This window comes from Ruegeria atlantica (genome assembly GCF_013032455.1).
GTDB lineage: Bacteria > Pseudomonadota > Alphaproteobacteria > Rhodobacterales > Rhodobacteraceae > Ruegeria > Ruegeria atlantica_B.
On the sequence record NZ_WQCF01000004.1, the window covers coordinates 54842 to 170184 of the forward strand.

Consider the following 115343-nt stretch of genomic DNA (forward strand, 5'->3'; position numbering starts at 1 on the left):
GAGACGGCCATGCCCCGCGCGTTCTTGCTATTGTCCCCCATACGCTAGTGACTATAGCACTAACCCGGCAAGCGGCACATTTTCGGAGCAACCACATGTTTTCACGCGACTCTCTTAGTTACGACCCAATCCCCCTGCCCGACCGCAGCACATTCACCGACGACGAGATGAAAGGCGCGGCATTCGCGTTTTACAATAAGATGCGTCAGCGACATACGGTAAGGGATTTTGTGGACCGACCGATTGCGCGAGAAGTGATCGAAACCTGCATTCGCACTGCAGGTACCGCGCCTTCAGGCGCCAATCATCAGCCCTGGCATTTCGCAGCAATTTCGGATGCCGCGCTGAAGCTGCGAATTCGCGAAGAGGCCGAAGAGGAAGAGCGTCGTTTTTACGCCGGTGGTGCCGGAGATGAATGGATCAAGGCGCTGGAGCCCATCGGCACGGATGCGGTCAAGGAACATCTGACAGTGGCCCCCTGGCTGATCGTGGTCTTTGCCCAGCGCTGGGGGCAGTTCGAGGACGGAACGCGGTACAAAAACTACTACGTGCCGGAAAGCGTGAACATCGCCACGGGCTTTCTGCTGGCAGCGTTGCATCACGCCGGGCTTTGCACCCTGACTCACACGCCTAACCCTATGCGGTTTCTGAATGACGCGCTGGGGCGGCCCGCGTCTGAAAAACCGACAATGATTATTGCAGTTGGGCACCCGTCGGAAACTGCGACAGTTCCCAGTGTCGCCAAGCTGAAGAAACCGCTGGACGAGATTTCGTCTTTTTTCTGATCTCAGCCCTACCCGCAAAATCATACTTTTGCCCAAAGGTGCGGCAACCGACGGCTGACACGAAAAAACCCGGCCAGATGGCCGGGTTTCAAAAGTCTGCCTTAGTCCAGCTTAAAGCTGCGCCATGACCTCATCCGTCGCTTCGAAATTGGTTGTGACGCGCTGCACGTCATCGTCATCTTCCAGCGCATCGACCAGCTTCATCAGCTTTTGCATGTCTTCCAGACCAAGTTCGGTCGTGGTGGTTGGCTTCCACACCAGCTTGGTCGATTCCGACTCACCCAGAGCGGTTTCCAGCGCGTTCGACACATCGTTCAAATCGGTATCCGCGCACCAGATGATGTGGCCGTCTTCCGAGCTTTCGACATCTTCGGCCCCGGCTTCGATCGCGGCTTCGAAAATGGTATCCGCGTCGCCGGCGTCCGCCTGATAGACGACCTCACCTTTGCGGTCGAACATGAACCCGACCGAGCCGGTCTCACCCAGATTGCCGCCATTCTTCGAAAACGTCGAGCGCACGGTGGATGCGGTCCGGTTGCGGTTGTCGGTCATCGTCTCGACGATCACCGCGACGCCGTTCGGGCCATAGCCCTCGTACCGGATTTCTTCGTAATCGTCGCCTTCGCCCGCAACCGATTTCTTGATCGCGCGGTCGATCACGTCCTTGGGGACCGAGTTCGACTTGGCCTCTTTCACCGCCAGACGCAGGCGCGGGTTCTTGTCGGGGTCGGGGTCGCCCATCTTAGCAGCGACAGTGATTTCTTTCGACAGCTTGGAAAACAGCTTGGACCGCGCGGCGTCCTGACGACCCTTGCGGTGCTGGATATTGGCCCATTTGGAATGGCCTGCCATGGTGCGTCCTCGTGATAGTGATTGCGTATTCGGCGCTCATATAGACGTTTGCGGGGGACAGGATCAAGAGAGCGGCTTGCGAGACGCCCCCTTGTGGGTATGGTGACCCAATGACGACAGATCAGATTATTCTTTTTGCCCTTTTCGCCACTGTTTTCGGAATGCTTCTGTGGGGGCGATTTCGGTATGATCTTGTGGCGTTTTCCGCATTGCTGATCGGGGTTGTTTTGGGCGTGGTGCCCGTGGATGACGCTTTTGCAGGATTTGGCCACCCGGCCACCATCATTGTCGCGCTTGTTCTGGTGGTATCAGCCGGATTGGTCCGCTCGGGGGCGGTGTTCCTGATCACGCGCACCTTGGTCGACGCATCGCGCGGGTTGGGTGCCCATATCGCGCTGATGGGCGGAATCGGTGCTGTCCTGTCGGCATTCATGAACAATGTGGCCGCGCTGGCCCTGCTGATGCCGGTCGACATCCAGACCGCGCGCAAGGCCGGACGGTCAGTTGGCCTAACCCTGATGCCGCTGAGCTTTGCCACCATACTGGGAGGAATGGCCACACTGATCGGGACACCGCCTAACATCATTATCGCCTCGATCCGCCAGGAAACACTGGGGGAGCCGTTTCAAATGTTCGACTTCGCCCCTGTCGGAGGGGTGGCGGCCATTGCCGGACTGGCCTTTGTGTCGCTGATCGGCTGGCGGCTGATCCCGAACCGTGGCCCGCAGGAGGAAACGTCCGAGGCGCTGGCCGAATACATCGCTGAACTAACCATCCCTCCGGACTCCGCACATATAGGCAAGCGGGTCAGCCAACTATACGAAGCAGCCGAGAAATCCGACGTCGCCATCATCGGCCTGATCCGCGACGGCAAGCGGCGCTATGGCCGGTCGGCCCACGCAACGTTGAAAGAAGGCGACGCGCTGGTACTGGAGGCCCGCCCCGAGGCATTGGATGAATTCCGCGCGGCGCTGAACCTCGATTTCTCGGACACGCGACGTCAGGAGTTGCTGACCGCCGAGGGCGACGGTCTGGAGGTGATCGAAGTCGTCGCCACCGAAAGCGCGCGCATCACCGGACGCACCGCGCAGGGGCTAGGTCTGGCTTGGCGGCAGAGTACCGTGCTGATGGGCATCTCGCGTCAGGGCCGCCGGATCACTGAACAAGTCCGCAAAACCGAGGTCGAAGCGGGTGACATTCTGCTGCTGCTCTGCCCTCGCGATCGCAGTGCCGATGTGACCGAATGGTTGGGCTGCCTGCCGTTGGCCGAGCGTGGGCTGAACGTCACCGCCAATGACAAAGCATGGCTGGCCATCGGCCTGTTCGCTGCCGCTGTGCTGGCGGCCAGCGTCGGGCTGATCTATCTGCCAATTGCGCTGGGGTTGGTTGTGGTGGCCTATGTGCTGACCAAGATCATGCCGATTGCCGATCTCTACAATCATATCGAATGGCCTGTGGTCGTGCTTCTGGGCTCCATGATCCCTCTGGGCAGCGCCTTGGAGACTTCGGGCGGCACTGAACTGATCGCCAATGCGCTAGTGCAACTGACCGACGGCCTGCCCGCTTGGGCGATTCTGACCGTACTGATGATCGTTACCATGACCCTGTCGGACGTGCTGAACAACACCGCCACGGCAATCGTTGCTGCCCCTGTCGGCATTCAGATGGCGCGCACGCTTGAGGTGTCGCCCGACCCGTTTCTGATGACGGTCGCCGTTGCGGCGTCCGCCGCGTTTCTCACCCCAATCGGGCACAAAAATAACACTCTGGTGCTTGGACCCGGCGGTTATCACTTTGGGGATTATTGGCGCATGGGGCTGCCTCTGGAAATCCTCATTGTCGCAGTTTCCGTCCCCGCCATCCTTGTCTTCTGGCCGCTTTGACGGGTAAGGGCAACGCATGAAACGATTTCTTATCCTGCAACTGCGCCCGGAAACCGAGGCATCGGACGCCGAATATGCCTCGATCCTAGATAAAACCGGTCTATCACCGGAACAGACGCACCGCATCCGACTGGATTGCGAGGATCTGCCCAACGGGCTGAACGTGACCGACTATGCCGGCGTTATCGTCGGTGGCGGCCCTGGCTGCGTCAGTGATGATCCGGCGACAAAATCCGAGGTCGACGCGCAGGTTGAAGCGTCCATCATGGGCCTGATGCCGCAAATCACCGCGAATGATCATCCATTTATGGGTTGCTGCTATGGCCTTGGCATTCTGGCCGCACATCTGGGCGGGGATGTCAGCAAAGACCAGTTCGGAGAACCCGTTGGCCCATCAACCTGTCACCTGACAGATGAGGGCGCGCGCGATCCACTGACTGCCGGGCTGGGCGACAGATTCGACGCATTTGTCGGCCATAAGGAGGCCGTTCAGGCCCTGCCCGATGGCTGCGTGCATCTGTTGGCCTCTGATCCCTGCCCGTTTCAGATGATCCGCTGGGGCCAGAACGTCTATGCCACGCAGTTCCACCCCGAGGCTGACGCACGGGATTTCGAACAGCGCATCAATATCTACAAGGATTTTGGCTATTTCCCGCCCGAGGACGCCCAGCGCCTGATTGATATCTGCCACGCGGCGGATGTTACCAAGCCGGGCGAAATCCTGCGCCGCTTCGCCCAGCGCTATGGATGACCCAACGGCGCTGTTGCCTGCGCCATGAACCCTCGCTTAGGCTGATCCGAATGGCTTTGGGAGGAGTTGTACTTGGATTTGCTTATAAATGTCGGCCTACCGCTTTCGCTGGCCATTATCATGCTGTCTCTGGGCGTCGGGCTGCACGTCGATGATTTCAAACGCGTACTAAGCCGAGGTTACCCCTTTGCTATTGGCGCGCTGAGCCAAGTTGTTCTGCTACCCATTGCGGCCTTTGTCATCGTCAAACTATTCGCATTGCCACCTGAAATCGCGGTAGGCTTCATGCTGCTCAGCTTTTGCCCCGGTGGTGTTACAAGCAACATCCTGTCAAAACTGGCGAAGGGTGATGTTGCCCTTTCCGTCAGCCTGACTGCCGTAATCAGCCTGCTGTCCATGATTACAGTCCCTGTGCTAGCGGCGTGGTCGATCGCCCATTTCATGGGTGAAGACGCCCCTGAGGTTTCAATCACCGGGCTGGCCATCGCCATGTTCCTTATCACCACCCTGCCCGTGGCCATTGGCGTCAGTCTCAGACACTTCGCAACGGGATTTGCGCGAAAGATTGAAGGTCCATTGTCGAAGGCTGCCACCGGTCTGTTTGTCCTGATCGTTCTGGCCGCCGTGGCTGGAAATTGGCAACTGCTTGTCGACAACCTTGGGATTATGGGGGCTGGGTTGATATCCCTATGCGTTTCCCTGTTGCTGATTGGGTTGGGCCTGGCTCGCTTAGCAAAATTGTCGTGGGATGAAAGCAAGACGATCTCAATCGAGACTGGAATCCAGAACTCGACATTGGGGATCACACTGGCGGCCTTGATCACGGGCACTGAAAGCGGGTTCAGCCCACTGGCCCTGCCCTCGGCTGTTTACGGGATCATGATGTATGTCGTGGCCCTGCCTTATATTGCTTGGCTTCGTAGCCGCTGAAAGGACAGGACATGGACAACAACACTGCTGATGCCATTGTTGTCGGGGCGGGTCTGGCCGGACTGGCGGCCGCAGCCGAGCTGGGCGATCGTGGCAAAAAGGTAATTGTGCTGGATCAGGAGCCCGAGCATTTTCTGGGCGGGCAAGCGCACTGGAGCCTTGGCGGCCTGTTCATGGTCGACACACCGGAACAACGGCGGATGGGGATCAAGGACAGCCACGAGCTGGCCTTGCGCGACTGGATGGGTAGCGCGCAGTTCGATCGTGACGAAGACGCTTGGCCCCGCAAATGGGCCGAGGCTTATGTAGAATTCGCCGCCGGTGAGATGCGTCCTTGGCTGCATGAGATGGGCTTACGTTGGTTCCCCATTGTTGGTTGGGCCGAGCGTGGCGGGTCTTATGCGGATGGTCATGGCAACTCTGTGCCTCGGTTTCACATCACCTGGGGCACGGGTCCGGGTGTTCTAAAGAACTTCGTTCGCCGGGTGCGCGAACACGTCAGCGCCGGGTTGATCGAGCTGAAGTTTCGCCATCAGGTCAGCCACATCATCATGCAGAACGGCTGCGCCAAGGGTGTCTCGGGCGAGGTTCTGGCAGACGACAAAGCATCCCACGGCGCCAAGACCAATCGTGATGAGGTTGGCGAGTTCGAGGTCTATGCCCCTTCGGTCATCGTCACCTCGGGCGGGATCGGCGGCAATTTCGAGATGGTGCGCAAGAACTGGCCGCGTGATCGGTTGGGCGAACCGCCCAAAGACATGGTGGCTGGCGTTCCTTTCCACGTCGATGGCCGCATGATCGGCATCAGTGAAAAGGCGGGCGGGCATGTGATCAACGGCGACCGGATGTGGCACTACACCGAAGGCGTGCGCAACTGGAACCCGATTTGGCCATCGCATGGCATCCGTATCCTGCCCGGCCCCAGTTCAATGTGGTTCGACGCGCGCGGCAATCGGCTAAAGCCGCCCTGCATGCCGGGGTTCGACACGTTGGGAACGCTGCAGGAAATCCTGAAAACCGGCTATGAATACAGCTGGTTCGTGCTGACCCAGAAGGTGATCAAGAAAGAATTCGCCCTGTCCGGCTCGGAACAGAACCCCGACATGACAGAGGGCGGCTGGCGCGAGGTGCTGTTTCAGCGCGTGCTAACCGGTTCAAAAGCCACTGCGCCGGTCGAAGCATTTAAGGAACATGGCGAAGATTTCATCGTCGCCAATACCCTGACCGAGCTGGTCAGCGGCATGAACCAGCTTGGCGGCGGGTTGATCGACGAGACCCATCTGCGCGCCCAGATCGAGGCGCGGGATTCACAGGTCGACAATCCATTTACCAAAGACGCCCAAATGGCAGCCATTCTGGCCGCGCGAAACTACCGGGGGGACAAGCTGATCCGAACCGCCAAACCGCATAAGTTCCTTGACCCGGCAAATGGCCCCTTGATCGCCGTGAAGCTGCATGTGCTGACGCGCAAGACCCTGGGTGGACTACAAACCAATCTGGACAGCCAGATGATCGGTGTGGATGGTCAAGTCGTCCCCGGCCTGTTCGCAGCCGGAGAGGTCGCCGGCTTCGGCGGCGGCGGCTACCACGGCTACAACGCGCTAGAAGGCTCGTTTTTAGGCGGCTGCATCTTCTCGGGCCGAAATGCCGGGCGATCAAGGGCCGTCGCGTGACGGCCCCACCCTATTGAGTGCGGCCAAACTTGATGACCGGTTCACCCGCTGCATTGAGAAACGCCAATGCGTCGCCTTCCATCGCATAGGTGGTAACGCCCTGCAGGGTCTTGAAGAACTGCCGTTCGACCTCCTCCAGCTCCGGAGGGCAGGCCATTAACGTGGCAGCAATATTGTCGGGAAATGAGATAGACGCGCCTGAAATTTCGGCCTGACCGTTAAACCGGTTGCACCCACCGCTACCCGAAAAGGCACCGCCCTGTGCAAATGAAATCTCGGGGCGGCGTTCAGTCTCAATTGGTGCGCCATTCAGAACAGCGGCGGTCCATTTTGTATCCTCCAGCATAGCGCTCCCCTGAACCTGTACCAGCGTCAGATCGGCAGAGTTCCCCGCCCCATCAGTCAAAACCGGATAGGCCGTGTCCGTCGTAAACAACAGATCCTGCCCCTGATGGATCGTAGCGCGCACGACGTAGCGGTGGCCGTCCTTGATCAGAGCATCATCAAACGTCAACTCGAACTGCGCCGGAACACCCGTCATGGCAAAGCGTTTCGCGGCAAGTGGAACTGCAGGAGCGTCAGCCAGCGACACATCCTGAAGCTCAACATACAGCGTCGCGTCGGGTGGCACAGCGATCCGCTCGCGGTAAGTGGCGGTTCCAGACACCGTTCCGGCATGTCCTTGGCTGCCCAGAATAGTCAGCGCAAACGCACTGACGACAATAACCTGACCGAGCTTTGGAAATGGCATGACACAATCCTTTTTTCGCTTACGTAAAAGATTGTGGCCGGGTCTTTATTTACAAGACCAACCAGTTCAGATCGGCAATTCCATGCCTGCTTTACAATGGCCAGATCAGCGGGATCAGCAGCGAGGCCAATAAGCCGACGGTTAAATTCAGCGGAACGCCGACCTTCAAAAAATCTACAAACCGATACCCACCCGGACCATACACCATCATGTTGGTCTGATAACCGATTGGCGTCGCAAACGACGCCGAAGCCGCCACCATTACGGCCACCACCAGCGGACGTGGATCGATGCCTACCGCCTGCGCCAACCCAATGGCGATCGGCGTCACAACCACGGCCACGGCGTTGTTCGACACCAACTCGGTCAGTACCGAAGTCAGCAGGTAAACTGCCCAAATGATCAGGAAGGGCGGCAACGCGCTGAGACCGGGGGCGATCGCTTCGACAATCAACGATACGGCCCCGGATTTATCCAATGCTGCACCTATGGCGAGCATGGCAAAGATTAGCGCCAGCAGGCGGCCTTCGACGAATGAGAACGCCTCATCCGCGTCGATGCAACGGGTCAGCAACACCACGGCTACCGCCAGAATCGACAAAAGCAGGATTGGCGCCACTCCCAAAGCGGCCAGCGCGACGATCCCTACAAGCGAACCAATCGCAATCGGCGCGTGGCTGCGCCGGAACGCACGCGCCGAGGGTTGCGTGACGTCGACCATATCCATGTCGGCGGCCAGTTTCTGAATATCTGCAGGGGCGCCTTCTAACAGCAGCGTATCGCCGACCCGCACCACCAGATCATCAAGCTGACGGCCGATATTCTGGTTCCGTCGATGCACGGCCAGAACGTATACACCATAGCGGCGACGCAGACGCAGCGTGCCCAGCGTACGCCCTACCATGCGGCAGCCCGGAGTAATCAGCACCTCAACTGTCTTGGTCTCAACCGCGGAAACCTGATCGACGCGCTTTAGCTCCTTATTGCTTTGCAAGCTCAACAGTTCAGTCATCTCGGTTCGCAGGACAACGCGGTCGCCAACCTTTAGCTCAACGCCTTTCAGGTTGCGCCGCAACGAGTCGTCGCCACGCACAACGTCAATCAGGCGCACACCGGGTCGCTTGAACAGCTGGACACCCGTCACTTCGCGCCCGATCAGGTTGCTATCAGGGGGAATGACCGCTTCGGTGAAAAACTTCATCTTGGAGCGGTCAGACAGAAGTGAGGCCATACTGTCCCGCTCTGGCAGCAGCCGTGGCGCGATGAAACGCAGATAGAGCATGCCGTAGATTACCAGCGCAATGCCCAGTGGCGTGACCTCAAATATCGTGAACGCCGTCATGCCCTGCGACCGGGCCACACCATCCACAAGCAGGTTGGTCGAGGTGCCGATCAGGGTCAGCGTCCCTCCCAATATGGCCGCATAGCTGAGTGGAATGAGCAGTTTCGAGGCCGGAACGTTCAGCGTGCGTGCGATCTGCACGAACACGGGGATCATCACCACCACCACTGGCGTGTTCGATACCACGGCCGAGGCCAAGACAACAAAGGCCATCAACAGCCCAATGGCGAAACGCGGATTTACCTGCGCTTGGTTTTGCGCCGTCTTGGTAAACGCGTCCAACGCCCCTGTACGCACCAAGGCTCCCATAATGATGAACATCGCCGCAATGGTCCACGGCGCCGGGTTTGAAAGAACCGCCAGCGCGCTTTGATACGGCAATATGCCCGTTACCAGCATGATCGCGACGCCGCCTATGGCGACAACCTCGGTCGGGTAAACTTCGCGTAGGAACAGGACGAACATGCCCGCGACCACCAAGAGCGCCAGTATCGCGCTGCCTGTTTCTGTCAGTTGAAGGAATTGCATTCTTGGTTTTCTGTCCGAACCCTGGCTTGGCTTATGCGCCCGTCGGCCAGTTTCACGCATTGCGCGCGACAGAGCAAGCCTGACATGACCTTATTGCGGCCCGGCTTGCTGCAATCGCCCACCAATGCGCACCATTTGCACAGATTTCGCCTGCCCGTCACGGTCATCGGTTTCAACAAACACGCCGCTTAGTGTTGCTTCACCATTGGCCGGAGTAAATCTGGCCTTTGGCATGCCGGTGATAAACCGGCGCATCGGCTCGATTTTATCCATCCCGATCACTGAGTCATAATCCCCGCACATACCCGCGTCGGTCAGATAAGCTGTGCCACCCGGCAAAACCTGCGCGTCAGCCGTCGGTACATGAGTATGCGTACCCACCACAAGAGTGGCGCGTTTGTCGCAGTAGTGCCCCATGGCCATCTTCTCGGACGTCGCCTCACAATGCATGTCCACGATAATCGCCTGTGCCTGACCGCCGCGAGGGTGCGATTTCAAAATCGGTTCAATGGCCGAAAATGGGTCATCAAAGGGCCGTTTCATAAACACCTGCCCCAGCACCTGCACCACCAGCACTTTGCGCCCGCCAGGCGCGGCATACAGGCGATGCCCGCGCCCCGGCGCGCCCTTGGCGAAATTCACCGGACGCACGATGCGCGGTTCATTCTCAATGAATTGCAGCATGTCCTTCTGGTCGAACGCATGATCGCCCAACGTCAGACAGTCTGCGCCAGCATCCAGCAGCAGCTTGGCGTGATCCCCGGTCAGGCCCATCCCGTTCGAGGCGTTCTCACCATTCACCACGACGAAATCCAACCGCCATTCGTCGCGCAGACGCGGCAGATGTTGCTGAATGGCCGTGCGTCCCGCACGACCCATGACGTCACCCAGAAAAAGTATTCTCATCCAATCTGTCCTAAGTGTGGTCATTGCCGAGCACAAGCGGTTAAGCTGCCGCCATAATCTGCCAAAGCTCTTTAATCAGGAGATTTCGATGACTCGCACCCTAATGGCCATTATCGGTCTGACTGCACTCGCAGCATGTGACCAAGCAACGAGCAGCGATTCCACCGCTCAACTGGCAAACCCGGCCGCGACTTTTTGCGTCGACAGCGGTGCAACGTACGAAATACGCAACGGTGAAAACGGCCAGATCGGTGTCTGCATTTTACCGGACGGGCACGAAGTGGATGCCTGGGACTATTTCCGCGAAAACCACCAAGGCTGACCCGATCACGCCTAAAAGGTCAGCACCCGGCTTTCAGTGATCACCATATCCAGAGGCTGATCTGTCGACTCCAACGGAAGCCCTTCGGCCTCCTGCGCGTCAAAGGCGAAACCGATGGCCAGCGTCGGGCGCTTGGCGCGCAACCCTTCCAGCGTACGATCATAGAAACCGCCGCCATACCCTAAGCGCCCGCCTTGCGCATCGAAAGCGACCAGAGGCACGACCAGTATTTCGGGGTCAAAATAATCGTCGACCTCAGGCACTTTGGCCCCAAAAGGTCCGTCTTTTAGCGCGCCTTCGGGCGTCCAGCGGGAAAACTTCAAAGGCTGACCAGCCGCCTGAATCACCGGCACACCGACCGGACCGTAAGCCGAGGCTTCGGCCATGGCCGCCAACGGGTCAATTTCGGTTCGGATAGGCATATAGCCCGACAGGGGTACGCCGCGATGGCCCGCCAACACCTCGGACAAACGCCCTGCCGCGCCAGGCAAGCGCGCATCAAAAGCAGCCTTGCGGCGTACAAATGCCGCCTTGCGTGCCTCGGCTTTAATTTCGGTCAGATCGGTCACAGTAGTACCACGCTGGCAAGCCCCAGAAAGATGAAGAACCCCATGACATCCGTCGTGGTCGTCACAAACGTTCCGGACGCCAGCGCCGGGTCTACGCCCAGACGGTCCAGCACCACCGGTACTACCGTACCTGCAAAGCCCGCGATCACCATGTTCACGACCAAGGCCGAGCCGATCACGACACCCAGCAACGGAGAATCGAACCACATCATCCCCACCGTCCCCAGCACAATGGCAAAACACAGACCATTCAGCATCCCGACCAGCAATTCCCGCCGTATCACGCGCATTACGTTCGATCCGGTCAGGTCGCGTGTTGCCAGCGCCCGCACGGCCACCGTCAGAGACTGCGTCCCCGCGTTGCCACCCATCGAGGCCACAATCGGCATCAGGATCGCCAGCGCGACCAATTGATCAATCGCAGCCTCAAACTGAGAAATCACCAGTGAGGCACAGATCGCCGTACACAGGTTCACGGCCAGCCACGGCAAGCGTCTTTTACTGGTCGCCGCCACGCTGTCCGAGATCGAGCTTTCGTCACTAACCCCAGCCAGACGCAGGATATCTTCTTCATGCTCTTCATCCAGAACCACCATGGCATCGTCAATGGTGATCACCCCGACAAGCCGCCCGTCTGCATCAACTACAGGGGACGAGATCAGGTGATACTGGTTGAAGGCATATGCCACGTCCTCCTCGTCCTGATCGACGGGGATTGTGTGGAATTCTTCTTCGGCGATGTCATTCAGCGGCACTTCACGCCGCGTCGCCATCAATTTGCCCAGCGTGACCTGAGCCACTGGCTTCAGCCGCGGATCGACCAGTACGATATGATAGAATTGCTCGGGCAGATCGTCATTGGCGCGCATAAAGTCGATGGCCTGCCCCACGGTCCAGTGCTCGGGCGCCATGACAACCTCGCGCTGCATAAGGCGACCGGCCGAGTTTTCGGGGTAGGACAGCGCCTGCTCGGCTGCGATCCGTTCGGAATCCTCCAGCGCATCAAGGATGGCCTCTTGCTGAGGTTCTTCGAGGTCTTCCAGCAGGTCGACGACATCGTCGCTTTCCATGTCACGCACGGCGTCAGCCAGAACATCCGGGCGCAGCACTTCGATGATCTCTTCGCGGACGGCTTCATCCAGTTCTGACAGGATGTCGCCATCGAACTCCTTGTCGTACAGACGGATAAGGTGGATACGCTCGTGGTGGCTAATCTGCTCCAGAAGGTCGGCAATGTCCGCGGCGTGCAGCGGATCCATCAGCTCGATCAGTTTGTCGCGATCGTCTACCTCAACCGCGTCCAATATGTCCGCGACGGTTTTGCGATCCAGCGCATAGACGTCTTCGTCACTTGCGGAGTCTGTTACGGGTTCATCAAAGCCTGTCGTCATTTCTGCCCCCGTTTTTTCAGTCATTGACCCCTAATTAGAAGAAGCAGCTACCGGAAAACAATGACAATGCGCCGATTTACCCACAAGTTTTGCCCGCTTATGCTGTTTCACAGTCCCAGACAGGCGGAGATAAATGAAAATGGCGCAAAAAACGCTGCTGAAAGGGCGCGTCCTGAGTTTCACAGGCTCCCCATTTGAGGGCGAACCGACCGAAGCCGTCAAGATCAGCGAGGCGGTTCTGATCGAAGACGGTCGCATTTCCGCCATGGCGGATGCCGACAGCCTACGCGACGCCCATCCAGACGCCAGCATTGTGGATCATGGCCAGCATGTGATCATGGCAGGGTTCATAGATGCACATGTGCACTATCCGCAGACAGCCATGATCGCCAGTTGGGGCAAACGCCTGATCGACTGGCTGAACACCTACACCTTCCCCGAAGAGATGAAGTTCGGCGACCCCAACTATGCGTCCGAGATCGCCAACCGATATCTGGACCTGACCACGGCGCATGGCACCACGACCATGTGCAGCTTTTGCACCATTCACCCCGAAAGCGTCGATGCGTTCTTCACGGCCGCACAACAGCGAAATCAACGCGTGGTCGCAGGTAAAACCTGCATGGATCGCAACGCGCCCGAAGGGCTGAGGGACACGGCGCAAACGGCTTACGACCAATCCGAAGCGCTTCTTGAAAAATGGCATGGTGTTGACCGCCTATCCTATGCGATCACGCCGCGCTTCTCCCCCACCTCGACGCCCGAACAACTTGAGGCGATGGGCGCATTGTGGGCCGAACATCCGCATTGCCTGATGCAAACCCACCTGAGCGAACAGACGGACGAAATCGCTTGGGTCCGCGAGCTCTTCCCCGATGCGCGCGACTATTTGGACACTTACGAAAAATTTGGCCTGTTAGGGTCACACGGTGTTTACGGCCACGTCATCCACCTCGAGCCGCGCGAGCGTGATCGCCTGCGCGAGGTCGACGCGTCGCTGATTCATTGTCCGACCTCGAACACCTTTATCGGTTCCGGCTTGTTCGACATGGACGGGTTGATGCGGGATGGTCATCGCGTCGGTCTCGCGACGGATACCGGCGGCGGGTCCAGTTTCTCGATGTTGCACACAATGGCATCGGCTTATGAGATCGGGCAACTGCGCGGGTCGCCATTGCACGCCGCACAATTATTGTGGCTCGGCACCGTCGGGTCGGCTCGTTCTTTGCAGTTGGACGACTGCATCGGCAACGTCGCGCCGGGCATGGAGGCCGATCTAATTGTGCTCGACCTCGCGTCTACTCCGGCCATCGCCCAGCGCGAGGCCTGTGCCGATGATCTTTGGGAAGCCATCTTCCCCACCATCATGATGGGCGACGACCGGGCGATTGCCGAAGTCTGGATCGCCGGTCGGCGCGTCACCTCCTAGGCCTGCAACGCGCGGGCCAACTGGTTCTGCCGTTCAATCACGCGGGGCATATCCAATGTGGTGACATGCCCATCGCGCACGATTTGGCGCCCCTCTACAAACAGGTGTTTGACTTTCATCGGCCCGGCCAGCAGCAGCGCTGCCGGATCCCAACTGCCCGCGCTTTCGATGCAGCGCGTATCCCAGATGGCAATGTCTGCGCGTTTACCCGATTCCAGTCGCCCGCAATCTGTGCGGTTCAGGACATCGGCCCCGCCGCGCGTGGCGATTTCAAGCGCTTCCCTCGACGACATCGCATCTGCACCAAAGGCAACCCGCTGCAGCAGCATGGCTTGTCGCGCCTCAAGGATCAGGCTGCCGTTGTCATTGCTGGCGGATCCATCTGCCCCTAACCCAACCGGCACGCCCTGATCTCGCATGGCACGGATCGGCGCAATTCCAGACCCCAGCCGGCAATTTGAACAAGGACAATGCGCGACGCCAGTCTGTGTTCTGGCAAATAGATCAATCTCGGCCCCGTCCAGCTTGACGCAATGGGCGTGCCAGACATCGGAACCGGTCCATCCCAATTCCTCGGCGTATTGGCCGGGACGGCACCCGAACTTCGCCTGGGAATAGGCAATATCCTCATCGTTTTCAGCCAGATGAGTGTGCAGCATCACGCCCTTGTCCCGTGCCAGAACCGCAGCACCGCGCATCAGGTCGCGACTGACCGAAAATGGGGAACACGGCGCCAAACCGACGCGGCACATCGCACCCTCGGACGGGTCGTGGAATGCGTCGACGACACGGATCATATCTTCAAGGATCGCGTTTTCACGCTCGACCAGCGAATCCGGCGGTAGGCCCCCATCGCTTTCGCCGATGCTCATCGCGCCGCGCGTGGGCTGAAACCGCAGACCGATCTCGGCCGCCGCTGCAATCGTATCGTCCAACCGAGACCCGTTCGGGTACAGGTACAGATGATCAGAGCTGAGCGTACAGCCAGACAAAGCAAGTTCTGCCAGCCCAACCTGGGCTGACACGAACATCTCTTCCGGTCCAAAACGGGACCAGATCGGATAGAGTGTCTTGAGCCAGCCGAACAAAAGCGCGTCTTGCCCGCCGGGCACCGCGCGGGTCAGGGTTTGATAGAGGTGGTGATGGGTGTTCACCAAGCCCGGAGTCACGATGCAGCCGGTGGCGTCGTGCACCTCTCCGCTTGTTTGCAGATCGTGGTCAATCTGTTCAATCTGCCCACCGCGAATCAGGATATCCGCGCCGGAAAGTTCACGGCGCGAGTCGTCCATCGTCAGGATCGTATCTGCATTCTTGATCAGGATTTCAGTCATTTTGCCCTCCTTGCATCAGCCCGTTTCATGCAAGAAGTGCCTAGGCTGGCGGAAAACGGGCACAAGAACCAGCCAAGTCGAATCTACCCGACTAGCCATGCCTGAACAACTGATTTTAGAAGTTACGCAAAAGCTCCAAAGCCGCCGCATGCATATCTGCGTTCGCTGCGGCCAATACCCGCCCGCCCTCATGAGCCGGGCCGCCTTGCCAATCGGTAACGATACCTCCAGCGGCTTCAATCACCGCAATCGGCGCCTGAATATCGTAGGCGTTCAGGCCCGCTTCGATCACCAGATCTATCTGCCCTGCAGCCAGCAAAGCATAAGCGTAGCAGTCCATGCCATAGCGGGTCAGGCGGACATTCCGGGCCACAGCCTCGAACCCGGCTCGTTCTTCAGCGCTGCCAACTTCGGGAAAGGTGGTAAACAAAAGCGCCTGATCCAGACTTGAGGTCGACCGGGTCTTTAGCTGCGTCGTACCGTTCGGGCCTGTCGACAGCGCGACCTCTGCCGAGCCCACAAACCGTTCGTTGATGTAAGGTTGGTCGATGACACCTAGGAACGGGCCATCCTGATTGCCCAAGGCTATCAAAACGCCCCAAGTGGGTGTCCCACTAATAAAGCCGCGCGTGCCATCAATCGGGTCCAGCACCCATGTTCGGCCGCTGCTCCCCGAAACCTGACCGAATTCTTCGCCAAAAATTCCGTCATCAGGACGATATTTTGCCAAAACCTCTCGCATCGCTTTTTCGGCATTCCGGTCAGCCACGGTCACCGGATCGAACCCGTCATCCAGTTTGTTGGATGTCTCAAGATTCGACTGCCTGAAAAACGGAAGAATGGCCGCACGCGCCGCGTCGGCCATTTCTTCGGCTACTTCCAGATCGCTTAAAGAAGTCTTTTGCATGCGCTACCCGTGCGGCTCACACGCACCAGAGTCAACCCGGTTCGTTCAGGCCACGTCACTCAGAACGCGAGCAAGCTCAAACAGACGGCGGCGCTGATTTTCCGGAATTGCATAATAAGACCGAACCAAATCCAGCGCTTCTTTGTCCCCCATCAAATCGGCAGGCACCGATTTCTTGCCGGTCGCCTCCTTCTCGGCCTCTTCCAAGCCTTCAAAGAAAAAGCTGACGGGTACGTCCAATGCCTCGGCAATGTCCCAAAGGCGCGACGCACTGATTCTGTTGGCCCCAGTTTCGTACTTTTGAATCTGTTGAAACTTAATACCAACCTGTTGCGCCAACTGCTGTTGGGTCATGCCAATCAGCCAGCGGCGATGCCTGACGCGCTTTCCCACATGGACATCGACGTGATGGGTCATTGGTATTCTCCTCTACTACACACAACCAATTCGGGTGTGCGACGTATTAACTCTACCGCAACACTAGCGAGACGCCCTTAACCACTCCCTAAGCAGGACGAAACCCCCAAATCAGCACCGCTGCCAATATCGCGCTTTTTTGGCATTTTTTCAAGAAGGTTGAATCTGTTTTATCTGACAAATGGCTCCGGTTGTGCCCTTTTAATCCGGTACACGTGGTTGCCGTGGGGTAAATCCAGCACGCCAATTTCTACGCCTGTCCAGCACAAAAAGGTAATAGATTGACAATCTTCAAACAGCGAGAACTTATGCCGCAAACTACCGGAGGGCGACTATGCTGGCCTATAGAATTCAAGCCAAGGGCGCAGCTGCCCAGATTTGCAACATTGACCTTCCCCAACCGCAAGAAGGGCAAGTGCGCGTTGCCATAAAAGCCTGCGGTTTGAACTTCGCTGATCTATTGATGCAGAAAGGGACGTATCAGGACACCCCTCCTGCCCCGTTCACACAGGGCATGGAAATTGCAGGGGTGGTCGATGAGATTGGGCCGGGTGTTTCGAACTTGGCACCGGGTGACCGGATTGCTGTATATTCGGGTCAGGGTGGTTTGGCCGAATATGGTGTGTTTGACGCCGAGCGTGCGATTCCTCTGCCTGAGTCAGTCAGCTTCGAGGACGCTGCCGCCATACAGATCGCCTATGGCACCAGTCACATTGCGCTCGATCATCGTGCTCGGCTGCAACCCGGCGAGACCCTTCTGGTCACAGGGGCGGCGGGTGGCGTTGGCCTGACGGCGGTCGAAATCGGCAAGTTAATGGGCGCGACCGTAATTGCCCATGCTCGGGGTGCGGAAAAACTGGCCGTCGCCAAAGCTGCAGGTGCGGACCACCTGATTGACGCGTCCGAAGACCTGCGGACACGCGTCAAGGAACTGGGCGGGGCGGACGTCGTGTATGACGCGATAGGCGGCGAGGTGTTCAAAGCGGCCTTCCGCGCCACCAACCCCGAGGGGCGATTGCTTCCTATTGGCTTTGCTGGCGGTGATGTGCCTCAGATTCCCGCCAATCACCTTTTGGTCAAGAACCTGACCGTCATCGGCTTTTATATCGGCGGTTACCTGAGCTTTCGCCCTCAAATCGTGCAGGACAGTTTTGACACGTTGTTCCGTTGGTGCGCCGAGGGGCGGATCAAGCCGCATATAAGCCATACACTGCCCCTGACGGAAGCTGAGAAAGGTCTTCAACTGCTTCGAGATCGCACAGCGACTGGCAAGGTTGTGATTACGCCTTAACCGGCCACCGCCTTCAGAGGTGCACTGCCGAGCATGCGGAAGTTCTGGCGAACCAAAGCCGCCAGCGCTTCGACCAAAGGACCTCGACCAGCCTCGCCACCGTAAAGGTTAATCATGTGCGCGGGCAGATCGGGCAGCACGCCGCCATCGTCAATCTGCACCAGATGCGCAGCCTCGGTACCATCCAGCATCGCATGAATGGCAAGATCGGCGGACACGGTCGCTTCGATTGTGCGGTCATTTTCGGTTTCGACCAGCAGCTCCCATGGAAGCCCTGCCTCATCCAGTGCCGCTATCATCTGTGGACGGAACATGCAGCGACGACCCACCGCAATGGGAATCGGGCGCTTGCGCCAGGCCGATCCGCCAGATGCACCGATCCAACGCAGCGGTAGTTCGGCGACGGTTTCGGAACCCTCGCTCCCGCTGGCCTCGGTCGTTAGGATCAGGTCGCATTCACCGCGCTTGAACATTTCTTTCAGCTGCAGGGAATATGAAGAGATCAACTGCACCCGCACCCGTGGGAAATCCACGTTAAACCGCTGCAAGACACGTGGGATCGCCGGGTAAACGATATCGTGCGGCACACCCAGAACGACCTCACCCTCAAATGCCTGATCGGTCAGCTTCGAGATGACCTCATCATTCAGCACAATCATACGGCGGGCATAGGCCAGCAACTGTTCGCCAGATGCCGTTAGCGCAATGGTCCGACCGCTCCGGTCCAAAAGTTCGAGGCCCAACAGCTCTTCAAGACGCTTCAATTGCATTGAAACGGCTGATTGCGTCAGATGAAGGAAACCGGCAGCCCGCGTTACGCCGCCCTGATCCGCCACCGCCACGAACGACCGCAAAGTCGTAATGTCCAAATTGCGCATCTTCACGAATCCTTATGCATCACTTCAAAAATATTCATTTTTAAAATGTGTCATATCGCGCCATATAAATCAAGGAACTTGATGGGACGCATCGAAACCATCAAACCCCGTGAAAGGACAATTATTATGACCCAAATTGCAATTCATAGACCCTGCCCGCCCCGTCGCCGCTTTGGCCTGACCTTGTTATGGAACGTGCTGTCACTGCACCGCCAGCGCCGCGCTCTGGCGCGACTGGATGCTCGCGCGCTGGAAGATATCGGAATCACCCGTGAACAGGCCGAAGCCGAAGCCAGCCGCCCGGTGTGGGATGCACCGGAATTCTGGCAAAAGTAACTTTGCAACGAAACTTTCCCTACAGAATGGCGATCCGCTGCCGCAGGTCGCCATTTTGTTGCGAGTTTTAACCGGTTTCCGGCGCTAAAGCCTTGAAACACGACCCACAGTTGCCGATATTTGCGGGGAACGGGGCCTGGATATCAGGTCACGAGAAGAATAATGCAAAGGGAGACCCTTTAATGGCACAATTTGACACGATCCGGACGGCGACCGGCGCGCGCGCTGCCCAGATTGACGAGGGCCTGCGCGCCCACATGAACAAAGTCTACGGCACAATGTCCGTGGGCATGCTGATCACGGCGCTTGCCGCATGGGCAATTGCCGGTCTTGCCGTAACCTCTGATCCGACCAACGCGGTGGCCCAGATTGGCGCTGACCGTTACCTGACCAGCCTGGGTGGTGCACTGTTCCTGTCGCCGCTGAAATGGATTGTGATCTTTTCACCGCTGGCCTTCGTGATGTTTGGCTGGGGTGCGCTGATGCGGCGCGCATCGGCTGCGGGTGTACAACTGGGCTTTTTCGTCTTCGCCGCCGTAATGGGCGTGTCGATGAGCTCGGTGTTCATGATCTACACCCCCTATTCGATCGCACAGACATTCATCGTGACCTCGATTGCCTTTGCCGGTCTTAGCCTCTTTGGCTACACCACCAAGCGCAACCTGAGCGGCATGGGTACGTTCCTGATGATGGGCGTGATCGGTCTGCTGGTGGCGATGGTCATCAACATCTTCCTGCAATCGCCCGCAATGATGTTCGCCATCTCGGCCATCGGCGTGCTGATCTTTGCTGGCCTGACCGCATTCTACACCCAGGATATCAAGAACACCTATGTTGCACACGCAACCCATGGTGATCAGGAATGGCTGGACAAAGCCGCGATTGACGGCGCACTGAGCCTGTACATCTCGTTCCTGAACATGTTCCAGTTCCTGCTGATGTTCATGGGGCAGCAAGAATAACGCTGCGCGGCTAGCATCCAATGACACAGGGCGGGTCTACAGTGACCCGCCCTTTTCTTTTTGCAGCAACAACAGGGTGACTAACGCGCGCGCCCCTCAGGACGTAAAGTGCTCTAAAATAGAAAAGGCCCCGTCCGAATGGCGGGGCCTAAGAAAATCAAAAGTTTGAAGCCTTAGCTACAATTCAGCGCTACAGCAAACCCCGAGCTTCGCTGGGAAGATCCTTTGCGATACACATCACCCGCAGGCAGGCAGCCAGTAAACTGCTCTGCGTTCTGACCAAACCTGGCGCCGACTGAGTTGTCGACCTTTGTACTGCTATTTTCGGTCTGTAGAACACCAAACAAGGTACCGTTTACCGCTACCGTGCTCAGGAACATGTTCGTATCGGACCCAGTCAGAACCACCGCATTGGTATCGCTACGCCCTCCGTTATCGATTGCAACCCGCGCAACCTTTTCAGGGTCTGTCGCGTCCGTCGTGACCTGAATAGCAGGCAACACAGCCAGTTCCGCCGGGACGTTCGTTGCAGGAGGAAGAACGCCTACAGCCCCCGGCACATCAGAAATGCTGCGGGGTTCACCATCGATCCCCGTAAATCCGACACCGGAGCGGTTATAAGGGTCTTCACAGGCCGCAAGGGCCAATACAGCTATTGTGGGTAACAAGATTTTTTTCATGATGGCCAACATTTTGGAACGGTTTGTTGAAGCGTAGAGGCAAGCCATTCAAAAAAGCAACCCGTCGCAAACTCGATTACGCTTCCCTCTGATGCTTCGTTGCAACGGCCCAACGGCCTGTACGCAGCCTCCTACCGCAACCAACGCGCAAAGAAAAAGGGCCCTGCCTTGGCAGAACCCTTTGAACTTGTCCAAGTAGGACGGCAGATTACTTGATCTTGCCTTCCTTGTACTCGACATGCTTCCGAACGACCGGATCGTATTTACGAATGGTCATTTTCTCGGTCATGGTGCGTGCATTTTTCTTGGTCACGTAGAAGTGGCCCGTGCCCGCGGTCGAGTTCAGACGGATCTTGATTGTCGTCGGCTTCGCCATGGTTATCTCCTGCGTCCGGAAAGGCAGGGGCCTTTCGGTTGAATTCCTATGAGCGTGCGCTTTTACCCGGTCGCGCCGCCGAGTCAACCAGATTCCGTGCACAACATCCACAAAACCTGCGATTGGACCCTGCCCCAGTTTGGTGCACTCACGGTTCTGTGATAAGGTCGTCCAATTACACCCAACAAAGAAGCCAGTGTCAGGCTCGCATCCCGAGGCATCAGGAACAGGCGGAACCCTCTGTCAGCAGAGTATTCGAACATGTCTTTGGGGGGCTATCATGACCGAATGGAAACTTCAGGCCGAAGAATTGGCCAATTGCAATTGCAACTTTGGATGTCCGTGCCAGTTCAGTGTTCTGCCGACCCATGGCAACTGCGAGGCGGTCGCCGTGTTTGATATTGAATCCGGGCACTACGGCGATACAGACCTTGCCGGGGTTCGTGCGGCGGGTGTGTATCACTGGCCAGGGGCGATTCACGAAGGCAACGGTCAGATGCAACTGATCATCGATGACAGTGCCACCCCCGACCAAAGAACCGCCATTCAAGCCATCATGATGGGTGAAGACACCGATGAATTGGCAACCATGTGGTACGTCTTTAGTGCGATGTCACCAACAAAGTACGAGACCCTTTATGTTCCGATCGAGGCAAACTGGAATCGAGAAGAGAGGACAGGCTTTGCCAAAGTCTCTGGTGTTTTCGACGTAAAGGTAAATCCAATTCCGCACATCGTTTCAGGGGCACCCCATCGGGCCTCTATTCACCTGCCCAATGGATTCGAATACCGACACGCCGAGGCCGCCTCGGGGACCGCTAAGACAACTGGCGGTGAAATTAATCTGACCTTTGACGCGACCCACGCGCATCTGGCGCATCTCAATATCTCGGGCCACGGTGTACTGGGCGCTTAAACGGGGGTTGGCATGGCTGTGAATTCGCCTCGCCCCGGCGTTGTGGATCGCGTGCTGCGGCATGATAATGGGATTGTTCTGTCCTGCGTGCTTCTAATCATACTAGGGGCCTCGTGGTATACCGTCACCGGTATCGGTATGAATATGACAGCAATCGACATGACCCGGATGGCGGGTCCGGTCGGCAACCCCATGCAAATGGCGACCGAGGTCCGATGGACGCCGACATATGTTGTCCTGATCTTCCTGATGTGGTGGGTCATGATGATCGCGATGATGACCCCGAGCGCCGCGCCTACTGTTTTGCTTTTCACCGCGATCAAACGAATGGGGCCAGACAAGTCCCGAGCATCTAGGCTCAGCCTGTGTTTTTTGACTGGTTATCTGGTGGCATGGGCCGCGTTCAGCGCTTTTGCTACAGGGGCGCAATGGGGGCTTGAGCTGATCGGCTTGTCAGACGGGCCGATGATGACGATCAAGTCCAAGGCGTTTGCGGGAAGCGTTCTGATCGCGGCGGGGCTTTACCAGCTCTCGAACCTGAAGACCGCCTGCCTGCGCCATTGCCGCAGCCCGGCCCAATTTCTGGCGGATCACAACAGGCCCGGTGCCTATGGCGCGTTTCGTACCGGCGCGTTGCATGGCGCGTTCTGTCTGGGTTGCTGCTGGGCTTTGATGCTGCTGTTGTTCGTTGGCGGGGTCATGAACCTCTATTGGATCGTCGGCATCGCCATCTATGTCGCGCTGGAAAAACTGATGCCACGGGCGCGGTGGCTTGTTCCGCTTACTGGTTTGGCGTTGATCGCCGCAGGCATTTGGCTGGTTGCAAACCTACAAATCGCGGCAGGGTGATACGCGCATGAGGGCCAAAGGACCGGCCAAATTTCGGGTCCTGAATCAACTTTTGACAGGAGGTAATCATGCCTATTTTCATTACTTACGCATCCTATTCGCAGGATGGCGTCAATGGAATGCTGAAGAAGCCCGTGGATCGTTCAGGCGCGGTCAGGGCATTGCTGAAGAAAGCCGGCGGCAAACTGTTGGCGTTCTACATGACCACGGGCGACAATGACGTGGTGGTCGTCAGCGAATTGCCAGATGGCACGGATGCCGTGGCTATCGGTATGGCCGTTGCGGCGTCAGGCGCAGTGTCGAAAGTTGAAACCGTGCGCGCGTGGAAGGCTAAGGATTTTGTCGCTGTTTCCAAGAAGGCCGCGAAACTTACCGGAGCCTACAAGGCGCCAGGCCGTTAATCAGGAAATACGCGCGGAGGGCCTGTAAGCCGGATCTTGTTCCGGGGTTGCCCCCTTCGATGACCATTCCTCTAGGCCGTGCATTGCTGCGCGGCTCAAGCTGCCAACCCGGTCCCTCTCGGCCAAGACGCGCTTAGCGGCGGTATCGGCTGACGCCGACCTGTCCGCGCGGGGACCCTATTTGGCATTGCTCCCGGTGGGGCTTGCCGTGCCGCCGCTGTTGCCAGCGGCGCGGTGGGCTCTTACCCCACCGTTTCACCCTTACCCTGAGCCGAGGCCCCGGGCGGTCTGATTTCTGTGGCGCTTTCCGTCGGGTTGCCCCGCCCGGGCGTTACCCGGCACCGTTGTCTTGTGGAGTCCGGACTTTCCTCTCGGGCCCGAAAGCCCCAGCGGCCATCCGGCCCTCCGCGCTGGCGTTGGGTATGCTTTGGGACAGGTGGCGTCAAGAGTGGATGGGAAATGAAGGGGCCAGCCCCTTCTTGGCCTGCGGCCAATTCAACCCCGAGATATTTTTGGCCAGATGAAGTGCGGATCGACTTACTTGGGCAGCGGTTCGAGATCGGCTGGCACCAGAGGACCTTTGCCCCATGGGCGGTATCTGAGACGCACAGCTGCGAGCAGTGTATCGTCGTCTGCCTCGGCCGTGTAACCTGCGGAACGGGCCAGAGCCCGGAATGTTTGGACTTGATTCTTGTGCGAGTTCTCTTGGCACCGCCGACCGGCAAGCTTGGAATGTTCCAGCCGTTGCCATGGAAAGCGTGGACCAGGATCGGATTTACGGCCCGGGGCCATATCGGAATGGCCAATCACCTGCTCCGGCAGGATCGACCACCGCCGCATGATTTGACCAAGAAGGGTTTCAAGCACCGAAAGTTGGGGCTCAGAAAAGGGATGAAAGCCTGTGTTGTCCAGCTCAACCCCAATCGAGCGGGAGTTGATATCGGTCTGGCCATGCCACTCCCCCGCTCCGGCGTGCCAGGCCCGGCGGTCTTCACTGACCATCTGCCACAGCGATCCATCCCTACCGATGAGATAGTGTGCCGAGACTTCGCAGGCAGAATCACAAAGTCGGTCCAGCGCTGCCTGTGCACTGTCCATTGCCGTATAGTGCAATACGACAAGGGATGGTTTCAGCCCACCCTTGCGTTCACCAAAGTTCGGGGATGGGCGCCAGATAGGTGTGAGTGATTCAGTTGTTGACGGCACTGCGGAATAGGCTGGGGTCCCAGCCGCAGGCATATCCGTCACCATCCGGGTCGAGGCCTTTACGGTCGCGCTGTGGGCCGCCATTTGCAAGGAACTCGATCTGTGCCTGATCCGGCGACGGGAAACGCGCGCAATTGCGTTGCGCCTTGGCCTGCAGATTGAAACCGGCCCGGCTGTATAGCTGGGTTCCGACCGGGTTCGAGGTGTTTAGCGCGTATTGAACGATGTTGGGTTGGCCATCCGTGCCGCGCGCCGGAACAGCGGTCGGTGCGACTACTTCATAAGTCTGACGGTTCTCTTCGATCCGCGCCGCGTCCGATTCGATAGTGCGGCGGCCAGAGACGGCTTCGAAATCCTGTTCGTCAGAAATAGCATTGTTGATAGGGTCTTCAACTGGCGAAGGCTCTGGTACGTATGTGGGTTGATCGGACGTGCTGGCTAACGCAGCCGCCGTTGCCGAAGCGAGGTCCGCATTGTCACCTGTCGGCACAGGGACGACCTCACCCGGTGCGCCAAGTTGTTGCTCGGTCACTTCAGTTGGGCCAAGTAAGGGGTTTCCGGTGTACCCTTGTCCAGCTAGCTGTGCCTCACGTTGGGCCTGATAGGATGGAGTGTTGAAATCAGTACCGCCTATAGGGGCCACCGTATTGCAGGCGGCTACCAACCCGATTGCGGGGATCAGAAGCGTAAAGCGCATCCAGCTGCTCCGTCTTGCGTTCTCTTGCCTGTCTTTAGGCTTACCACCATTTGCCCGGTTTGGCCACAAACCCAGCCGCGTTTTCCAAAGCGTAGGCCGTGTTCAGCAGATCACCCTCTTCCCACGGGCGGCCGATCAGCTGCAGACCAAGCGGCAGACCTTGCTTGTCCAGACCAGCAGGAACCGAGACACCCGGTAGGCCAGCCAGGTTCACCGTCACCGTGAAGACGTCGTTGAGGTACATCTGAACCGGATCGGCTTCGGTCATTTCGCCCAGACCAAAGGCTGCGGACGGCGTTGCCGGGGTCAGGACCGCATCGACACCTGCGGCGAAAACATCTTCGAAATCTTTCTTGATCAGCGTCCGCACGCGGCGCGCACGGTTATAGTACGCATCGTAGAAACCGGCCGATAGCACATAGGTGCCAACCATGACACGGCGTTGCACCTCGTGACCGAAGCCCTCGGCGCGCGTTTTCTCGTACATCTCGGTGATACCATCGCCCTGCGCCAGCGTAGCCCGGCGGCCATAGCGGACACCGTCATACCGGGCGAGGTTCGAAGACGCCTCGGCCGGGGCGATCACATAATACGCAGGCAGCGCATATTTGGTGTGGGGCAGTGAGATATCGACGATCTCGGCACCTGCGGCTTTCAGCATCTCGGCGCCGTCGGCCCACAGCTTTTCGATCTCGGCTGGCATGCCGTCCATACGATATTCTTTCGGGATGCCGATCTTCTTACCCTTGATGTCACCGGTCAGCATTGCCTCGAAATTCGGCACGGCCAGCTCAGTGCTGGTGGAATCCTTGGGATCGTGGCCGCACATCGCCTCGAGCATGATGGCTGCATCGCGCACGTTCTTAGTCATCGGACCCGCTTGGTCCAGCGAGGACGCAAAGGCCACGATGCCCCAACGCGAGCAACGGCCATAAGTCGGCTTGATGCCAGTGATGCCTGTAAACGCGGCTGGCTGGCGGATCGAGCCACCGGTGTCGGTGCCGGTAGCGGCCAGACACAGATCAGCGGCCACAGCCGAGGCCGAGCCGCCCGACGATCCACCGGGTGTCAATTGCGCGTCGTCATTGCCACGACGCCACGGGCTAACCGCATTGCCGTAAACCGAGGTCTCGTTGGACGAGCCCATCGCGAATTCGTCCATGTTCAGCTTGCCCAGCATCACGGCACCCGCTTCGGCCAGTTGCTGCGAAACGGTGGATTCGTATTCGGGCTTGAAGCCTTCCAGAATCTTCGAGGCCGCCTGCGAGGGCACGCCCTTGGTGCAGAACAGGTCCTTGATGCCGATCGGCAAACCACACATGGCAGGCGCGTCACCTCCCTTGATCCGTTCATCCGCTGCTTTGGCGCGTTCCAGCGCGATCTCGGGTGTTTTGTGGACAAAAGCGTTCAGCGCGTCGGCGTCGTCGATAGCCTTGAGGCAGGATTCAGTCAGCTCGACCGAGGTCACATCACCCTTGCGCAGCGCGTCGCGGGCCTCGGCCAGACCCAGTTTGTTCAGATCGCTCATGTCTTACTCCACCACTTTGGGGACTGCGAAAAAGCCTTCGCGTGCGTCGGGGGCGTTGGCCAGAACCTTGGCCTGCTGGTTGCCGTCGGTCACCACATCCTCGCGACGTTTCAGACGCATCGGCTCGACCGAAACCATCGGATCGACGCCTTCGACATCCACTTCGTTCAGTTGCTCGATGAACCCAAGGATGGTGTTGAATTCGGACGCCAGCGCAGGCAGCGCGTCGTCCTCGACCTTGATCCGGGCCAGTTTGGCCACCTTGGCGGCGGTGCTTTGGTCAATCGACATCGGAAAACCTCATATGCGTTAGGGGGCATTTACCCGTCTGATGCAGCAGTCGCAAGAGTACCAAGGGTTGGATGTGATCTTGTTTCGCCGAACGACTGCAGGCCGCAATTCAAATCTGAATGTGTCGCACACAAAAAAGTAAACCGTTTAGTTCAGTTTATACCTTGAAAAACTAAACTGTACTGTTCATTTCATATTCACAGCATAGCCGCAAACCGGAGAATGAAAATGAAAACCTTCATCACTGCAGCCCTTTTGACAGCAACCATTCTGAGCGCACCGGCTATGGCTTTCGGTGTCCCCACGAACAACCTGGTCCCCAACCTGATATTCCCTGAACCGGTTCAAGAACCGGTCACGCGGGGCCAAGTAAATTCGAGCAAATAACATAAATGATGTAGCCGGGCCGAACACCCCCTCCGGCCCGGCTGAGGTGCAAAAGGCTGCTGCATCTTCGACAACCAACAGCTACGATGGTCAGAACTAACCCGCCGGACTGCATCGAAAATCCGGCAAACCAACGGAGCGGAAGATGAGCGCATGCAAGCAATTGGTTCTGGACGCGATAGATGCGGCCAACAGGCAAGATCCCAATCTCGACGATGGCCAGCCCGTCGAATTGCTCTACGGACAGCGGATGAGCGCCGAGTTGGACCGACTGTTCCCCGACGCTTCGGATATTTTGCAGATCGCCGCGCGCGGGCAGCACGTGGAACGCTGGAAGTTGGCGCGCAGTGAGTACCCCGAAGGACGTGCCGGATATCTGGCCTGGCGCAAGGCGCAAGGTGTGCACCACGCCGAGATTGTCATGGCGATGATGGAGCAGGCCGGTTACAGCGCGGACGAAGCTGAAACCGCTGGTCGCATGCTACGCAAGCAGGGCATCAAGCGCGATGACGAGGTTCAGGCGCTGGAAGATGTGATCTGCTTCGTGTTTCTCAAATGGTACTTTGCACCCTTCGCGGAAAAGCACTCGGCCGAGAAAATCCAACGCATCGTCGAGAAAACCGCGCGCAAGATGTCAGCTGAGGGTCGAGCGCGGGTTTTGACCGAGTTTGACCTGCCGGAACATCTGGCCGCCGCGTTTCAGGGCTGAGGCACGCGGGTCATGTGCCTGCGATACACCTCAATCATCCAACCCAGCATGACGGCGTTCAGGATGTGCCACATGAAATGCGTACCCAGTGGCACGTGCGCGCAAATGGGGTCATCCAGCGCACGAAAAGTGATCGAGGCAATCAGGATCACCGCTCCGGTAGCGAGGCCACGGGCGGTATCCGGCACACGATTGCGCAACAGATAGGCATAAGTCAGGATCAGCAGCGGCACCGGCGCATAAGCTGCTGATCCCCCCAAGCCGGGAACGAATTGAAACAGAGGCACTGTTGCGACTGCATAAGGAATGAACAGCGCGGCCAGGAGCGCAGCAGGCAACAGATTCATATGCCAGACATCGCGATTGATCGCGAAGATATAGACCAGAATAAAAAGCAGAATCGGCACGACATCCGCCATCGCGGACCAAACCTGCGCGTGGGTGTGAAACAAAAAGCTGCCAACCCCGATTGCAGCCAGAATCACCACCAACATCATCGCCAGCGGCATCCCCTGCCCGCGCACCCGCCGCCACATGATAAACGCTGCAACTAAAAACGCCGCGTTTGTTACCGCGTTGATCGGCTCGGCCCAATAGGCGGGCGTCAGACGCTCGCAATAGCCGTCAATTTCCTGAAACCAGTCCATGAACTTTTACATAGCCGATGCTAAGTTGATGCCAACAGTTTGTTTTGGGAGGACGTTTTCATGAACATCATCTGGCTGGGCCACGGGAGTTTCCGCATCGAAACTGGTGGGCAAGTTCTGCTGATTGACCCTTGGTTGACCGGCAATCCGGTGTTGTCCGAAGAACAGCACGACGCCGCATTGGACGGTGCGACGCATATCCTTCTGACGCACACGCATTTTGATCACGTGGCCGATGTGGTGTCGCTGGCCAAGCACCTGAAGGTGCCCGTGGTCGGCCAATACGACCTGATGGGATATTGGAGCGAGGCCGAAGGGCTGGAGACCATCGGGTTCAACAAGGGTGGCACAGTTGACCTGAACGGCGTGATGGTGTCGATGGTGCCCGCGTCGCACAGCTCGACCTTTTCAACACCCGAGGGACTGCGGACCGGAGGCAGTGAGGTTGGTTTCATGATCGCATCCGAAGGCCACATGCTCTACGTGTCCGGCGACACCGATATCATGGCCGATATGGATTGGATGGGCGACTACTACAAACCCGATATCGGCATTCTGTCGGCGGGTGGGCATTTCACCATGGATATGAAAGCGACGGCTTATGCGGCCAATCGGTATTTCAACTTTAAGACGGTGATTCCCTGTCATTACAAAACCTTCCCGGTTCTGGAGCAATCCGCTGAGGCGCTGGTCGACGGGTTACCGGGTGTCGATGTGATCGAGCCAGAGGTTATGAAACCCATCACTCTTTAGGGTCGCGCCGCTCGGCAAAGAAGGCTTTGAGCAGGTCAGCAGCTTCCTGCCCCGCGATTCCGTCATAAACTTCGGGGACATGGTGCGCCTGTTTATGGGTAAACACCCGCGCACCATGGGCCACACCGCCGGATTTCGGATCGGCGGCCCCGTAATAGATGCGCCGAATACGCGCCGCAGCCAACGCAGCCGCGCACATCGCACAGGGTTCTAAAGTTACATAAAGATCGTGATCCAGCAGGCGTTCCGACCCGACCTCGGCACAGGCGGCGCGCAGAGCCAGAATTTCGGCATGGGCGGTGGGATCACTCAGCTCACGCGTTCGGTTTCCCGCCGAGGCCACAATGCGACCGTCAGGCGCGACAATGACGGCGCCTACCGGGACCTCTCCGCGATCTGCTGCGGCACGCGCCTCAACCAGCGCCTTGTCCATATGCGATCTGAACTCCATGCCTCTGACTGCATCAGAAACCTGTCTTTCGCAAGCGGGCGGGATGCGCTATGGGCTGCGGATGAGCAAAACCCCTCCTCCCGGCGACCGGATCGCCAAAGTGCTTGCCCGCGCGGGCGTTGCCTCGCGCCGTGAAGCTGAACGCATGATCGAAGCCGGTCGTGTGACCGTGAATGGCAAGACAATCGACAGCCCTGCGCTGAACGTCACAGCCAAAGACAAGATCACAGTGGACGGCAAACCGGTTTCCGAGCCGGAACCCTCGCGCTTGTGGCTGTATCACAAGCCGCCCGGCCTGGTGACGACAACACGCGACGAAAAAGGTCGCGCGACCATCTTTGACAACCTGCCCGAGGACATGCCGCGCGTCATGAGCGTTGGGCGGTTGGACCTGAACTCGGAAGGGTTGCTGCTGCTGACCAATGATGGCGGCATCAAGCGCAAACTGGAACTGCCCTCAACCGGGTGGCTGCGTAAATACCGCGTGCGGGTCAACGGACGGCCAAAGGACGAGGATTTCGCCCCGCTGCGCAAGGGTTTGGTGATCGATGGAGAGCGGTTTCTGCCGATGGATGTCTCTCTGGATCGCCAACAGGGCGCAAACGCTTGGCTGACTATCGGTCTGCGCGAAGGAAAGAACCGTGAGATTCGCCGCGCGATGGAGGATATCGGCTTTGCCGTGAACCGCCTGCTGCGCGTGTCATACGGGCCGTTCCAGCTGGGTAGCCTGAAACCCGGTGAGGTTGAAGAAATCCGACGCCGCGTGATGCGCGATCAGTTAGGGCTGGACGCGGAACCCGAAGACAAACCCAAACGCCCGGCGCGACCGCAAAGAAAACGGGCACCGATCGGCAAGAAAACTCGCAAGTGACGCAGGTTTAGCAACCTTCCCCCTAGCGCCAAGCCCGCGCATCTCCTAAATTTTCCGTAATTGCTGCGATTGGGGAACGCCATGTCAGGGACCGGAGTACAAAAACTGGCCTACGCGGCCTTGCTGGTACTGTTATTCGGCGTCTGCACCGGCGTGCTGGGGGGCCTGTAACGCATGGCAAAACGATATGGCGGAAAATACAGCCCCGAGGGCGATGGGTCCGGCGACGATCTGCCACCGCGCGGTCAGTTCCATGGTGCGCGTGTCGAACCAGCAGGTGCGCGGGTAAACATCCTGTTCCTGCCTGCCATCCCCCTGATTTTTCTGTCGCTGAACGACGGTGCGATAGGGATGACCATCGGGCTGATCGCAGCCGGAATGTTGACCGCTGCCGCTTTTCTGTTGCGCGAAGGTCTACGCGCCGAGGCCGCATATAACGCGCGCCGCGCCGCACGCCGCCCGTCCTTTCCCCGCAAGATTTTCGCAAGTGTGCTGACCGGCCTTGGTGCCGCGCTGGCCTCATATCGCGTGGAGTACTTGGATGCCGAGACTGCCGCTCAGGCCAGCCTACTGGCCCCAATTTTGTTCGGAGCCGTGGCAACGGTGCTGCATTCCGTATCTTTCGGTCTGGACCCGATGAAAGACAAAGGGATGGAGGGTGTCGACACCTTTCAGCAAGACCGCGTAGCCCGCGTTGTTGAAGACGCCGAATCCCACCTAACCAAGATGACTGACGCTATCAAACGCGCGGGCGACCGCCGGGTCGAAGCTCGCGTCGAACGGTTTCAGGATACTGCCCGCGACCTGTTCCGCACGGTTGAAGAAGACCCCCGCGATCTGGCTGGGGCCCGCAAATACCTGACGGTCTACTTGCAGGGCGCACGCGACGCGACGATTAAATTTGCAGACGTTTATGCCCGCACGCAGGATGCGCAGGCGCTGGCGGATTACACGTCTCTGCTGGATGATCTAGAGCAGAATTTCGCGGCCCGCACCCGCAAGATGCTATTGGATGATCGCAGCGATCTAACAGTTGAAATTGATGTGTTGCGCGAACGGCTGCAACGCGAAGGCGTCCGGTTGGACTGACCGGCCGATTATTTGAGAGAGGATTATTCCCATGTCCGAAGAGATCAAGACCAAGGCGGTCGAGGCTGAAACACTGGTAGAGGAAGTAACGGCAGTTGCCCTTCCCGAGCCATCGACCGAAGTCGTTTCGCTTGAGGATGCCGACGAGCCGGTCAGCGCAGAAATCCGCAAGCGGATGGACGAGATTGACATGGGCAACACCAATTCGATCGTCGCTTTTGGATCATCCGCACAAGCGGAGTTGCAGGAAATCAGTCAGGCTATGCTGGCAGACGTCCGCAACAAGGACGTCGGCCCCGCCGGCGATAGCCTACGCAACATAGTGACCACGATCCGCGGTTTCTCGGTCAGCGAGCTTGACGTGCGTCGCGAGCGTAGCTGGTGGGAAAAACTGGTGGGCAAAGCCGCACCTTTCGCCAAGTTCACCGCCCAGTACGAAGAAGTTCAAGGCCAGATCGACAGGATCACCGATGACTTGCTGGGCCATGAGCACACACTGTTGAAAGACATCAAATCTCTGGACCTGCTCTATGAAAAAACCCTTGGGTTCTATGATGAACTGGCGCTCTACATCGCAGCCGGTGAGGAAAAGCTGACCGAGCTGGACAGCCACGACATTCCCGAGAAAGAGGCCGCAGTCCAGGCCGCGGCCGAAGACGAGCAAGTCATGAAAGCGCAAGAGCTGCGCGACATGCGCGCCGCGCGCGACGACTTGGAACGCCGTGTTCACGACCTGAAACTGACACGCCAGGTGACTATGCAGTCCTTGCCCTCGATCCGGCTGGTTCAGGAAAACGACAAGTCGCTGGTGACAAAGATCAACTCGACCTTGGTCAACACCGTGCCGCTGTGGGAAACGCAACTGGCGCAAGCTGTTACCATTCAACGCAGCGCCGAAGCCGCCGCTGCAGTACGCGACGCAAACGATCTGACCAATGAGTTACTGACCTCGAATGCAGCCAACCTGCGCGAGTCGAACAAGATGATCCGCGAGGAAATGGAACGCGGCGTATTCGACATTGAAGCAGTGAAACAGGCCAATGCTGACCTGATTGGTACAATCAACGAAAGTCTGGCTATTGCAGACGAAGGCAAAGCCAAGCGCGCCGCAGCCGAGCAGGAACTGCAGAAGATGGAGGCCGAACTGCGCGACACACTCGCCGCCGCCAAGGCGCGGAAGGATGGTACCGGTGACAATGCCGGAACGGCGGTGCCGGGCTGACGGCAGGTTGGGCGTGCGGTTTAAGGGCTATCTGAAACCCGTATTGGGCGTGTTATCGTTGTTGGCCTTGGCCAATTGCGACGAAACGCTTTCGTCTTCGGTTGCACCACAACCACGACCGGCAGTCGTGGCACCTGCGCCCAACGCCTATGTCCCCCCTTCTGCGGCAAGTCAGGATTTGGCCCGTTTCTATCAGCGCGTAGAGCGCGACCTTCTGACCCGTGGCCTGCTGCGGGTGGACGGTGGCGGCCCGGACACGCCTTACGATGCCGACGATCTGGCGCGTAATTTCGAAGCCATCGCCTTTTATAGCGAATATCCCGATCACGCAGTGACCGCCTCGACGCTCAGGACGGATGGGCAGCTTAGCCGTTGGACAAGTCCAGTGCGCGTTCAGACCGAGTTCGCCCCGTCAGTTCCGCCCGATGCACGCGAACAGGACACTGCACAGGTCGAGGCGTACACGGCGCGGCTGGCCAAGCTGACGGATCACCCGATTTCAGTCGTCAATCGCAAGGCCAACTTCCATGTGTTCTTTGCTGGCAAGGATGACGGCAGTTATGTGGTGGCACGTCTCAAGCAGCTCATTCCCAATATCAGTCAGGCCTCTCTGGATCTGGTCGCGAACCCACGTGCCAATATCGACTGTTTCGTTTTCGCTTCGGCCACAAGCAATGCTCCGAACCGTTACGTGCGCGCGGTGACGCTGATTCGAACCGAGTTGCCCGACTTGCTACGCCGCAGCTGCATTCATGAAGAGATTGCTCAGGGCCTCGGCCTGTCCAATGACAGCCCCGCCGCACGGCCCTCGATTTTCAACGATGACGATGAGTTTGCGCTGCTGACCAGCCATGACGAGAAATTACTGACGATGCTCTATGACCCGCGCCTGGAACCCGGCGTGACGGCCGAGAACGCCCGCCCCGTGGTTCGGATCATTGCACGCGAATTGATGGGCCAGCAGCTCTGAGCCCAAGGAAAGGAGACCCCGATGGGTATTTTCGATTTTCTGACCGGAGAATTTATTGACGTCATTCACTGGGTCGATGACACCCGCGACACCATGGTCTGGCGGTTCGTGCGAGAGGGGCACGAAATCAAATACGGTGCCAAGCTGACTGTCCGCGAAGGTCAGGCGGCGGTGTTCGTGCATGAAGGTCAACTGGCGGACGTATTCACGCCGGGTCTTTACATGCTTGAGACCAACAACATGCCGATCATGACGACCCTGCAGCACTGGGATCACGGCTTTCAGTCTCCGTTCAAATCCGAGATCTATTTCGTCAACACGACCCGGTTCAATGACTTGAAATGGGGCACCAAGAACCCGATCATGTTGCGCGACCCCGAATTTGGTCCGACCCGCATCCGGGCCTTTGGCACCTATACTGTGCGTGTGAAGGATGCGGCGAAATTCCTGGTAGAGATCGTCGGCACCGATGGTGAGTTTACCATGGATGAGATCAGCTTTCAGATTCGAAACATCATCGTTCAGGAATTCAGCCGCGTGATCGCCGGGTCGGGTATTCCGGTTCTGGACATGGCCGCCAATACCGCCGATTTGGGCAAATTGATCGCGGCTGAGGTTTCCCCGGTGCTGGACAGCTACGGGCTGGAGATGCCCGAATTCTACATCGAAAACATCTCGCTGCCGCCGGCGGTCGAGGCCGCGCTGGACAAGCGCACCTCGATGGGGCTGGCAGGTGATCTGGGCAAGTTCACACAGTATTCCGCAGCCGAAGCCATGACTGCTGCAGCCAATAACCCAGGTCAGGGCGGAGGCATGGGTGCCGGCCTTGGCATGGGAATGGGCATGGCTATGGCACAACAGATGTCGAACATGGCAGCGGGTCAGCCTCGCGGCCCGTGGAGCAGTTCCGCCCCCGCTGCCCCGCAACCCGCGGCACATGCGGCACCGCCGCCTCCCCCGCCTGTCGAGCATGTGTGGCATATCGCGGTTGACGGTCAGACCAGCGGGCCATTCTCGAAGGCCAAGATGGGCCGCATGGCAACGGACGGAGAGATCACCCGCGACACCCATGTCTGGACGGCTGGTCAGGACGGCTGGAAAAAGGCTGGTGAAGTGCAGGAACTGGCACAGCTGTTCACCATTTTGCCACCGCCTCCGCCCGGCGCATGATCATTTGGGCGCTAGCGTAGAAACAGGGCGGCATGATGACCGAAGAACACAGATTTCCCTGCGAGCAATGCGGTGCGGATTACAGGTTCAACCCCAGTGATGGCAGTCTGACCTGCGACCATTGCGGACATTCCGAAGCAATCGGCGCTGGCCATTGGGGTGGTGCCAGCCTGAAAGAACTGGAATTCAACGCTGCTATCGCGGAGCAACTGCCAGACAGCGAGATCGAGGAAACGCGTGTTCTATCCTGCCCCAACTGCGCGGCTCAGGTCGAATTTGACCCCGCCACCCACGCCGCCGAATGCCCGTTCTGCGCGACGCCAGTGGTTACGGATACCGGGACCAATCGACACATCAAACCGCGAGGAGTGCTGCCGTTTGCTCTGGACGAACGCACGGCGCATAAGGCGATGGGAGATTGGCTGGGCAAGCTTTGGTTTGCGCCAAATGGGCTGAAGGACTACGCCCGCAAAGGCCGCAAGATGCAGGGCATTTATGTGCCCTACTGGACCTTTGATGCAGACACACAATCCAGCTACCGTGGTGAACGCGGCACCGTTTACTATGAAACGCGAACTGTCATGCGTGATGGCAAACGTGTTCAACAGCAGGTGCCCAAGGTGCGTTGGTCGCCGAAATCTGGCCGGGTGAAACGATTCTTTGACGACGTTCTGGTGCTGGCCTCAAGATCCTTGCCCAAATCCTATACAGACGCGCTGGAACCCTGGGATTTGCCCGCGTTGGAACCGTATCAACCAGAGTATCTGGCAGGGTTCCGGGCCGAGGCCTATACGGTCGAATTGCAGGAAGGATACTCCGAGGCCCGCGGGTACATGGCCCGCGTGATCGAGCGGGATGTTCGTTTCGATATTGGCGGTGACCGTCAGCGGATACATGCGATCGATACGGATGTGCGCGACGTGACCTTCAAGCATATCCTACTGCCGGTCTGGATGGCGGCTTACAAGTATCGTGGCCAGACCTATCGGTTCGTTGTCAACGGGCGCACTGGTCGTGTTCAGGGTGAACGCCCTTGGTCAGCGATCAAGATCACCGTTGCCGTTTTGCTTGGCCTGCTTGTAGCCGCTGGCGTCGGGTACCTGATGGCAACTGGTCAGCAGGGCTGACACGGGCCGCGACCCAAAAGAGTGAGGAATGTTAGCGCTTGACTTCTGTTGGTCCGACGCCATCCTGCGCCGCGTCAACGCCGAGGGGGAGATACGCGTGGCACTGTCCAATCTGAACCAATTGCTGACCGCCCGACATTCCTGCCGTGCATTTCTCTCTGATCCGGTGCCAAAGGACCAGATCGAACAAATCCTGACCAGCGCCGCACGTGTGCCCAGTTGGTGCAACGCCCAACCCTGGCATGTCGTGATTGCCAGCGGTGCAGAAACCGACCGCTTTCGTGCCGCATTACAGAAAGAGGCACAAACAGGAACCTCGGCCCCTGATCTGCCTTTTCCAACTTCGTATTCCGGGGCCTATCAGGATCGTCGTCGAGCCTGCGGCTGGGCTTTGTACGAGGCCGTGGGCGTGGAACGAGGGGACCGCGCAGCCTCGGCCCGGCAGATGATGGAAAACTTTACCCTGTTCGGCGCGCCGCATTGCGCACTCCTTACAAGCCCAACTGAGCTGGGGGCCTATGGTGCGTTGGACTGTGGCGGGTTTATCACTGCTTTTGCACTAGCTGCACAGGCCCTGGGCATAGCCACGATCCCACAAGCTGCGCTAGCGGCCTACAGCCCATTCATTCACCGATATTTCGACATTCCGGACGACCGCAAATTTTTATGCGCGATTTCATTCGGATATGCCGACAATGAACACCCAGCCAACAGTTTTCGCACCGACCGCGCCGATCTGAATGAGATCGCCCAGTGGCTCGGGTAGCACACCAAGCGGAGAATAGTTTTGCGCGCAGTATTACAACGCGTTTCGCACGCCAAAGTATCGGTAGACGGACAGGTTATCGGTCAGACTGGACCGGGGTTAATGATCCTTGTCTGCGCGATGCAGGAAGATGATGAGGCAAAGGCGGACCAGCTGGCTGCCAAGATTTCGAAGCTGCGTATATTCAAGGATGACGCAGGCAAAATGAACCGTTCGGTTGTGGATATTGAAGGCTCGGCGCTGGTGATCAGCCAATTCACTTTGGCCGCCGATACATCTCGCGGCAACAGACCGGGATTTTCCGAGGCTGCATCGCCGGAAGTTGGCAAACATCTGTATGAAGTCTTTGCCCAGCATCTTCAGGCCTGCGGTGTGCCCGTAGAAACCGGAAAATTCGGTGCAAATATGGCGGTTGAACTGGTCAATGACGGGCCGGTCACGATTTGGGTGGAAAGCTGATGGACAGAAGAGAGCAAGCAATTCGCATCTGGCAGGCTGGTGTCGATGCCGTAGGTGGGTACACGGCAACAAGCAAGGTCTTGAGCGATGTTTCCGAGCCAGATCAGATTCTGGCCGTGGGCAAACCCGCAGCGGCGATGGCCCGTGCCGCGTTAGATCATTTCGGTCTGCTCCCCACGCTGGTTGTCACCAAGGATGACCACGGGCGTGACCTGCCTGATCATGTGACGGTAATTGAGGCCTCTCATCCCGTTCCAGACGAGCGAAGCCTTCTGGGGGGCCGGGCTCTGCGTGAGACGGTAGAGGCAATGGATTCGGATTCGCATCTGCTGCTGCTGGTTTCAGGCGGTGCGTCCTCGTTGGCCGAAGATTTGCTACCGGGAAAGTCGTTGGAAGACTTGGGGCGATTAAACAAGAAACTTCTGTCAGAAGGTCTGGACATCACGTCCATGAACACCGAACGGCGCAAGCTGTCGCGGATCAAGGGCGGTGGATTGCTGTCCCATTTCAAAGGGAAAAAGGCGACAGTTCTGGCTATTTCCGATGTGCCAGGCGACGATCTGAACGTTATCGGATCGGGGATTGGGGCGCTGCCTGCCTCAGTTAGTTTTCAGGCCCACACACAGATCGTAGCCTCGAACGCTCATGCACGTGAAGCCGCAGTGGAACTGGCGCGAAGCGAAGGCTTAAATGTGCATACCAACGAAGAATGCCTGCATGATGATTTTCTGAACGTTGCCGGAACCTTGGGCGAGCGTATCCGAAACATGCCCACCGGAGTCATGGTGTTCGGAGGAGAGCCAACGGTGATCCTGCCAGAAAATCCCGGGCGCGGCGGCCGCAACCAAGCGCTTGCACTGGCACTGGCACAAGAAATTTCTGGGTGCGATCGAATAACGATTGTTGTCGGGGGAACCGACGGCACAGATGGGCCCACCCAAGCCGCAGGAGCCGTTATTGACGCTACTACGTGGGGTGACGGCGCTGAATCAGCTTTGCAGAATGCCGACAGCGGCAGTTATCTGGAAGGTGCCGGGGCTTTACTGGTCACTGGTCCGACTGGAACAAACGTGATGGATCTGCTTGTCGTAATCCGCTCATGATTTGACGATTCCCGAGGCGCCCGGATTTTGAAAAGCTCGGACAGTGCTACAATGACGCCGCCTGCGAACACGCTACGTGATATCGAAGATCTTCCTGACATCGGCATCGAAATGCCTGATGTCTGCCGCTTGTCCGCTCGCGAATGGTGCCCCAGAGATGCGTTAGAAGACCCCGTCCCCGCCGTCTTGGAGTTTCTGCCCTATCGCAAGCGGGATGGCACTTTGGTCCGAGACGCTCTGACCCACCCTAGGATTGTGCAACACGGCCATGCCTGCATCCGCGTGGACATGCACGGCAATGGCGACAGCGTAAGTCTGATGGAGGACGAATACACCCATCAAGAACTAGACGACGCAGTGAAAACGATTCAATGGGTGGCCCAACAACCTTGGTGTACTAGTGCGGTTGGGATGATGAGGATCAGCTGGGGCGGGTTCAACGCGCTTCAGGTCGCGGTACTGCAGCCCGAACCGCTGAAGGCAATCATCACCCTGTGTTCGACCGCCGACCGATTTGCCGACGACATCCACTATAAAGGCGGCTGCCTGTTGAATGAGAACTTTGGGTGGGGCGCAACAATGTGGTCTTATTCGTCCCGCCCACCAGCCCCGGCCTTGCGCTCGAATTGGCGTGAACCGTGGGCGGACGCGACCACCTTCTACCTCAGGGCAAAATTGGATGCCTATGAGGGCGAGAACTTGATATCAACGAAGGAACTGGAGGATTCCATACCACGTGATCAGGTCTGATTTTCTGACCCGCGCGGACGAGACATTTGCCCTTGCCCGCACGACCGAAATGCGCCTACTTTGACTCACGCGTCAATAAAAAGCCCATCAAGGGCCTACAAACCACTCAACTGGGAGATCTTTGAATGAACGAACAACTCACCCACATGACCAAAGAGGTCACAGCCGGCAAGCTTACGCGCCGCGAATTCATGGGGAAAGCAGCGGCTCTGGGTGTGTCGGCGGCATTGGCCAGCACCATGTTTGCCGATGCTGCACGCGCGGCTGGTCCGAAAAAGGGCGGCGACTTCAAAATGGGGATGAGCAGCGGCGAATCCACCAATTCGCTTGACCCGGCAAGCTATGCCAGCCCTGTACCTGCCATGAACGGGCGCCTATTCGGGGATACACTGGTAGAAGTCACCCCTGACGGCTCGATTGAGCCGCGCCTAGCGGAAAGTGTGGAAGGCAGTGCAGACGCAAAAGTCTGGACCTTCAAACTGCGTCCCGGCGTCGAATTCCACAATGGCAAGACCATGACCAGCGAAGATGTGCTGAAGACCATGGAACGCCACTCGAACGAAGACTCAAAATCCGGTGCCCTGGGCATCATGAAAGGTATCGAGTCGATGAAGGCAGACGGGGAATATTTCCAGGTCACGTTGGCCGAGGCGAACGCCGACCTGCCCTATCTGATGTCCGACTACCACCTGATCGTTCAGCCCGATGGCGGAATGGAAAACCCTGGCGACGGAGTCGGTACAGGGCCATACAAGCTTGAAACAAATGAACCGGGTGTACGGCACCTGTTCTCCAAGTTCGAAAATCACTGGAGCGATGAAGGCCATTACGACAGTGTGGAAAACATCGTGATCAACGATGCCACAGCCCGTATGGCCGCGCTGCAATCAGGTCAGGTGCACATGGCCAACCGTGTCGAACCTAAAGTGGCCGATCTGCTTGGACGAGCACCAAATCTGACCGTCGAGTCGACGCCGGGCCGCGGGCATTATGTATTCATCATGCATTGCGACACAGCGCCCTTCGACAGCAATGAACTGCGGATGGCGCTGAAATATGCGATCAACCGCGAGGAAATGGTCGACAAGATCCTGCGTGGATACGGATCTCTGGGTAATGACATGCCTATCAATGTCTCCTACCCGCTGTTCGATACTTCGATCCCCCAGCGCGAGTTTGATCTGGAAAAAGCCAAGGAGCACTATCAGAAGTCCGGGCATGACGGGTCCCCAATCATCCTGCGTACTGCGGATGGTGCGTTCCCCGGCGCGGTGGATGCGGCAGCCTTGTTCCAGCAATCGGCGGCACAGGCCGGTATTCCGCTGGAAATCAAGCGTGAACCAAATGACGGATACTGGTCCGAAGTGTGGAACGTTCAGCCCTTCTGCGCCTCGTACTGGTCGGGTCGTCCGGTTCAGGATCAGATGTATGGTACCGCCTATCTGTCGACCGCAGACTGGAACGACACCCGGTTCAAGGTCGAGGAATTTGATGCCCTTCTGCTGCAGGCGCGGGCGGAACTCGATCCCGAAAAGCGCAAAGAGCTGTACTCCAAGATGGGATACATGGTGCGCGATACAGGCGGCCTGATCTGCCCAATGTTCAATGACTTCATTGATGGTATCAGCACTCAAGTTGCCGGCTGGGTGACTGACCCGAATGGCGAGTTGATGAACCAGTACATTGCGCGCAAAACCTGGTTCGCCTGATAAGGGCCACGGATCATGCATCCTATCATCAAACTGGTTTCCCAGCGCCTGGCGCTGGGACTCCTGCTTCTCTTCGGTGCATCGGCTCTGATTTTCGGCCTCACCGAAGCCTTGCCGGGGGACGCCGCACAAGCGGTCCTTGGCCAATCCGCAACCCCCGAGGCGCTGGCAAACCTGCGCGAGGAAATGGGCCTCAACCGCCCGGCCCTGACCCGCTATTTCGAATGGCTGGGAGGCATTGTGCAGGGCGATCTGGGCCAGTCTCTGACCAATAAACTGGACATCGCCGAAAGTATCGGAAAACGCTTGGGGAATACCCTGTTTTTGGCGAGTGTTGCGGCGGTCGTTTCTGTGCCGCTTGCCATCTTTCTGGGTCTGCTGGCCGTCCAGTACCGCAACCGTTGGCCAGATAAACTGATTTCTGCCATCACACTTACCACGGTTTCGATCCCCGAATTCCTGATTGGTTATGTGCTGGTCTATTTCATCTCGGTCAAGCTGGGATGGTTTTCCTCGCTGGCGATGATCAATGACACGATGTCCTTTGGTCAGAAACTCTATGCAGTTGCCCTGCCCGCTTTCGTTCTGACGCTGGTTGTGTTGGCGCAGATGATGCGAATGACGCGCGCGGCGATTTTGAACCTTATGCAATCGGCCTATATCGAAACAGCTGAATTGAAGGGCCTGACCACGTTTCAGGTTATCGCGCGGCATGCCTTTCCCAACGCAATTTCACCCATCGTCAACGTTGTCATGTTGAACCTGGCCTATCTGGTTGTGGGCGTCGTGGTTGTTGAGGTGGTGTTCGTCTATCCCGGCATGGGTCAATACCTGGTGGATTCAGTGACCAAGCGCGACGTACCAGTCGTTCTGGCGTGCGGTGTCGTTTTTGCGGCCGTCTATATCGGCCTGAATATGGTTGCCGATATCGTGTCGATCCTTGCCAACCCAAGACTGAGGCACCCGAAATGATGAAGAATATTCCTATTTCGGCTGCAATCGGTCTGTTTTTCACCGTCCTGTACTTTGTCGTTGCTTTCGCCGCACCGTTGATTGCTCCTTATGGCATGGCCGAAGTGGTCGGTGACGTGTGGGAGCCTTCAAGCGCCGAGCATCTTCTGGGCACGGACAATATAGGTCGCGACCTGCTAACCCGCATGATCTATGGCGGGCGCACGACCATCTTCATTGCGGCGGCGGCCACGATCCTCAGCTTTGTTACAGGCACATCGCTGGGTCTGCTGGCAGCGGTGCTTGGCGGATGGGCCGATCAGGTGCTCAGCCGGACGGTTGACCTGATCATGTCGATCCCGACCCTGATCCTGTCTCTGGTCATTCTGGCCATTGTTCCCGTGACGATCCCGATCCTGATTCTGGTAATGGGTCTGCTGGATGCCACTCGACCCTATCGCCTGTCACGATCCGTCGCTGTGGACATCAACGTGATGGACTATGTCGAGGCCGCCAAACTGCGCGGTGAAGGCCGGGTCTGGATCATCTTCCGGGAAATCCTGCCCAATGCTCTGTCCCCGCTGGTGGCTGAGTTGGGTCTGCGGTTCATCTTCATGGTTCTGTTCATCTCGACCCTGTCCTTCCTGGGGTTGGGCGTCCAGCCGCCGCTGGCGGACTGGGGCGGCATCGTGAAGGAAAACAAGGACGGTATCGTCTATGGCATCGGTGCGGCGCTTTACCCTGCCGTGGCCATCGCGACGTTGGCAATCTCGGTCAACCTTGTGGCTGACTGGGTCTTGAACCGTACCACATCGCTGAAAGGAGGCCGGGGATGAGTGAACCGCTTCTCAAAGTCCGAGACCTCAAGATCGGCGCAACGGTCTACCCGCCAGGTGAGAAACCCCATGACATCGAAATCGTGCACGGGGTCAGCTTTGACCTCGCGCCCGGCAAGGTGCTGGGGCTGATCGGTGAATCCGGGGCCGGCAAGTCCACTATCGGTCTGGCCTCGATGGCCTATGGTCGGGGTGGAGTGAAAATTACCGGCGGCGAGGTTTGGGTCAACGGACGTGACATCCTGAAAACGTCGCACGGCGATATCCGCAAGCTGCGAGGAGGTGAGGTCACTTATGTTTCTCAGTCTGCTGCAGCATCCTTCAATCCCGCCAAGAAGATCATGGACCAAGTTGTCGAGGCTGCGGTTGAACAGAAAAAATTCAGCCGTAAAGAGGCCGAGAAGCGCGCGCGCGAGTTGTTCGCCAAGCTAGGTTTGCCCGATCCGGACAACATCGGCGACCGCTATCCGCACCAGGTTTCGGGTGGTCAGCTGCAGCGCTGCATGACCGCGCTGGCGTTGTGCCCCGAGCCTGATCTGGTTGTGTTCGACGAACCCACAACGGCGTTGGACGTAACCACGCAGATCGACGTTCTAATGGCGATCAAAGAGGCCATCGCAGACACCGGCGTTGCCGCGCTCTATATTACGCATGACCTTGCGGTTGTTGCACAGGTGAGCGACGACATCATGGTGCTGCGGATGGGTAATACGGTCGAATACGGCAACACCGATCAGATCATCAACAACCCGCAAGAGGAATACACCAAGGCGCTGGTCTCGGTGCGTTCGATTGAACACGAAGAGAAAAAGCCCACGCCGGAACCCGTGTTGACCGTTGATGGTATCACAGCGCGGTACAAGGGGCTGAATTTCGACGTGCTGCACAACGTCAATGTCGAGCTTCATCCGGGGCAAACGCTGGCAGTTGTGGGTGAATCCGGGTCCGGCAAATCCACGCTGGCGCGGGTAATCACCGGCCTGCTGCCCCCACGCGATGGAGAGATCAATTTTGCCGGTCGCAAGCTCTCGCCCGACCTAAAGGGTCGCACCCGTGAGGACCTGCGCGAGTTGCAGATGATCTATCAGATGGCAGATGTTGCGATGAACCCGCGTCAAACTGTCGGCACGATCATCGGCCGCCCGTTGGAGTTCTACTTCAACATGCGCGGTGCGGAAAAGCGCAAGCGGATCATAGAATTGCTGGATGAGATCGAACTGGGCGAAAAGTTCATCGATCGCTATCCGGCGGAACTGTCGGGTGGTCAGAAACAGCGTGTCTGCATCGCGCGCTCACTGGCGGCCAAGCCCAAGATGATCATCTGTGACGAGGTCACTTCGGCGCTCGATCCTCTGGTGGCGGACGGCATCCTGAAGCTGCTGCTGGATTTGCAGAAGATTGAGGATGTGGCCTATCTGTTCATCACGCACGATCTGGCAACGGTCCGCGCGATCAGCGACAGTATCGCTGTGATGTATCAGGGTCGCGTGGTGCGGTATGGGCCGAAGTCACAGGTTCTCAGCCCTCCGTTCGACGACTATACCGACCTTCTGCTCAGTTCAGTGCCCGAGATGCATCTGGGCTGGCTGGAAGAGGTCGTCGCCCATCGCAAGATGGAAAGTGCGGGGAACTGAGCGCGTCTGTGACAGCCCTGTGAAAAGTGAAAATCCCGGCATTTTGTCTGATGACAGGTGTCGGGATTTTGCTATTCGGGGCGCTAACAGGCAGCCTCGGTGTGGTGAATCCCCTAGGGTCGCCCCAAGGAATTAAAGAAAGGGTCAGGGAATGGACCGCAAACTGCTCCTCATCATTCTGGACGGTGTTCCATGGCGCAACTTCCGCCGCCTGTTCGGCAACCTCGAAGGCTGGGTCGACAGCGGCAACGCGCAGGTCTGGAAACTGCGTGCGGTGCTGCCCTCGACCTCGGCCAGCTGCTATGCCTCGATCCACACCGGTGTCACACCGCAGGAACATGGTTGCACCGGCAACGGCAATGTTTTCCGGCTGAGCCATAAGGACGTGTTCAGTCAGGTTCGCGAGGCTGGAGGCGTCACTGGTGCCGTCACCCACAGCTATTGGTCGCAGTTTTTCAATCGCCACCCGTTCGATTACGTCCGCGACATCGAATATGACGAACCAGAGAGTAAGACGATCAACCACGGCCGGTTCCACAGCATGACCGGTTATGGCAAGGCCAATCAAATGACGCCTTCGGACGTTGATCTGTACGCAACGCTGACCAATCTGTGCCTACGGTTCGGATTGGACTATGGCATCCTGCACACCTGCACTCTGGACAGCATGGGCCACCGATTCTTCCACGATTGTGAGGAGATGGACCACGCCTGTTTCGTTGCGGATGAAATGCTAGCCCCCTTCATCCCCCGTTGGCGTCAGCTCGGCTATGAGGTTATCGTAACCGCCGACCACGGTCAGGACGAGCGTGGCCACCACGGCGGACGAAGCCCGCTACAACAGGAAACAGCATTGTATTACTTCGGAGACGCCAAAGGCCCCGAGGCGGATGCGGTGATTGACCAGCTACAACTGGCCCCCACGATCCTGAACCGCATGGATGCCCCGCTGGCCGAGACGATGAAGGCCAAGCCATTCCTGATGTAATCAGTCGTAGGACCAGATCCCCTGCCCCAGTGCCTCAATGGCAATCGAGATTCTCTCAAAACTGTCTGCAGCGCGTTTCACTGATGTACGCGCCCGCAGATAGCCGTGCACGAGGCCGGGTTCGTTGATCCAGTGCGCCTTCCCGCCCGACGCGATGATCTTTTCGCAATAGGCCGGACCATCATCGCGTAACGGGTCACAATCGGCGGTCACGACCACGGTAGGCGGCAGGCCCGAGAAATCGGTATCCTGCAAAGGCGCAAATGTCGGATCATCCTTCGGGACAGAGCCGCCACAGCGCACCTTTTCGTAGAATCGGATTTCATCTAACGTCAAAAGCGGCGCTTGGGCGTGTTCAACGTACGATCCTGCCAACGTGTCGCCACCCAGACCGGGATAGATGAGTACCTGCCCCAGTACGTTCTCCAATTGCCCTCGCCCTTGTTTTGCCACGGCAGCCGCCAGATTGCCGCCCGCGCTGTCCCCAGCCAGTACCAGGGGATCGCCAAACTCCTGCGCCGCCCATTTCGTCGCGGTCCAGGCGTCCTGAAACTGCGCGGGGTGGACGTGTTCGGGGCACAAGCGATAGTCGACGGAAACGACCCGATACCCGGTTTGCGCACAAATTTCGGCACAAACATCGTCGTGGCTGTCCAACCCGCCCACGACAAAACCGCCGCCATGGAAGTAGACGACGGTGCGCGTTGGATCTCCGGCGGTATAGACGCGCACAGGTACGCCATCGGCGGACCTGTCCTGCACATCCAGTCCCGAAGGACGGGGTTGGCGAAAGTCCTGACACATCGCGTCATAGACGCGGCGCTGTTCCGCGATCGACAGGTCAACCGCATCGTCTGGATAGCTTTCAGCCGTTCGTCTTATGAACGCCCATGTTTCTTCATCAATCAGACGTTCATAATCCATTGTCCCTCCGCGGTCAGGCAGCCCATTCCCAAGGCCGGGTGAACGATCCCAGCACTTTACTGACATCGTCCTCGGATGAGCCGTTCGCGTCAAGCTGCGCAACAAGCCCACGCTTCTTGTCGTCGATTACAGACACAACGCGCGCATCAACGCCAGCCTCTTCCAGCGCGCCGTTATAGATGCGCGTGATCGCCTGTTTGCGCAGTTCCGGCTTAAAGACCTTGCCCACCGCCGTTTTCGGTAGCTCGTCCAGAATGGTCATGTGCTTGGGCTGCGCCGCGCGTTCGTGCACTTGCACACGGCAATATTCCATCAGCTCTTTCTCGGTTACGCTGGCCCCTTCGACCAGTTCGACAAAGGCACAGGGCACTTCGCCCGAATATGCGTCTGGCTGACCGATAGCCCCGGCAAAGGCAACCGCATCGTGCCCCAGCAAGGCCTCTTCGATCTCAGCCGGGTCGATATTGTGACCGCCGCGAATGATCAGGTCCTTGGCGCGTCCTGTGATCCACAGATAGCCATCCTCGTCAAACCGGCCCAGATCGCCTGTGCGCAGGTATTTATCAAAATGATAAAGGTCTACGTTCTTTTCGGCCTCGGTGTAGGTATTTCCGGCATAGACACCGGGGTTCGAAATACAGATCTCACCAATCTCGTCCGCGCTGCATTCTTTGGGTCCGTCCGGCCCGTCTTGAAGGATTTTCACATCCGTATAAGGGAACGGTATTCCGATCGAACCGATCTTCTTTTCCCCATCCACCGGATTGCACGACACCAGACAGGTTGCCTCGGTCAGACCATAACCCTCGACGATGGTCACACCGGTTGCTTCTTCAAAACGGCGGAACAATTCCACCGGTAGCGGCGCGGAACCCGAGAAGGCGGTTTTCACGCTTGAGATATCAGCGTCCACCGGGCGTTGCATCTTGGCAGCGATGGCTGTTGGGACGGTGATGATAAAGCTGACTTTCCAGCGTTCGATCAGCTTCCAGAAATTATCGAACACCCCGTCGCCGCGATACCCTGCTGGCGTCGGGAACACCACATGCGCACCCGACGAGACGGCGGCCATCACGATCACATGCACGGCAAAGACATGGAACATGGGCAGCGGACACATGATCACGTCTTCTTCGGAAAACAGCAATGTGTGACCCAGCCATCCATTGTAGATCAGACCCGAGTACTTGTGCTGCGCCACTTTGGGCATTCCAGTGGTTCCGCCGGTGTGGAAATAGCAGGCAACACGGTCTTCCTTGCTATCCTCGAAAGTCAGCGTCGTAGGCTGATTGGCCAGCTCTTTGTTGAAATTTTTGTAAGTCGCATGAGCGAGATGTTCCTTGTCACCCATTTTGGGGCGCAGGAAGGGCACCAGCCAGGATTTGGGTGGTGTCAGGTAACGGTTCAGGTCAATTTCAAGAATGGTTTTAACCTTGGGCGCATGGCGCACCGCCTCTTCGACCTTTTGCGCCACATCCGTCTTGGGAAAGGATTTCAGCGTCACCACCACCTTGGCTTCGGATTCGCGCAGAATGGCCGATATCTGTTCGGGCTCTAGCAGCGGATTGATCGGATTAACGATCCCGGCAACCGCGCCACCCATCATGGTAACCAGCGTCTCATTACAGTTGGGCAGCACATAGGCCACCACGTCTTTTTCACCGATACCGAGCGAGCGGAACAGATTCGCAGCCTGATTGACCTTGCCCAGCAATTCGGACCATGTCAGCGTTTCAGCCTTGTCGGTCGGACCGGAAAACAGCTGAAAGCTGATCGCATTGCTGTTCGGAAACTTTTCCGCCGTGCGTGACAGCAGTTGATGGAAGGTGGCCGGAACATCGCGGTCCTCCCACGCCATTTCCTGCTCAAACGTTGCCTTGTCTTCCAAACCCACAAAGGCCATGTGGCTCCTCCCTTATCTCTCCCGTGTCCGGCACGGGTTTTGTATCCACCGCCAAGATGGAAGCAAAACCGCGCAGGTTCAAGAAATGCCTTAGCTGTGAAGGCAGCAAAGAGGTAGAATTACGCTGCGGACTAAGCGGGCTTGCCCAAGCGTCAATTTATTCCGCGGCCATACCGTCGGTAAACTGCAGACGGGCCAAACGGGCATAAAGCCCATCCTGCGCCACCAGATCGTCATGGGTGCCCTGCGCCACGATGCGACCTGCCTCCATCACCACGATCCGGTCTGCCTTTTTAACGGTCGCCAGCCGGTGCGCCACGATCAGAGTAGTGCGACCAGCACGCATCTGATCGACAGCCCCCTGCACCGCACGTTCGCTTTCCGCGTCCAGCGCCGATGTCGCCTCGTCCAGCAACAGAACCGGTGCATCCCGCAGGATCGCACGCGCGATGGCAATTCGTTGTTTCTGACCGCCAGACAGCATCACGCCACGTTCGCCGACAAAACTGTCGTAACCCTCAGGCAAGATCGAGATGAATTCATGCGCGGCAGCTGCACGGGCGGCGGCTTCGACCTCGGCGTCGGTCGCATCAAGACGACCAAAGCGGATGTTTTCGCGTGCTGAGGCAGCAAAGATCACCGGGTCCTGCGGCACCAGCGCCATGTAGCGGCGGAAATCAGCCCGATCAATCTCACGCAGGTCGACACCATCCAGACTGACCTGCCCCGAGGCCGGATCGTAGAACCGCTGGATCATCTGGATGACGGTGGTTTTGCCCGCCCCCGAAGGGCCGACAAATGCCACTGTCTCACCGGGGTTCACCTTCAACGTCAAGTTTTCTAGCGCCACAGAATCGGGGCGCGAAGGATAACGGAATGTCACGTCGTCAAAGCGGATTTCGCCGCGGACCGGAGATGGCATTGCCTTGGATTTGACCGGATCAGTAACCGTATCCTGCGCGTTCAACAGCTCGACCAGACGTTCGGTCGCGCCAGCGGCGCGCTGCAATTCGCTCCAGATTTCGGACAAGGCCGCCACGGACCCAGCCATAATGATCGAGTAGATGACGAACTGGATCAGAACGCCTTCGGTCATTACGCCGTTACGGACATCATTCGCCCCCATCCACAGCACGCCGACTATGCCGGAAAATACAAGGAAGATCACAATCACCGTCAGAATCGCGCGCGTCCGGATACGGCGCAGCGAGACGACATAGGAGGTCTCGGTCATGTCGCCAAACTGCTGGCGGCTGGCCTGTTCATGAGTGAACGCCTGAACGGTTTGCACCGCGCCCAGAGCCTCTCCCGCATTGCCGGATGAGGCAGCGATCCAGTCCTGATTTTCCCGGCTGATAACCCGCAGACGACGCCCTAACACCAGAATCGGCACCACGACCAACGGGATCAGCAACAGCACCATGCCCGTCAGCTTGGCCGAGGTCAGCAGCATCAACGCCAGTCCACCTATGAACAACAGCATATTGCGCAGCGCGATGGAAACGGAGGAACCCAGAACGGACTGTATAAGTGTCGTATCCGTAGTGATCCGACTTAGAACTTCACCGGTCATGATACGTTCATAGAACTCGGGGCTCATCCCTATGACGCGGTCGAACACTGCCTTGCGGATATCGGCCACGACGCGTTCACCCAAGCGGGTCACCAGCGCATAGCGCAGACCGGTTCCTACGGCCAGAACCGCAGCGATACCGAGGGCGGCCAGAAAATACCACTCCAGCAGATCACCGTCTTCGATACGAAAATTGTCGACCACGCGACGCACAGCCAGCGGCAATGCAAGGGTCATGCTGGCGGTCAGCACCAACGCCACGGTCGCGCCTGTCATCAACATCCGGTAAGGGCGCATAAAGGGCCAAAGCGACCTCAGAACTCCAATTTTCTTGGACTTTGCTCGTTCTTCGCTAGCACCTGGTGCTGGACTGGCTGAGGCGGTTCTTGCCATGCTTGGCCCTTAGATCGTTTGTATTTTGGTGACCGCTTCTTGGCGACAGCAAACGGCGCGGTCAAGCTGTGCAGCACAAAATGGCACCTAGTCAGGGCCTTTTGACGCAGAATTTTGGGGCTGACTTGGAGCGGGCGGCGGGAATCGAACCCGCTTCATCAGCTTGGAAGGCAAACGTCAAAAATACTAATTTCGTAATATTTTTAATATTTTACCTCACAACAGAAAACTACTTTGCAGGCAATTTGTCGGAGGCGATTTTTTGGAGCGGGCGGCGGGAATCGAACCCGCTTCATCAGCTTGGAAGGCTGAGGTAATAGCCAGTATACGACGCCCGCTCAGCTCGAGCGGGTGTATTTCATACCGATTTTGCGGTCAATAGAGGAAATGATTTTTTTCAAGTGACTGGTTTTGGTTGAACAAAAACTCTGCGGCCAAATTACAAGCCTGAACGAGGCTAGAATTGGGACTTGGATAGAATATTAGTGAACAGATGCGCAAACAATCTGACCGAGTGATCTGACTGCTCCAGTCCCAACAGGAAGTGTTTGAACAGCCGAATTGCGCAGAAACCGGACTTTACAAAGTTTGACGAACCGACCCAAAACCGCCGCTGACTGAGCCGCGTAATGCTGCGCTGCGACCTTTCTAAGCGGCGTTCACGGCAGCACAGATTAGCGTAGCTGCCAGACCGATTCCTTTAACTCGGTGCTTGGTTTTTGCGAGACTAATAAAGAGCATCGTTCAATTGGTGCCGTTGGTCTAGGTTTAGGCAGAAAAACCTGCCCCAGCCAAATCTTGGCATCGTTTAAGATGAATGCCCTGCCCAAAGACGCTCATGTAGGGTCCAACAAATTGGGCAGGGTTTTTCGGTAGATTATCGCGCGTCAACGTGGAACATGTGTAAAGTCCATCGTCCAATTGGTCTCCCAGTTAACGCCTCCATCCGTTGAGAAGGCCTGTTCCCATCGCGGGACTATGCCTTTTTTCCAGAGAAAACGTACCATAATGGCCTGACCATCCAGAGTGTCTTCGGCAAAAAATTTACCGACTTCACCATCAAACCGGCCCTTAACAGGTGTATCAAGAGTATATGGTGATCGGCCATCGAGCCACCAGATCGCCCACTGACCCGACCTGATGTCAAAGCTACGCAGTGCAATTGCGCGATAGGGATCTTCTGGAAGATCTACAAAATTGTCTTCAACGTTTCCATTGCCCGCCAGGATCGGGGCGGTTCGGGATGATCCTTCGAAAGAATCCCAATCCTGGCACCCCACAAGACGTTGCCGCAATCTTCGGTGCTGTACAGTCCAGGAGCCAAACATGAAGTCGAAATCATTCTGAGCTTGCTCGCTCCCCTTTTGGTTCAATTTTGTGTGCATGGTCTCTCCATTGTTCGTGACATGCACACTATTACCGGGGATAACCTGACATCATGTGTCATGTTTTTTGAGGGTAGAATGAAATCGTCGCGTTTGCTTTCAATCCTGATACGCCTTCAAACACGCGGCCAAATGACGGCTGATCAATTGGCAGAGGAACTAGAGGTTAGCCCGCGCACAATTCACAGAGACATTGATCAGTTGAGCTATGCCGGCGTCCCTGTGTTTGCAGAACGAGGTCGCAATGGCGGGTATAAATTGCTGGACGGCTATCAAACACGTTTAACAGGCCTAGACGCCGACGAAGCCAGCTGTCTTCTTCTCTCCGGACTTGGTGCGGTCCTAGACGATCTGGGGTTGCTGGAAGCAGCGAACCAGACCGAGTTGAAGGTTCTGGCCTCGCTTCCGAATGCAACGCGCGACCATGCCGCCATCGTTTCCGAGCGATTTTTTCTGGATCCGGTGAGTTGGTATCGAAAAAAAGAAGAGGCCCCGTTTGTCCGGAAAGTCGCTGCCGCTGTATGGGCACAACAACAGCTTTCCATAAGATACGAGAGTTGGAAGGGCGTCGTGGAACGTATAGTGTCACCTCTGGCCATCGTTTTCAAAGCAGGAAGTTGGTATCTTGTGGCCTTGGTCGATACTCCCCGAGTTTACAAAATTGCTAAAATCCAGAGCATTGAGGCATTGGACAAAGTTTTCTCTCGACCTGAAAAGTTCAATATTCGCGAGTTTTGGGACGTTTGGAGAACCGATTTCGAGCTCCGGCTAAAATCTCAAACTGTTATGCTTAAGGTGACGTCCGAAGGATTGCGCTTGCTAAACGAGATGGGCGTCGCACCGGACACCCAAACAGTTACCCATAAAGTTGATGGATTGCATATCGTGACAGTGCAAATGGAATACGGAGCAATTACCATCCGCAGTATTCTCTCCTTGGGCAAAGAGGTCGAGGTTATTTCCCCTATGAGTCTTCGGAAAAATGTAATCGCTGAAATTCATAGGATAGCTGGTCACTACTCTTCCTGACGGCGAGGAAGTCCAATCTCAATTTAAGAGCGGAAAGCGTTTGCGCCCGCGGCAAAGTCACATTTTGTCCCGCAAATCGGAATCTGCAAAGTCTAGTCGTGAATGTCCGCATAGGGCTGCGACCAGCCAATCATGTTTGCTGCGGAGAACCGCAACACTTGCGACCTTGTCAGAAGAACCCGTCTTGTTCCCGCGTTGGTTGGCATGGTCTACTTCTAGTGACGACAGAGCCATGAGAAACGCGCATTATGACATCCAAAAAACAGTTACTTATGAAGCTTCTCAAGGGTATCGAAACCGGCAATTCTGAGGCGGCCGCTGTCGTTAACGAAAGCAAGTATATTCAGCATAACCCACGTACTGGTGAAGGAAGCCCTGGATTGGCAGAACTTTTTGCGCGTTTGGCCAAGACAAACCCGCGTGTCACCTTTTTCCGGGTTTTCCAGGATGGTGCTTTCGCATTTGCGCACAATGAGTACGACTTCAACGGCGTGGAAGTTGCGTTTGAAGTATTTCGCTTTGAAGACGGGAAGGCGGTTGAACATTGGGACAATATTCAAGAGATCCAATCCCCGAATCCATCAGGCCGAACAATGTTGGATGGGGAAACCGTAATTACAGATCTCGACAAGACCGAGAGCAATCGGGAATTGGTCCGGGAATTTGTCCAACGCGTTCTAATCGAGCGGAGTTTTGAGTCGATGGCGACATATCTCGCAACCGACCTTATCCAGCACGATCCAGAGATCGCTGACGGCATCTCTTCCCTGCGCGCCGCACTTGATGAAGAGCAAGACGGCGCGCCCAGAATCGACCATCAGAAACTCCACCGCGTCCTCGCCGAGGGGAACTTCGCCCTTTGCATGATTGAAGGCCACCGGTATGGACAACATGCAGGCCTATTCAACCTGTTTCGCCTTGCCGATGGTCAGATCGTCGAACACTGGACCACTTGCACGCCGATCCCTCCTCGCCATGAATGGAAGAACGACAACGGTAAGTTCTAGCGGGCTCTGACAAGACTGACGTGTCTCTTTCAGCGGCGAAAATAGCCGTTTTGGGCCAAATGCCCGAAAGCAGCCATTAGTGAACTCTAGCCGAAATGGTGCGTTGGTCCGATCTCGGGAACTACAAGGTGCAGTTGTGAATGTCCGTTGCGGGCTGGAAGCGGATACTGAACTATTAGGTCCGAAATCAGGCCCACGCCCTTTAACTTGGCATAATTTCGCTTCTGCGGTATTGGTTGCAACAGGTTGTTTTTCATAACCATCATTATCTGTGCCGCAGTTGGCGAATGTGCGCTTTGCCAAGTCTACGCCCAAAATATGTATGTTTTCCATCGGTTCATCCTCCCTATCGCGACCCTCATTGAGCGCTCCGGTTCAATTATTAACTGGCAGGCGGGGCATCCAATCCATCAGCTTACGAGCCACCAGCTCGGCTTGGTCATTCTTATGTTAAGTAAGACAAAAACTGACATCTGACTCAAAAGCAGTCACTTTCCGCTGTGAAGCAAACTAACCACGGCTTCAATTGCAGCATACTGTACCTGTGGTAGGTCGCTCTCACTAGAGTCGCACAAAACCAACGTTCCCCAAACTCATGAAATGCTGTTTTGGTAGCACGCGTTGCCGACGCTAGCTGTTAGTGTTAGGCGTAGATCTCGACTTGTTCGGGCTCGGAACAGACTTTGAATGCTTCTTTTATAATCGTTTGTTCTTTGCTTGACCCGGACTAAATCGGCTTTTTGTCACGACCTTGGAGATATCTTGTTAAGTCACGACGTCCGGCGCTGGGCGGTCACAAATATCGTGAAGCCGAGTTATGAGTGACATTGCCTCGGCGACGCCAACCAAGGCTGTCTGCGTTTCCATATGCAATGCACCTTCGCTCGGTGTGAACTGTTCCAGATACAAGCGGATAGTGGCGTTATCTGTGCCTGTTCCCGAAAGGCGAATAACACCGCGACTGCCACTTTCGAACACTATGCGGATGCCCTGGTTTTTGCTCTCCGAACCATCCACAGGATCTTCATAAAAAAACTGATCCGCGGTCGCTATGACAAGATTGCCTGCCTCACTCCCTGGAAGCTGCGGCAATCGGTTGGCCAAGTCGGTGATCATCTGCTCGGCTTTGGTACTGTCCACGGCCTCATAGTCATGCCGCGAATAGTAGTTTCTGCCATAAGTCTGCCAGTGGTCTTGCATGATTTCACGAACTGAGATCCTGCGCTCTGCCAGAATATTCAGCCACAAGAGCACTGCCCACAAACCATCTTTTTCGCGCACATGGTCTGAGCCAGTGCCGGCGCTTTCTTCTCCGCATAGCGTGATGCGGCCCGCGTCGAGTAGGTTGCCGAAAAACTTCCAACCTGTTGGCGTTTCGTAACAATCTAGTCCTAACCTTTCGGCAACACGATCAACCGCTGCGCTGGTGGGCATCGATCTCGCGACCCCGGCGAGCCCCTTGCCGTAGCCCGGGACGAGGTGGGCGTTGGCGGCCAGTACGGCAAGACTGTCGGACGGGGTGACATAGATACCTTTGCCCAGGATCATGTTGCGGTCGCCGTCTCCATCCGAAGCCGCTGCAAAGTCTGGACCATCGGGAGACATAACCAAGTCGACCAGCGGCTTGGCCCAGATCGGATTGGGGTCGGGATGCCCCTTGCCAAAATCCACTGAGGGAACTGCGTTCAGCACCGACCCCTTCGGAGCGCCCAATTCATCCTCGAGTATTGCGGTGGCGTAAGGTCCCGTTACGGCGTGCATTGCATCAAAACTCAGGGTGAATCCGTCGGCAAGCAGTGCTCTGATCCTGTTGAAATCAAAGATCTCGCGCATCAGTGCTGCGTAATCTGCCACTGGGTCGACGACTTCCACAACCATGCCTTCAAGCTCTGAAACGCCAACTCGACTGAGATCGATGTCATCAGCGTCCAGCGTGGTATACTCGCTAAGGTTCTGCGAATGCGTGTAGAATTTTTCTGTCAGGCTTTCAGAAGCTGGGCCGCCGTTGGCGCCGTTGAATTTAAGACCGAAATCCGCGTCTATACCGCCGGGATTGTGGCTAGCCGAAAGAATAAAACCGCCGTCTGCCCCGCGCTTGCGGATCAGATTTGACGCGGCAGGCGTAGACAACAGACCATTTTGGCCAATGATCGCGCGATCTGCACCGTTTGCGGCGGCCATACGCAAAATTTCCTGAATCGCTTCCGCATTGAAATACCGCCCGTCGCCGCCGATGACAAAGGCCTTGCCTTTTGCGCTACCAATGGCGTTGAAGATCGACTGAACAAAGCTTTCCAGATAACCGGGTTCCATAAAGACACGAGTCTTTTTTCGCAGTCCTGATGTCCCCGGTTTTTGGCCCAAGAACGGTGTACAGGAACGTGATACTAAAGACATGGATCAACTTCCTTTTCTTGAAGGACGGCGTTTGGGTTCCGTTTCGGTCCCATCGACGTGCTGGTTTTTATTAGGCTTTGAATGCGGGCAAATGCTTCGATGTCCTTGGCTGTAGGACGTCGCCAATTCGGATGTTCGTTAATCGTGCCCGGTAGGTTCTGGGTCTGTTCGCCGCCCAGAAGATCGTCCAATTGCACCGTAACCAGCTCCGCCGGGCTCTTGCCCAATTCCCGGTGGATTGCATGGCTGACGTCATCCAGCGTCGCGTTCGCAGGAATAGAGCAGTGTTGGCGTAGCGAATTGCGTTGGATGGCCCGAGCGCTGTGTAATTCCATCGCCCTGCCCGTCGACAGCCATCCGATGGAACGCCACCATTCGATATCTCGCCCGCGCCAGAACCCCCTGATCGTAGGAGTATCATGTGTGCCGAAGCAGGCCATCGTGAACGGGCGTAAATCCTGCGCCGACCGCAAAGCGCCGTCGGGCGTACCTTCATATTGCCAAACCGCGTAGCTGTAGAGACCCGACGCGTTCAATCGTTCCCGGAATCCGGTAGGTACCAAACCCAGATCCTCGCCAACGACGCAGCAACGATTGCGCCAGGCTTCGATGGCCACAACAGCAAGAAGCGCGTCGAAAGGTTGTGAGATATAAGCGCCCGGGCTGCCATCCTCGGGCACCCAATAACTGCGCGTCAGACCCAGAACATGATCTATCCGGATGATCCCTGCCTGCGTCATCAGTTTTCTTAGCAATGTCCGCAGGGGTTCGTAGCGGTTTTCCGAAAGTTTGTTGGGAGCGTAAGCCGCCAATGTCCAGGATTGTCCGGCCGGACTTAGCTGATCAGGGGGTGCTCCGATCGAGACGCCGCGTGCGATCAGATCCTGATGCATCCAAACCTCGGCGCCTCCGGGGCGTGCGCCGACCGCCAGGTCTAGGTAAAGACCTAACGCCATCCCGGATTGAGCTGCGCATAATTGGGCGGCTTCCACTTGATTTGAAGCTTTCCATTGCAACCAAGCGTGGAACCCGTCCCGGGGTTTCGGAGCAGTTTCTTCGTGCTTACGCAGTTGTGATGGCCAATTGCGGAAATCGCTACCATGCGTTTCGCTGATACTTTCAAATGTCGCGAACCGGGTCAGTTCAGGGCCTTCAGCTTTGCAAAAGGCCTCAAATTTGCCGCGTTCGGCGGTTGTCGCGTTTCTACAGAACCGTGCATAATCCGCCTCCAGCGCTGCGCGATGTTGCTTGCGAAACGCCGCGTAATCAATCAGCCCGTCGTTTGTTTCGGTTTCGAACCCAGCATCAGTCGCAATGTGGTCGATATTCAGAAAGCCTCGGTGGCTGGGTGAATATGGGCTGATTGTATCCTGTGCCGCCCATCCCAGCGCATGGACGGGATTGATCCCGAAATACGTCGCACCGGACTGCCCCATAGACGACATCGCCTGACCGAGGTCCGCGTAATTCCCCAATCCGCCGTTTGTTCGGGACTGCAGCGAATAGATCGCACCGGATACACCCCAAGCCTGTTGTAAGCCGGTCAAGTCTGCAATTGTCGGCGCGTGTGCAGGGCGACTCAGCAGGAATACTTCTTCACAGTGGTCCGGTCCACGCGCAACCAAGGTAAAATACCCAACGGGCAGAGGTTTCAGCGTCAAACTGACGTCGCTTCGACCCGCCTGTATCTCGTGACCCTGGCCATCCAGTAAATACCATTCGCAAGGCTGTAGTAACGCAAATTTAAACGGCTCCTCTGCCAGAACGACTTGCTCGACCGGCAACGTTCTGGCTGCCCGCTTCGAACAGCGCGCCCGCAATTCCTCGCCAATGGCGTTTTCCGTGTCGACTTCGACGCCCAACGCACGCAACAAGGCTTTCAGGGTCGGCGGTGAAGTGGTCTGGTGCGAACCGTCCCAAGCGTCATAGCCGAGGTGAATGCCGCACTCCTGCGCCAGCTGTCGCAATTTGTCGTCGCTGCTCATCAATCTGCGGACCGATCTTTCAAGACAAATGCAGCCACGGAATTTGCCGATATCTGCATTGTCTGCGAATTGATTGCGCTGGGTGACTGGTGAACGACCGAGGTATCAATTTCTAGCCACCAAACCCTTTCGCCATTTGGTGGCAACTGCAGCTCCAACGCCCCATCTTCCCGGTTAAAGGCCAACAGGACCGTATCGGAAAGGGCATCGCCTGCCACGCATTCGGCGCAGCCGCGCAAGATCAGACACAGGCTGGATAATCCCGGGTCACGCCAATTCAAGGGCGATCCATCCATTGCGCGCCATTCAACATCCGGCAGCCCGTCTGTTCGTTTAGCACCGTGCAGGAACCGGTTCTGGCTCAGAACGGGGTGATTGGATCGGAATCTCGACAACGCCGCGGTAAACTCGACCAAGTCGTCGTCCAGTTTACTCCAGTCGATCCAACTAACCGGATTGTCCTGACAGTAGGCGTTGTTGTTACCATTCTGCGAATTTCCGCCCTCGTCGCCAGCCAGTAGCATCGGAGTTCCCTGTGACAGGAAAACGGTAGCCAGCATGTTGCGTACCCTTTGGTGACGGGCGGCGATTATCTCGGGATCATCACTGTCGCCCTCGATACCGAAATTGTCGCTGTAATTGCTGTGGTGCCCATCACGGTTGTCTTCGCCATTGGCGGCATTGTGGCGCTGAATGTAGCGTGTCGTGTCGGCCAGTGTGAAACCGTCATGTGAGGCGACGAAGTTGACGGAAGACGAGGCCGGCCGGCCTTTGGTGTCAAAAAGATCCGCCGAGCCCAACAAGGCTGAACCCATATCCTGCGCCGAATGCCCGTCGCCGCGCCAGAACTTACGTACAGTGTCACGATAGCGGTCGTTCCATTCCGAAAATTCAGGCGGGAACCGCCCTAGCTGATATCCGCCCGGACCGACATCCCACGGTTCTGCGATCAGCTTTATCCCGGCCAGCACCGGGTCTTGCCGCAAGGCGTCCAGAAAACCGCCGCCTACTTCGAACCCATGCGCCTCTCGCGCCAAAGTCGTGGCCAGATCAAAGCGGAAACCGTCAACGCCCATGCACTGCACCCAAAACCGCAGGCTGTCCATCACCATCCGCAGCACAAATGGATGCCTGACCTTCAGCGTGTTTCCGGTACCGGTGTCGTTCACGTAGTACCGAGGCTGGCCGTCGGGCAGCAGGTAGTAAGAGGCGTTATCGATCCCGCGAAAACTCAGCGTAGGCCCCAAATGATCACCCTCGGCAGAATGATTGTAGACCACGTCCAGAATGACCTCGATTCCCGCTTCGTGAAACCGGTCGACCATTGCGCGAAACCCGAAAACCCCTGATGCCCCAAAGTAACGGGGCTCAGGCGCGAAGAACCCCATCGTGTTATAGCCCCAATAATTCCGCATTGACCGTGCACGCAGGGCACCTTCGGACGTGAACGCGTGGACGGGCAAAATTTCCACTGCAGTGACACCCAGTCGCGTCAGATGGTCAAGAACGGGCTTAGACGAAAGCCCGTCATAGGTGCCCTTCACATCTTTTGGGATTTCAGGGTGCAGTATTGTAGCGCCCCGGACATGTGCCTCGTAGATGAAGGCCCCGTTCCAGCGCCTCCCAAGCGTCACTGCATCCGGCAAAAAGCTGTCTGGTTGCGAGACCACGGATTTGGGCACGAAAGGCGCGCTATCGATTTCACTAAAGGATAGATCTCCGTATGGAGAGTCGGGCAAGTAGCCAAGGATCGCCCGATCATGGGCAACACGGCCGTGGAACTCGCGTGTATAGGGGTCAAGCAACAGCTTGTTTGCATTGAACCTGTGCCCCCTTTCCGGCGCAAATGGACCGTCCACGCGGTAACCATATCGCGCGCCGGGTTTCAGGCCGGGAACGTAGCCATGCCAAACCGCACCGTTACGCTCAGGCAATGCCAGACGGGCGAGTTCAGTCCTGCCATCCTCGTCAAAGAGACACAGATTGACGCGTGAGGCGTGTTCGGAAAACAGGGCAAAGTTCACGCCCTCTCCGTCGAAATGGGCACCCAGCCGCGACGGGTCGCCCGATTGGATTGTCAGTTGCGCGGGCCCGATATCCTTCATTCAGACAAACCTTGATACATTTGAGCATATTCCAACGCCGACTGATCCCAGCCAACGTGTTGCCGCATCGCCGCACGCTGCATCATTTGCCACCTTTTCTTATCAGCAAATCTGTCAAAAACTCGGTCCAATACGGCCTCGATACCGCTTGACGATACATCGTCAAAAACAAAACCCGTGGCGCATTCCTCGTTGAGCGCCGCGACGTTTGCATCGATTACTGTGTCCGCTAGCCCCCCGGTGCGTGCGACGACAGGCAAAGTCCCATATCGAAGTCCATATAGTTGGGTTAGACCGCACGGTTCGAACCGCGACGGGATCAGGATGGCGTCCGAACCTCCCTGCAAAAGGTGTGCAAAGGCCTCGTCGTATCCGATTACAGCGCCCACCGCACCGGCAAAACGCTGACTGGCATCAACAAAAGCCTGTTCAAGCCCCGCCTGTCCAGAGCCAAGCACGGCCAGTTGACCGCCACGGTTGACGATATGCGGCACTGCATCGGCCAGTGCGTCCAACCCCTTTTGTTCGGTCAGTCGACTGATGACACAAAATAGAGGACCGTTGGCCTCGGGGTCCAGCCCAGTACGTTCTGCAATCCCGGCGCGGTTGTCAGCTTTGCGTCCCAGACTTCTTGCATTGTAGCCGCGATTTAGCGCCGGATCGCTGGAAGGATCCCATGTGCCAGTGTCAATTCCGTTCAGGATACCACTAAGAATGCTCTCTCTGGATTTCAGAACACCTTCCAGACCCATGCCATAATGGGGTGTCAGAATTTCGCGGGCGTATGTTGGACTGACAGTCGAGATCCGGTCGGCAAACATCAACCCACTTTTCAGAAACCCCAGGTCTCCATGAAACTCGAGTGCTTCGGGATGAAACCAGTCCCCCCTTAATCCCAGTTCGGACAGGACATGTGGGCCAAACCGACCCTGAAAGGCTATGTTGTGGATCGTCAGAACCGACTTTGGCACCGCTTGACCGGACTGTTTCAGGTAAACCGGGGTCAAAGAGGCCTGCCAATCATGCGCGTGAACGATATCGGGTATCCAACCTTCGACACCATCCAATCCAACCCGCGCCGCAGCCTGCGCCAGCGCGCCAAAGCGCAGATGATTGTCCGGCCAATCCGCGCCGTTGGGGTCCGTGTAAGGCAGGCCCGGGCGATCAAACAATTGCGGGGCGTCAAGCAAAAGCAGGTCAAGGCCTTGTGAAGATACTAACACAAGCTGACCATATCCCCCCGGCAAGTCGTCGAACTGAGCAACCTGGTTCCCGTCACTGAGCAATGGCTGCAATGAGGGGTAAGCCGGCAACAGAATGCGACACTCGATTCCCTGACCGGACAGCGCGGCAGGCAGCGCACCGACCACATCCGCCAGCCCTCCGGTCTTGATGAAGGGGGTGCACTCCGAAGCGACCATTAGTACTTTCATATTACAGGTCCAGTTTTTCGATCATCGCTTGGGTTATGAGGCAAACACCGCCTTCTGTGCGTCTGAACCGCTTGGCGTCAAGCTTTGGGTCTTCGCCAACAATCAACCCGGGCGGGATTTTCACGCCCCGGTCGATGACGACATTCTTCAAATAGGCCCGGCGTCCGACCTCGCAATATGGCAGAGCAACCGCGCCTTCCAACTGCGAAAAGGAATGGGTTTTGACGCCGGTGAACAGCAGGCAGCGATAGAGTGACGAACCGGAAATGATGCAACCACCAGAAACCATCGAGGAGACGGCCTGCCCCCGGCGGCCTTCCTCGTTGTGGATGAATTTCGCCGGTGGCGTCAGTTCCGAATAGGTCCAGATCGGCCAGTCGGTGGCATAGATATCCAAACCCGGCTTGAAATCGGTCAGGTCTATATTTGCCTGCCAATAGGCGTCAATTGTTCCCACATCGCGCCAGTAGGGCTTGTCCTCAAGCCCTGACATAACGCAGGACCGGCTGAACGGATGCGCCATCGCGCCACCTTCAGCGACGATCGCCGGGATAATGTCTTTTCCAAAGTCGTGACTGGATGTCTCCGAAACAGCGTCGGCATGAAGAAGGTCATAGAGGTATTCAGCCTCGAATACGTAGATACCCATGCTGGCCAGCGACATATCCGGATCGCCCGGCATCGACGGCGGGTTGGTGGGTTTTTCAACGAAACTCAGAATCTTGTCTGTGTCGTCAACGTCCATGACTCCAAAGCCTTTGGCTTCTTCACGCGGAACTTCGATGCAGCCCACTGTTACCTTTGCACCGGATTGCACATGCTGTTCGATCATCAGTGAGTAATCTTGCTTATAGATATGGTCCCCAGCCAACACGAGTATGTACTTCGGCCCATAGCCGCGCAGGATATTGATATTTTGGGTCACTGCATCAGCGGTGCCCTTGTACCAGTTGTCCTCATCCAACTGTTGGGACGCGGGCAGTATATCCAGAGACTCGTTGCGTTCCGCACGAAAAAAGCTCCAGCCCCGTTGCAGGTGCCGGATCAGGCTGTGCGCTTTGTATTGAGTTGCGACACCAATCCGCCGAATACCCGAGTTCACCGCGTTGGAGAGCGCGAAGTCGACAATCCGCGTCTTCCCACCGAAATAGACCGCCGGTTTCGCGCGGATATCTGTCATTTCCTTAAGGCGACTCCCCCTGCCACCCGCAAGGACATAGGCCATGGTCTGATTTGCCAATCTGCGGCGATCTTGTTTCAACGGATGTCCTCCCAATGATGATTCCGACCTAGTGGCGCTTGTATTCAAAGAATACTGTGGCAAGCGGTGGAACTGTCATCACCACAGACTGTTCACAGCCGTGCGCTGCGATGTGTTCTGAATTCAGCCCGTCCCCATTGCCCTGATTGCTGCCACCGTAATACATGGAATCTGTGTTCAATCGCTCTATCCAATGACCCGCCATGGGTACACCAACACGGAAATCCGTTCGGGTTACGGGTGTGAAATTGGCGACAACCAACACTGGCGGGCTGTCTTCCTTGCCATAACGAACCCAGGAAAACACCGAGTCGCTGGCGTTGCCGCCGTCGATCCAGCGGAACCCCTCTGAACGTGTGTCTTGTTGGTAGAGGGCTGGTGTTTCACGATAGAGCGCATTCAGATCGCGCACCAATCTTTGCACGCCTGCGTGGTTAGGTTGCTCCAACAGGTGCCAGTCCAAGCTTTGTTCGTGGTTCCATTCGGCGCCCTGCGCAAACTCTCCCCCCATGAAAATCAGTTTTTTGCCGGGATGGCCCCACATGAAGCCGTAGTAGGCGCGCAGGTTGGCAAAGCGTTGCCAATCATCACCGGGCATTTTGCCCAGCAATGACCCTTTGCCATGAACAACCTCATCGTGGCTGAGGGGCAGCACAAAGTTCTCGGAAAACGCATAGTGCAGCCCGAAGGTCATCTTGTCGTGGTGGTATTTACGGTTCACGGGGTCTTCGGTCATGTACCGCAGCGTGTCGTTCATCCATCCCATATTCCATTTGAAGCCAAAGCCCAGCCCGCCCTCGGACGTCATGGCGCAAACACCCGGGAAAGTCGTGGATTCTTCGGCAATTGTCATCGCGTCGGGATGTTCGGCATAAACGGCTTCGTTCATCTGTCTCAGAAAACCGATGGCCTCCAAGTTTTCGCGCCCGCCATGAACGTTCGGGACCCATTCACCTTCTTCCCGCGAGTAATCGCGATACAGCATCGAAGCCACCGCATCGACGCGAAGCCCGTCGATGTGATATTCTTCCATCCAGAATTTCGCGTTCGCGATCAGGTAGTTGGCAACTTCGGCGCGGCCATAATTGTAAACCAGAGTGTTCCAATCAGGGTGATACCCCTCTTTCGGATCGAGGTGTTCATACAACGCGGACCCATCGAACCGCCCCAAGCCGTGCGAATCGGATGGGAAATGGCCAGGCACCCAGTCGATGATCAAGCCCATGTCAGCCTGATGGCACGCATCCACCAGCGCGCGAAAATCATCGGGTGTTCCGAACCGCGCAGTTGGCGCGAATAATCCAACGGGCTGATACCCCCATGAGCCGCCAAAGGGATATTCCGAGATCGGGGTCAGTTCGATATGGGTGAAGCCCATATCGCTGGCGTAAGCCACCAGATCGCTCGCCAGTTCTTGGTAGCTTAGCGACCGGTTGTCTTGTTCTGGAACACGCCGCCAGCTTTCCAGATGCACCTCGTAGACGGAAATTGGTTGATCCACCCGATGGCGTGACCCTCGATTGGCCATCCAAGCGGTATCTGCCCAACTATAGCGTCCAAGATCGCGGACGACCGAGGCCGTTTTGGGCGGCAGTTCGGACCCGAACCCAACCGGGTCGGCCTTTTCCGGCATCAGATGCCCGTCAGAACCAACAATTTCGAACTTGTAAACAGCGCGGTCGCCCAGACCGGGCATGAAAATCTCATGCACACCTGTTGCACCACGTCGCCGCATCACATTGCGGCGTCCGTCCCAGCCATTGAAGTCACCGATGATCGAAACCCGCCGCGCATTTGGTGCCCAGACCCCGAAATGCACGCCATCGCAACCTTCATGAGACATGACATGCGCCCCAAGTGCACGCCACAGCTTACCATGTGTGCCCTCGCCCAGAAGGTATTCATCGATTTCACCCAAGACCGGACCAAACGCATAGGGGTCTGGCACTGTCCATGTATCGATTTCGCGCGTTAATCGCAGTAGATACGAGAAACGCTTTTTTCTGCGCGGAATAAGCCCGGCAAAAACTCCGCTGTCTTCGTCGACCCGAGACAGGGCGCACAGCTTTCGCCCGGTTTTTCGGTCCAGCACCTCGACCGTGTCCGCCTCGGGGTGAAAGCAACGAATGACCAAACGTCCACCGACCTCATGCAACCCAAGAACCGAAAATGGATCGCCATGCTCGCCCCGCGCGATGGCCTCAGCCGCCCCAGATTGGATGAGGTCGCTGCTCATGCCGATTTACCCAATGGTTTGGTCAGCACGCTATCCGTCTGCCAGATATCGCGGGCGTATCCCCGGATCGTCCGGTCTGACGAAAACCAACCCATACTGGCCGTATTCTGCAGGGCCATCGCAGCCCAGTTTTGGCTGTTTCGATACGCGACATCGGTCCTACGCTGTGTGTCGAAATAACTATCGAAGTCACATGTGACCAAGAAATAGTCATGATCATAAAGCGTGCCGATCAGCGAGTGATACCGGCCCGGTTCCTCAGGTGAAAACTGGCCTTCGAAAATCTGCCCCAGAACGCGCTCCAGCCGTGGGCTGGCTGAAATTGCGGCGCGCGAGTACTCGTGCACCTTGCGACGTTCCATGACTTCCTGCGCGGTAAGACCAAACAAGAAGAAATTGTCCGAGCCGACATGTTCGCGGATTTCAACATTTGCTCCGTCCAGCGTGCCAATCGTCAGTGCACCATTCAGGGCAAATTTCATATTTCCAGTCCCAGACGCCTCTTTGCCGGCGGTCGAAATCTGCTCAGACAAATCTGCCGCTGGGATCAGCTTTTCCGCCATCGTGACGTTGTAATTGGCAGGATACACGACTTTCAGAAGGTCACCAGTCACGGGATCAGAATTTATGACCTTGGCCACATCATTGATGAGCCGCACGATCTGCTTGGCAACGTGATATCCCGGTGCGGCCTTGCCCCCAAAAATCTTGACGCGCGGGGTCCATTCGAACCCAGGATTATCCCGCATCTCATTCCAAAGCGCGACAGTCTCCAGAATGTTCATAAGCTGGCGCTTGTATTCGTGAATACGCTTGATCTGAACGTCGAAGATTGCGTCGGGGTCAACCGAGACACCGCATTTGACGGCAATCCAGTTCGAAAGTTGCTCTTTATTGTGACGTTTGGCGGCACTGAAGTCATTCAGGAAACTTTGATCTCCTGCGCGGGCCTTGAGTTGTTTCAGCTGTTCTAGATCCGCCACCCAGCCATCTCCGATCTCGCGGGTGATCAGATCGCTCAGAACCGGGTTGCAGGTGTGCAGCCACCGACGCGGTGTAATACCGTTAGTCTGGTTGATGATCCGCGCAGGATGAATGCGGTTCAGGTCGGCAAAGACCGTGTCTTTGACCAAATCGGTATGCAAGGCCGAGACACCGTTGACCTTGTGTGCCATGATAAAGGCCAGTTCACCCATGTGGACTTCGCCATGCTTCAGGATTCCTGGGCTACCTGGAAACTCTTGTTGCTGTCGCTCGTCAATCGCTCGGATAATTTCCAGATGCCGCGGCAGAACACGACCCAGCAACCCTTCGTGCCAACGCTCCAGCGCCTCGGGCAGAAGCGTGTGGTTGGTATAGCCAAGGCAGCGACGCGCCAGAGCAATCGCCTCATCCAGCGGCAGGTCATGCTCATCCGCCAAAATACGCACCAATTCAGGGCCCGCAATCGCCGGATGTGTATCGTTGAGCTGAATCGCGACGGCATTTGGCAGTTCTCGAATGTCGCCATGATCGCTTAGGAAACGGCGCAGCAGATCCATAATAGATGCGGCGGTAAAGAAGTATTCCTGCTTAAGCCGCAGCTCCTTGCCTGCATCGGTGGCATCATCAGGATAGAGAACCCGCGAAATCGTACGCGCCAGTGCCTCTGATCGGCTGGCGGCCAAATAGTCACCTCTGTTGAAGCTCTCCAAATCAAATTCGTTCTCGGGCCGGGCTGACCATAGGCGCAGAGTGTTACCCCACGTGCCCTTCCAACCAACGACCGGCGTATCAAATGCTTGGGCCAGAACCGTATCGGCGGGATGCCATTCCGCCTTCCCATCGTGATGGGAAACATAGCCGCCAAAGGCGATCCGGTATCGGACTTCGGGACGCTCAAACTCCCAGGCGAAGCGCTGGTTTAACCAGGTTTCCGCTTTTTCGACCTGCCGACCTTCGACAAAACTCTGCTCGAACAAGCCATGCTCATAGCGGATGCCGTAACCATAAGCCGGAATGCCAAGAGTAGCGAGTGAATCCATGAAACAGGCCGCCAGCCGTCCGAGGCCGCCATTCCCCAATGCGGCATCAGGTTCGTCGTTGAATACGATCGACGCATCTTGGCCGAGTTCTGCAAGAGCTTCCCTAACCTCTTCCGTCAGCCCCAGATTCGCGGTCATGTCTTCGACAAGCCGACCAATCAAAAACTCCATCGAAAGGTAGTAAACGCGTTTTGCGCCTGACTGGTAAGTCTCACGCGTGCTTTCGAACCAAGGGTCAACTATGCGGTCGCGCAACGTTAAGGAAACCGCCATTCGCCAATCATAGGTCGACGCATGTTCTGCGTCTTTGCCGAGCGAATAGGTGAGATGTCTGAGGATTTGTGAGTGCATGATTAAACAGGGCCAATAGTTTTGGTCGGGTTGGGTTTGATTGCGACGCCTATGCCGTCAGACACACTTCCATAATTGAGGAATTGAACACCTTCGGCTTCAAGCGTTGTGCGCATGGCTTCGATCATAGCGTGCTTCACGCCGCTTTTTCCGGCTTCAAACCGGTGAACGGTCATATGAGAAACCCGCGACAAATCGGCAAATCCCTTCATAGACAATCCAAGCGCATTGCGGGCCATTCTAAGCTGTTCTGGTTTCACGTTTTTCTCCAGACTCTTTGGGTGATCGCAGATGAGCAAGGCTGCCCTACCTGAACTTCTTCAAAACGGGTCCAACACATCCGCGATCTACGCGATTTACACTCCTGATCGGTCAACCAGTATTTCCTATCAAAAGTACGAGTGACACCACCCACAGATTTGCCTCAAGCCTCATCAACGTACGCGATAAGAGCAGCTTCGCAACCATTCTGCCAAACCATGTCGAGCCACTTGGAAAACGAACTGGAAAAAGGTTTGGCGTCCTTCAAGTCGCCGTAGATCCGACTTTGTTCCAGCCAGACCGCCGGGTTCGACTTGGCGGCAAGGGCTGCCTCACTCAGTCTATCCCAAATCGGATCATTCGCCTCGATCACACTACCATCTTCGCGTGTGCCAGCGCACATACGTGCCCATAGCGCCTCGACGAGCGCTAAACCGGTAACGGAACGCCCAGCCTTCAACTGGTCTCGCAATATCGGCAAAACGAAACCTGTATGGCGCGCTGAACCGTCGAAAGCCACGCGTCGGGTCGTGTCCACAATCCTTGGATTTGAAAACCTGCTTTCAACGAGGCCTACATACTCTTCCGGACTTTTTCCGGAAACCGATGAAACCGTTGGCGCTATCTCTGTTCTCTGAACTTTACCAAAGAACTGCGAAACAACCGGGTGCCTCATACATTCGGAAATCGTCTGAAGCCCTAATATCTCACCCACATTTGCGAGCACTTGATGCCCGGCATTGAGGACGCGGATTTTCATAGTTTCAAAAGCATGAACGTCGTCAGTGAAGATTGCGCCAACCTCATCCCAGTCCGGACGCCCTGAGCAGAAATTGTCTTCAATCACCCATTGGCGATACGCTTCGTGGGTGACCACAGCAGCATCGTCAATGCCAAAATCTATGGCAAGTGCAAGTTCGCTTGGACCGGTCGAAGGGGCAATGCAATCCACCATCGAATTCGGAAATGTCGCGTTGGTGTCAATCCAATCGGCCAGTTCAGGGTCGGACAAGCGAGCCATCGAAATGACGGTTTGTCTAAGGACGTCACCGTTGCTTTGAAGATTGTCGCAACTTAGTCCGGTAAAGGGCGCATGCCCTGCGTCGCGTCGCATGCGAAGAGCGGCCACCATGGCACCAAAGACCGTTCGGGGCGCCAAAGGATTTTGGGCGTCGTGCTGAACGTCAGGGTGGTTGGCGTCAAACCCGTTCGTAACTGGATCAACGTAGTAGCCACTTTCGGTTACGGTCATAGAAACGATGCGGATGGCCGGATTCGACATCGTGCGAATTAGCGCTCCGTTGCCGTTTTCAATAGGCAGGTAGTCGATCATCGAGCCTATGACCTCGGCAGAGATTTTTTCCGGGTCGAGTTCGATCAGGGTCGTGAGGCAATCCTGGGCGAGAAGTTTCTCCCGCATTACCGCATCATAAGGGCGTACGCCTGCCCCTATGATAGCCCAATCCTTGGCTTTGCCCTGTTGCATCAAACGGTGCAGGTACCAAGCCTGATGCGCGCGGTGGAAATTGCCGACGCCTACATGCAGGATGCCGGGTTTCAGCGCAGCGCGGTCATATCTTGGGCGTTCGACAGTCAATTGATCGAGTGTCGCATTCGAAAGGGAGATCAGCTCATCCATTGCCCACCATCCACGTTGTAAGTTTGTGCGACGATGTAATTCGCCGCATCACTTGCCAAAAAAACAGCCATTCCGGTCAAATCGTCGGGTGTACCCATGCGTCCGTAGGGTACGGCGGCATCAACTTCCTGTTTCTTTTGTCCGGGTGCCTTGTCTTCGTACTTCGCAAAGAACGCGTCCACGCCGTCCCAGTGCTCGCCATCGACGACACCCGGAGAAATTGCGTTCACGTTTATTCCGTGCCTGATCAGGTTCAGTCCCGCCGACTGAGTCAGGCTGATGACCGCCGCCTTGGTAGCGCAATAGACCGCAACCAACGGCTCACCGCGCCTTCCGGCTTGGCTCGCCATGTTGATGATCTTGCCACCTTTCCCGCGCTCGATCATGTGTCGGGCGACGGCCTGCATCGTGAAGAGCGTGCCCGCTACATTGATGTCAAAAGCGCGCTGATAGTCAGCGCGTTCGATTTCAACAATCGGGGCGGCTGTGAAAAGTGCCGCGTTGTTGACCAGAATGTCGATGTGACCGAATTCTGCCAACGTCGTTGTCACTGCGTTGTCGATGCTGGTCTGGTCGGTCACGTCCATAGCCACAGCAATCGCATTTTCGCCAAGTGCAGCAGCGCTTTGGCGGGCGCCATCTATATTTATGTCGGCGACGGCAACCCGAGCGCCTGCGTTGACGTAGGCCTCCGCAAAGGCCCGCCCGATCCCTCGGGCGGCGCCTGTAATCAGGGCTGTTTTTCCAGCCAATTGCATTATTCGATCCTAAGGCCCTGAGCGTCGAACTTATGCAGCTTGTCCATTTGCGGGGTCAGGTAGATCGTGTCGCCATGCTTTGCCTGAATGTCACCTGTAATCCGCACAGTCACCATGTCAGCAAGACCTGTGTCATGGACGTGAATGAAAGTGTCTGACCCCAAGTGTTCGGCCACGCCGACGACGCCTTTCCACATTCCATCAGTCATGCTGACATCGGTGTGTTCAGGACGAATGCCGATTGTGGTTGCCCCGTTTTTCTCGGCCTCAGCACCTGAGATCAGGTTCATTTTCGGAGACCCGATGAACCCCGCGACAAATTCGTTGCGTGGGCTGTGATAGAGCTCCAACGGTGAACCCACCTGTTCGATCACACCCGCCCGCAACACGACGATCTTGTCCGCCATGGTCATGGCTTCGACCTGATCGTGGGTCACGTAGATCATTGTCGTCTTGAGCCGCTCGTGTAGTTCGCTGATTTCAAGCCGCATTCCGACACGTAGGGCCGCGTCGAGGTTGGACAACGGTTCGTCGAAAAGGAACGCGGCTGGCTCCCGTACAATTGCCCGACCAATCGCAACGCGCTGACGCTGACCACCTGACAATTGCCCCGGACGCCGATCCAGATAGTCGGTAAGGTTCAGCGCCTTTGCGGCTCCTTCGATTCGGCGGTTTTGCTCATCCTCATCGATCCCTGCCATCTTCATCGGAAACGCGATGTTTTTGCGCACCGACATATGCGGGTACAGAGCATAGGACTGGAAGACCATTGCCAATCCGCGCTTGGCGGGGGGCACATCCGTCGCATCCGAGCCGTCGATTTCGATGTGACCCGTTGTGATGTCTTCGAGTCCAGCGATTAGGCGCAACAGTGTGGATTTACCGCAGCCCGAAGGTCCGACAAAAACTGTGAACTCGCCGTCTCCAATCGTGAGGTCCAGAGGCGGAATAACCTGAACGTCTCCGAAGCTTTTGGTCACTTGGTTGAGTTTGATTTGTCCCATTGGTCAAGTTCCTTATTTGACGGCGCCGAAGGTCAGGCCGCTGACAAGTTGTTTCTGGCTGAACCAGCCAAGAATGAGGATTGGCGCAATGGCCATGGTTGATGCTGCGCTGAGCTTGGCAAAGAACAGGCCTTCGGGGCTGGAATAGCTGGCAATGAAGGCTGTCAGCGGAGCCGCATTGGCTGCCGTGAGGTTCAGTGTCCAAAACGCCTCGTTCCAGGCCAAAATGAAGTTCAGCAGCAAGGTCGAAGCTATGCCGGGAACTGCCATCGGTGTGAGGACATAGAGGATCTCCTCTTTCAGCGTCGCACCGTCCATTCGAGCCGCTTCCAGGATCTCACCCGGGATTTCCTTGAAGTATGTATACAGCATCCAGACAATGATCGGCAGGTTCATCAACATGAGGATGATGACCAGCGCTCCCCTGCTGTCGAGGACTCCAAGTTTGATGCAGATCAGGTAGATGGGGTAAAGAACACCAACCGCCGGTAGCATTTTCGTGGACAGCATCCAGAGGAGAATGTCCTTGGTGCGATTGGAAGGAACAAATGCCATCGACCAGGCCGCAGGGACCGCCACGATGATACCCAATATTGTCGAACCCCCGGCGATGATGATCGAGTTCCAGAGGAACCGGGCATAGTTCGACCGTTCCATGACAGCTGAGTAGTTTTCAAGCGTCCAGTCGAATGCCAGGAACACCGGAGGATCAGCAATCGCTGTGGCTTCGGTTTTGAAGCTGGTCAGAACAGTCCAAAGGATCGGAAAAAAGATCAGCAGTCCAACACCCCAGGCGGCGGCTGTGTTTATGATCTTGCGTTGTTGAGTTACTGCGCGGGCCATTTTGTCCTCCTCACGCGTCCAGGTTCTTGCCGACGATGCGCATCAGGAAGATCGCAACGATATTGGCGAGAATGATTGCATAGACACCACCGGCAGAGCCGAGGCCGACGTTCTGACTTTCAAGAACACGCTGGAAAATCAGGTAGGTCAGCGTGCGGGTGCCAAAAGCGCCTCCGGTCGTGACAAAAATTTCTGCAAAGATTGCCAACAAGAAGATCGTCTGGATCAGAACCACGATCGTAATTGCACGGCTAAGATGCGGCAGAGTGATGTAGCCAAACCGTTTCAGTGGCGGCGCACCGTCCATTTCCGCGGCTTCCAACTGTTCTCCGTCCAAAGATTGAATTGCAGTCAACAGGATCAGCGTCGCGAACGGCAACCATTGCCAGGAAACGATCAAAACGATTGAAGGCAATGAAGCTTCAGACAGCCACGCAATCGGCTCGGCGCCGAAAAAGCGCCACAGATGTGCGAACAGACCATTCACCGGATCCATGAACATATTCTTCCAAACCAGCGCCGAAACTGTTGGCATGACAAAGAACGGTGCGATGACAAGAATGCGGACGACACCTTGCCCCCACATTGGCTGGTTCAACAAGATTGCCAGCAAGACGCCAATGATAACGGTGATCAAAAGAACCCCACCAACGATGGTCAGGGTGGCCACCACCGACGGCCAGAACGCACTGGAGCTGACAAATCGAACGTAGTTGTCGAAGCCGACCCATCCAAGGTCTCCGCCACGTAGCGGAAGATATTGTTTGAATGAGAAAATGAGAGTCATGATCAATGGAACGAGCATCCAGCCGAGGAGCAAGATGACCGCTGGGGCCATCATAAGCCGCGCCGCTGATCGGGAGTGTTTAGTAGCCATCGGGCATACCTCCTCTGTCGATTGCCATAAGGCTATCTTAAACAGTGCAATGTTTTTGAAGATTGATGGCGTCTCGGGAAACACTTGGGAGAAGAGTGCTCCCCGAGACCGACGCAGCGCTTAGCGGTAGCCAGCAGCTTCCATAGCGTCGTTTGTCAGCGCCTGAGCTTTGGCAAGCGCTTCATCAACGGTTTGCTGACCCGCATAGACGGCCGAGAATTCCTGGCTCACTTCAGTCGCGATACCCGCGAATTCCGGTATGGCCACGAACTGGACACCAACATATGGCACCGGCTTAACTGTCGGATTTGTCGGGTCGGCTGCCAGGATCGAGTCCAGCGTCTTCTGGGCGAAGGGAACCGCCTGATAGTTGGGGTTTTCGTACAGCGAGGTACGCGCACCCGGAGGCACGTTTGCCCAACCTTCGTTCTCGGCGACAAGTTCAATATAGTCTTTTGACGTTGCCCATTCGATGAACTCTTTTGCCGCAGCTTCCTTTTGCGTTCCGGCGGGAACTGCCAGCGCCCATGCCCAGAGCCAGTTTGCCTTCCGGTCGACACCTTCGCTGTTCGGAGCCAGCGCGAAACCAACCTTGTCAGCGACGGTAGAGTCGTCAGGATTGGTCACAAAGGATGCCGCAACGGTGGCGTCAATCCACATGCCACACTTGCCCTGCTGGAACAGGTTCAGGTTCTCGTTGAAACCGTTGGTCGCATAGCCTGTCGGACCGGATTCTTCCATCATATCGACAAAGAAGGTCAGCGCCTCTTTCCACTCTGGCTGATCGAACTGGGCATTCCAGTCTTCGTCAAACCAGCGCGCACCGAAGGAATTGCCGGTTACGGTGATAAAGGCGCCGCCTTCACCCCAGCCTGCTTTTCCGCGCAGGCAGATTCCGTTGATGTCATTATCACGATCGGTCATTGCCGCAGCAGCTTCGCGGATGAATTGCCATGTCGGTGCGTCGGGCATTTCCAGACCGGCTTGTTCTATAAGGTCGGTGCGGTACATGATCATCGAGCTTTCGCCATAAAACGGCGCGGCATAGAGAGTACCGTCGTGGCTCAGACCGGCTCGCATGGCTGGCAGAATATCATCCGCATCATACTCGGCAGAAAGATCGTCAAGCGAGACCAGCCATCCATTAGCGCCCCAAATCGGTGTTTCGTACATGCCAATGGTCATGATGTCGAAAGAACCGCCCTTTGCGGCGATGTCCGTAGTGACACGCTGGCGCAATACGTTTTCTTCCAATGTGACCCACTCGACCGTGTGGCCGGTCTTATCAGTAAAGTCCTGAGTCAACCCTTGCATACGAATCATGTCGCCATTGTTCACGGTTGCGATGACAAGATTCTCTGCTAGTGCGCCACTTGCAGTGACGAGTGTCATTGCCGTCGCCGCATATAGAGCTTGATTGAATGACATCCTAATTCTCCTCCTCGTTGGATGATGACTTCGACTCTAGTCAAAATCACAACGCGAAGTCAATTAAAAATTTACGCGCGTAAATTTAAAGGTGGCTGCGCATTAACAAACCCTCAGGCCGACTCCCGCATGATCAAACGGCCCTCAAACAGTTTTTCTTGCCTTTCCGACGGGACTTCTTCCTTCTCGAACAATGCAAACAATGTGGACACCGACCAATTCGCGATAGCTTCGTAATCTTGCGCGATTGTCGTCAGAGGGGGGCAAGTAAATCTAGAAAACGGGTGATCATCGTGGCCTGCAATCCTGAGGTTACATTCCGGACCATGACCAACCTTAAAGCCAAGGCCATAGGCGGCTGACAAAAGACCAATTGCAAAGCGATCATTGCTGCACAGGATCGTGTTAGTGCTGAATGCTCCATCGGACAAAAGCCGGCCCCCTTCAACTTTTCCAATTTCCTCGAAGTTCCAGCCTTCTCCGTTTACTCGAAAAATGCTCGGCGTTTTACCGTGCCGTTCCATGCTTTCAATATAGGCTTGTCGGTGTTTGTTGGCATTCGGGTTCAGAGGTTTCTTCATTTCGAAAAAACAAGGCGGCTCGCCACTGCGGCAGAGGTACTCAACCATTAAGTCGACACTTTGAAAATGATCGGTACCTACAAATGCCCGCCCGACATCAGGCATGTTGGCATCAAACAAGACGACCGGAATATCTGCATCAAATGCTTTAACGGCGTCTGAATCAGACAGCTTGCCAAACGGTGCCAATAATACACCAGCAGGTTTCAGGGATTTAAGCGAGTTAAGGTTGTCTCGCTCCATTTCCGGATTACCGTGCGAACTGAGTAAAATCGGGCTGTAACCGGCCTCAATGCATGCAAGCTCCACACGTCTGCCGATCTCGGAAAAGAACGGGTCAGCTAAGTTAGGTACTACAACGCCAATGTTCTTGGTGGTGCGCCTGTTTTGGTTCATCGCGAAAACATTCGGATGATAATCATACTCTTCCAGCGCTGCTTCGATCTTTTTTCTTGTGGAAACACGCACGCTTTCGGGGTCGTTGAAATACTTCGAGACGGTAGGTCGAGAAATCCCACTGATAGCCGCAAACTCTTCCATATTTCGGATTTTACGTTGCAATTTTTTCCTCACACCAAATTTTAACATATCGCGCGATAAATTTTGTCAAATTTAGTAATGAAAGACCTGCTGTGTCAAGTTAGCCGTGGAGAGTCGCAAGCTGTACTCCTCACAAGGAACTACGGCGTTCAATTTCTACCGAGACACGAGATTGAAATGGCTTAGAAATGTACTTCGGAAAGGAGTGCAATAGGGACAGAAGGAAGCTTACCGAAGAAAAAACGTGGCTTCGGTATGTCGTGATCGGCGAGTTAATCCTGTGCTAGCTGGAGAGGTTTTAATGAGCAACATGGAACCAGCCCGTGGATCAGGGTTCCCGACTAAGTGCCTACCATGCCAGCCGGTTGTTCGTTAATCTTGACGTTTTTTCCGCTTCTTGGGGATCAATACCGGCTCAGAGTGGAAAACAATTTTGAATGCATCAAGCTAGTCGAAAGTCTACTCTCAGCTCGAAGCAGTCATAATCCGCTCACGATACGCGTCTACGTTACGGACAAAGTCGCCGTTGGCTGCATTGCAGCACGTTTGGTCTCACTTAACGGCTGCTTGGCGGACAGGGCACGCTGTCAGAGACCTGCCCATTGGTCCTTGATCATGCCAGTTCTTCCGTATTTACTCTGTCGCACATGCGCGACTTAATTGGGTAAAGTGCCTCCCTCGTAAACCCATTTGATGGCGGCGGGCTCCGGGCAAATCTGGCCACCAACTTCGCGCAGGTGCCGGGAAATCTCCTCCGTCATTCCATCCATTCTTGCCTCGCCAACGGCGCCCTTGCGGATCATGGCTCCGGAATTAAGGATCGGGATCTCTGAGGCCGTACGCCCTTCAAACTTTCCCTCATTCGCTTTCATCCATGGGAAGGATGTAAACTCCAGTACATTAGCCCATTGTTCTTCGTTCAGCTCTTCACCAATGAATTCAGCAATTTTTCGGATTGATCCTTGGTGATCGCTCTTCATATCAGAGAAGTGCAGGAACAAAACGTTTGGTTCATTTCGTAGCGGCCACCACGCGGCTAGAAAGCCAAAGATCGCGCCTTGCATACCGTTGGCGTCAATCACATCAGAATAGAAGGATGGAAAGTCGGGTCGACAAAGGGCTTCTCTTGGCACACCCCAGAGTTCATACCATGCGTCCGAGTGCTTGTTCAAGAATGGCCTGAAAGAAACGAGCGCCTCCTCCGGATTTCGCATGATTACGACATATTTGACGTCAGTGCCCGACCCGGCGCTCTGAAACGGCACCGCAGGTGGCGGCGAATGCGTTTTGAAGGCGCGGCGCTTGTCGGTAGGGATGGCTGCTACACGTTCCACCACGACTTTCTGGGGTTGCCCGGGGAAGGCCAAAAACTCAATCCAAGGCACCTCTTCGTAGACGTCTCGAAAATCATCGGTTCCGCCTGCCAATAACTGATGAACGATGTTCATAGTCCAGGTTGTCCCGCTTTTAATTGGAACAGAAATCACCACATCACCGTCCCTCCAAGCGATCTTTTGTTGAATTTCCGGAACTATCCATGGTGGCCCTGAAGGTGGGGCGGCGTCTTCTGGGGCGTCGTTCATTATGATTGACCTCTTTTTGGCCTCCCTTCGGTCGAGAGGACTAAGGCACTAACTTACCCTGTAAGAGCAGACTTCTCCAAATCCCGTGCACCAGGACCACTTAGATCCATGCGCGATGGCACAAACAAGACGGAGGGACGAACAGCTTTTTATTCGTGCCTACCAACTTTAAAAATGAAAGTACCGGAGTGGGCTCATAGCAGACGGCCATTGCTTTTTTTCGCATGTCTACTTCAGGTCGTGTGCGGTCATTCGCTAATTAGCAAAGAGTATCTACTTTGTGTAAGGACACTGAAATCTGCTCAGATGGAAAGGTTTACCTTGCAAGCCTAGGTTCGGGCCAATTTAGCCATCACCATTCAAGTAAAACAAACCTCCTGGCGACGCCACTCACTTACGTCTCCAGGAGGTTACCAGACAAATCTGGCAAATGCGTAAGCAACAGAGGTAATACAAATTTGCCACGCACTCGCATACTTGAATCCAAGATGCAACAAATCAAGTATTTTTACGCGCAGAAAGTAATTTTTTATCGCGCGATTTATGCTTGATTGAGTATTGATCTTGCAGTCCCGTGTCTGAGGATGGGGCGAACTGTGCAAGTCGTTGGATACCAATTGAGACAACATTGTCGTGAAACAGCAGCCACACCAATCTGGTTAACCTCGCTTGCCCAAATACGCATTCTAGATAGTCTGGGCGGTCCCATGGCCAGACTATGGCCCGCGCTGTCTGTCATCCCAGATCATGACGGCGCGGGCATTTGGATCACCACTACATTCTGTGGTCGCATTGTGTAAGCGGAACTCCCAGGAGCCTGAGCTAGACTTTTTTGAAGCTAAAACGGGAAGAGTTCTAGTCTGCATAGGACAAAATGCTGCCGTTCCGCAAAACTCGGTGTACCAGGTATCTGCCGAACGAACCTGCAGTTCTCTACCGAGCTGCTCAACCATTGCTAAGGGCCCTTGAGCATATACTCAGGGCCCAATAAAACAACAAAGCTTACAAGCCGTTACGGTGTAAGGTCCATTGCCGCCACGACCTTTTCGTAAGGAAGCCCAGCGGTATCGTTCAATCGACGAACTTGATCGGCACTTTCACCATCAAACAAGCACATGCAGCGCCCGTCTTCGGGAGCAAATGTTGAACGAACATAGCTGATCTTGTCGCCTTCTGCTGTCATTTTCTGTGCTGTTGCTATCGCGGCTTTTTGAGCTGCACCCAAGTCATCCATGCTGATACCCTTAAGGTTTCTTTCGACCATAAAAACAGACATTTCGCTCCCTTTCCGAATAGTCAAAACCAGTGCATCTATTGCATCACGGAGTGGTGGCTCGGGGAACTATCAATACCTTATGACTTAATAACTCCAGGTTTGGATAAAACGGTGTATCCTGCGTAATGATTGTTATTAGCTATCAGTGACGAGGTGCCCCAACATGGAGATGTCTCAGATTAGATATGTCTTATCTGCCGCAAAGCATCTGAATTTCACCAAAGCTGCTGCAGAATGCAATGTGAGCCAACCAGCGCTTACAAAGGGCGTCAAGTCACTAGAAACTGAACTGGGCGCACAGGTTTTCCATCGGGAAGGTAGGAAAATACTGGTTAGCGACTTTGGGAAGTCTATGCTGCCGCATCTACAGCACATCGTCGACGAAGCAGCAGCTACACAAGCGCTGGCTCAGAATTTTCGTTTGCTGGAAAAAGTACCGCTGCGCTTGGGTGTTCTATCAACAATTGGGCACGTTCGCCTTGCTCGCTTCTTAGCTCAATTCGAGAAAAACCACAGCGGCTTGGAGTTGTCAGTCAATGAAGCAAGCGCGTCGGACCTAAAGAAAAAACTTTCTGATGGTGATATCGATGTCGCTTTGATGACGCTGACTGAAGAACTGGAAGAAGAGTTTAGGGCTAGACCACTTTACGTCGAAAGATATGTGGTTGTTTTTCCGCCGGAACACCGCCTTGGACAACTCAACTCAATTTCGCTCCAAGACTTATCACAAGAAAACTACGTTGACCGCTTGGCCTGTGAGTTGCGCGAGATGGTAATGTCGGTTTGTCAGTCAAATGGCGTTGAGCTGTACGCTCGCTTCAGGTCTGAGCGAGAAGATTGGGTACAAGCAATGGTTGCTGCGGGCATTGGTTTTGCCTTTATGCCTGAGTACTCGGTTACTCTACCGGGCTTGTTGCAGCGCCCGCTTGTTGAGCCAGAAGTTTCAAGAACTATCGCGGCCTTTACAGTCCCCGGCCGAAAACATTCGCCTGCACTTGATGCACTAATGAGATCATCGCAGACTTTTGCATGGCCGGGATAAGTAACGTCAGCTTTGGCTCCCTTCAGACGCAGTTCTAAATCAGAGATTCCACATGCGTATGCCTGCCTTGTCGCAAAGCTTAGTAATTGCAAAGTCTGGTTTTGAATGTCCGTTTCGGGCTGACTGCGGTCTTTTGGAATAAAAATGTGGATGGCTGCAAAGTCCGCAAAGTAGATGTTCGAGCAAGTTGCAGCGAAAGACCGCTATGCGGACAAAGCGGATGTACAGCATCACCGAAAGGTGGATGATCTCGAGATTGGTTTTAAGAATTTGAAAGAGGCAGGTCTAGGCATAGGCAAAAGCAAGCAAAACTCCTGCCCCGCCCAAGCAAAGTTCTTCTGACAAGACGCTTGAAAGATCTGCGTTTTGTAGCGCCGGATCGCTATTCAGCTCCCCGCCCGCCCAGAACTGATCTCTTCAGATGATCGCCAACAGAATCTTAGTAAAGACCCGCGACCTTTGCCCTCAGTTTTATCAGTGATGCAACAGTGTCGATTGTGGGTGCTGCGATCCCGGTCAGTTGCCCCAATTCCTGTACTGCAGTGACCAAGGCATCAATTTCCATAGGTCGGTTCAGCTCCAAATCCTGCCACATCGAGGTCTTGTGTGCTCCGACAGCCGCTCCTCCGTCAATGCGCTTTTCGACATCAATCGGGAACCTAACCCCCAGTTTTTCACCGATTTCCTGAGCCTCTAGCATCATTCCACGTGCCACGGAGCGTGAACCTTCATCAGTACACAAGACATCAAGTGTTGAGTGGGTAAGTGCGGAAATCGGGTTGAACGACAAGTTGCCCCATAGCTTCAGCCAAATTTCGTCCCGTATTCTTGGTCTTACGGGCGCGCGCAACCCGGCGGTGGACAATGCAGCCGAAAGGTTGGAGGCACGGTCTGATTTAGTGCCATCGGGCTCACCCAAAGAAAAACGATTGCCTTCGACATGCTTGATCGATCCCGGAGCAATGACTTCCGCGGCCGGATAAACAACACACCCAAGCACACGATCCGGTCCGAAACCGTTCCATTGCGCGTCTCCCGGGTCTACAGATGACAATCTCGTCCCCTCGAAGGGACCGCCCAGCTTGTGGAAATACCACCAGGGTACCCCGTTCACTCCGCTCACTATTGTCGTTTCATCCCCAATCAGTGGCTGGATCGAGTCCACAACTGCTGGAACGGAATGCGCTTTCAGTGTGATAAAGACATAGTCTTGGGGGCCGAGATCGGCGGCATTGTCCGAGGCGCGTATTGGCACGTTGATTGGGTCCTGCCCATCCTCTTGGAGAGTCAGCCCTTTTTCTTGCATTGCAGCCAGATGTGGGCCACGTGCAACGACACTGACGTCGACGTCAGTCTGCGCGAGCTTCGCGGCAACGTAACCTCCGATAGCTCCGGCACCAAAGATGCAAACTTTCATGTGTCTAAGCCTTTGCCAGTTCCAATTTAGCGGCCAGCCCAATCCTTTGTATCTTACCAGTCGCACCTTTTGGTATCTCTTCGAGAATAACCACTGAAGTCGGCACCTTGAATTTTGCGAGCCGTGCGCCAACAAAATCCCGGACGTCCTGACCTGCAATCGTCGCTCCTTCTGAGAGCACCACCGCCGCCGCAATCTCTTCGCCCAGTTTTTCGTGGGGAACGGCAAAACAAACTGCCTGAGCAACGTCCGGATGGCTTAGAAGCACGGCGTCAACTTCAAGTGGACTGATTTTTTCTCCACCGCGATTGATAAGCTCCTTAAGGCGTCCAGTCAGTCGCAGATAATCCTCTTCGTCGAACGACCCTTGATCACCGGTGCGAAACCAGAGTTTTCCATCCGCTTCAAAGAAATTGTCTGCATTTGCCTGCGGGTTGCTCTCATACCCAGGGGTCACGTTCGGACCGCTGATAACGATTTCTCCGACATCCCGCGAAGCGATCAATACATTTTCCGTTTCGTCTGCAATTCTGACTTCAGGGCCCGCTGCTACTCCGACGTATCCGGGCTTTTGCTTTTGTGGAGGAAGCGGGTTGCAACACATTTGATGCGTGGCCTCAGTCATACCGTAGGCCTCGATGACAGGCGCATTGAATGTCGCCACCAACTCTTCCATGACCGGCGCGGGCAACGACGCGGAAGACGACCGCAAGAAACGCAAGCGCGATTGCTCAATGACTGATTGGTTTCGGGCGGCTCGGGCGAGAATAGCTTGGTGCATTGTCGGAACCGCCGTGTACCATGTCGGATCAACCTCAGCGACCTGTGAAAAAAAGCTAAGAGCGTTGAACCCAGGGGCGCAGCTAATTTGCGATCCGGCGCCTAAAGAAGCCGCGACTGCTGCGATCAACCCATGGATATGGAACAGCGGCATGATGCTTAGACAACGATCATCGATTGTCAGCTTCAAAGACGAAGCCACGTTCCGTGCCGACGAGTAGATATTGGCCTGCGTCAAAGGAACGATCTTGGGGCGCGACGTTGTTCCTGATGTATGGAGTATCAGGGCGACGTCATCTTCACCCGGCGCTGATGTATCAGCCACTCCAATTGGGTCACAGGCCAAAACGGAAAACTGTCCAGCTGGACGAGAACTATCGCTAGAAATCCGCAAGACGGCCACACCCAGTTCAGTCGCCGCTTGCACGGCTGGGCCACTTTCGTTTTCGCTTACTACAAGAGCCTTGGCTTTCAAGTCTTTGAGATAGAATACATATTCTTCGATAGTATAAGAAGGGTTTAAAGGCGCCGTCGTCGCCACTTGGGCGACGGATATGAATGCCGTCGCCATCTCTGGTCCGTTAGGCAACACAATTGCCACCCTGTCGCCGCGCCCTATTCCGATCTGATGCAGATCCTCTTTGACCTTCGCGCAATGCTCGCGCAAACCAAGGTAGCTCAACCAAGGCTGGCCAGGGGCGCCAATGGCATTTGCCGTGTCTGCATGGTGTGCAATCAATTCAGCGACTAAATGGGGCATCTGTTATCCGTTTACACAAGCATCGGTTTCTTTCGCAATGTCAGGTCGTCGCAGCAGGTTCTAAGTCACGCGTACGTTCAGGCTGCCCAGCTTGTCGACGGCCAAGACCATAACATCCCCTCGGTTGACGGGACCAACACCAGAAGGTGTCCCTGAAAGAATAACGTCCCCGGCCGCAAGCTCGAAGTAGTCGCTCAGATACGAGATCATCTCGGGGACTTTCCAAATCATCTGGTTCAAGTCGCCTTCTTGCCGAACTTCACCATTCACCGTCAGAGTAATCGGACCTCTGTCGAGATGCCCGACCTCTGATGCCTTGTGAATTGGTCCGCATGGCGCCGAGCGCTCAAACGCTTTCCCAATTTCCCACGGGCGGCCCATCTTTTTCATCTGCCCTTGCAGGTCGCGACGGGTCATATCAAGCGAAAGGCCGTACCCAAAGACATGATCCAATGCATCGTCCACCGAAATATTCGTGCCGCCGGACTTGAGCGCAACAAGCATTTCTGCTTCGTGGTGCACGTCGGAACTGTGCGGAGGGTACGGGAATTCCCCTGAAGGGTCCAAATTGTTTGGGTTCTTTTGAAAGAAAAATGGAGGTTCCCGGTTAGGGTCATGGCCCATTTCAATCGCATGCGCCGCGTAGTTTCGCCCAATGCAGTAGACACGCCGGACCGGGAACGTGCCGCCCCCCGATACGGGTATGACATGCACCTGCGGCGCGGGAATCACATGATCGGACATCGCTTTCCTCCTGAACGCTTGACTGTCAAAGATCGGATTTCCGAACGGTCAGATACCTTCCGATCGATGCCACGCCACATTCAAACGGACGCGGCGGCTTACCAAGTCATCGCCAAAATTCAGGCTGTTTTGCAAGACCAACGGCTACAATCTGCCCCGACCATTTCCCGAATTGGTTGGGCGCCAGCGCTACTTCAGCTGTCGGACTGGATGCTCGTAGGCAGCACCCGCGAATAAACCGATTTCAGGTGATCCACCATGGCACTGGCCGCAAGCTCACAGTCGCCCTTTGCTATGGCAGACACGATCACATCATGTTCGCTAAAGCTGGAATAGTTTTCTGCGGGCTTTAAAGTTTCGCGTGGCTGCCCCCAAACAATCGATCTTCGAACCGAATTCAAAGTCTCAAAGAAGTATAAAAAGAGCTGGTTACGAGTGGAGCGGGCTATAGCGTAATGCAAATTATTGTCCCAAGCTTCGTACGTGCGCCAATCCTCTGCGGTACGACATTTGTCCGCGCAAAGCCTCATTTGCTCACGATCGGAACGTGTGGAATGGAGCGCTGCGAGGCGGCTAAGCTGCGGCTCGATCGTAAATCTAACGGATACAACCTGCTCAGGTTTAATTTGGTTGCCCAAATAAGTTACATCGGTGAGGTTGAGAACCGGCCTGGATCCAACAAATGTTCCCCGCCCCACATGACGCCAGATCAGCCCCTGGGCCTCAAGCTCTGCCAACGCTCTTCGCAACTGATTGCGAGTGGTCCCAAGTTTTGAACACAGCTCACGTTCAGGTGGGAGCCTGTCGTTATGCCTGTATCCGGCATTGTTAATCAGGTCGCGTACGCGGTGCGCGAGTTCGGTTGGTGCATTCATATCTCCACCCAATTTGGCGATTGGTTGATTGATTGAAACGCCAAGTCGGAAAAAACTCAAGGGCAAGAGGAAAGCAAGAAACGAGTCGCCGGACAGGATCCGTGACCACGTCTTGACACAAGCACGAGGGAGGAGTGCCGAGTGCGGTTAGCAACTGTTTCCGTAGAGGGCCACGCCGTTTGCGTGGCAATACTAAACGATGGCGGCAAGTTGGACGTTTTGCGCGCAGCGCAAGTGCTTGGCGAAGCGCTGGACGCGGGTTCAATGCAGCATCTGATCGCAGGCGAAAAAGATACGCTTGGCGTTTTGAAAACCCTCGTTTCATCGGCCGAAACGGGTAATCTAAACGACGCACTGGTCCCGGATGACGCGCCGTTTCTGGCACCAATTCCTTCCCCGCGTAAGAACGTTTTTTGTGTCGGGCGCAATTATGCTGAACACATCGCGGAGGGCGAACGTGCCCAAAACCAAAAAATTGGCGTAACAGAGCATCCGGTCTTCTTCACAAAACCGCCGACATCGATTGTGGCGCCAGAGGCAGACATTCTGATATTCCCCTCGGTCTCACAAGCCATTGACTATGAAGTTGAACTGGCAGTTGTGATTGGAAAACCGGGGCGAAACATAGCCAAGGCTGACGCATACGACCATGTATACGGCTATACGATCCTCAATGACATCACCGCACGCGACATTCAACGCCGACATGGTGGGCAGTATTTCAAAGGCAAAGGTTTAGATGGGTCTTGCCCATTGGGCCCCTTCATAGTGACCGCTGATACAATCAGCGATCCGCACGCTCTATCAATCGGATTAACAGTCAACGGCGAACAGCGCCAAAACGGATCGACGTCGGACATGATTTTCGACATTCCAACGCTGATCGCATCCCTTTCAGAAGGTATGACCCTGGAGCCGGGCGACGTAATCGCGACCGGCACACCGTCTGGTGTCGGATACGCCATGGACCCACCACAGTTCCTGAAAGACGGGGACACTGTGGTTTGTGAAATTTCAGAAATCGGCACGCTCAGGAATACCGTGCGCGTCGTTTAAGTGGCTCCTGCATAGCTGAATCTGCGGGTTGCCAACCATGCAAGGGAGGAAGACTAAAATGATGAACAGAAGGACTTTCACAGCGTCCTTGCTTTCGGCGGTTCCGGTAGCAGGAGCACTGGGAACACAGGGCTTTGCGCAGGACTTGCGTAAAATTACCTTCGTGCAGCCAAGCCCTTCGGCAATCAATTCATTTCCGGTTTTTGTCGCCATTGGCGAAGGTTATTTCGCTGATGAAGGGTTGGATGTGACCGTCGAGGCGATCAACGGCTCAGGAGCCGTGCTTCAAGCATTGTCCGCCGGACAGGCTCACTTCGGTCGCCCCGGTCCTGGCCCCTTAATTGCCGCACGGTCGCGGGATGTAGATGCCGTACACATCTACAACGTTGCGGCACGCAGCAACTTTGGCATAGCCGTGCCAGAAGACTCTGACATCCAAAGTGTTGAAGAGCTTCGAGGTAAAGTTATCGGAACAGGTACGGCCGATGGCGCAGAAGTCGGCTTTGCACGTAACGTGATGACCGGAGCAGGCATGAAAGAGGGTGAAGACTTTACCTTCCTTACCGTCGGCGACGGTGGCCCGGCGACCGCGGCTTTCCTAAACGGCGAAATCGACGCTTACTCTGCTTCGACGGCTGACACGGCAATTCTGAACCAGCGCGGAATGGCGGTGCGTGACATCACGCCTGCGGAGTTCGGGCGTTTCTTCGGTAACGGCATCGCCACAATGGCTGACACAATCGCCAACGACCGTGAATTGGTCGAAGCTTGGAGCCGCGCGTTCGCACGTGGTCATGCATTTGCACTGGATGATGCCAACCGTGAAGCTGTTTTGAAGCATTTGGCGGATGGTAACCCGCAGGAAGGCGAGGACAAGGAGTTCCAGTCAGCACTGTTCGATGCCGTACGCTCGAAAACTATCGCGGCGGATCCGAGCAATGGCCTGGGATGGTACCCCGCCGAAGTTTGGCAGGAATGGCAAGACGCACTTGTTGCAGGGGGCGAAATCCCAGGGCCGCTGGATGACCTGAGCGCTGCTTGGACCAATGAGTTTGCTGCCATTGGCAACGCGGCTGTCAGCAAATGAACGCTGTAGTCACACATGAGTTTTCCGGCGCGCCTTTGGGCACGCCGGTCTATGAGTTGACCCATGTAAGCAAGACCTATGCACGCAATCTTGTTGTCGCTCTCGAGGACATCAATCTGACGCTTCGGAAAGGAAGCTTCACATCTGTCATCGGGTCCAGCGGGTGCGGCAAGTCAACTCTACTAAAGATCATGGCGGGTCTGATCCCGCCCACCAAAGGGCGTGTAATCCTTCAGGGGCAACCAGTCACTGGGACCCGCCGGGACATCGGTATGATGTTTCAGCAAGCGACGCTTTTCCCCTGGAAAACAGCGGTGGAAAACATCGTCTTGCCAATTGAGATCCGCGATGGAAAAGCGGCGGCCAAGCAAGCTATGGCCAAGGCGCATGAACTTTTGGACATCGTAGGTTTGCAAGGGTTCGAAAACGTATATCCGAACGAATTGTCAGGCGGTATGGCACAACGCGCTTCGATCTGCCGAATGCTGATCACGGAACCAGCCGTGCTATTGATGGACGAACCGTTCAGCGCGCTCGACGAGTTGTCACGCGACATGATGAACATGGAATTGCAGCGGATTTGCAGGGAACAGGATGCGACTGCTTTTCTTGTGACGCACTCAATTCAGGAAGCTGTTATTTTGTCTGACGAAATCGTCGTCTTGAAACCGCGCCCAGGCAGGATTGCTGAAATCGTTGAGGTCGACCTCCCACGCCCACGAACACTCGACATGATGACGACACCCAAATTCGGCGCTATCGTTGACTACATTCGCAGCCTCCTTGATAAGGGAGAAGAAATGTGAGCGAAGTTCAGAATTACTCACCTTCCGTAAAAGACGCTGCCCCCTCAGAAGACACTGTATGGGAGCAGAAGGTTCACTTTATCGACTCGGTTCCTCGCTGGCTGGCGATGACCTTTGTCTTCGTGGTTTTTGTCGGAACTTGGCAAATTGTGACCAGCCTTAGGCTGGTCTCTCCGATCATTCTACCGACGCCGATGGAGACCCTCAAAGATATGATCTTCGTGGGGCAAAACCTTTTGACCGGCGGCTACATGCTTGGGGCACTGTGGATTACCATCAAAGAGGTCATCTATGGTTTTGCGCTGGCAATCGCGATCGGATTTTCGCTGGGTGTTTTGGTTGGCGAAACAGCCTTTGGCGAGAAGGCAGTAATGCCCTATTTGGTTTCTATCGATACGATGCCGAAAGTCGCGTTCGCTCCTCTTTTTGTGGCTTGGTTGGGTTTCGGCATTGAATCCAAGGTGGCACTTGCGGCCTTTATCGCGACGTTTCCAATCGTGGTTGGGACTGCGGCCGGACTTCACGCCGCCGACGAAAACGCGCGCATGTTGTTCAAGACGATGGGCGCCAGCCGGATGCAGACATTGATCAAGATGAAGCTTCCAACCGGTCTGCCGCAGATATTCACCGGCCTCAAAATCGGAGCAGTTGGTGTTATGGCAGGCGCGATCACAGGAGAGTTCCTGGGGGGCGGTAAGGGATTTGGTGAGTTGATCCGTGTTGCGGCATCGCAGCTCAATACTCCGCGCGTGTTCTCCTTGATCCTGTACCTAAGTCTCGTTGGTCTCGCTGTATTTGCGACGGTGGTTTGGACACAGCGAAAACTGGTGTTCTGGCACAAAGAGCAGGTTGGCAGAGATGACTTCTGAGCCAGTGAAAATAAACTGCCAGACCTTGCGTGAATTTGTGGCGAGCGCGCTCGAAACTCGAGGTGTTCCAAAAGCGAATGCAGATCAGGTGGCCTCGACGATGGTTGAGGCCGACATATTCGGATATGGCACCCATGGAGTCTTTCGCTTGCGCCAGTATCTTGCCCGATTGGCCGGAGGCGGGTGCAACGCCAAACCAAACGTTACCGTCATACATCAGTCTGTCGCGACCGCGTTGATTGACGGCGATGACGGCCTTGGGCATTTGGCTATGTCGGCGGCGCGAGATCTTGCGATAGAAAAGGCGAAAGAGGCAGGTATCGGATGGGTCGGTGTTCGGCGCAGCAATCATGCTGGACCTTTGGCACTTTATGTGCGCCCACAAGCCGAAGCTGGAATGCTTGGCATGGCCGCAGCGGTGGGCAGTGCTAACCACGTTCCGCCCTATGGCGGAAGCGACTTGCTTCTTGGCACCAATCCTATCGCTTTCTCTGCACCTGCCGATGGCCCCGACCCGTTTGTGTTTGATATGGCGACGACAGTTGCCGCGATGGGTAAGATCAAGACCCTGTTGCAGCAAGGCGAACCTATGCCCGAAGGTTGGATGGTTGGGCGTGATGGCAATCCGTTAACGGACCCTGCCCGCAAATCAGAAGGGTTTCTTTTGCCGATCGGAGGTCCGAAGGGTTTCGGCCTTTCCGTGGCCATAGGGTTGATGGCCGGAGTCTTGAACGGCGCTGCCTTCGGCTCTGACGTAGTCAACTTCACATCAGACACAACCTCACCCACAAACACAGGGCAATTCGTAATGGCGCTTGATCCGGCGGCCTTTGGAATGGAAAAAGACTTTGCTTCGAATGCAGCCCGCGTCTTCTCTGAAATGCGCGCATCCGCCCCCCTGCCCGGTCATGACCCGGTACGCCTGCCCGGAGACGGAAAAACGGCTGCAGCTGAGGCCCGTCGCAAAGACGGTGTAAGCCTCAACCCCGCTCTTTGCCGAGACCTCAACAATCTCGCCCTGGACTGTGGACTGACTCCCCCGTTTCCTGATGTTAACACTGACTAACGGCATATCTGAGGGAAGCCGGACTGCACTTTTGACCAGGGTTTAGCGAGGCGTCACTTCTGGCTTCAGCGCTTTTACAAGCGCCGAAAGTTTGTTCATCATGTGAAGTTTCATTGCCTTACCAAGCCCATCTGCATCTCGGGCCTTGAGCAACTCCATCGTGGTTTCATGTTCGTCTATTGCCTGTGCCCAACGCTCGTCCGACAAGTTGGCCAAAAAACGTGCACGGCGGACCCGCGCGGCCAAAAGCTTGTGGTGGTTTTCCAGTATGTCGTTTCGCGCGCCCTTTATAAGTGCCTGATGGATGTCTTGATTGGCTTTAAAGTACGCCTGTCGATCACGCGCTTCGTACGCGCTCAGCATATCCTTGTGGCTACTTTCAATCCGTTGAATTTCCGCAACGTCCATTTGCTGACACGCTAGTTCCCCCGCCAGTTGCTCAAGCGCTGCGAGCACTGGAAACGTGTTTTCCAATTCTTCCCTCGTAACACTCGCGACACGGGCACCCCGGTTGGCTTGAAGCACCACAAAGCCTTCGGATGCAAGAACCTTTAGGGCCTCTCGCAATGGTGTCCGGGAAACACCCAATGAGTCGCAAAGCTGTCTCTCGGGCACTTTCTCACCCGGCTTCAAAACGTCTTCGACGACAAGATTGCGCAAGCGTTCGACCAACTCTTCATGTAGGGTCGGGCGATTAATGCTATCCGTCAGGTTCATATCCACATCCTAATATTCAAGGACCATATCCAGCAGGCGCGCGACGTGCATCGCTTGGCGCTGCGTACCTTCGGCGATTTGGTGGCGGCATGATGTTCCATCCGCCACAACAATTGCATCCGCAGGCGCCGCCTCTAAAGCTGGAAACAGGTCGAGCTCTGCCATCTTGATCGAGACATCAATAGTACCGGGCGCGTATCCAAACGCCCCGGCCATACCACAACAACTGCTTTCAATCATGTGAACCTGCGCCTTTGGAATACGCTTTAGAAGATCAAGCATCGGTGTGACGGCATCGTGCGCTTTCTGGTGGCAATGTCCATGTAGGTAGATTGGGTGTTTCAACGGTTTCAGGGGCAAGTTCGATTGGCCGACCAAAAACTCCTCGAAGGTACACGTGGCTTGCGACAACAGTTCTGCATCCCGTCCCGGGCAAAGAGCCAAATATTCGTCACGAAAAGTGAGGATTGAGGACGGTTCAAGTCCGACCACTGGAACCCCTTGAGCGACTGCCTTTCGCGTCGCGTCAATCACGCGCTGCGCCTCGTGACGCGCCTCTTCCACGCAACCCACGGCCAAAAGAGTGCGCCCGCAATCCAGCGACCTTCCAGTATGGTCATACCGTGCTACGGCGACCCGCAGTCCTAGCGCACGCAGGACCCGGACTGCGGCGCGTAGATTGTCAGGCTCGAAATACCGGTTGAACACATCGACAAACAGAAGAACCTGCGGATCAGCGTCCTGTGCCTCGGCATCCCGGAACGGGTCAGAAGACCACACTGGCAGGTCACGTCGCGCCGAAATTCCAGTCGGTTTTTCCAGTAGTTTACGCAAAGGAACAATTTTATTCCGGGCATTCAAAAGCCACGCGACTTTCGCTGCTTTAGGTGCATATCTAGGCAGATAAGCTATTATTTTATCTGCCAATGTAAGCCCGTCTTTTTTGCGCTTCGCTGAAAGCACTTCGATCTTCATGCGGGCCATATCGACGCCAGTCGGGCATTCACGCGCGCAAGCCTTGCAAGACACGCAGTATTTCATTGTGTCCTGCATTGCGTCTGAGGTTAAACCGCCCGGCAACTGCCCGCTGATGGCAAAACGCAACGTGTTTGCCCGCCCACGCGTAGCATCGCGCTCGTTTCGGGTCGCACGGAAGGATGGACACATAACGCCGCCCTTGAGCTTGCGACACGCACCGTTGTTATTGCACATCTCGACGGCGCCCTGAAATCCTCCTCCGGCACCCGGCCAAGCAGACCAGTCCAGCGCCATTTCGAATTCCCGAACTGAGTAGTCCGGGCTGTAGCGGAATAGACGGCGATCATCCATGGCAGGCGCGTGTACGATCTTGCCGGGGTTCATTAGCCCGTAGGGGTCAAACCGGGCCTTAACCTCTTCGAACGCAGAAACGATACGCGGGCCGAACATCTTTTTATGAAACTCTGATCGCACGATCCCATCACCGTGTTCGCCTGAATGAGACCCCTTGTATCTCTTGACCAGATCAAAGGTTTCTTCGGCAATCGCTCTCATAGTACGGACGTCCTTATCCTGCCGCATGTTCAGGACAGGGCGAACATGCAAACACCCTACGGATGCATGCGCGTACCATGTCCCCTTTGTGCCGTGTCGAGCGAAAATTTCAGTCAGGCCAGCTGTGTAATCGGCGAGATCAGGCAATGGGACGGCGCAGTCTTCAACGAACGAGATCGGTTTACCCGCCTCTTTCATCGACATCATCACGTTCAACCCAGATTTTCTGTATTCAGCGATCAAGTTTTGCAGTTTGGTATCAGTAACTGATACAACCCCGCCCCAACGGTTTTCAGTCCCGCTGAATTCGAACCCGAGATCTCCCATCAGTTGGGAAAGCTCGACCAGTTTTGCAGCATTGGCCTCAGCGCTACCCTCGGCGAATTCCACCAGCAGCAGGGCTTCGGGGCCGCCTTCAACAAACGCCTCAATCGTACTGCGGAACAGCGGGATTTCACGCCCCAATGCGATCATAGTGTCGTCGATCAACTCTACCGCCTGCGGCTTAAGCGTCACGAGGTGCTGGGTGGCCTCCATTGCAGCACGAAATGTCGGAAAATGACACACGCCGGTGACTTTTTCGCCCGGCAATTGAGCCAGTTTCAGCTCCAGTTCTGTGAAATAAGCCAGCGTGCCTTCTGACCCCACCAGCAAATGGGACATGTTGACATCGTTACCTACGAGCGCATCGATATTGTATCCGCCCACACGACGCTGAACTTTGGGAAACTGGGCATCAATTTCCGATGCTTCGCGACGCCCCAGAGCACGCATGTCTCCAACAAGGTCCGCATACTCGCCAGGTGCCGCCATATCGGCGCTGAACCGTGCTTCCGTGCCGTCGCTGAGGATTGCACTTATTGCACGGACATTGTCGCGCATGATCCCATAGCGCAGGGATTTTCCGCCTGAAGAGTTGTTGGCGGCCATTCCTCCAAGCGTGCAGCGCGACGCGGTTGAGGGATCGACCGGAAACCACAGACCATGCGGCTTCAATGCTTGGTTCAGTTGATCCAGAACGACACCCGACTGAACGCGGGCAATGCGGTTCTCAATGTCCACGTCCAGAATGCGATTAAAGTGCTTGGTGTTGTCCAGAACAACGCTTTGATTGACCGTTTGCCCACATTGCGATGTGCCGCCGCCGCGCGGAAGAACGGAGCATCCTTCGTCACGCACAACAGACAAAACGACCCGCACGTCCTCTGAGTTTCGGGGAATGACCACGGCGTCCGGTATCATCTGATAGATCGAAGCGTCGGTCGAGTATCGTGCGCGCGATGCCGGGTCAGCCATCACCTCTCCCTGGACATCTGACAACAGTCGGCGGTGCAACGGTCCATGTTCAAGCATCGGGTTCGCCTTCCCTTCCCAACCAGCCTATTAAAGGCTTCACTTCACCGTTGACTGAATAATGAATTCATAATTAACTTTTGCCAATAGCTAATCGCGCCACCTATTCGGGCCAGCGGAAGGATCAGTTCAGATGCGCAAGGCGGGCAGACATTTTTTGCAAATCCCAGGACCAAGTGCCGTGCCGGAACGCATCCTGAAGGCCATAAGCACGCAGGTCATCGATCACCGGGGGCCAGATTTTGCAGAAGTAGGCCACAAGGCCATCGCTGGGATGAAAACGATTTTCAAGACAGAGCAAAACGTCTTTATCTACCCTTCATCCGGTACAGGCGCTTGGGAAGCTGCGCTTGTGAACACAGTGTCGCCGGGCGGAAATGTTCTCATGTACGAAACAGGACATTTCGCATTCATGTGGTGCAACTTGGCTGAAAAAATTGGGTTACAGCCAGAGTTGATTGAAGGGGATTGGCGTGGCGGTGCGGACCCCAATCAGATAGAAGACCGCTTGCGCGCGGACAGTCAGCACGAGATCAAGGCGGTATGCGTCGTCCACAATGAAACTTCTACTGGGTCTGTCTCTCCTATTGAGGACGTGCGCAGGGCTATGGATGCTGCACAACACCCTGCCCTCCTTATGGTTGACTCAATCTCCGGCCTTGCCTCGATCGATTTCAGGTTCGATGACTGGGGCGTCGATGTCTGTGTCTCAGGCTCGCAGAAGGGACTGATGCTACCGCCTGGTCTGAGCTTCAATGCTGTAAGTGATCGTGCGTTGGAGCATTCAAAATCCGTGAGCACACCGCGCAGCTATTGGGATTGGCAGGATATGGTCGAGCCAAATCAGAGAGGGTTTTTCCCTTATACCCCCGGCACCAATCTTCTTTACGGATTAATTGAGGCCATCGATATGTTGCATGAAGAAGGACTGGACAACGTATTCGCCCGGCATGCCCGCCATGGAGCCGCGACTCGATCTGCCGTGCAAGCATGGGGTCTCGAGGTACTGTGTGCTCGCCAAGGTCAGGAATCGGGCGTCCTGACCGCTGCAAAAGTCCCTGAAGGGCACTCTGCGGACGCCTTCCGCGCGACAGCGCTGGAACACTATGACATCTCACTTGGAAATGGCCTGTCGAAAGTGGCCGACAAGGTTTTCCGCATAGGTCACTTGGGGGATTTCAACGACCTGATGTTGATGGGCACACTCTCAGGCGTAGAAATGGGCCTCGCCAAAAGCGGCGTTCCGCATAACGCAGGCGGCACGCAGGCTGCATTGGAGTATCTCAAGGCCGCGTAGCGCTGGACAAAGTCTCCAAAAACGCCACAAGGTCCGCGATCTCCTGTTCCGTCAAATTCAGTTCGGATAGTATTGCCTCGCCATCGGCGTGAAGCCTTCCCGTATCGATTTCGTTGTAGTGTCGGACCACGGCATCCAAGTCATCCAGGCTGCCATCATGCATGTAGGGGGCGGTTTCGGCCACGCCTCGCAGGCTGGGCGTACGAAATATTCCAAAATCAGAATGGCTCCGTCGCACATTTCGGACCGCCCACGCGCCTTGTTTTTTCAGGTCGTCAGTCCAGTCTCCGTCCAATGTGTAAGGGCTGGAGAGTAAAAAATTCAGTCCTCCGAACCGGCCTTCATCGACTTCGATTTCGCTTAGAAAATACGGCACGCCGGCGTCGTGGAATTCGTTGTTGGAAAATCTTGGGCCGTTATGGCAGAACGCACAATTCCCGCGCCCCAAGAAGAGTTGAAGACCTCGCTGGGCAGCTTCGGGGTAGTTCGCAGCCTCTGCCAGATCGCGGCGTTCCAAGGCGTCGCGAAAATCGTCAAATTGTGTCCGCCCGGTTATCAGCGTTTCCAGATAAGCTGATAGGGCTTTGGCAGTGTTTACCAACGCCAGCTCGGGGTTTTGGCCTTCAATTTCGCCAAAAATGGCCTCAAAATCATTGACATAAGGACTTTCGGAAATGGCTCTCTTTAGGCTCTCCTTGCTGTGCGCCATTTCTTGTTCTTCGATGATCGGATGCAAGCTGGCTGCCCAAAGATTATCGCTCTTTCCGCCCCACCCGTACCATCGCAGGCCAGCCAGGTTCCGCAGTGATGGCGTATTCCGATCCAAAAGCACGCGGTCGAACGCACGCGTATCGAGCGTGGTAAATGCCTGCGCGGGATTGTGACAACTTGCACAGGCAAATGCACCGTCAATCGACAACACCGGATCGTCGAAAAGCGCAGCGCCCAGCTCAATCGCTCGGGGATCGTTTGAAACCCTGTTGCTTGGATCCGGCTGGATTGGTGGCGGCCACGGCCCGAAGGATAACGTTTGTTGGATCTCCTCTTCTGATAGCAAGACCTCGGCACGCACTGCACTCGCTAGCGCCACGAACGCTACTGTCACCCACAACTTCATTTCAGCGCAACGTCGGAGGTGTAGGATACCGATTGCCCGTTGTATTCGAAGTCCACTTGCAGTTCCCACATTCCCGGCATGTGAAACAGCATATCATCAACACGGAACACGCCGTCGCCTGTTGCAGTGACGACTGGAAGGTAGTTCATCCCGTGTTGGTGAGCAGGCATTACTGCATCGACGCGCAATTCACTCACGGCAATTTCGCTGCACACGGTGAGGAGTATTGAAAACGGTTGAGCCAACGGAATTTCGTTGAAAGCCACATGCACCGCAGGTGCGTCCCGAATTTCCGAACTCATCCGTTGCCCCGCCGCCTCACAAGCGACGGCCGCGCCGGAAGATACCAGAAACCAGACGAGCCAGCGGATCATCTTGATGCCAGCAATCGTTCTGCGTTGGCATAGGCAATGTTGTCCGCGATCTGGTCTGGAAGCATATCCAGCCATTCGCGTGAAAAATCTGCATGCGGGCCGACGTAATACCAGCGCTCCGGTGCAAATGTATCGGTACCGACCATAAACCGATCAGGATGCGCTTCGAACGCAGCTTGCCAATCCGGATCGACACGGCCCCGCGAGACCATATCAGAGCGAAACGCCAGATCGGCCCAAAGCCGGGGATAAGTGTTCAGTGCGTCAACAACATTCGCTGGATCATCGAAGCCAGAGTGGGCCCACAATACCCGTGCCTCTGGCCAGGTTTCGAAAATCAGGTCTACCGCCTCGCGATCACCATGGTGGTGCAGAATGAGGTTCCGCTCTTTGGCCAGCGCGATCATGTGCTGGATGACTGGCGTCTTAATGTCATCCCCATAGGCGTGAAATTCGCCGATGGCTTCGTAGTCATTCTTTGCCAAATTTGCTTCCAGATAGTCGATTACCGTTTCGTCGTGCATCCAGGTGTTGATCTCACCGCGACGGCGATAGGGGCGAAGTGCCGGAACAACGATGTCCGGCGCTGCAGCCAAAAGCAATTGCGTTCCGTTATCGTCCGAGCTGGAAACCAGGGCTTTCCGCACGCCTGCATCCCGCAGGATTTTGGCTACTTGTTCAGGCGGAACCAGTTTGACGGCATCATGGCTGTAATGAATATGCGCATCGAAAATCGGTCGCTCGTCGGCGATGGCCACTCCGCTGAATAGCGCTGCAACTAAAATGAAGGCGTATTTTAGCACTTCAAGCGTCCTCCATAGCGTTCAGTCCCGAGCAAGCGTGACGTCGAAGTTCACGTGCAGGTAAGGTGCGGTGATCTTACCAGAAAGTTCCATGCCATTGGGAAATTCTGAAGCAGGTCGTTCGACATACGTCATCACCAGATCGTCCCGAACACCAAACACTGTATCCTGATCCAAATAGGGATCGTCGTCCGGGAAAATCTCGGTCACAAGTGAGCGATAGCCGGGGGCTTTGACGATAAAATGTAGGTGTGAGGGCCTCCACGGATGGCGACCGCAAGCGCGCAGAATATCGCCGACTGGCCCGTCACACGGCACAGTGTATTCAACTGGCTTTACTGTGGTGAACGCATATCTGCCGTCATCGCCAACTGTCATCAGCCCGTGGAAAGAATAGGTGTCCTGTTCTTCATCCTGACTGGCGTAAAGGCCATTGGGGGCCGTTTGCCATATGTCGAGTTCTGCGCCGGCAATGGGATTGCCCTCTGTGTCCCGAATGACGCCTTGAGCAAGCAGAACCGGCCCGCCGTAATGTCGCTTCATATCCCCACCTATGGGCAGCGGAGGTGCGCCGGATACGTGAAACGGGCCCAACACCGACGAACTTGTTGCGTCTGGACTTGAATGCAGCATGTCCACCAAAGAAGACAGGCCCAGGACGTCCGACGCCAGCACAAACTCGTGGCGATCCTCGGTTTCCACAGCGGCACAACCCTCGAGAAACGCAATCCCTGCTCGCCATTCGTCATGCGTCAGGTTGGTTTCGCGCGCGAAGTCATGAAGGTGTTTGACAAGTGACCCCATGATTTCGCGCATCCGCGGATCAGTGTCTTTGGACAAGTATCCCATGAAGACGTCGGTGATATTGTCTTTGGTGACAGAGCGCATCTTGGCCTCCTTAGTTCAGGGCAAGGCTGAGGATCGGGAACTCGATCAGAATGAACAGAACAATTAGCATCACGAACGCAAAGGGAAGCGCGCCCATGAACACGTCCTTGAGTGATATGCGATCATCGTTGATCGTGGATTTTATAACAAAGCACGATATGCCCAAAGGCGGTGTCAAAAGCCCAATCTCAGCTCCGACCACGGTGATTATCCCGAACCAGATCAGCGACATATCAAGGGCTTCGGCCATCGGAAGGAACAATGGCACAACGATCAGAATGATGGACGCAGTGTCGAGCAACGTTCCCAAGAAAAGCATCAGCAAGACATAGAGCAGCATGATCGACCAGAAGGACGCCGAATTCCCAGCGAGCAAGTCCTGCAACTGGTTGGGTAGCCCGGCGAGTCCCAGCATGCGGCTGTAGATTGACGCTGCTGTGATCAGGAACAGGATCGCCGCTGTGATATGGCCGGTCTCCAGCAACGCATCCCAGAAGGCTCTGGGCGTCATGGATTTTCGCGCAACGGCGATAACCAGCGCGACCAGAGCCCCGGCTGCCCCTGCCTCGACAGCAGTTAGCCACCCCGTGTAAATGCCGCCGAGCACCACGGTGATGATGAACAATGTCGGCAGGGTTTTAGATGCGATCTCGCGCCCTGACATCCACTCGGTGTCTTCGACGACGCGGCCTCCGACGAAAGATGGTGTGAAACGCCCCATGACCCAGATCGCGCCGACATATGCGATTGCCAGCATAATCCCCGGAATAACCCCCGCTAGGAACATGTCCCCCACGGATTGTTCCGCCACAAAAGAATAGATAATCAGCATCGCCGAAGGCGGGATAATCATGCCCAAAACCGAAGACCCGGCAACCACGCCAACAGCAAAACGTGGGTTATAGGCCTGCGCCATCATCTGCGGCACTGAGACTTTGGTGAACACGGATGCGGATGCAATTGACGACCCGGTTACGGCAGCAAAAACGGCATTGGCCCCGACGGTCGCCATGCCGATTCCGCCTTTGACCTTGCGAAACCGCATCGTCATGACTTCGTAGATGTCCTTACCTAATCCAGCCTTTGAAACGATAAGCCCCATGAAGGTAAAAAGAGGGATTGTAGCGAAGCTGTATTCCATCGCGCTGTCGCCGACCGCCACTTTCAGCAAGTTGAGCGCAAGCGTGAAGTTGTCCCGCATCAGCCAGATCGACACGAACGAGACCACGCCCAAAGCAATCGGAATGTATACGCCGGCATAAATCAGGAAAACGATTGCAATGACCGAGATCAGGCCAATCTCAATCGGCGTCATTCTGCAGCCTCGTCATGCTCTGGGGTGCGAATAAGTTGCGGGCGGTCCTGCGCCGTGACGACCTTGAGCAGGAAAATCACGCAGGCAAGCGCAGTACCGCACGCGATGACCAGTTTGACCGGCCACCATGGCAGTGTGAAAAGACCCGGAACGCCGAAGTAGTCCTGCGTCTCCCACATATGCAGGAATTCTGGAAAGGTAACATAAGCGATCAAGGCCATGAAGATCGCCGAGATTGCGTTTATGATGCGCCTGAGGTTCGCTGTCAAACCGGGGCGTCGGTGGTGCATCAGGTTCAGGAACCCGTCCGAACGTGTCAGCCGGTCCACCCTGACCACGTCGGCCAATTGCAGAAAAACAATCATCACGACCGAAAACTGCACCATTTCGTACGTGCCTCGAAGCGGAGCCGAAAACAGCCCGCGCGCAACGACGTCGACATTCAGAATGACCACCAACGCAAGGACGACAAGCGTGCCCAAGGCGTTGGCAGTTATTGCAAGCGAATTGGCGACCCGCGACAGGACGGCAACTGCGGTCTTCAGCATGTCTGGCCCCTTTCTCGGGTCGCCGAACGATTATTCGGCCGTCCAGTCCCGCACACCAGTGAAACCGGCATCCTGAAGCTTGCCGAGATAAGCGGCCATCATATCTGTGCCCTGTTCGCCATTCTCATTCAGCGTTGCAGCCCATTCCTGCGCAACATTGGGCATAGCATTTGCCCACGCGGCGCGGTCTTCGTCCGAGATTTCAATGATCGAACCGCCAGCTTCTACAAAGGCATCACGTGATGCTGTGGCCCGGTCCATCGCAATGCCTGCTACGTGGTCACGGTAGTCGATAGCCACGGCCTGTAGTACTTCTTTGACCTCATCGGGCAGACTCGCCCAGTAGTCGGCATTGACGGTGACTGTTTTTGTATTCACCGCACCAAGGTCTGCCTTCAACATGTAAGGGGCCACTTCGACGATTTTGAACGTCTTGGAAGCTTCCGGCCAAATCATTACGCAATCGACGAGGCCGGTTTGGACCATGTTGTAGAAATCTGTAAGGCCACCGCGAACGCCAGCCGCGTCCTTGATACCCTCGAGATAGCGCAGGTTCAGACCAGCACCCGCGATCTTGCGTCCTTCAAGGTCTGCAACTTTCTCGACCGGATCTGAGCAGAACATCTGATATGTGTCGAGCACAACGCCTGTTGCCAGATAGACTTGATTTTGCGCAGCGAACTCATTCTGCATCGCCGGATATTCTCGCGCGATCTCGTCGACCGCCTTGGCCACTGCGCGAGCATCCGACGCGACGAATGGTGTCGAGCCCGAGATCCCCTGGCTGGGCAGCTTGGACGAATGGAAGATGGTTGTGACGATACCAATGTCGCCCAAACCCAACTGTACGCCTTCCAGAACACCTTTGGGTTTTACAATAGAACCGCCATAGTTCTCCTGCCAGTTCATCTTGTAATTGCCGGACTCGGCCAACCGCTTATCCACTTCAGGAATAAAGAAGTTTGTGAATTCTTTCACCCACAAGGCCCGGTCTGGGTAACCATCAATTACGACAGCTGAAATGGTCTCTTCCGCTGCGACTGACAGTGCCATAGTGCTTGCCACGGCAACACCCAGCAGACTGCACTTGGTCCAGTTTTTCATTGTCTCTCCTCCCAGAAAGTTTGATCTTGTTGCCCTTTATTTGTTCGCCTTGAACCCCGGCAGTCAGTCCTTTCCACACCAACCGATTTGCGCAGCATTGCGACGGCAAAGTACTTGGCCGATTGGCCGCCCACTTGCGTCATTTCCTCATGCATAAGAACAAACCTTGTCGAACGGAAATCGCGGCAGTTTGTGAAACAAACCCGTTTCATCGGCGTAACCTAGATTGCACAGAAAGTTCGATTTGAGGGTGGTTCCTGCAAAGAACTCCTCGTCGACAATCTTGTTCGAAAAGCCTGACATGGCACCAACGTCCAACCCAACGGCCCGTGCCGCGATCATGAAGTAGGCGCCCTGAAGCGTACCATTGCGAAACGCCGTATCGGCCACGTAATCGGGATTGTTTTCGAACAACGGCCGACGATCTTCGTGTGGGAAAAGGAAGGGCAGTTCCTTCCAGAACTCCATGTCGTAGGCAATTATGGCCGTGACTGGCGCGCCCATCATCTTTGGCACGTTCTTTGGCTTCAAAGACTTGGCAAGCCGCACTTTGCCCTCGGCACTTTTCACGAAAATGAACCGCGCAGGCAGTGTATTCATACTGGTCGCGCCGTTGATCGTGATGTCGTAAATCTCTTCAAGCAACGCGTCGGAAACCGGCTTGTTTGTCCACGCATAGTGCGACCGGGACTCGCGCAGAATCAAGGCGATTGCGTCATCCGACAGACGAGGAATGCGCGCGCGCAGTTCGCGATGATCTTGCTGCGCCTTGGCGCGAAGTGCCTCCAGCTCTGCCCCGGTCGGTGCGCTCATTCTGCTGCCACCTTTGACCTATTGTCTTTTTCGTCCACGATCGGGCTGGAACAGGTGCCGATACCTTCGATCTCGACCTCAACGGTTTCTCCCGGCTTCAACCAGCGAGGGTCGGGTTTTTTGGCGTGGCCCACGCCCGGCGGTGTCCCCAATGCAACCAGATCTCCCGGTTCCAGGGTCATGAATTCCGAAATTGTCGCGATCACCTGGCGGACACCCCAGATCATGTTGGCGGTGTTCGAACTTTGAAGAACCTCATCGCCAACGCGGCTTTCGATCTTGAGGCCCGAAGCGCCTTCGGGCAACTCATCCTGAGTCACGGTGAAGGGGCCAATTGCACCTGTGTCATCAAAATTCTTACCCGGCGTCCACTGAACCGTTTTGCGCTGATAGTCCCGCACCGACCCATCGTTGAAAACGGTGTAGCCAAACACATGGTTCAGCGCGTCTTCTTCCGAGATATGGCGACCGCGTTTCCCAACGATCAGCATCAATTCCGCTTCGTAATCGAAATGCTCGGAAGCCGCCGGTCGCACCATAGGCTTGCCAGCCGCCATGATTGAGTTCTTTCCGCGCATGAACAGCGTGGGGTACTCGGGAATGTCGTATCCACCTTCTTTGATGTGGTCGGTATAGTTCAATCCCATGCAAATAATGGTGCCGGGGGCGACCACCGGCAACGCTGGGGTGATAGTCGAGACTGGCACAGACACTGCTGCCGAGATTTTATCAGCGAGTGAGTCGCTCAAACCCGGATTGGCAATCAGCCCCATCAGATCCGTGCCGACACCAGCGTCCAAAGACGTTAAATTTACTGCATTTTCGCCACTCACGGCAAAAACCGCAGTGCCTTCCGAAGTCTCTCCTACCAGGTATTTCATTTTCACCATCCATAACAGTTCGCTTGATTTTTGCCGACTATTTTGCAATATGTCAAATAATATCGATATTATTGGAGGGCGCCAATGGTTGCTTGGGCGGACTACAAATCAGAAGCAAAGAACCGGGGCGCATTGGCTTTGGAGCTTTATGTTGCTCTCAGCACACCAGCCAAAGCGCCCGAAGATGTGAAGGCTTCACTGCCCGATCACCTGGCATATCAGGCGCAACTTGAAAGTTCGGGTCAGCTGGCTTTTGCAGGGCCAATGTCGGATGAAACCGGTGAGCATATGCAGGGAATGGGCCTGATCATCTACCGCGCCGACAGCCTTGAGGCCGCTCGAAAGCTGGCCGAGGACGATCCGATGCATAAAAACGGGGCGCGCAGTTTTGTGCTTCGGCGCTGGATGATCAACGAAGGCTCTCTGAACCTCTCAGTCGGCCTATCGACCGGAACAAGCGCCCTCAGTTAAAAGAACTTCAAAGATTGCGCATTCAAAGAGGAAAAGTCGGATATGGACGTCATGCTTGATACCGAGGGCAAAGAGAAATCAGCCACTCATGGTGCGTATCGACGGCTGCGCGATATGATCCTCACAGGCGAGTTGCCGCCCGGACAGAAGCTCAAGATCGAACAACTCCGTGGCCTTCTGGATACGGGCGCAAGCCCGGTTCGGGAGGCGCTTAGCCTCCTGACATCTGACATGCTGGTCGAGCGGATTGATCAGCGCGGATTTCGGGCGGCGCCAGTCAGCAAATCCAACTTCGAGGAAATACTGTTGCTCCGATGCAACCTCGAGGAAACAGCGCTGCGCGCTTCCATCGCTAATGCAGATGGAGCTTGGGAGGACAGGCTTGTTTTGCGGCATCACCATATGAAAAAGGCCAGTCAAAAAAGTGCACCAGACTTCGAAGACGCCCACAAAGTGTTTCATATGGCCTTGTTGGAAAATGCAAAACTGCCGTTGCTGCTACGGTATTGCTCGCAGCTTTATGACCTCAACATTCGCTATCGTTATCTGGCGGCGGGAGGGCCCAGTTACAAAAAGCGCGATATCGCTGCCGAACACCAGCAAATCCTGGATGCCGCACTCGACCACGATGCAGACGGCGCGACCAAGCACTTGCTCAACCACTACCGCCGAACGGGTGAGTACCTGAGCAGTCAGATGGAGTCCTGAAATGCAGCGGAACTGGTTTCTGGGCGATCTGCTGAATCAGCTGTTCGATCGTCCCGGCAAAAAGCGCGGCAACGATGACTATCGATCCATTGCAGAGCTTTGTGAGGCCTTGTTGTCCGCAGAAGGCGAAGTATCGGGGTTCACCCTCGCCTCCACAATTCTTGATCGGTACCAGACCTTAGAAGACCCCGAGAAATTGGAGTTTTTTGCCTATTTGAATGACCAACTTGAGCTGGACGCGGATCAGCTTACCGAAGTGGCAAGCCTCTATGCCAACGACAGAAGTGTCAATTTATATCAAAGGCTTAGCGAAGTCGCGGAACCCAAACGGCAAGAGTTGTTGCGCCGATTGAACCAACCATCCGGCGCGACACAAGAACTCGTAGCAATGCGCGTTGACCTATTGCGCTTTCTTAAATCCAACCCCGAGCTCAAACGAACAGATATTGATTTCGTTCATTTGCTGAGAAGCTGGTTCAATCGGGGCTTTCTTGTCCTCAAACAAATCAGTTGGGATACCCCTGCCCGCGTTTTGGACAAGATCGTTGCCTACGAAGCGGTCCATCAAATCAACGATCTAGATGATCTGCGACGCAGGCTCTACCCGCCGGATCGTCGTTGCTTTGCATTCTTCCATCCTTCGATGCCAGATGAGCCGCTGATTTTTGTCGAAGTTGCTTTGACGGCTGAAGTTCCAGACGCAATCGATGCGCTTTTGTCCGAAGATCGGGAACCGATCGAAACCGAACAAGCGAAAGTCGCGGCGTTCTACTCTATCTCGAATTGCCAGAAAGGTTTAACCGGTATCAGCTTTGGCAATCTGTTGATCAAACAGGTTGTAACTGAGCTGTCGCGAGAACTTGAGGGGCTTGATACATTTGTGACCTTGTCGCCGATACCGGGACTGAACCGTTGGCTAGAGGGCGAAACAGACAATCCTGAGCACGGCCACGCCGCCGAAGCCGTACTTGCGGCAACAACCTCCCCGCAAGATTTGCGCGCAATGGCCGCCCGGTACCTGTTGTTCGCCAAGCGCGAGGATGGGATGCCGCTGGATCCCGTGGCCCGCTTTCACCTCGGAAACGGTGCCGAGTTGCACGAGTTGCACGCCGAAGCCGATTTGTCACCGAACGGACGATCACAATCCGGCGGTGCGATGGTGAACTACCTGTACGATTTAAACAAAACAGAACGTCATCACGAAGAGTTCGCGACACATGCGACGATCGAAGCCTCGCGTTCTGTTCGCGCGGCCTCAACCGCTGCGCTTGCGACCAAGCCAAGGGAAAATACCGCGTGACCAACACTCTATACGACAGCCTGTTTGCCCGGCATGAGGGCAACGAGGCTCCGTTCCTGCAACTCGACGATGACCAGGTTGTGTCCTATGACGCGTTTTTGAAGCGCACCGCGCAGGTCGCGCATGTTTTGCAAAACAACGGCGTTTCACCAGGCGATCGCATCGTTGTGCAAGCACCCAAGCTGGCCGATACGATTGCCCTCTACGCCGCTTCGGTACAGGCAGGTGCAGTCTATCTGCCGCTTAACACTGCCTACACATTGGCAGAGTTGGACTATTTCATCTCTGATGCCCAACCTTCGATGATCGTTTGCGACAGCAGAGACGAAATTGAAGTCGGAAAATTGGCGGCTCGGTCTGGGGCGAAGCTGCGGACACTCGGCGGCGTTTACCCTAGCCTGAGCAGCGAGGCCGACGCGCAGCCCTGCGTATTCGAAACCGTAGATCGCGCTCCGGACGATCTTGCCGCGTTGCTCTACACATCAGGCACCACAGGCCGTTCCAAAGGCGCAATGCTGAGCCATCAAAACCTATTGTCCAACGCCCAAGCTCTTGTTGGTCTGTGGGGTATCACAAACGACGATCGCTTGGTTCACGCGCTGCCGATCTTTCACACGCACGGGCTTTTCGTGGCGATGAATACGTCACTACTCGCCGGTGCCAGAGTTCGCCTTATGCAAAAGTTCGACCTCGGCGCCATCCTGGATGAATTGCCCCAGTCGACCCTTTTGATGGGGGTTCCCACTTTCTATACCAGACTGTTGGCAGACGACCGGTTCACAAAAGAGATCACAGGGAACATGCGCCTGTTCGTCTCGGGCTCTGCCCCCCTGCTTGCCGAAACCCATCAGGCATTCGAAACGCGCACCGGCCACCGCATACTTGAGCGCTATGGCATGACCGAGACAAACATGAACACCTCTAACCCCTATAGTGGCGAACGTCGCGCGGGAACTGTCGGCATGGCACTGCCCGGCATCGAGGTGATCGTGACACATACGGAAACCGGAGAACCAGTGCCCCCGGGCGAAGTTGGAATGATCGAAGTCCGCGGCCCCAACGTGTTCAAAGGCTATTGGCAGATGCCCGAGAAAACCGCCGAAGAGTTGCGAGAGAACGGGTTCTTCATCACCGGGGACTTGGGCCAATTCAGCGAGGACAGCTATCTATCGATTGTGGGCCGGTCGAAAGACCTGATCATTACCGGTGGTTACAACGTGTATCCCAAAGAAATTGAAGAGATACTGAACGACATCGGCGGTGTTCTGGAATCGGCGGTTTTCGGCGTCCCCGACAACGATTTTGGCGAAGCAATCATCGCCGCTCTGGTTATTGAGCCAAGCGTAAAACTTGAAGCGGATCAGATTGCTGAGACCATCAGGGACAAGCTGTCGCGCTTCAAACATCCGCGCCGCTACGAATTCGTCTCGGAATTGCCGCGAAACACTATGGGAAAAGTTCAAAAGAACGTGCTGCGCGAACGGTACGCGGACATGGAACTGTCGCCGGCAGAATCTTAGTAAGCCCATCCAGACGCTCAATCAAATAAAGACTTTCAGATCGGATACTACCCTCCCCTTCAGACTGCCAAACTCATTAGGAGATCCATAATGACCCGCATGACGGCAAAAGACTTCGACCGGGAACTTCTGGACCTGTATGACTTTTACGCGCACGGCAAGATCACCAAGCGCCAATTCCTGGACCGCGCCGGTAAGTTCGCGGTCGGCGGCGTGACAGCGGTTGCGTTGCTGAACATGCTCAGCCCGAATTATGCGATGGCTCAGCAAGTGTCATTCAACGATCCCGATATCCACGCAGACTACATTACCTATCCGTCCCCCAATGGAACCGGTGATGTCCGAGGTTATCTTGTCCGGCCCGCTGGCGTTGAGGAGCCCCTTCCTGGGGTGCTGGTGATCCACGAAAACCGCGGTTTGAATCCTTACATCGAGGATGTGGCGCGTAGGTTGGCAAAAGCCGGTTTTATGGCGCTGGCCCCCGACGGTCTGACATCAGTTGGCGGCTACCCGGGCAACGACGCCGATGGGCGCGAATTGCAAAAGACAGTGGACGGTGTCGAGTTGATGAACGATTTCTTCAACGGGTTCGAATACCTGCTGAACCGAGAAGATTGCACCGGAAAGGTCGGCGCGGTGGGTTTCTGCTATGGCGGTGGAGTGGTCAGCGCAATTGCCGTGGCCTACCCCGAACTTTCGGCAGGAGTGCCATTCTACGGACGTCAGCCTGCAACAGAAGATGTACCCAAAATTCAGGCACCGTTACTTGTTCAGATGGGAGAGCTTGACGAACGCATCAATGCAGGTTGGCCAGATTTTGAAGCCGCTCTGCAATCCAATGATAAGGTTTACGAGGCCTATATCTACGAAAATGCCAACCATGGTTTTCACAACGACAGCACGCCGCGTTATGATGAGGAGATGGCAAACCTAGCTTGGGATCGCACTATTGATTGGTTTAACACCTATCTTAAATGAGTTCGCGGAACGGTGAAGCGACTGCAACAATTTTGTCATAGCTTCGGTGCATACAGGTCCCGAGAGGTGCTGTAAGTTGAATTCCAACCAGTTTCTGGTAGGCCTGAGAGACTGTCATTAAAGCCGTGCAAAGATCGCTCCACCCGCCCTGAGCGGCAGACCGCGTCATCTTGGAGGTGTCTAGGCTGGAGAGAGTGGAATGCTCCATTTGATTTGGATCACCGTTATGTTTGGGAAACGGAGGACCGAGAATGTCGAACAAGAGACAAGGTCAGAAGAAATAGTCAGAAACTGCGGCAAGTTGATGCGCTCGTCGAGTAGGGAATTATGCTTGCAGACGCGATCCGCGAGGTTCGCATAGCGGAACCGGCTGTGGCCGGTGCCCTTTCAAGGCTGGGTTTTTCCAAGATTTAATCCCGATAGAATAGGTGCACGGGGTAGGCGCGGCAAAACTCTCTAACATGCGCTGGATAGTGCAGATCGCTGTCTTTCCACCCACAAGCCCTTCTAGTTCTGGTCCTGCAAATTCGTCTAAAATTATCGAGCCAGCACTTTCGGGAGGAGTTGAAAGTGCTGGCCCGTGCGTTGGCGCTCCCTGTTGGCATTTTCGCCCCCGCGTATGCTGGCTTACTCTGGGAGGAGCGAGAACCAGCAAATTTCGTGTTGCCCTCTGACGTAGAGAGCCTCGGATCAATTAGTCAGCCATTAACTTCGCGGCATATTTTGGGATATCGGATCGCGAAATTCCGATCTGAGAGAGTTGATAGTCGCTCATGTTCGAAAGTGTGGAGAGCATTCGAGCCATTTGCAGTGCCTTTAAGGCGGCATTTGCTGTGGATCCGATCCACGCCAAGAAGCTGATTGATTGGGCGATAGTATGACCGCGATTTGTACCAACCGTCTGGGTGTCAACAGCCATAGGCGGCCTCCAAAGCGAGTTTTTTGATGTTACTGCGCGGGATGCCCAGATCTGTCAGGTCGCGGTCAGACAGAACTGAGAGCTCATAATACGATGCGCGATAAATCCTGCGCTTGGACTGTGCATTTCGCATCGTGTCCAACTTTTGATGAAAGAACGTGCGGCCAGCTTCGAAAACGACATCCAGCCCGCTGTTTGATCGAGTAATTGCCATGATATTACCTCGCCCATTGCTGCAATGCAGTATTTATGCTGCAATGCAGAGGTAGGCGAGTTTGGTAGCGCTCTCAATTTGGCAATTTGGCAAAGGCCCCATGCCAGATTGGAACAGCAAGGGTCATGACATGGATATCTCTGCTCAAATGTTAATCTTTGCGACGGTCGTCGAGCAGGGAAGCATATCTGCGGCTGCACGATCAATGAGACAAACCCCATCGGCTGTAAGCAAGCAGATCGGCTTGCTCGAAGATCAGGTGCACTACCGCCTTCTGAATCGCACCAGAACAGGTGTCTCCCCGACGCAAGAAGGCCAAGCATTCTACGAAAAATGCAAAGCGATGGCTGATAAATTCAAAGAAGCCGAAGCGATGATACATAACTTTGACGGCATCCCGCGCGGATTACTCAGAGTCGCGTCCACGGTCGCCTTTGGTAAGTCCCAGCTGATCCCTGCTCTGCCTGAATTCATGGAAGAGAATCTCGAGGTTCAAGTGTCGTTGGATTTAACCGACCGTGAGATAGATCTTCGGAGTGAAGGGTTCGATGTAGCAATCTGCTTTGCTGAACAACGCAAGAACCCAGATGTGGTCGTTAGGCGCATCATGCGGAGCCGCAGGGTGCTTTGTGCTTCACCTGGATACATTGAGCGGTCTGGAACACCGTCGAATTTTGCCGAGTTGGCCGACCACAATTGCCTCAGGCTTGCAGGAGGAAGCCAAAGGAACACTTGGAAAAGCATCGAACCCACGGCAGGCGATGAATTTGAAGCAACGGGCAGTTTTGAGGGAAACAGCACGGATGTCGTCTTTCGAGCGGCACTAGCTGGGATAGGGATCGCGCGGCTCCCCTGTTACATCGCAGACTGCAAGTTTAAATCCGGCGAACTCATCCATGTTATGCCGGGATACGCACCACCCAGCACTGATATCGTCGTGATGTTTGCCGACAGGCGCAATCTAGCGCCGAAAACCCGAGCGTTCGTAGATTACCTGGTGCGACGGTTTCGGAGTGTCGGGGAAAATTAAATGACCGGCAAACAACGCTCAGAAGAATTTGAACGTTTCCAAGTGAAACCGACCCCAAAACGCCGGTAAACCTCTTCGGCGTGGCCGGCGGCCTCCCTTTCCCGGTCGCGCACCGTTTTCAAGCTGTAGTCAGCAGCGGAGCCCTTTGTCCTGCCACCGCGGTGAGAGGGGTATCCGGCGGCCAGTTCCAGCTTTCTCAGCTTCCATTCCGACAGAGCGGGGCGGTTCCAGATGTATTCCTCGCCTTTGGACAACATGTGACAGACAACAACCGTTAGCTTCCGCCCCGTCGCAACTGCGGCAACTTGGTTGCCCCGTTTTTCTTTGATCCTCCTGAAGAATGCCCTTAGCGGACCGGATGTACGGGAGACCGACCAGGCCGCCTCCACCAGCATCGCCCGCGCATGCGATCTACCCTGCTTGGTGATCCGTCCATGATAGGCGGGTTTGTCTCCGGATTGGCGCACCCTGGGATTGAGACCGAAATAGCGGCTTTGTCGCAAACTTTCGGCTCCGTCGCCTCCGTGTTAATGGCGTCTCGGATTTCGAACGAGGCGGGCAGTGACAATATCATTCAAAGGCGCTCATTTCCCAAGGGACGTGATTTTGCACGCGGTGTTCTTCTATCTGCGCTTCTCGGTGTCGTACCGTGACTTGGAAGAAATCCTGGCCGAGCGTGGCGTTAAGGTAGATCACGCCACGCTAAACCGATGGATCGTCAAATACGCACCTCTGGTCGCCGACCGGGCACGTCGTCAGAAGCGTTGCTGCGGTCGATCCTGGCGAATGGACGAAACCTATGTGCGCGTTAAAGGAGTATGGGTCTACCTATACCGGGCGGTAGACAAACACGGTAAGACCCTTGATTTTATGCTGTCCGAACGGCGGAGCAAAGCTGCGGCGACAATATTCTTCGCTCGTGCGCTCGAGGTAAACGGGCTCCCAAGAAAGATAGTGATCGACAAAAGCGGCGCCAACACTGCCGGTATCAAGGCCATCAACAAGATGTTGAAAGGCTTTGGTTGCCCGGTCCCAATCGAGATGGTGAGGCGAAAATTCCTAAACAACATCATTGAACAAGACCATCGATTTATCAAACGCCGGATCCGCCCAATGCTCGGTTTCAAGTCATTCGCCTCCGCTTCTGCAACGCTTGAAGGGATTGAAGTTGCGCAGATGATCCGAAAGGGTCAGTTCGGACTCGAGATCTGTCCGTTCAAACAGTTTGCGGAACTAGCTGTCTAAACACAGCAACTTCTAACAAACATTCATACTTCAGAAAAGAATGCGACAAAGCCTCCCTTTCGTGATCTCGTCCAACGGCAAGCGAAGCCAGTCCTTGAGGTGGTTGTCGAACTGCTGCCGCAAACCGGACCGATGTGCCTCCGACCGCAACTTGGGTCTGGCCAGGTAGGACTCCATTGCAACTTCCAGCGTCGGCGCCCCAATCTGGATCTTCTTGCCAGCGCCCCTGCCCCATTCCAGCGCAAAACCCAATGCTGTTTGCCGAGCAGCATCAGCAGAGATCGTAGGATATCGGCCAATCAGAATCCGCCGCGTTTGGCCCCCAACGTCTTTCTGAAAGTACCAGGTCTTTGAGCGCTTTCCGACGAAGAGCACCAGCCCTTTTATCTCGTTGTCCCAGTGCTTGACTGTTCCGTCTTTTGTCTGCGGTGTTTTACGTGCGAAGGTCTCTGTAAGTTTTGGCATTTTGTCGGCTTTTTGTCGGTATAAGCAAGAAAATCCTGACAACCACAGGAACACGGATGAACAATTAAAGTCAATAAAATGAATAGTATGGAATGAAAATGAATGATCCGGAAAACTTGATCACTAGCTTGGAAGGCTGAGGTAATAGCCAGTATACGACGCCCGCTCAGCGGGGGTCGGTTTAAGGGATGCGTCAGGTGCCGTCAAGCGCCCTTCGGTTGTAGTTTTCAATTTCCGCACAGCCCAAAAGACGGGAACACCAAACGCCCGGCGTTTTATCCCAGATCAGTCAGCCACGAACACGAATCTAGACTAGCCGAAATCCGGATCATCATGTCGTATCGAAGCTGTTGTGCAGCCGTTTGGCCGATCAATGTTGCCGGATAGGTCGTTGCAGCGGCCAGCGCATCCTGCAATGGAACACCAACTTGTGTGACCAGAGTGCAAATGGCCGTAGTTAAATCGAGATCTGCCCCGGCCAGTGTTCCGTCCTCAAGCGTCAGGCGCCCATCCGTTCGCGTAATCCGACGACCCTCCAGCTCGAACGCGGTTTGATCGGTGCCCGCCACAGCCATGGCATCGCTAACCAGAAAGATCTGACCGGGCGCGGTTTTGGCGGCCCACGCCGCGCGCATCACCTCGGGGTGAACATGGATGCCATCTGCAATTATCCCCGCCGAAAGTCCCCCATTGGCCAGCGCCGCCCCGACCAGACCGGGTTCGCGATTACCCATCTGGCTCATAGCGTTGAAAAGATGGGTGACACAACGCGCGCCCGCCGTGGCATAGCGCTGACAGATCATAAAATCCGCATCGCTATGACCCAGCGACACCAGTACACCCGCCTCACACAGGGCCAGAACCTGCTTTTCCGAGACAGATTCGGGTGCAAGCGTCACCATGAGGCAGGGCAATTCCCCTGCCGCTTTTATCAGCGCCGCCAGATCTGCCTCTTCCATCGGTCGGATCAAGGCCCCGTCATGCGCGCCCTTACGCGCCACGGATAAATGTGGCCCCTCCAGGTGCAACCCTGCGACGCCCGGCACACCTGCCTGAACCGCCTGTATCGCGGCCTCAATGGCGGCTTGGGTTTTCTCAGGTGTGTCGGTGATCAGCGTCGGCAGCAACGACGCCACGCCCAATCGGCGATGCGCTTCCGCAATCCGTCGGATCGAGTCCACCGAAGGATCATCGTTGAACATTACACCGTCGCCACCGTTCACCTGCAGATCGACGAATCCGGGGCACAGAATGTCCCCGTTCAAATCGACAACCTGCCCGTCCTTCGGTGCACTTTCGTCGGGTACCATCCCGGCCAACCTGCCATCACGAAAGGTTATGGCGTGACCGAAATGCAAACCCCTGCCGTCAAACAGAGCCCCATTGCGAAATGTTATCGAACCAGAAGTCATACCGTCTCTGTCACCTTTCTAAGATGGCGCGGCGCATCAGGGTCGATTCCGCGAGCGCAGGCCACGGATTCGACCATGCTGTAAAATGAAGTGATGGCGGATATGGGGTCGGTCAGCCAATGATCGGTACGCGTTACCGGCAAACTGTTTGCGCGGGTCACCTTGTCGGTTGCAGCAAACACCGTTGCCCCTTTGCCAGCCAGCGCATCCGCAGCCTCGGCAGTCGCCTGTTCGGCCGCATCACGAGCGGCGAAAACGATGGTCGGGAACCCTTCTTCCACGATTGAGACCGGTCCGTGCAGAACCTCGGCCGCCGAATAACTTTCAGCGTGGATTTGGCAGGTTTCCTTGATCTTCAGCGCCGCCTCATTGGACATCGCGTATGACGGTCCACGGCCCAGAGTGAACAGCGAACGACCCGTGATCGTCTCGGCCGCTGCCGACCAATCACATAGGGCGGCCTTTTCAAGATGCCCCGGCAAAGATCGGATTGCACCGATCAGCGCGTCATCCTCTTTCACTTCGGCCAACAACCACAGCCCCGCCACCAGTGAAGTAACAAATGTTTTGGTAGCCGCCACACTCAACTCGGGTCCGGCGTGAAGAGGCAGCATCGCGTCCGCCACCTCGGCCAGCCGCGACGCTGTATTGTTGGTGATTGCAATGGTCATCCCGCCCGACGCCTTCAGAGACCGCGTCATACCAACGATGTCCGGGCTTTGACCGGACTGAGAAACAGACAGGCAGACCGCACCTTCAGCTCGCAAATCCGAGCCATAGATCGAACTGACCGATGGCCCCACCGAGGCGACGGGTAGTTTCAGCAACAACTCGCTGGCATATTTCAAATAAGTACAGGCATGGTCAGATGATCCGCGCGCAACCGTGATCAGAAATCGGGGATCGGCCTGTTTCACCCGGTGAGCGGCATCCTGAATGTTGGCTTCACCCTCGCCAAGCAAACGATCAACGGCGGCAGGGATTTCCAGAATCTCCTGCCGCATTTTCGAACTGTGTTCTGACATGCTTTTCCGGCCTTTCCGGTTACAACCGCAGTTCGGCGACAAAATCATAGGCGTCGCCGCGATAAAGGGAGCGGGTCAGTTCCGCGACCCGCCCGTTTTTGAGGAACGAAATACGTTCGATGTTCAGCCCGGCTGCCCCTTCGGGCACCTCCAGCAACTCAGCTTCGGGCGCAGCAAGGTTAAGGGCCGAGATTTTCTGAACCGCCCGCACCGGTCGCCGCCCCATAGCCTCCAGCACCTCATACAAAGAGGTCGTTACCTCAATTGGATTCGGCAGGATATCCAACGGCAATGCCGCCCGCTCCAGCGCCAACGGGCGGCCATTGGCTTCACGCAAGCGGTATATGCGGGATATCTGTTCACCATCCTGCAGGCTCAGCGCCTCGACCTCTTCGGGGGTTGGCGCGAATACGCCGCGCTCCAACCATTTTGAGGTGGTCTGCATACCTCGGCTGGACATGTCCTCGGTAAAGGATGTCAGGTGAGTCAGCGATTGCTCAACCCGCGGAACGCGTTCGCGAATGAACGAGCCCGAGCCCTGACGTTGTTCGATCACGCCCTCTTGAACCAACTCCTGTATCGCCTTGCGCACGGTGACGCGCGACAGGTCGGTGATTTCGACCAGTTCTCGTTCCGACGGCAATGACGTGTTCGGTGCCAGAACGCCCGTGTCGATCCCCTCTTGAAGTCTGCGTCGCAATTGTACGTATCGCGGCCCCCTGTCGGGGCTCAGCCAAAGATCAGCGCGCAAGAAGTCAGAGATGCTCATTTCGGATCTCCTTTGCCAATGCCAAAGCGCCAGTCAACGGTTCACCCAGCGGCGGGCGCACGGCGGATCGCATGTTATCAGGCAGGTAGGTCGCATAGTGGCCCGCAATCCCACCAGTCAAGCAGATCGTCCGACCCGGTTGCCAACCAAGCCCATTTGCGATTTCCACGATGTAATCCGAACCTGCTTGCAAAATTTGCACGGCAACACGGTCACCTTCCTTGGCTTCGGATGTCACCTGCGGCGCAAGCGCGCCGAATTGGGCGGGAGAAGCATTTTTAGCAAAGCGCACGATGCCAGCAGGACCGCCCATGTCGGTCAACAGACTTTGTGTCAGCCTGGTCCCAATTTGCGTACCATCATACGCGCACAAGGCTTCGGATAAAGCGCGGCGTCCGACCCACTGAGCCGAGGCCTCATCCCCCAGAACCGAACCCCAGCCCCCGGCAAAACGCATCGCGCCATCGGCTTGCACCGCAATGAAAGAACCGGTCCCGCAATGAGCGACCAGACCATCCTGCGCCCCCAACGCCCCGCGCACAGCAGCCGGGCGATCATCTTCAACTCGTGCATTCGTCAGACCCAGCGCGTCACTCAAACGCCCTGCAATACCTGCATCGGTAACACCCGCAAGACCAATAAAGGCTGGCCAGCCAATCATATCCTCGACCTTAATCTCAACCTGTCGCGACAAGGCATCCAATCCAGCCCGTATCTGCTTCAGGGCGCCATCAAAATCGGTGGATACATTGGCGGCCCCGGTTTCAGAGCAATGGACAGCGCCATCAATTTCGCACGCAACACGGCATCGCGTTCCTCCGCCATCCACGGCCAACACAGCGCTATCATGAGATTCGATCATGACAATACCATTATAATACCTTTTTAGATTTTAAAAGGACGGAATGGGAAAATATACCGATGAATTCCACCTAATACGCAGAAAAAGTCTCAATCAGAAATAAATTATGGACAAGTGGTATTAGATAGGTATTGTATACGGTGTCACATGGGAGGGGATTCTCTTGACGCTGCCACAAACCGAACAACTGCACCCAAATGCAGCACTGTTGAACCGGGGTGACCTGATCACCTCGGCACGCGCATTAGCGGAAGGCCAAATCGCCGCCGCGGCAGTTGTCCGTGACGCGCTGGGCAATATAGCTCAAGGTGCCAAGGCCATGGCGAACACAATCCGCGAGGACGGAGTGCTACACTACGTTGCAGCCGGATCCTCGGGCTTGATGGCGGCTGCTGATGCACAGGAATTGGGTGGCACATTCTCGATCCCCCCTGCGCGTCTGCGCATCCATATGGCGGGCGGCCTACCAACCGGGGCTGAGATGCCGGGCGGCGCTGAAGACGCTACTGACGGCCTGCTGAAAGCCTTGGGCCAAGTACAAGGCATGGACACCATCATTGCCGTATCAGCCAGCGGCTCAACACCCTATACCATTGCGGCAGCAAACATCGCCC

At 55.9% G+C, this 115343-nt stretch carries 108 protein-coding genes, 1 tRNA gene, 1 other RNA gene and 3 pseudogenes (2 of these 113 running past the window's edge); 49 read left to right on the forward strand and 64 right to left on the reverse strand.

Features of this window, described 5'->3' with window-relative positions:
- Window positions 1-2: a 2-nt sliver of a LysR family transcriptional regulator ArgP gene (locus tag GOW93_RS09065; RefSeq protein ID WP_170383318.1), read on the forward strand. It extends 916 nt beyond the left edge of the window; just 2 of its 918 coding nucleotides fall inside the window; the start codon falls outside the window, past its left edge; only part of the stop codon is in view: it crosses the left edge, with 2 bases visible at window positions 1-2.
- 93 nt (window positions 3-95) lie between these two features.
- Entirely contained in the window at window positions 96-785 is a 690-nt protein-coding gene (locus GOW93_RS09070) for a nitroreductase family protein (RefSeq protein ID WP_170383319.1), read from the forward strand.
- A 111-nt stretch (window positions 786-896) separates the two neighbouring features.
- Here the strand turns inward: GOW93_RS09070 and GOW93_RS09075 are convergent, their stop codons facing one another.
- A complete protein-coding gene (locus tag GOW93_RS09075; protein ID WP_170383321.1) occupies window positions 897-1637 on the reverse strand; it encodes a YebC/PmpR family DNA-binding transcriptional regulator in 741 nt (246 codons plus the stop codon).
- A gap of 110 nt (window positions 1638-1747) precedes the next feature.
- On the opposite strand from GOW93_RS09075, the gene GOW93_RS09080 reads away from it, so the two are divergent.
- The 4 genes from GOW93_RS09080 (at window position 1748) to GOW93_RS09095 (ending at window position 6874) form a co-directional block, all read left to right on the forward strand.
- Entirely contained in the window at window positions 1748-3520 is a 1773-nt protein-coding gene (locus GOW93_RS09080; protein WP_170383323.1) for an SLC13 family permease, read from the forward strand.
- Window positions 3521-3536: 16 nt separating this feature from the next.
- Window positions 3537-4271, forward strand: coding sequence for a glutamine amidotransferase (locus tag GOW93_RS09085; protein WP_170383325.1), 735 nt, complete (start codon window positions 3537-3539; stop codon window positions 4269-4271).
- A 72-nt stretch (window positions 4272-4343) separates the two neighbouring features.
- Window positions 4344-5201: a bile acid:sodium symporter family protein gene (locus GOW93_RS09090; protein WP_170383326.1), complete on the forward strand. Its 858-nt coding sequence runs from the start codon at window positions 4344-4346 to the stop codon at window positions 5199-5201.
- Between the two features lie 11 nt (window positions 5202-5212).
- On the forward strand, window positions 5213-6874 hold the full coding sequence (locus tag GOW93_RS09095; RefSeq protein ID WP_170383328.1) for an FAD-binding dehydrogenase: 1662 nt from the start codon (window positions 5213-5215) through the stop codon (window positions 6872-6874).
- 10 nt (window positions 6875-6884) lie between these two features.
- On the opposite strand, the gene GOW93_RS09100 is transcribed toward GOW93_RS09095, so the two are convergent.
- The 3 genes from GOW93_RS09100 to GOW93_RS09110 all read right to left on the reverse strand — a co-directional run bounded on the left by GOW93_RS09100 (window position 6885) and on the right by GOW93_RS09110 (window position 10401).
- Complete coding sequence (locus tag GOW93_RS09100) at window positions 6885-7625, reverse strand: YbaY family lipoprotein (protein WP_170383329.1); 741 nt, start codon at window positions 7623-7625, stop codon at window positions 6885-6887.
- Window positions 7626-7716: 91 nt separating this feature from the next.
- Window positions 7717-9495: an SLC13 family permease gene (locus GOW93_RS09105; RefSeq protein ID WP_170383331.1), complete on the reverse strand. Its 1779-nt coding sequence runs from the start codon at window positions 9493-9495 to the stop codon at window positions 7717-7719.
- 90 nt (window positions 9496-9585) lie between these two features.
- Window positions 9586-10401 (reverse strand): TIGR00282 family metallophosphoesterase, encoded by an 816-nt coding sequence (locus tag GOW93_RS09110; RefSeq protein ID WP_170383333.1) that lies wholly within the window; start codon window positions 10399-10401, stop codon window positions 9586-9588.
- 88 nt (window positions 10402-10489) lie between these two features.
- On the opposite strand from GOW93_RS09110, the gene GOW93_RS09115 reads away from it, so the two are divergent.
- Window positions 10490-10723, forward strand: coding sequence for a putative hemolysin (locus GOW93_RS09115; protein WP_170383335.1), 234 nt, complete (start codon window positions 10490-10492; stop codon window positions 10721-10723).
- Between the two features lie 11 nt (window positions 10724-10734).
- Here GOW93_RS09115 and GOW93_RS09120 read toward each other — a convergent pair whose 3' ends face one another.
- Together GOW93_RS09120 and mgtE are read right to left on the reverse strand one after the other, a co-directional pair.
- Entirely contained in the window at window positions 10735-11292 is a 558-nt protein-coding gene (locus GOW93_RS09120; RefSeq protein WP_170383337.1) for a 5-formyltetrahydrofolate cyclo-ligase, read from the reverse strand.
- On the reverse strand, window positions 11289-12683 hold the full coding sequence (gene mgtE / locus GOW93_RS09125) for a magnesium transporter (RefSeq protein WP_170383339.1): 1395 nt from the start codon (window positions 12681-12683) through the stop codon (window positions 11289-11291). The genes GOW93_RS09120 and mgtE overlap by 4 nt, the downstream gene beginning before the upstream one ends.
- Before the next feature lie 139 nt (window positions 12684-12822).
- Between mgtE and guaD the strand changes: the two genes are divergently transcribed.
- Window positions 12823-14112: a guanine deaminase gene (gene guaD, locus GOW93_RS09130; protein WP_170383341.1), complete on the forward strand. Its 1290-nt coding sequence runs from the start codon at window positions 12823-12825 to the stop codon at window positions 14110-14112.
- Here guaD and GOW93_RS09135 read toward each other — a convergent pair.
- From GOW93_RS09135 to GOW93_RS09145, 3 genes are all read right to left on the reverse strand, one after another.
- Window positions 14109-15443, reverse strand: coding sequence for an 8-oxoguanine deaminase (locus tag GOW93_RS09135; RefSeq protein ID WP_170383343.1), 1335 nt, complete (start codon window positions 15441-15443; stop codon window positions 14109-14111). The two genes, guaD and GOW93_RS09135, sit on opposite strands and share 4 nt — an antisense overlap.
- A gap of 115 nt (window positions 15444-15558) precedes the next feature.
- Window positions 15559-16350, reverse strand: a complete 792-nt coding sequence (gene hisN / locus GOW93_RS09140) for a histidinol-phosphatase (RefSeq protein ID WP_170383344.1) — start codon at window positions 16348-16350, stop codon at window positions 15559-15561.
- A 45-nt stretch (window positions 16351-16395) separates the two neighbouring features.
- Window positions 16396-16767, reverse strand: a complete 372-nt coding sequence (locus GOW93_RS09145; protein ID WP_058280151.1) for a helix-turn-helix domain-containing protein — start codon at window positions 16765-16767, stop codon at window positions 16396-16398.
- A gap of 334 nt (window positions 16768-17101) precedes the next feature.
- Here GOW93_RS09145 and GOW93_RS09150 point away from each other — a divergent pair, with 334 nt between their 5' ends.
- The gene (locus GOW93_RS09150) at window positions 17102-18058 is read left to right on the forward strand and encodes an NADPH:quinone oxidoreductase family protein (RefSeq protein ID WP_170383346.1); all 957 of its coding nucleotides are present in this window, start codon (window positions 17102-17104) and stop codon (window positions 18056-18058) included.
- On the opposite strand, the gene GOW93_RS09155 is transcribed toward GOW93_RS09150, so the two are convergent.
- The gene (locus tag GOW93_RS09155; protein WP_170383348.1) at window positions 18055-18936 is read right to left on the reverse strand and encodes a LysR family transcriptional regulator; all 882 of its coding nucleotides are present in this window, start codon (window positions 18934-18936) and stop codon (window positions 18055-18057) included. The genes GOW93_RS09150 and GOW93_RS09155 overlap by 4 nt on opposite strands.
- A gap of 126 nt (window positions 18937-19062) precedes the next feature.
- Between GOW93_RS09155 and GOW93_RS09160 the strand changes: the two genes are divergently transcribed.
- Together GOW93_RS09160 and GOW93_RS09165 are read left to right on the forward strand one after the other, a co-directional pair.
- Window positions 19063-19272, forward strand: coding sequence for a DUF1127 domain-containing protein (locus tag GOW93_RS09160; RefSeq protein ID WP_170383350.1), 210 nt, complete (start codon window positions 19063-19065; stop codon window positions 19270-19272).
- Between the two features lie 182 nt (window positions 19273-19454).
- Window positions 19455-20234 carry a Bax inhibitor-1/YccA family protein gene (locus tag GOW93_RS09165; RefSeq protein WP_170383352.1) on the forward strand — a complete coding sequence of 260 codons (780 nt, stop codon included), beginning with the start codon at window positions 19455-19457 and terminating at the stop codon, window positions 20232-20234.
- A gap of 173 nt (window positions 20235-20407) precedes the next feature.
- Here GOW93_RS09165 and GOW93_RS09170 read toward each other — a convergent pair whose 3' ends face one another.
- Together GOW93_RS09170 and rpmG are read right to left on the reverse strand one after the other, a co-directional pair.
- Window positions 20408-20914 (reverse strand): membrane lipoprotein lipid attachment site-containing protein, encoded by a 507-nt coding sequence (locus tag GOW93_RS09170; protein ID WP_170383354.1) that lies wholly within the window; start codon window positions 20912-20914, stop codon window positions 20408-20410.
- A gap of 208 nt (window positions 20915-21122) precedes the next feature.
- Window positions 21123-21290: a 50S ribosomal protein L33 gene (gene rpmG, locus GOW93_RS09175; RefSeq protein WP_037309480.1), complete on the reverse strand. Its 168-nt coding sequence runs from the start codon at window positions 21288-21290 to the stop codon at window positions 21123-21125.
- A gap of 280 nt (window positions 21291-21570) precedes the next feature.
- Here rpmG and GOW93_RS09180 point away from each other — a divergent pair, with 280 nt between their 5' ends.
- The 3 genes from GOW93_RS09180 to GOW93_RS09190 all read left to right on the forward strand — a co-directional run bounded on the left by GOW93_RS09180 (window position 21571) and on the right by GOW93_RS09190 (window position 23456).
- Window positions 21571-22206, forward strand: a complete 636-nt coding sequence (locus tag GOW93_RS09180; protein ID WP_170383356.1) for a DUF1326 domain-containing protein — start codon at window positions 21571-21573, stop codon at window positions 22204-22206.
- 12 nt (window positions 22207-22218) lie between these two features.
- Window positions 22219-23055 carry a DUF2182 domain-containing protein gene (locus tag GOW93_RS09185; protein ID WP_170383358.1) on the forward strand — a complete coding sequence of 279 codons (837 nt, stop codon included), beginning with the start codon at window positions 22219-22221 and terminating at the stop codon, window positions 23053-23055.
- Between the two features lie 68 nt (window positions 23056-23123).
- Window positions 23124-23456 carry a GYD domain-containing protein gene (locus GOW93_RS09190; RefSeq protein ID WP_170383360.1) on the forward strand — a complete coding sequence of 111 codons (333 nt, stop codon included), beginning with the start codon at window positions 23124-23126 and terminating at the stop codon, window positions 23454-23456.
- A 9-nt stretch (window positions 23457-23465) separates the two neighbouring features.
- On the opposite strand, the gene rnpB is transcribed toward GOW93_RS09190, so the two are convergent.
- The 5 genes from rnpB to gatC all read right to left on the reverse strand — a co-directional run bounded on the left by rnpB (window position 23466) and on the right by gatC (window position 27178).
- Window positions 23466-23865: RNase P RNA component class A (gene rnpB / locus GOW93_RS09195), an RNA gene on the reverse strand.
- Window positions 23866-23993: 128 nt separating this feature from the next.
- The gene (locus tag GOW93_RS09200) at window positions 23994-24695 is read right to left on the reverse strand and encodes an N-acetylmuramoyl-L-alanine amidase (RefSeq protein ID WP_170383362.1); all 702 of its coding nucleotides are present in this window, start codon (window positions 24693-24695) and stop codon (window positions 23994-23996) included.
- Complete coding sequence (locus tag GOW93_RS09205) at window positions 24646-25359, reverse strand: hypothetical protein (RefSeq protein ID WP_170383364.1); 714 nt, start codon at window positions 25357-25359, stop codon at window positions 24646-24648. The genes GOW93_RS09200 and GOW93_RS09205 overlap by 50 nt, the downstream gene beginning before the upstream one ends.
- Before the next feature lie 40 nt (window positions 25360-25399).
- Window positions 25400-26887 (reverse strand): Asp-tRNA(Asn)/Glu-tRNA(Gln) amidotransferase subunit GatA, encoded by a 1488-nt coding sequence (gene gatA / locus GOW93_RS09210; protein WP_170383366.1) that lies wholly within the window; start codon window positions 26885-26887, stop codon window positions 25400-25402.
- A gap of 3 nt (window positions 26888-26890) precedes the next feature.
- Window positions 26891-27178 (reverse strand): Asp-tRNA(Asn)/Glu-tRNA(Gln) amidotransferase subunit GatC, encoded by a 288-nt coding sequence (gene gatC, locus GOW93_RS09215; protein ID WP_170383368.1) that lies wholly within the window; start codon window positions 27176-27178, stop codon window positions 26891-26893.
- A gap of 228 nt (window positions 27179-27406) precedes the next feature.
- Here gatC and GOW93_RS09220 point away from each other — a divergent pair, with 228 nt between their 5' ends.
- On the forward strand, window positions 27407-27565 hold the full coding sequence (locus tag GOW93_RS09220; protein WP_170383370.1) for a DUF4148 domain-containing protein: 159 nt from the start codon (window positions 27407-27409) through the stop codon (window positions 27563-27565).
- Window positions 27566-27710: 145 nt separating this feature from the next.
- Window positions 27711-28274 carry a DUF4202 domain-containing protein gene (locus GOW93_RS09225; protein WP_170383372.1) on the forward strand — a complete coding sequence of 188 codons (564 nt, stop codon included), beginning with the start codon at window positions 27711-27713 and terminating at the stop codon, window positions 28272-28274.
- On the opposite strand, the gene GOW93_RS09230 is transcribed toward GOW93_RS09225, so the two are convergent.
- Complete coding sequence (locus tag GOW93_RS09230; protein ID WP_170383374.1) at window positions 28265-28921, reverse strand: ceramidase domain-containing protein; 657 nt, start codon at window positions 28919-28921, stop codon at window positions 28265-28267. The genes GOW93_RS09225 and GOW93_RS09230 overlap by 10 nt on opposite strands.
- Window positions 28922-28981: 60 nt before the next feature.
- On the opposite strand from GOW93_RS09230, the gene GOW93_RS09235 reads away from it, so the two are divergent.
- Window positions 28982-29674, forward strand: coding sequence for a metal-dependent hydrolase (locus tag GOW93_RS09235; RefSeq protein WP_170383376.1), 693 nt, complete (start codon window positions 28982-28984; stop codon window positions 29672-29674).
- Here GOW93_RS09235 and GOW93_RS09240 read toward each other — a convergent pair.
- Window positions 29664-30125: a nucleoside deaminase gene (locus tag GOW93_RS09240; RefSeq protein WP_170383378.1), complete on the reverse strand. Its 462-nt coding sequence runs from the start codon at window positions 30123-30125 to the stop codon at window positions 29664-29666. The two genes, GOW93_RS09235 and GOW93_RS09240, sit on opposite strands and share 11 nt — an antisense overlap.
- A gap of 61 nt (window positions 30126-30186) precedes the next feature.
- Here GOW93_RS09240 and GOW93_RS09245 point away from each other — a divergent pair.
- The 15 genes and pseudogenes from GOW93_RS09245 to GOW93_RS09315 all read left to right on the forward strand — a co-directional run.
- Window positions 30187-30981: pseudogene (locus GOW93_RS09245) on the forward strand (pseudouridine synthase); the annotation flags it as partial.
- A 189-nt stretch (window positions 30982-31170) separates the two neighbouring features.
- The gene (locus GOW93_RS09250) at window positions 31171-32085 is read left to right on the forward strand and encodes a 5-bromo-4-chloroindolyl phosphate hydrolysis family protein (protein ID WP_170383383.1); all 915 of its coding nucleotides are present in this window, start codon (window positions 31171-31173) and stop codon (window positions 32083-32085) included.
- Window positions 32086-32116: 31 nt separating this feature from the next.
- A complete protein-coding gene (locus GOW93_RS09255) occupies window positions 32117-33307 on the forward strand; it encodes a toxic anion resistance protein (protein WP_170383385.1) in 1191 nt (396 codons plus the stop codon).
- A complete protein-coding gene (locus GOW93_RS09260; protein WP_254443505.1) occupies window positions 33267-34277 on the forward strand; it encodes a DUF2927 domain-containing protein in 1011 nt (336 codons plus the stop codon). The genes GOW93_RS09255 and GOW93_RS09260 overlap by 41 nt, the downstream gene beginning before the upstream one ends.
- 21 nt (window positions 34278-34298) lie before the next feature.
- The gene (locus tag GOW93_RS09265) at window positions 34299-35447 is read left to right on the forward strand and encodes an SPFH domain-containing protein (protein ID WP_170383387.1); all 1149 of its coding nucleotides are present in this window, start codon (window positions 34299-34301) and stop codon (window positions 35445-35447) included.
- Window positions 35448-35482: 35 nt separating this feature from the next.
- Complete coding sequence (locus tag GOW93_RS09270; protein WP_170383389.1) at window positions 35483-36574, forward strand: TFIIB-type zinc finger domain-containing protein; 1092 nt, start codon at window positions 35483-35485, stop codon at window positions 36572-36574.
- Window positions 36575-36602: 28 nt separating this feature from the next.
- Entirely contained in the window at window positions 36603-37340 is a 738-nt protein-coding gene (locus GOW93_RS09275) for a nitroreductase (RefSeq protein WP_170383391.1), read from the forward strand.
- 21 nt (window positions 37341-37361) lie between these two features.
- Window positions 37362-37799: a D-aminoacyl-tRNA deacylase gene (dtd, locus tag GOW93_RS09280; protein WP_170383393.1), complete on the forward strand. Its 438-nt coding sequence runs from the start codon at window positions 37362-37364 to the stop codon at window positions 37797-37799.
- Window positions 37799-38902, forward strand: coding sequence for a glycerate kinase type-2 family protein (locus tag GOW93_RS09285; protein ID WP_170383395.1), 1104 nt, complete (start codon window positions 37799-37801; stop codon window positions 38900-38902). Before dtd ends, GOW93_RS09285 begins: the two co-directional genes overlap by 1 nt.
- A gap of 51 nt (window positions 38903-38953) precedes the next feature.
- Window positions 38954-39550: pseudogene (locus tag GOW93_RS09290) on the forward strand (CocE/NonD family hydrolase); the annotation flags it as partial.
- 227 nt (window positions 39551-39777) lie between these two features.
- Window positions 39778-41361: an ABC transporter substrate-binding protein gene (locus GOW93_RS09295; RefSeq protein ID WP_170383398.1), complete on the forward strand. Its 1584-nt coding sequence runs from the start codon at window positions 39778-39780 to the stop codon at window positions 41359-41361.
- A gap of 15 nt (window positions 41362-41376) precedes the next feature.
- Entirely contained in the window at window positions 41377-42333 is a 957-nt protein-coding gene (locus GOW93_RS09300; protein WP_170383400.1) for an ABC transporter permease, read from the forward strand.
- Window positions 42333-43148, forward strand: a complete 816-nt coding sequence (locus tag GOW93_RS09305) for an ABC transporter permease (RefSeq protein WP_170383797.1) — start codon at window positions 42333-42335, stop codon at window positions 43146-43148. Before GOW93_RS09300 ends, GOW93_RS09305 begins: the two co-directional genes overlap by 1 nt.
- Window positions 43145-44782: an ABC transporter ATP-binding protein gene (locus GOW93_RS09310; RefSeq protein ID WP_170383402.1), complete on the forward strand. Its 1638-nt coding sequence runs from the start codon at window positions 43145-43147 to the stop codon at window positions 44780-44782. Before GOW93_RS09305 ends, GOW93_RS09310 begins: the two co-directional genes overlap by 4 nt.
- A 151-nt stretch (window positions 44783-44933) precedes the next feature.
- The gene (locus GOW93_RS09315; RefSeq protein WP_170383404.1) at window positions 44934-45770 is read left to right on the forward strand and encodes an alkaline phosphatase family protein; all 837 of its coding nucleotides are present in this window, start codon (window positions 44934-44936) and stop codon (window positions 45768-45770) included.
- On the opposite strand, the gene GOW93_RS09320 is transcribed toward GOW93_RS09315, so the two are convergent.
- The 5 genes from GOW93_RS09320 to GOW93_RS09340 all read right to left on the reverse strand — a co-directional run bounded on the left by GOW93_RS09320 (window position 45771) and on the right by GOW93_RS09340 (window position 51948).
- Window positions 45771-46694, reverse strand: a complete 924-nt coding sequence (locus GOW93_RS09320; protein ID WP_170383406.1) for an alpha/beta hydrolase — start codon at window positions 46692-46694, stop codon at window positions 45771-45773. It abuts the gene before it with no gap.
- A 13-nt stretch (window positions 46695-46707) separates the two neighbouring features.
- Complete coding sequence (locus tag GOW93_RS09325) at window positions 46708-48597, reverse strand: acyl-CoA synthetase (protein WP_170383408.1); 1890 nt, start codon at window positions 48595-48597, stop codon at window positions 46708-46710.
- A 157-nt stretch (window positions 48598-48754) separates the two neighbouring features.
- Window positions 48755-50563 carry an ABC transporter transmembrane domain-containing protein gene (locus GOW93_RS09330; protein WP_170383410.1) on the reverse strand — a complete coding sequence of 603 codons (1809 nt, stop codon included), beginning with the start codon at window positions 50561-50563 and terminating at the stop codon, window positions 48755-48757.
- 263 nt (window positions 50564-50826) lie between these two features.
- Window positions 50827-50901 (reverse strand) — tRNA-Gly (locus GOW93_RS09335).
- Window positions 50902-51450: 549 nt separating this feature from the next.
- Entirely contained in the window at window positions 51451-51948 is a 498-nt protein-coding gene (locus tag GOW93_RS09340; RefSeq protein WP_170383412.1) for a DUF1579 domain-containing protein, read from the reverse strand.
- A 78-nt stretch (window positions 51949-52026) separates the two neighbouring features.
- Between GOW93_RS09340 and GOW93_RS09345 the strand changes: the two genes are divergently transcribed.
- Both GOW93_RS09345 and GOW93_RS09350 read left to right on the forward strand, forming a co-directional pair.
- Window positions 52027-52977 (forward strand): helix-turn-helix transcriptional regulator, encoded by a 951-nt coding sequence (locus GOW93_RS09345; protein ID WP_170383414.1) that lies wholly within the window; start codon window positions 52027-52029, stop codon window positions 52975-52977.
- A 248-nt stretch (window positions 52978-53225) separates the two neighbouring features.
- Window positions 53226-53984, forward strand: coding sequence for a nuclear transport factor 2 family protein (locus GOW93_RS09350; protein ID WP_170383416.1), 759 nt, complete (start codon window positions 53226-53228; stop codon window positions 53982-53984).
- A gap of 765 nt (window positions 53985-54749) precedes the next feature.
- Here the strand turns inward: GOW93_RS09350 and GOW93_RS09355 are convergent.
- The 17 genes from GOW93_RS09355 to GOW93_RS09435 form a co-directional block, all read right to left on the reverse strand.
- Window positions 54750-56381, reverse strand: coding sequence for an alpha-D-glucose phosphate-specific phosphoglucomutase (locus tag GOW93_RS09355; protein ID WP_170383418.1), 1632 nt, complete (start codon window positions 56379-56381; stop codon window positions 54750-54752).
- Window positions 56372-58366, reverse strand: a complete 1995-nt coding sequence (gene malQ / locus GOW93_RS09360) for a 4-alpha-glucanotransferase (RefSeq protein WP_170383420.1) — start codon at window positions 58364-58366, stop codon at window positions 56372-56374. Before malQ ends, GOW93_RS09355 begins: the two co-directional genes overlap by 10 nt.
- Entirely contained in the window at window positions 58366-60471 is a 2106-nt protein-coding gene (glgX, locus tag GOW93_RS09365) for a glycogen debranching protein GlgX (RefSeq protein ID WP_170383422.1), read from the reverse strand. The genes malQ and glgX overlap by 1 nt, the downstream gene beginning before the upstream one ends.
- Window positions 60468-61904, reverse strand: a complete 1437-nt coding sequence (gene glgA, locus GOW93_RS09370) for a glycogen synthase GlgA (protein ID WP_170383424.1) — start codon at window positions 61902-61904, stop codon at window positions 60468-60470. Before glgA ends, glgX begins: the two co-directional genes overlap by 4 nt.
- A 1-nt stretch (window position 61905) precedes the next feature.
- Window positions 61906-63165, reverse strand: a complete 1260-nt coding sequence (gene glgC, locus GOW93_RS09375; RefSeq protein ID WP_170383426.1) for a glucose-1-phosphate adenylyltransferase — start codon at window positions 63163-63165, stop codon at window positions 61906-61908.
- Between the two features lie 28 nt (window positions 63166-63193).
- On the reverse strand, window positions 63194-65401 hold the full coding sequence (glgB, locus tag GOW93_RS09380) for a 1,4-alpha-glucan branching protein GlgB (RefSeq protein WP_170383428.1): 2208 nt from the start codon (window positions 65399-65401) through the stop codon (window positions 63194-63196).
- Window positions 65398-67776, reverse strand: coding sequence for a glycogen/starch/alpha-glucan phosphorylase (locus GOW93_RS09385; RefSeq protein ID WP_170383430.1), 2379 nt, complete (start codon window positions 67774-67776; stop codon window positions 65398-65400). The genes glgB and GOW93_RS09385 overlap by 4 nt, the downstream gene beginning before the upstream one ends.
- Before the next feature lie 2 nt (window positions 67777-67778).
- Complete coding sequence (locus GOW93_RS09390; protein WP_170383432.1) at window positions 67779-68036, reverse strand: helix-turn-helix domain-containing protein; 258 nt, start codon at window positions 68034-68036, stop codon at window positions 67779-67781.
- A gap of 164 nt (window positions 68037-68200) precedes the next feature.
- A complete protein-coding gene (locus GOW93_RS09395; protein WP_170383434.1) occupies window positions 68201-69676 on the reverse strand; it encodes a mannitol dehydrogenase family protein in 1476 nt (491 codons plus the stop codon).
- Window positions 69664-70437 (reverse strand): L-iditol 2-dehydrogenase, encoded by a 774-nt coding sequence (locus GOW93_RS09400; protein ID WP_368039659.1) that lies wholly within the window; start codon window positions 70435-70437, stop codon window positions 69664-69666. Before GOW93_RS09400 ends, GOW93_RS09395 begins: the two co-directional genes overlap by 13 nt.
- Complete coding sequence (locus GOW93_RS09405; protein WP_170383437.1) at window positions 70434-71438, reverse strand: ABC transporter ATP-binding protein; 1005 nt, start codon at window positions 71436-71438, stop codon at window positions 70434-70436. The genes GOW93_RS09400 and GOW93_RS09405 overlap by 4 nt, the downstream gene beginning before the upstream one ends.
- A gap of 12 nt (window positions 71439-71450) precedes the next feature.
- Complete coding sequence (locus tag GOW93_RS09410; RefSeq protein WP_170383439.1) at window positions 71451-72281, reverse strand: carbohydrate ABC transporter permease; 831 nt, start codon at window positions 72279-72281, stop codon at window positions 71451-71453.
- Between the two features lie 10 nt (window positions 72282-72291).
- Complete coding sequence (locus GOW93_RS09415; RefSeq protein ID WP_170336223.1) at window positions 72292-73158, reverse strand: carbohydrate ABC transporter permease; 867 nt, start codon at window positions 73156-73158, stop codon at window positions 72292-72294.
- 120 nt (window positions 73159-73278) lie between these two features.
- Window positions 73279-74586: an ABC transporter substrate-binding protein gene (locus GOW93_RS09420; protein ID WP_170383441.1), complete on the reverse strand. Its 1308-nt coding sequence runs from the start codon at window positions 74584-74586 to the stop codon at window positions 73279-73281.
- 113 nt (window positions 74587-74699) lie between these two features.
- Window positions 74700-75755, reverse strand: coding sequence for a LacI family DNA-binding transcriptional regulator (locus GOW93_RS09425; RefSeq protein ID WP_170383443.1), 1056 nt, complete (start codon window positions 75753-75755; stop codon window positions 74700-74702).
- A gap of 608 nt (window positions 75756-76363) precedes the next feature.
- On the reverse strand, window positions 76364-77290 hold the full coding sequence (locus GOW93_RS09430) for a sulfotransferase domain-containing protein (protein ID WP_170383445.1): 927 nt from the start codon (window positions 77288-77290) through the stop codon (window positions 76364-76366).
- A 1012-nt stretch (window positions 77291-78302) separates the two neighbouring features.
- The gene (locus GOW93_RS09435) at window positions 78303-78566 is read right to left on the reverse strand and encodes a DUF4242 domain-containing protein (RefSeq protein WP_170383447.1); all 264 of its coding nucleotides are present in this window, start codon (window positions 78564-78566) and stop codon (window positions 78303-78305) included.
- A gap of 163 nt (window positions 78567-78729) precedes the next feature.
- Between GOW93_RS09435 and GOW93_RS09440 the strand changes: the two genes are divergently transcribed.
- Window positions 78730-79608, forward strand: a complete 879-nt coding sequence (locus tag GOW93_RS09440; protein ID WP_170383449.1) for a LysR family transcriptional regulator — start codon at window positions 78730-78732, stop codon at window positions 79606-79608.
- 439 nt (window positions 79609-80047) lie between these two features.
- Here GOW93_RS09440 and GOW93_RS09450 read toward each other — a convergent pair whose 3' ends face one another.
- From GOW93_RS09450 to GOW93_RS09465, 4 genes are all read right to left on the reverse strand, one after another.
- Window positions 80048-81025 carry a 2-dehydropantoate 2-reductase gene (locus GOW93_RS09450; RefSeq protein ID WP_170383453.1) on the reverse strand — a complete coding sequence of 326 codons (978 nt, stop codon included), beginning with the start codon at window positions 81023-81025 and terminating at the stop codon, window positions 80048-80050.
- Between the two features lie 4 nt (window positions 81026-81029).
- Window positions 81030-82565, reverse strand: coding sequence for an acyl--CoA ligase (locus tag GOW93_RS09455; RefSeq protein ID WP_170383455.1), 1536 nt, complete (start codon window positions 82563-82565; stop codon window positions 81030-81032).
- 60 nt (window positions 82566-82625) lie between these two features.
- Window positions 82626-83309: a fumarylacetoacetate hydrolase family protein gene (locus GOW93_RS09460; RefSeq protein ID WP_170383457.1), complete on the reverse strand. Its 684-nt coding sequence runs from the start codon at window positions 83307-83309 to the stop codon at window positions 82626-82628.
- A gap of 194 nt (window positions 83310-83503) precedes the next feature.
- Entirely contained in the window at window positions 83504-84184 is a 681-nt protein-coding gene (locus GOW93_RS09465; RefSeq protein WP_170383459.1) for a FadR/GntR family transcriptional regulator, read from the reverse strand.
- Window positions 84185-84325: 141 nt separating this feature from the next.
- Here GOW93_RS09465 and GOW93_RS09470 point away from each other — a divergent pair, with 141 nt between their 5' ends.
- From GOW93_RS09470 to GOW93_RS09490, 5 genes are read left to right on the forward strand one after another with little or no spacing between them, the layout of a single operon-like run.
- Complete coding sequence (locus GOW93_RS09470) at window positions 84326-85240, forward strand: fumarylacetoacetate hydrolase family protein (RefSeq protein WP_368039655.1); 915 nt, start codon at window positions 84326-84328, stop codon at window positions 85238-85240.
- A 58-nt stretch (window positions 85241-85298) separates the two neighbouring features.
- Window positions 85299-86327 (forward strand): ABC transporter substrate-binding protein, encoded by a 1029-nt coding sequence (locus GOW93_RS09475; protein WP_170383461.1) that lies wholly within the window; start codon window positions 85299-85301, stop codon window positions 86325-86327.
- Window positions 86324-87133, forward strand: a complete 810-nt coding sequence (locus tag GOW93_RS09480; protein ID WP_170336353.1) for an ABC transporter ATP-binding protein — start codon at window positions 86324-86326, stop codon at window positions 87131-87133. Before GOW93_RS09475 ends, GOW93_RS09480 begins: the two co-directional genes overlap by 4 nt.
- Window positions 87130-88002, forward strand: a complete 873-nt coding sequence (locus GOW93_RS09485) for an ABC transporter permease (RefSeq protein WP_170383463.1) — start codon at window positions 87130-87132, stop codon at window positions 88000-88002. Before GOW93_RS09480 ends, GOW93_RS09485 begins: the two co-directional genes overlap by 4 nt.
- Entirely contained in the window at window positions 87992-89068 is a 1077-nt protein-coding gene (locus GOW93_RS09490; RefSeq protein ID WP_170383465.1) for an Ldh family oxidoreductase, read from the forward strand. The genes GOW93_RS09485 and GOW93_RS09490 overlap by 11 nt, the downstream gene beginning before the upstream one ends.
- A 42-nt stretch (window positions 89069-89110) precedes the next feature.
- Here GOW93_RS09490 and GOW93_RS09495 read toward each other — a convergent pair whose 3' ends face one another.
- Window positions 89111-89785: a GntR family transcriptional regulator gene (locus GOW93_RS09495; protein WP_170383467.1), complete on the reverse strand. Its 675-nt coding sequence runs from the start codon at window positions 89783-89785 to the stop codon at window positions 89111-89113.
- 9 nt (window positions 89786-89794) lie between these two features.
- Complete coding sequence (locus GOW93_RS09500; RefSeq protein ID WP_170383469.1) at window positions 89795-92671, reverse strand: FAD-binding and (Fe-S)-binding domain-containing protein; 2877 nt, start codon at window positions 92669-92671, stop codon at window positions 89795-89797.
- A gap of 133 nt (window positions 92672-92804) precedes the next feature.
- On the opposite strand from GOW93_RS09500, the gene GOW93_RS09505 reads away from it, so the two are divergent.
- Window positions 92805-93968: a pyridoxal-phosphate-dependent aminotransferase family protein gene (locus tag GOW93_RS09505; RefSeq protein ID WP_170383471.1), complete on the forward strand. Its 1164-nt coding sequence runs from the start codon at window positions 92805-92807 to the stop codon at window positions 93966-93968.
- Here the strand turns inward: GOW93_RS09505 and GOW93_RS09510 are convergent.
- From GOW93_RS09510 to GOW93_RS09550, 9 genes are all read right to left on the reverse strand, one after another.
- Window positions 93955-95073, reverse strand: coding sequence for a cytochrome-c peroxidase (locus GOW93_RS09510; protein WP_170383473.1), 1119 nt, complete (start codon window positions 95071-95073; stop codon window positions 93955-93957). The two genes, GOW93_RS09505 and GOW93_RS09510, sit on opposite strands and share 14 nt — an antisense overlap.
- Window positions 95074-95081: 8 nt before the next feature.
- Window positions 95082-95459, reverse strand: coding sequence for a hypothetical protein (locus GOW93_RS09515; protein ID WP_170383475.1), 378 nt, complete (start codon window positions 95457-95459; stop codon window positions 95082-95084).
- On the reverse strand, window positions 95456-96262 hold the full coding sequence (locus GOW93_RS09520) for an amidohydrolase family protein (RefSeq protein WP_170383477.1): 807 nt from the start codon (window positions 96260-96262) through the stop codon (window positions 95456-95458). Before GOW93_RS09520 ends, GOW93_RS09515 begins: the two co-directional genes overlap by 4 nt.
- A gap of 21 nt (window positions 96263-96283) precedes the next feature.
- Window positions 96284-97150 carry a dioxygenase gene (locus GOW93_RS09525; RefSeq protein ID WP_170383478.1) on the reverse strand — a complete coding sequence of 289 codons (867 nt, stop codon included), beginning with the start codon at window positions 97148-97150 and terminating at the stop codon, window positions 96284-96286.
- A gap of 10 nt (window positions 97151-97160) precedes the next feature.
- Window positions 97161-98465 (reverse strand): TRAP transporter large permease, encoded by a 1305-nt coding sequence (locus GOW93_RS09530; RefSeq protein WP_170383480.1) that lies wholly within the window; start codon window positions 98463-98465, stop codon window positions 97161-97163.
- Window positions 98462-99013 carry a TRAP transporter small permease subunit gene (locus GOW93_RS09535; protein ID WP_170383482.1) on the reverse strand — a complete coding sequence of 184 codons (552 nt, stop codon included), beginning with the start codon at window positions 99011-99013 and terminating at the stop codon, window positions 98462-98464. The genes GOW93_RS09530 and GOW93_RS09535 overlap by 4 nt, the downstream gene beginning before the upstream one ends.
- Before the next feature lie 30 nt (window positions 99014-99043).
- The gene (locus tag GOW93_RS09540) at window positions 99044-100117 is read right to left on the reverse strand and encodes a C4-dicarboxylate TRAP transporter substrate-binding protein (RefSeq protein WP_170383484.1); all 1074 of its coding nucleotides are present in this window, start codon (window positions 100115-100117) and stop codon (window positions 99044-99046) included.
- A 147-nt stretch (window positions 100118-100264) separates the two neighbouring features.
- Window positions 100265-100930, reverse strand: a complete 666-nt coding sequence (locus GOW93_RS09545) for a malonic semialdehyde reductase (RefSeq protein WP_170383486.1) — start codon at window positions 100928-100930, stop codon at window positions 100265-100267.
- Window positions 100927-101811 (reverse strand): fumarylacetoacetate hydrolase family protein, encoded by an 885-nt coding sequence (locus tag GOW93_RS09550; RefSeq protein WP_170383488.1) that lies wholly within the window; start codon window positions 101809-101811, stop codon window positions 100927-100929. Before GOW93_RS09550 ends, GOW93_RS09545 begins: the two co-directional genes overlap by 4 nt.
- 84 nt (window positions 101812-101895) lie before the next feature.
- Here GOW93_RS09550 and GOW93_RS09555 point away from each other — a divergent pair, with 84 nt between their 5' ends.
- From GOW93_RS09555 to yghX, 5 genes are all read left to right on the forward strand, one after another.
- The gene (locus GOW93_RS09555) at window positions 101896-102282 is read left to right on the forward strand and encodes a YciI family protein (protein ID WP_170383490.1); all 387 of its coding nucleotides are present in this window, start codon (window positions 101896-101898) and stop codon (window positions 102280-102282) included.
- 42 nt (window positions 102283-102324) lie between these two features.
- The gene (locus tag GOW93_RS09560) at window positions 102325-102990 is read left to right on the forward strand and encodes a GntR family transcriptional regulator (RefSeq protein ID WP_170383492.1); all 666 of its coding nucleotides are present in this window, start codon (window positions 102325-102327) and stop codon (window positions 102988-102990) included.
- Window position 102991: 1 nt separating this feature from the next.
- Window positions 102992-104290, forward strand: a complete 1299-nt coding sequence (locus tag GOW93_RS09565; RefSeq protein ID WP_170383494.1) for a malonyl-CoA decarboxylase — start codon at window positions 102992-102994, stop codon at window positions 104288-104290.
- The gene (locus GOW93_RS09570) at window positions 104287-105810 is read left to right on the forward strand and encodes a malonate--CoA ligase (protein WP_170383495.1); all 1524 of its coding nucleotides are present in this window, start codon (window positions 104287-104289) and stop codon (window positions 105808-105810) included. Before GOW93_RS09565 ends, GOW93_RS09570 begins: the two co-directional genes overlap by 4 nt.
- Before the next feature lie 90 nt (window positions 105811-105900).
- The gene (gene yghX, locus GOW93_RS09575) at window positions 105901-106788 is read left to right on the forward strand and encodes a YghX family hydrolase (RefSeq protein WP_170383497.1); all 888 of its coding nucleotides are present in this window, start codon (window positions 105901-105903) and stop codon (window positions 106786-106788) included.
- 694 nt (window positions 106789-107482) lie between these two features.
- Here yghX and GOW93_RS09580 read toward each other — a convergent pair.
- Together GOW93_RS09580 and GOW93_RS09585 are read right to left on the reverse strand one after the other, a co-directional pair.
- Entirely contained in the window at window positions 107483-107707 is a 225-nt protein-coding gene (locus tag GOW93_RS09580) for a DUF1127 domain-containing protein (RefSeq protein WP_170383499.1), read from the reverse strand.
- On the reverse strand, window positions 107697-107921 hold the full coding sequence (locus GOW93_RS09585) for a DUF1127 domain-containing protein (RefSeq protein WP_254443507.1): 225 nt from the start codon (window positions 107919-107921) through the stop codon (window positions 107697-107699). Before GOW93_RS09585 ends, GOW93_RS09580 begins: the two co-directional genes overlap by 11 nt.
- Window positions 107922-108051: 130 nt before the next feature.
- Between GOW93_RS09585 and GOW93_RS09590 the strand changes: the two genes are divergently transcribed.
- The gene (locus GOW93_RS09590; protein ID WP_170383803.1) at window positions 108052-108951 is read left to right on the forward strand and encodes a LysR family transcriptional regulator; all 900 of its coding nucleotides are present in this window, start codon (window positions 108052-108054) and stop codon (window positions 108949-108951) included.
- Here the strand turns inward: GOW93_RS09590 and GOW93_RS09595 are convergent.
- Window positions 108948-109454, reverse strand: a complete 507-nt coding sequence (locus tag GOW93_RS09595; protein WP_170383501.1) for a transposase — start codon at window positions 109452-109454, stop codon at window positions 108948-108950. The two genes, GOW93_RS09590 and GOW93_RS09595, sit on opposite strands and share 4 nt — an antisense overlap.
- 58 nt (window positions 109455-109512) lie before the next feature.
- Here GOW93_RS09595 and GOW93_RS09600 point away from each other — a divergent pair, with 58 nt between their 5' ends.
- Window positions 109513-110196, forward strand: a complete 684-nt coding sequence (locus GOW93_RS09600) for an IS6 family transposase (protein WP_170383503.1) — start codon at window positions 109513-109515, stop codon at window positions 110194-110196.
- A gap of 42 nt (window positions 110197-110238) precedes the next feature.
- Here the strand turns inward: GOW93_RS09600 and GOW93_RS09605 are convergent.
- The 5 genes and pseudogenes from GOW93_RS09605 to GOW93_RS09625 form a co-directional block, all read right to left on the reverse strand.
- Window positions 110239-110661 (reverse strand): annotated as a pseudogene (locus GOW93_RS09605) (Arm DNA-binding domain-containing protein); the annotation flags it as partial.
- Window positions 110662-110936: 275 nt separating this feature from the next.
- Window positions 110937-112073: an N-acetylglucosamine-6-phosphate deacetylase gene (nagA, locus tag GOW93_RS09610; protein ID WP_170383507.1), complete on the reverse strand. Its 1137-nt coding sequence runs from the start codon at window positions 112071-112073 to the stop codon at window positions 110937-110939.
- Window positions 112070-113098 carry an SIS domain-containing protein gene (locus GOW93_RS09615; protein WP_170383509.1) on the reverse strand — a complete coding sequence of 343 codons (1029 nt, stop codon included), beginning with the start codon at window positions 113096-113098 and terminating at the stop codon, window positions 112070-112072. Before GOW93_RS09615 ends, nagA begins: the two co-directional genes overlap by 4 nt.
- A gap of 19 nt (window positions 113099-113117) precedes the next feature.
- Window positions 113118-113867, reverse strand: coding sequence for a GntR family transcriptional regulator (locus tag GOW93_RS09620; RefSeq protein WP_170383511.1), 750 nt, complete (start codon window positions 113865-113867; stop codon window positions 113118-113120).
- Window positions 113854-114729: a BadF/BadG/BcrA/BcrD ATPase family protein gene (locus GOW93_RS09625; protein WP_170383512.1), complete on the reverse strand. Its 876-nt coding sequence runs from the start codon at window positions 114727-114729 to the stop codon at window positions 113854-113856. The genes GOW93_RS09620 and GOW93_RS09625 overlap by 14 nt, the downstream gene beginning before the upstream one ends.
- Window positions 114730-114892: 163 nt before the next feature.
- Between GOW93_RS09625 and GOW93_RS09630 the strand changes: the two genes are divergently transcribed.
- Window positions 114893-115343, forward strand: partial view of an N-acetylmuramic acid 6-phosphate etherase gene (locus GOW93_RS09630; protein ID WP_170383514.1) — the 5' portion only. 434 nt of this gene lie beyond the right edge of the window; only the first 451 of its 885 coding nucleotides appear in the window; it begins with the start codon at window positions 114893-114895; the stop codon falls past the right edge of the window.

Coding starts and splice junctions, on each gene's coding strand:
- GOW93_RS09070 (WP_170383319.1), top strand. CDS start 96: ATGTTTTCACGCGACTCTCTTAGTTACGACCCAATCCCCCTGCCCGAC.
- GOW93_RS09075 (WP_170383321.1), bottom strand. CDS start 1,637: ATGGCAGGCCATTCCAAATGGGCCAATATCCAGCACCGCAAGGGTCGT.
- GOW93_RS09080 (WP_170383323.1), top strand. CDS start 1,748: ATGACGACAGATCAGATTATTCTTTTTGCCCTTTTCGCCACTGTTTTC.
- GOW93_RS09085 (WP_170383325.1), top strand. CDS start 3,537: ATGAAACGATTTCTTATCCTGCAACTGCGCCCGGAAACCGAGGCATCG.
- GOW93_RS09095 (WP_170383328.1), top strand. CDS start 5,213: ATGGACAACAACACTGCTGATGCCATTGTTGTCGGGGCGGGTCTGGCC.
- GOW93_RS09100 (WP_170383329.1), bottom strand. CDS start 7,625: ATGCCATTTCCAAAGCTCGGTCAGGTTATTGTCGTCAGTGCGTTTGCG.
- GOW93_RS09105 (WP_170383331.1), bottom strand. CDS start 9,495: ATGCAATTCCTTCAACTGACAGAAACAGGCAGCGCGATACTGGCGCTC.
- GOW93_RS09110 (WP_170383333.1), bottom strand. CDS start 10,401: ATGAGAATACTTTTTCTGGGTGACGTCATGGGTCGTGCGGGACGCACG.
- GOW93_RS09115 (WP_170383335.1), top strand. CDS start 10,490: ATGACTCGCACCCTAATGGCCATTATCGGTCTGACTGCACTCGCAGCA.
- mgtE (WP_170383339.1), bottom strand. CDS start 12,683: ATGACGACAGGCTTTGATGAACCCGTAACAGACTCCGCAAGTGACGAA.
- guaD (WP_170383341.1), top strand. CDS start 12,823: ATGGCGCAAAAAACGCTGCTGAAAGGGCGCGTCCTGAGTTTCACAGGC.
- GOW93_RS09135 (WP_170383343.1), bottom strand. CDS start 15,443: ATGACTGAAATCCTGATCAAGAATGCAGATACGATCCTGACGATGGAC.
- hisN (WP_170383344.1), bottom strand. CDS start 16,350: ATGCAAAAGACTTCTTTAAGCGATCTGGAAGTAGCCGAAGAAATGGCC.
- GOW93_RS09145 (WP_058280151.1), bottom strand. CDS start 16,767: ATGACCCATCACGTCGATGTCCATGTGGGAAAGCGCGTCAGGCATCGC.
- GOW93_RS09150 (WP_170383346.1), top strand. CDS start 17,102: ATGCTGGCCTATAGAATTCAAGCCAAGGGCGCAGCTGCCCAGATTTGC.
- GOW93_RS09155 (WP_170383348.1), bottom strand. CDS start 18,936: ATGCGCAATTTGGACATTACGACTTTGCGGTCGTTCGTGGCGGTGGCG.
- GOW93_RS09160 (WP_170383350.1), top strand. CDS start 19,063: ATGACCCAAATTGCAATTCATAGACCCTGCCCGCCCCGTCGCCGCTTT.
- GOW93_RS09165 (WP_170383352.1), top strand. CDS start 19,455: ATGGCACAATTTGACACGATCCGGACGGCGACCGGCGCGCGCGCTGCC.
- GOW93_RS09170 (WP_170383354.1), bottom strand. CDS start 20,914: ATGAAAAAAATCTTGTTACCCACAATAGCTGTATTGGCCCTTGCGGCC.
- rpmG (WP_037309480.1), bottom strand. CDS start 21,290: ATGGCGAAGCCGACGACAATCAAGATCCGTCTGAACTCGACCGCGGGC.
- GOW93_RS09180 (WP_170383356.1), top strand. CDS start 21,571: ATGACCGAATGGAAACTTCAGGCCGAAGAATTGGCCAATTGCAATTGC.
- GOW93_RS09185 (WP_170383358.1), top strand. CDS start 22,219: ATGGCTGTGAATTCGCCTCGCCCCGGCGTTGTGGATCGCGTGCTGCGG.
- GOW93_RS09190 (WP_170383360.1), top strand. CDS start 23,124: ATGCCTATTTTCATTACTTACGCATCCTATTCGCAGGATGGCGTCAAT.
- GOW93_RS09200 (WP_170383362.1), bottom strand. CDS start 24,695: ATGCCTGCGGCTGGGACCCCAGCCTATTCCGCAGTGCCGTCAACAACT.
- GOW93_RS09205 (WP_170383364.1), bottom strand. CDS start 25,359: ATGCGCTTTACGCTTCTGATCCCCGCAATCGGGTTGGTAGCCGCCTGC.
- gatA (WP_170383366.1), bottom strand. CDS start 26,887: ATGAGCGATCTGAACAAACTGGGTCTGGCCGAGGCCCGCGACGCGCTG.
- gatC (WP_170383368.1), bottom strand. CDS start 27,178: ATGTCGATTGACCAAAGCACCGCCGCCAAGGTGGCCAAACTGGCCCGG.
- GOW93_RS09220 (WP_170383370.1), top strand. CDS start 27,407: ATGAAAACCTTCATCACTGCAGCCCTTTTGACAGCAACCATTCTGAGC.
- GOW93_RS09225 (WP_170383372.1), top strand. CDS start 27,711: ATGAGCGCATGCAAGCAATTGGTTCTGGACGCGATAGATGCGGCCAAC.
- GOW93_RS09230 (WP_170383374.1), bottom strand. CDS start 28,921: ATGGACTGGTTTCAGGAAATTGACGGCTATTGCGAGCGTCTGACGCCC.
- GOW93_RS09235 (WP_170383376.1), top strand. CDS start 28,982: ATGAACATCATCTGGCTGGGCCACGGGAGTTTCCGCATCGAAACTGGT.
- GOW93_RS09240 (WP_170383378.1), bottom strand. CDS start 30,125: ATGGAGTTCAGATCGCATATGGACAAGGCGCTGGTTGAGGCGCGTGCC.
- GOW93_RS09250 (WP_170383383.1), top strand. CDS start 31,171: ATGGCAAAACGATATGGCGGAAAATACAGCCCCGAGGGCGATGGGTCC.
- GOW93_RS09255 (WP_170383385.1), top strand. CDS start 32,117: ATGTCCGAAGAGATCAAGACCAAGGCGGTCGAGGCTGAAACACTGGTA.
- GOW93_RS09260 (WP_254443505.1), top strand. CDS start 33,267: ATGGTACCGGTGACAATGCCGGAACGGCGGTGCCGGGCTGACGGCAGG.
- GOW93_RS09265 (WP_170383387.1), top strand. CDS start 34,299: ATGGGTATTTTCGATTTTCTGACCGGAGAATTTATTGACGTCATTCAC.
- GOW93_RS09270 (WP_170383389.1), top strand. CDS start 35,483: ATGACCGAAGAACACAGATTTCCCTGCGAGCAATGCGGTGCGGATTAC.
- GOW93_RS09275 (WP_170383391.1), top strand. CDS start 36,603: ATGTTAGCGCTTGACTTCTGTTGGTCCGACGCCATCCTGCGCCGCGTC.
- GOW93_RS09285 (WP_170383395.1), top strand. CDS start 37,799: ATGGACAGAAGAGAGCAAGCAATTCGCATCTGGCAGGCTGGTGTCGAT.
- GOW93_RS09295 (WP_170383398.1), top strand. CDS start 39,778: ATGAACGAACAACTCACCCACATGACCAAAGAGGTCACAGCCGGCAAG.
- GOW93_RS09300 (WP_170383400.1), top strand. CDS start 41,377: ATGCATCCTATCATCAAACTGGTTTCCCAGCGCCTGGCGCTGGGACTC.
- GOW93_RS09305 (WP_170383797.1), top strand. CDS start 42,333: ATGAAGAATATTCCTATTTCGGCTGCAATCGGTCTGTTTTTCACCGTC.
- GOW93_RS09310 (WP_170383402.1), top strand. CDS start 43,145: ATGAGTGAACCGCTTCTCAAAGTCCGAGACCTCAAGATCGGCGCAACG.
- GOW93_RS09315 (WP_170383404.1), top strand. CDS start 44,934: ATGGACCGCAAACTGCTCCTCATCATTCTGGACGGTGTTCCATGGCGC.
- GOW93_RS09320 (WP_170383406.1), bottom strand. CDS start 46,694: ATGGATTATGAACGTCTGATTGATGAAGAAACATGGGCGTTCATAAGA.
- GOW93_RS09325 (WP_170383408.1), bottom strand. CDS start 48,597: ATGGCCTTTGTGGGTTTGGAAGACAAGGCAACGTTTGAGCAGGAAATG.
- GOW93_RS09330 (WP_170383410.1), bottom strand. CDS start 50,563: ATGGCAAGAACCGCCTCAGCCAGTCCAGCACCAGGTGCTAGCGAAGAA.
- GOW93_RS09340 (WP_170383412.1), bottom strand. CDS start 51,948: ATGCACACAAAATTGAACCAAAAGGGGAGCGAGCAAGCTCAGAATGAT.
- GOW93_RS09345 (WP_170383414.1), top strand. CDS start 52,027: ATGAAATCGTCGCGTTTGCTTTCAATCCTGATACGCCTTCAAACACGC.
- GOW93_RS09350 (WP_170383416.1), top strand. CDS start 53,226: ATGACATCCAAAAAACAGTTACTTATGAAGCTTCTCAAGGGTATCGAA.
- GOW93_RS09355 (WP_170383418.1), bottom strand. CDS start 56,381: ATGTCTTTAGTATCACGTTCCTGTACACCGTTCTTGGGCCAAAAACCG.
- malQ (WP_170383420.1), bottom strand. CDS start 58,366: ATGAGCAGCGACGACAAATTGCGACAGCTGGCGCAGGAGTGCGGCATT.
- glgX (WP_170383422.1), bottom strand. CDS start 60,471: ATGAAGGATATCGGGCCCGCGCAACTGACAATCCAATCGGGCGACCCG.
- glgA (WP_170383424.1), bottom strand. CDS start 61,904: ATGAAAGTACTAATGGTCGCTTCGGAGTGCACCCCCTTCATCAAGACC.
- glgB (WP_170383428.1), bottom strand. CDS start 65,401: ATGAGCAGCGACCTCATCCAATCTGGGGCGGCTGAGGCCATCGCGCGG.
- GOW93_RS09385 (WP_170383430.1), bottom strand. CDS start 67,776: ATGCACTCACAAATCCTCAGACATCTCACCTATTCGCTCGGCAAAGAC.
- GOW93_RS09395 (WP_170383434.1), bottom strand. CDS start 69,676: ATGGATGAGCTGATCTCCCTTTCGAATGCGACACTCGATCAATTGACT.
- GOW93_RS09405 (WP_170383437.1), bottom strand. CDS start 71,438: ATGGGACAAATCAAACTCAACCAAGTGACCAAAAGCTTCGGAGACGTT.
- GOW93_RS09410 (WP_170383439.1), bottom strand. CDS start 72,281: ATGGCCCGCGCAGTAACTCAACAACGCAAGATCATAAACACAGCCGCC.
- GOW93_RS09415 (WP_170336223.1), bottom strand. CDS start 73,158: ATGGCTACTAAACACTCCCGATCAGCGGCGCGGCTTATGATGGCCCCA.
- GOW93_RS09420 (WP_170383441.1), bottom strand. CDS start 74,586: ATGTCATTCAATCAAGCTCTATATGCGGCGACGGCAATGACACTCGTC.
- GOW93_RS09425 (WP_170383443.1), bottom strand. CDS start 75,755: ATGTTAAAATTTGGTGTGAGGAAAAAATTGCAACGTAAAATCCGAAAT.
- GOW93_RS09430 (WP_170383445.1), bottom strand. CDS start 77,290: ATGAACGACGCCCCAGAAGACGCCGCCCCACCTTCAGGGCCACCATGG.
- GOW93_RS09435 (WP_170383447.1), bottom strand. CDS start 78,566: ATGTCTGTTTTTATGGTCGAAAGAAACCTTAAGGGTATCAGCATGGAT.
- GOW93_RS09440 (WP_170383449.1), top strand. CDS start 78,730: ATGGAGATGTCTCAGATTAGATATGTCTTATCTGCCGCAAAGCATCTG.
- GOW93_RS09450 (WP_170383453.1), bottom strand. CDS start 81,025: ATGAAAGTTTGCATCTTTGGTGCCGGAGCTATCGGAGGTTACGTTGCC.
- GOW93_RS09455 (WP_170383455.1), bottom strand. CDS start 82,565: ATGCCCCATTTAGTCGCTGAATTGATTGCACACCATGCAGACACGGCA.
- GOW93_RS09460 (WP_170383457.1), bottom strand. CDS start 83,309: ATGTCCGATCATGTGATTCCCGCGCCGCAGGTGCATGTCATACCCGTA.
- GOW93_RS09465 (WP_170383459.1), bottom strand. CDS start 84,184: ATGAATGCACCAACCGAACTCGCGCACCGCGTACGCGACCTGATTAAC.
- GOW93_RS09475 (WP_170383461.1), top strand. CDS start 85,299: ATGATGAACAGAAGGACTTTCACAGCGTCCTTGCTTTCGGCGGTTCCG.
- GOW93_RS09480 (WP_170336353.1), top strand. CDS start 86,324: ATGAACGCTGTAGTCACACATGAGTTTTCCGGCGCGCCTTTGGGCACG.
- GOW93_RS09490 (WP_170383465.1), top strand. CDS start 87,992: ATGACTTCTGAGCCAGTGAAAATAAACTGCCAGACCTTGCGTGAATTT.
- GOW93_RS09495 (WP_170383467.1), bottom strand. CDS start 89,785: ATGAACCTGACGGATAGCATTAATCGCCCGACCCTACATGAAGAGTTG.
- GOW93_RS09500 (WP_170383469.1), bottom strand. CDS start 92,671: ATGCTTGAACATGGACCGTTGCACCGCCGACTGTTGTCAGATGTCCAG.
- GOW93_RS09505 (WP_170383471.1), top strand. CDS start 92,805: ATGCGCAAGGCGGGCAGACATTTTTTGCAAATCCCAGGACCAAGTGCC.
- GOW93_RS09515 (WP_170383475.1), bottom strand. CDS start 95,459: ATGATCCGCTGGCTCGTCTGGTTTCTGGTATCTTCCGGCGCGGCCGTC.
- GOW93_RS09525 (WP_170383478.1), bottom strand. CDS start 97,150: ATGCGCTCTGTCACCAAAGACAATATCACCGACGTCTTCATGGGATAC.
- GOW93_RS09530 (WP_170383480.1), bottom strand. CDS start 98,465: ATGACGCCGATTGAGATTGGCCTGATCTCGGTCATTGCAATCGTTTTC.
- GOW93_RS09535 (WP_170383482.1), bottom strand. CDS start 99,013: ATGCTGAAGACCGCAGTTGCCGTCCTGTCGCGGGTCGCCAATTCGCTT.
- GOW93_RS09540 (WP_170383484.1), bottom strand. CDS start 100,117: ATGAAAAACTGGACCAAGTGCAGTCTGCTGGGTGTTGCCGTGGCAAGC.
- GOW93_RS09545 (WP_170383486.1), bottom strand. CDS start 100,930: ATGAGCGCACCGACCGGGGCAGAGCTGGAGGCACTTCGCGCCAAGGCG.
- GOW93_RS09550 (WP_170383488.1), bottom strand. CDS start 101,811: ATGAAATACCTGGTAGGAGAGACTTCGGAAGGCACTGCGGTTTTTGCC.
- GOW93_RS09555 (WP_170383490.1), top strand. CDS start 101,896: ATGGTTGCTTGGGCGGACTACAAATCAGAAGCAAAGAACCGGGGCGCA.
- GOW93_RS09560 (WP_170383492.1), top strand. CDS start 102,325: ATGGACGTCATGCTTGATACCGAGGGCAAAGAGAAATCAGCCACTCAT.
- GOW93_RS09565 (WP_170383494.1), top strand. CDS start 102,992: ATGCAGCGGAACTGGTTTCTGGGCGATCTGCTGAATCAGCTGTTCGAT.
- yghX (WP_170383497.1), top strand. CDS start 105,901: ATGACCCGCATGACGGCAAAAGACTTCGACCGGGAACTTCTGGACCTG.
- GOW93_RS09580 (WP_170383499.1), bottom strand. CDS start 107,707: ATGGCTGTTGACACCCAGACGGTTGGTACAAATCGCGGTCATACTATC.
- GOW93_RS09585 (WP_254443507.1), bottom strand. CDS start 107,921: ATGGCAATTACTCGATCAAACAGCGGGCTGGATGTCGTTTTCGAAGCT.
- GOW93_RS09590 (WP_170383803.1), top strand. CDS start 108,052: ATGGATATCTCTGCTCAAATGTTAATCTTTGCGACGGTCGTCGAGCAG.
- nagA (WP_170383507.1), bottom strand. CDS start 112,073: ATGACTTCTGGTTCGATAACATTTCGCAATGGGGCTCTGTTTGACGGC.
- GOW93_RS09615 (WP_170383509.1), bottom strand. CDS start 113,098: ATGTCAGAACACAGTTCGAAAATGCGGCAGGAGATTCTGGAAATCCCT.
- GOW93_RS09620 (WP_170383511.1), bottom strand. CDS start 113,867: ATGAGCATCTCTGACTTCTTGCGCGCTGATCTTTGGCTGAGCCCCGAC.
- GOW93_RS09625 (WP_170383512.1), bottom strand. CDS start 114,729: ATGATCGAATCTCATGATAGCGCTGTGTTGGCCGTGGATGGCGGAGGA.